This is a genomic window from Azospirillum sp. A23 (genome assembly GCF_042938965.1).
Lineage (GTDB): Bacteria > Pseudomonadota > Alphaproteobacteria > Azospirillales > Azospirillaceae > Azospirillum > Azospirillum melinis.
Map to the genome: position 1 here is coordinate 676221 of NZ_CP170663.1, position 114019 is coordinate 790239.

Below are 114019 nucleotides of genomic sequence, written 5' to 3' on the forward strand. Positions count from 1 at the left end.
CGCGAGATCCTCGCCATCGCGGAACGGGTGGCCAAGGCCGGCGGCACGCCGCTGGCGGTGGCGCGCGACGGTCGGCTGCTCGGCATCATCCACCTGAAGGACATCGTCAAGGGCGGCATCCGCGAACGGTTCGCCGCACTCCGCCAGATGGGCATCCGCACGGTGATGATCACCGGCGACAACCCGATGACCGCCGCCGCCATCGCCGCCGAGGCCGGGGTGGACGATTTCCTCGCCCAGGCGACGCCGGAGGCCAAGCTCCAGCTGATCCGCGACGAGCAGGCGAAGGGCAAGCTGGTCGCCATGTGCGGCGACGGCACCAACGACGCGCCGGCGCTGGCCCAGGCCGATGTCGGGGTGGCGATGAACACCGGCACGGTGGCGGCGCGCGAGGCCGGCAACATGGTCGATCTCGACAGCGACCCGACCAAGCTGATCGAGATCGTCGAGATCGGCAAGCAGCTGCTGATGACCCGCGGCGCGCTCACCACCTTCTCCATCGCCAACGACGTGGCGAAGTATTTCGCCATCATCCCGGCGATGTTCCTCGCCTTCTACCCGCAGCTCCAGGCGCTGAACGTGATGGGGCTTCACAGCCCGGAAAGCGCCATCCTGTCGGCGATCATCTTCAACGCGTTGATCATCGTGGCGCTGATCCCGCTGGCTCTGCGCGGCGTGCGCTACCGCGCCGTCGGGGCCGCCTCGCTGCTGCGCCGCAACCTGCTGATCTATGGCCTGGGCGGCCTCGTGGTGCCCTTCGTCGGCATCAAGGCGATCGACCTGATCGTCACCGCCGCCGGCCTTGTTTGAGGAGCCAGTCATGTTGAAGGATCTGCGTCCCGCCCTGGTGATGACCGTCGCACTGACGGCGATCACCGGGCTCGCCTACCCGCTGGCCGTCACCGGCGCTGCGCAAGTCCTGTTTCCGCATCAGGCCAACGGCAGCCTGATCGAGCGGAACGGGACAATCGTCGGCTCCAGCCTGATCGGGCAGGATTTCACCGGCGCTGGCTATTTCCACCCGCGCCCGTCGGCAACCACCGGCGCCGACCCCGCCGACCCGGCCAAGACGGTGCCGGCTCCCTACAACGCGGCGAATTCGATGGGCTCCAACCTCGGCCCGACCAGCAAGGCGCTGGTCGACCGCGTTCAGGCCGACGCCGAAAAGCTGAAGGCGGAAAACCCCGGCGCTCCGGTTCCGGTGGAACTGGTGACCACCTCGGGCAGCGGCCTCGACCCCGACCTGTCACCGGCCGCCGCCGACTTCCAGGTGCCGCGCGTCGCCAAGGCCCGCGGCCTGACGGAAGATGCGGTACGCAAGCTGGTCGCCGACACCACGGAACCGCGCCCGCTCGGCTTCCTGGGCGAGCCGACCGTCAACGTCCTGGCGCTCAACCTCGCCCTGGATCGGTCGGCCGGCAAAACAGCAGGAGGCAAGTAACCGGCCGGGTCTGTGCAACGGGACTGTCAGAATCGGCTATCCTCCGCAACGGCCGGCGGAGTAAGCCATAGCCGGACTTGCGGCCGGGTCTGGGGGGAGCGGAAAGGGACGATGCCATGACCGACGAACAGGGCGACCGCATTCAGGGCGACCGCGCCGGCCGGCCATCTCCCGACGCGCTGCTGCGCCAGGCGGCGAAGGAGGCGCAGGGACGGCTCAAGATCTTTCTTGGGGCCGCCCCCGGCGTCGGCAAGACCTTCGAGATGCTGCAAACCGCCCAGGCCAAGCGCCGTGATGGCGTCGACATCGTCGTCGGGGTGGTCGAAACCCACGGCCGGCGCGAGACGGAGGCGCTGGTCGCCGGGTTGGAGGTGGTTCCGCGCCGCACCATCGAGCACAAGGGCCATGTCCTGACCGAGATGGATGTGGACGCCATCCTCGCCCGCCGCCCGAAGATCGTGCTGGTCGACGAACTGGCCCACACCAACGCCGCCGGCGGCCGTCATCCCAAGCGGTATCTCGACGTCGAGGAACTGCTGGCCGCCGGCATCGACGTCTACACCACCCTGAACATCCAGCATGTCGAGAGCCTGAACGACGTCGTCGCCAAGATCACCCGTGTCCGCGTCCGTGAGACGGTGCCGGACTCGATCCTCGACCGGGCCGACGACATCGAGGTCATCGACATCGCGCCCGACGACCTGATCCAGCGCCTCCAGCAGGGCAAGGTCTATGTCCCGCGCACGGCCGAGCGGGCGATCCGGCATTATTTCTCGCCCGGAAACCTGACGGCACTCCGCGAACTGGCGTTGCGGCGCACCGCCGACCGCGTCGACGAGCAGCTGCTGACCCACATGCAGGCGCACGCCATCTCCGGCCCCTGGGCCGCCGGGGAGCGGCTGCTGGTCTGCATCAACGAGGACGCCAGCGGCGGCGCCCTGGTGCGCTACGCCCGCCGTCAGGCCGAGCGGCTGCGCGCCCGCTGGGGCGCCATCCATGTCGAGACGAGCCGGGCGCTGCGCCTGAGCGAGGCCGACCGCGACCGCATCGCCGACACGCTGCGTCTGGTGGAACGGCTGGGCGGCGAGGCGGTCACGGTGCCCGGCAGCGATGTCGCCGACACCGTCGTCGACTATGCGCTGACCAACAACGTCACGCACATCGTCATCGCCAAATCCACCCGTCCGCGCTGGTCGGAACTGCTGCACGGGTCCGTGGCGCACAGCCTGATCCGCCGGGCGGGCGACATCAGCGTGCACGTCATCGCCGCCGGTTCCGGCGCCCCGCTTCCAGCCAGGACGGTCAGGACGGAAGCGGCCCGGCAGCGGGCCTTCGCATGGTGGCCCTACGTCGCCAGCACGGGCTATGTCGCGGCGGCGCTGGGCGCCGGGCATGTGCTGCATCGGGTGCTGGCCCTCAACAACATGGCGCTGGTCTTCCTGACCGCCGTGCTGGCGAGCGCCGTCACCGGCGGGCTGGCGCCGTCGCTCTATGCCAGCGTGATCAGCGTCCTGGCCTTCAACTATTTCTTCCTGCCGCCGCTCTACACCTTCACGATTTCCGATCCCGAGAACATCGTCGCCCTGCTGGTCTTCGCCGTCGTCTCGGTGATCGCCAGCAACCTGACCGCCCGTGTCCGCGCCCAGGCGGTGACCGCGAGGCTCCGCGCCAAGACGACGGAAGATCTCTACCAGTTCAGCCGCAAGCTTGCCGGCGTGGTGACCATGGACGATTTGCTGTGGGCCACCGCCTATCAGATTGCCGCCATGCTGAAGGTCCATGTCGTTCTGCTGCTGCCCGAGAATGGCCCTGGAGATGGTGCCGGGAAAGGTAGCGTCACGGTCAGGGCCGGCTATCCGCCGGAGGACGTCATCGAGGACGCCGATCTGGCCGCGGCGGTCTGGGCATGGGAAAACAACCGGCCGACCGGCAAGGGCGCGGACACGCTGCCCGGCGCCAAGTGGCTGTTCCTGCCGATGCGCACCGGGCGGGGCGTCGTCGGGGTGGTCGGCATCGACACCGGCGGCGGAAAGGGTCGGACCGGCGGTTACCTGACGCCGGATGAGCGCCGGCTTCTCGACGCGCTGATCGATCAGGCCGCCCTGGCGATCGAACGGGTGACGCTTGCCGAGGATGTCGACCGCAGCAAGCTGGCGGCGGAAACCGAGCGGTTGCGCTCGGCCCTGCTCACCTCGATCTCGCACGACCTGCGCACGCCGCTGGCCTCCATCCTGGGCTCGGCGACCAGCCTCGTCGGCTATGGACCGATGATGGACGAGGAGGACCGGCGCGACCTCGCGGCGACCATCCAGGAGGAGGCGGAGCGTCTCAACCGCTTCATCGCCAACCTGCTGGACATGACGCGGCTGGAATCCGGGGCCATCCGGCCGCGAACCGGTGCGGTCGACCTGTCCGAGGTGGTCGGCAGCGCGTTGGAGCGGGTGTCCCGCATCCTCGCCGGCCATCGGGTCGAGGTCGATCTTGCCGCCGGCCTGCCGATGGTGGACATCGATGCCGTGCTGATCGAGCAGGCGCTGTTCAACCTGCTCGACAATGCCGGCAAATACGCGCCTGCCGGGTCAACGATCACGGTGCGCGGACGACAGGACGGCGCCCTCGTCCGCATCGAGGTATTGGACGAGGGCGGCGGCATTCCGCCCGAGGATGTGGAGCGCATCTTCGACAAGTTCTACCGTGTCCATGCCCAGGACCGGCAGCGCGCCGGCACCGGGCTGGGTCTGGCGATCTGCCGGGGCTTCGTCGAGGCGATGGGCGGGACGGTCACGGCCGGCAACCGCCGCGACCGCAGCGGCGCCGTCTTCACCCTGACCCTCCCCAAGGCAGCCGACATGTCCGGATATGAAGAGGAAGCCGCCGCATGAAATCGGACTCAATCCCGCTGCGCGTGCTCGTCGTCGATGACGAACCGCCGATCCGGCGTTTTTTGCGCACCAGCCTGACGGCCCAGGGATACGACATCGTCGAGGCGGAGGACGGGACCAAGGCGCTGGAGGAGGTGCGGCGGCGTTCCCCCGATCTGCTGGTCCTCGATCTCGGGCTGCCGGGCATCGACGGGCTGGAAGTCATCCGCCGCCTGCGCGGAAGCGGCGTGACCCTGCCGATCATCGTTCTGTCCAGCCGGGTCGACGAGGCCGGAAAGGTCGAGGCGCTCGATCTGGGGGCGGACGACTATGTGACCAAGCCCTTCGGGGTCGAGGAACTGCTGGCCCGCATCCGCACGGCCATGCGCCACAAGCTGCAACAGCAGGGAGAACGGCCGCTGTTCCGCAGCGGCGACCTGACGGTCGATCTGGTCCGGCGCATCGTCACCGTGCGCGGCGAGGATGTGAAGCTGTCGCCGCGCGAGTACGACCTGCTGCGCCTACTGGTGGCGCATGCCGGCAAGGTGCTGACCCACCGCTTCATCCTCAAGGAGGTGTGGGGTGGTGAAACCGACATCCAGTACCTGCGGATCTACATCCGCCAGTTGCGGCAAAAGATCGAGCCCGATCCCGAGCGGCCACACCACATCCTGACCGAGACGGGGGTCGGATACCGGCTGCGCGCACCCGATTGAGGCGGATACACTTTCCCGCCGACAGCCCCCGCGACAGCCGCCGGCACATGGTTTCATGACGATTCGATGACGGGTGGCAGCAAGCCGATTCCCGCTCTTGACCTTGGCCGGCCAGGGGAGTAGAGGGGCGGCATCGTCACCGCATGATCGCTCTTGTCCGCCCTGCCCGCCGGGCCGGCGGCCGGATCGAAAAGGCAAGAGATGGACAGCCCCAGTAGTCGATCTACTCACATTCCCCTGACGACGCCGTTCGCGGGCTGACCTCTTGAAGGGGTCCACCCGCGGCCCGCCGTCTTCGGGCCGATCAGAGGTGGACCATGGTGAAGCTCCTCACCATCCCGGTTTCCATGCGCCGCCGCCCCGACGGGCGCGGGTGCTTTTCCGTGACGGGCGACCTGCGCCCGCCAAGTCGCTGACCCCACGCCACTCCTCCTGAAAATCCGCATCGGCGCCTCTGCCGCGCCGCTACCGTTTTCCTTGCCGGCCGGTCCCGCGACGGGACCGCAGGATGGATTGTCATGGTCTGGATCAACACGAATGTTTCGGTGAAGGCGGCCGACGCCGCGCCGAACCGGTGGGACGTTGTCGCCCTGCCGCTGGTCATCGGCCTGCTGGCCCTGCTCGCCATCGGCGGCCATCAGATGGCCCTGCCACTGAACAGCGTCGAAGAGGTGCCGGTCACGCTGGACCCCTGGATGCTGCCGGAATACGCCCTCCGCTCGACCTTGCGGATGCTGGCGGCGATGGCGGCATCGCTGCTGTTCACCTTCACCTATGCCACGCTGGCGGCCAAGAGCCGGCGGGCCGGCATGCTGCTCATCCCGGTTCTGGACGTGCTGCAGTCGGTGCCGGTGCTGGGATACATCTCCTTCACCGTCGTCTTCTTCCTGGGGCTTTTCCCGGGAAGCGTGCTGGGAGCCGAATGCGCGGCGATCTTCGCCATCTTCACCAGCCAGGCCTGGAACATGGCCTTCAGCTTCTACCAGTCGCTGCGCACCGTCCCGCGCGACCTGGACGAGGCGGCGACCGGCTTCGGCTTTTCCGGCTGGCAGCGCTTCTGGACGCTGGAAGCGCCCTATGCCGCCCCCGGACTGGTGTGGAACATGATGATGTCGATGTCCGGCGGCTGGTTCTTCGTCGTCGCGTCGGAGGCGATCACCGTCGGCGACCACACCATCACCCTGCCGGGTATCGGCTCCTACCTCGCCAAGGCCATCGACGGGCAGCGGCTGGACGCCGTCGGCTGGGCGGTGCTGGCGATGCTGCTGGTGATCCTGGCCTATGACCAGCTGCTGTTCCGCCCGCTGGTCGCCTGGGCCGACAAGTTCCGGGTCGAGCTGACCGGGGCGCAGGAGGTCCCGGAATCCTGGCTGCTCACCCTGTTCCAGCGCACCCGCTTCTTCCGCGCCGTCTTCGCGCCGTTCGAGCGGATGCTCGGCCGGATGGTCTGGCTGCGCCTGCCGGTGGGTGGCGCGAGCCGCGATGCGGCGGGCGGCCTGCGGACGGTCGGCGGGCTGCTCGACCGGGTGCCGGCGCGGGCCGTCGACGTGGCCTGGTATCTGCTGCTGGCGGTGGCGGGCCTGTGGGTCGGCTGGTCGATGATCGCCTTCGTCTCCTCCGGCGTCGAATTGGGCGATGTCGGCACCGTGCTTCTGCTCGGCGGTGCCACGCTGCTGCGGGTGATCGTGCTGATCGCGGTGGCGACGCTGGTCTGGGTGCCGCTGGGCGTGCTGATCGGGCTGCGGCCCCGGCTGGCGGAGAAGGTCCAGCCGGCCGCCCAGTTCCTCGCCGCCTTCCCGGCCAACCTGCTGTTCCCGGTCGCGGTGGTCGCCATCGTCCGCTTCGACCTGAACCCGGATGTCTGGCTCAGCCCGCTGATGATCCTCGGCACCCAGTGGTACATCCTGTTCAACGTCATCGCCGGGGCCACCGCCTTCCCCGGCGACCTGAAGGAGGCAGCGGCCAATTTCCGCATCCGCGGCTGGCAATGGTGGCGCGACGTCATGCTGCCGGGCGTCTTCCCCTACTACGTCACCGGGGCGGTCACCGCGTCCGGCGGGTCGTGGAACGCCAGCATCGTGGCGGAGGCGGTGAACTGGGGCGACACCCGGCTGACCGCCCATGGCTTGGGCAGCTACATCGCACAGGCCACCGAGGCCGGCGACTACCCCCGCATCGTGCTGGGCATCGCCGTCATGTCGCTGTTCGTCATCCTGTTCAACCGTCTGCTGTGGCGTCCGCTCTATGCGTTCGCCGAGCGCCGCCTGCGCCTCGCCTGAGGGGGACCCCGCCATGCTGAACACCCGCAACACCACCATCTTCGAACTGAGCGGCGTCCGTCAGGCCTATGCCAAGCCGTCGGGACAGGATTACGTCGTGCTCGACAATGTCGATTTGACCTTGCGCGACGGCGAGATCATCGGGCTGCTCGGCCGCTCCGGCTCGGGCAAGTCGACTCTGCTGCGCATCGTAGCCGGGCTGGTCAAGCCGACCGGCGGCTCCGTCCGCCATCATGGCGAGGCGGTCGCCGGCCCCACCGACGGGGTGGCGATGGTCTTCCAGACCTTCGCCCTCTTCCCCTGGCTGACGGTGTGGGAGAACGTCATGGCCGGCCTGAAGGCCAAAGGCGTGCCGGCCCGCGAGGCCGAGGCACGGACCGAGGAGGCCATCGACCTGATCGGCCTGTCCGGCTTCGAATCCGCCTATCCCAAGGAGCTGTCCGGCGGCATGCGCCAGCGGGTGGGGTTCGCCCGTGCGCTGGTGGTGCATCCGGAAATCCTGCTGATGGACGAGCCCTTCTCCGCACTCGACGTGCTGACGGCGGAGACGCTGCGCACAGACCTGCTCGACCTGTGGATGGAGCGGCGGCTGCCGATCAAGTCGATCCTGATGGTAACCCACAACATCGAGGAGGCGGTGCTGATGTGCGACCGCATCCTGGTCTTCTCCTCCAACCCCGGACGGGTGGCGGCGGAGATCCGGGTGGACATCCCCCACCCGCGCAACCGCCTGGACCCGCAGTTCCGCGCCATGGTGGACGACATCTATGGCCGGATGACCGCGCGCAAGCCGCTGGTGGCATCGTCGCCGGTCGCCAAGCAGCCGCCGGCCCATGCCGTGCCGCTCGAGCATGTGTCCACCAACCTGCTGGCCGGCCTGCTGGAGACGCTGGCCTCGCCGGCCTACCATGGCAAGGCGGACCTGCCGCATCTGGCCGCGGCGCTCCAGCATGAAATCGACGACCTGTTCCCGATCGCCGAGACGTTGCAGATGCTGGGTCTGGCGGAGGTGGCGGAGGGCGACATCCACCTGACCGAACCCGGCCGGCTGTTCGCCGAATCCGGCATGGAGGACCGCAAGCGGCTGTTCGCGGAGCATCTGATCCGCTACGTGCCGCTGGCGGCCCACATCCACGGCCTGCTGAAGGAATCGGCGACGCAGCGTGTGCCGAGCAGCCGCATCCGGGCCGAACTGACGCCCTTCATGAGCGAGGGCTATGCCGAGGAAACGCTGAAGGCGGTCACCAGCTGGGCGCGCTATGCCGAGCTGTTCACCTACGACGACGAGACCGAGACCTTCGCGTTCGAGGACGCGGACTGAACGGACGGCCGGAGCCGTTCACAGGAGCCGGCCCCGTCACCTCAGCGAAAGCCGGATCGGCACCGACGCGTCCCGTCGGCTGTCCGGTCCGGCATCTTCCCGGTGCTGTCCGCAGGTCAGGGATGGCAGACGATCATTTGCGGGCGCATTTCTTCACATCGTCTTCGCTGATCGAGAAGGCATAGGCCTCGGTCCCCGACAGGGCAACATTGCGCAGGACGCAGGTGCGTCCCTTCTTGTCCTTCATTCTGACATCCCAGGTTCCCGGCTTGACGTCGCTGAGCTTCAGCCGCTCATCGGCCTCGACCGTCTTGTCCTTGTCGTTCAGCGTCTGGTTCTTGCCCCACTTGTTCGTGCCGGGTTCGGCAAGTTTCAACTCGGTGATGGTTTCGGTGGTCAGGTTCCAGAACTTCAGCGTCTGCGCCGTCTGGGCCTGCGCTGTCGTGACGAACGATCCTGCACACAGAAGCAGAATGGGGATCAGGCTGTTCCGTTTCATGGTTTTTTCCTCCCTTGGGTTGCTCAAGGCACGCCCGATCTGAGCACAGGCCAGGAAGAAGCGGAATGCGACAATGGGATAAGCTGATTGTGCGAGTTGCGTTTCGCGAGTGGCGCGAGATCAGGCGGAGACAGCACAACTCAGGGCACGAGCTGCCGGCGACCGCCCGCACACCATCGGGGAGGGTGGTCAAATCGTCCCGCCACCGCCGAATGGCTTGACTGGACCCGGCTGCGCGTGAAGGTTGGTTGCGGCTTTCCGCAACAGCCGGCTCCCCCGTATGGCCCGCCGCCAGACCGCGCGCAACCCGCATGCCACCCTCCGCACCGGCGCTCCCGCCGGCACGGTCGGACTGCGCCGCGCCCTGGTTGGCTGGCTTGCCGTCCTGGCTCTGCTGATCCAGGTGGCGGTTCCCGATCTGGCCATGGCGGCACGGGCGCAGGCGGGATTGCCCGCCGGGTTCCTGACCGCCCCGACGGCGGCCGACCATTGCGGCACCACCCCGTCCGATGCACAGGACAGCGAAGGGTTGGCTGGCGGAGACTATGGTGGCGGAGGCCATGACGGTTCCAGCCATCCCGTCATGGATCATGACAGCCTCTGCGCCTTCTGCCTTGCGCTCGGCACCCATGGCCTGCTCCCCGGTTCCGCGGTCGTCCGGCCGCAGGCCGTCCATCGCATGCCGGTTGTCGCACCGGTTGCCGCCGGCATTCGCCCGGACGACCATTTCCTGACCTGTCTCAATCCACGCGCTCCGCCGATGTGACGGCCTGTTCCCCCGTCATCACCGGATTATCATTCCGTTCAGGAGCGCACCATGACCCGCATCATTTCCCTGGCGCTCGCCGCCGGGACCCTTTGCCTTGCCCTGTCCGCCGGCAGCGCCGCCGCGCATGTCACGCTGGAAACCCGCGAAGCGCCGGCCGGCAGCTATTACAAGGCGGTGCTCAAGGTCGGCCACGGCTGCGACGGCTCGCCGACCACCGCCATCCGCGTCCGCCTGCCCGACGGGGCGGTGCTGGCCAAGCCGATGCCGAAGCCGGGCTGGACCCTGGCGACCAAGGAAGGCCCCTACGCCCAGCCTTATGAGTCGCACGGCCGCAGCATCACCCAGGGTGTCACCGAAATCGCCTGGACCGGCGGCAGCCTGCCCGACGCGTGGTACGACGAGTTCGTCTTTCAGGTCGTGCTGCCCAAACAGCCCGCCGGTACCATGCTTTACATCCCGGTGGTGCAGGAGTGCGAGAAAGGCGTCCACCGCTGGATCGAGATCCCCGAAGCCGGCAAACCGGCGGACGATTATCGGGAGCCGGCACCGGGCCTCAAGCTGAGCGAACCCAAGCAGCACTGACGGCGCCCCGGCACCGGCCGGAAGATCGGGCTGCATGCCGGCTGCCGCGATGGCTGAACGGCATGCGGCCCCTTGGCCGCATCTCCCTTGGCCACATCTTTTCCGGCCCTCGCCCTTCCCGATAGCGAGGCATCCTCATGCGTCCCAGCCCGCGTCGCAGGCTTACGGGTCTGTCCGTCCTCTTTTTCGCCGTGCTGCTTCTCGCTGCCCTGCCGCGGACCGGCTGGGCCCATGCCGTCCTGATGGAGTCAATGCCGGCCGACGGCGCCAGTCTCGACGCCGCGCCGGCAGCCCTGTCGCTGGAGTTCAATGAGCCCGTCACTCCGGTTCGCATCCAACTCCTCGATGGCCAGGGGCGGGACATAGCCGATCCACAGGGTGCGCTGGCGGAGAACAACCGCGTCCGCCTCGCCCTGCCGCCGGATCTGCCGAGGGGCCTGTACGTCGCCAGCTATCGCGTCACCTCCGCGGATGGCCATCCCGTCGCAGGCTCTTTCACATTCGGGATCGGTGTGACGCCGGCACCGACGACCGGCACGCCTCCGGTGGACGATCCGTCCCGGGCTGCCGCCTTCGCCGGGCTGCTGCTGCGGGCGATGCACTATGCCGCACTGCTGGCGGGGACCGGGGGCGGCCTGTTCCTGGTGCTGGTGACCGGGCGCTGGGCACCGCTCAATGACCGCCTGAAGCCTGCTCTCTGTGTGATGCTGCTGATGGCCGGCCTGTCGGCGGTGTTGCTGGTGGGAGTGACCGGGGTGACTCTGGCCGGCCAGCCGCTTGCCGCCCTGGCGACAGGGGCCCCCTGGAGCACCGGGGCGGGGAGCAGCGTCGGCCTCAGCGCCGGCATCGCTCTGCTGGCCCTGCTCTGCTCGGCTTGCGGCTTGACCATCGAGGCCCGTTCCGCGATGGGGCCGGCGCTGCTGATGGCGGGGTCATTGCTGGGAGCCGCCTCGCTGGCCGCCACCGGTCACGCCGCTACGGCTCCTCCCCGCTGGCTGAGCGCGCCGCTCGTCGGCCTGCACGGACTGATGGCGGCCTTCTGGGTCGGCGCCTTCTGGCCGTTGTCCATGGCACTGCGCCTGGAATCCCCGGCCGAGGCCGCAAGGCTGACCCGCCGCTTCTCGCGGATCGCCATCGGTGCCGTGGCCATTCTGGCCGGAGCCGGCATGGTTCTGTCCGCGATCCAACTCCAGTCCGTCCAGGCTGTCCTGTCCAGCGGCTATGGCTGGGTATGGCTGGGCAAGATGCTGGCGGTCCTGCTGCTGCTCGGGCTGGCGGCATGGAACCGGCAAGTCCTGACCCCTGCCCTGGACCGAAGTGGCGACCGGAATGGTGGCCGCGCCGTCAGGTCCCTGCGGCGGAGCATCGGCCTGGAGATGGCGGCGGCAGGCACCGCCCTGCTGCTGACGGCGGCCTTCGCCCTGACGCCCCCGCCACGCGCCCTCCATGCAAGCGAGGAGAAGCCGCCGGCCGGCTTTTCCGCCGTCGCGGTGAAAGGCGGGCTCATCGCCCTCATCGACGTCGGCCCGGCCAGTCCCGGGCGCAACGGCGTCCGGCTTCACCTTCAGAACGAGGACGGCAAACCGGTTGCCGCCCGTGAGGTGACGATGAATTGGGAGCTTCCTTCGGCGGGTGTGGCTCCGCTGCGGCATGCCCTGACGAGCTTCGGCCCCGGCTTCTTCGGCGCCGACGACACGACGCTGCCGCTTGCTGGGCAGTGGTCGTTGCATCTTGAGGTGCTGATCGACGATTTCGACAAGCGGGTGTTCCAGACAGAGGTTCCGATCAAGGACACGCCGGTAAGCACGGAGGGGGCAAGCACGGAGGGGATTCCCACGGGCCCGAACCTTCGCTAGAATCAAGCCCGGTCCCGCCATCCACGGTCTTCGATCCCATGGCCAACAGCGCTGACACCTCCAGCCCGTCCATCGATCTCCGCTGTGACCATTGCGGCCGGCCACATGGGCAGATGCTTCGTTGCCTGCCCGACGGCCGTTGGTTATCGCCCGACAACGAATGGATCGACGACAACGGTGACCAGGCGTCCTGGCCGGATGTCGTCGACTACGCCCGTCTGCGTCACTCGCGTGCCGTTGTCGGTCTCTACCGTCAGTCGGCAGCGGCAAGGATGGCCGCTGAGGTCAGTCACCGGCTCTGCCGTCGCTGCCACCTCGTGACCGGTCGCGAGGAACATCGACGGGTGGCGCGACTGCGGGCTCTCACCCGCTTCGCCCTCGGCGACCTGTTCGACGGCACCTACGCCGTCTGAGCGGCGGCCGGACAAGCGCAGCCTAGCCCTGCGCATAAGTCACTGAAGCCCGGCATTTCTTATTCCCCCGGACCGACGGCGCGGCATCGCGCCGATGGCGAAAGCGCGCGGAATTGGTGCGGCGCAGCAACGCAAACGTTTGCGCAAACGTTTCGATGGCGCTAGCTTCGGCCTGTCCCGCCCAGTTGGAGCCGCTTTGCGATGAAACGGATTGGCCTTCTCAATGCCCCGCTCAGCCATGCGATTGCCTCGCTTGGCCATACGCAGGCGTTGGTCATCGCCGATGCCGGGCTGCCGATTCCGGCCGGACCGGAGCGGATCGACCTCGCGGTGACGCCAGGCCTGCCGTCCTTCCTCGACATCCTCGATGCGGTGGCGGACGAGATGATGGTGGAACGCGTGGTGATCGCGGCCGAGATGACGATTGCCAATCCGTCGCTGCGCGCCCAGCTGTCCGTCCGGCTGGACCGCATGGCCGCGGCGCAGGGCCGGCAGATCGCGGTGGAGGAAGTCCCCCATGAGGAGTTCAAGCGGCTGACCGTGTCCTCCGCCGCTGTCGTGCGCACGGGCGAGTGCAGCCCCTACGCCAACATCCTTCTCTATTCCGGCGTAACCTTCTGAGCGCAGAGGGCGTGATGGATTCCCGATCCGGATTCCTGCTCGACCTCCAGGGGGTCGGCAAAGGCTTCAACGGCGTGACGGTGCTGGACGGGGTGGATTTCCGCCTGCGCGCCGGCGAGGTCATGGCCCTGATCGGGGAGAATGGCGCCGGCAAATCGACGCTGATGCGGATCGTCACCGGCATCGTCCAGCCGGACAGCTTCAGCGCGATGACGTTCCGCGGCCAGCCGGTGCGCTTCACCGCGCCGCGGCAGGCCATCGACGCCGGCATCGCGATGATCCATCAGGAATTGAACCTGCTGCCCCATTTGTCGGTGGCCGACAACATCTGGCTGGGGCGCGAGCCGCGCAACCGGCTGGGCCTGATCGACCGCGGCCGCATGCGGCGCGAAGCCAAGGCCCTGCTGGAGCGGCTGCGCCAGACCATCGACCCGGACTGTCCGGTCGGAAGCCTCAGCGTCGGGCAGCAGCAGATGGTGGAGATCGCCCGCGCCCTGTCGCTGAACGCCGAACTGATCGTCATGGACGAGCCGACCGACGCGCTGACCGACGTCGAGACCGCCGTCCTGTTCGAAGTGATCCGCGGCCTGAAGGCCGACGGCAAGGGCATCGTCTACATCTCGCACCGGCTGGGCGAAATCTTCGCGCTGTGCGACAGCGTCACGGTCCTGCGCGACGGCCACATGGTCCATCGCGGGGCGGTCGCCGATCTCGACGAGGCGGCCCTGATCCGCCACATGGTCGGCCGCTCGATCACCGACCAGTACCCCTACCTGCCCTGTCCTGCCGGGGCCGAGCGGCTGACGGTGGAGGGATTGAGCGCCGACGGCGTGAACGATGTCAGCTTCAGCGCCGCCGGTGGCGAGATTCTGGGATTTGCCGGGCTGATGGGCGCCGGGCGGACCGAACTGGGCAAGGCGATCTTCGGCGCCAGCCGGCTGCGCGCCGGCAGCGTCCGCGTCGATGGAAGCGAGGTCCGTCTGCGCCATCCCCGCGACGGCGTCGCCGCCGGCATCGCCTATGTGCCCGAAGACCGCAAGGCCGAGGGGCTGATCCAGGGCCATTCGATCCGCACCAACATGTCGCTGGCGGCGCTCAAGCAGCTTTGCGGCCCCGGCGGTGTCGTCCGGCAGGCCGACGAGCGGACGGCCGTCGACCGCTTCATGGCCGCCTTCGCCGTCAAGGCGCATGGCATCGGGGCGGAGGTGCGGACGCTGTCCGGCGGCAACCAGCAGAAAATCTCGCTGGCCAAGGCGCTGATGCTGTCGCCCAAGGTCGTGATCCTCGATGAGCCGACGCGCGGCGTCGATGTCGGCGCACGGCGCGAGATTCTACGGCCTGATCAACGATCTGAAGGCCAAGGGCCTGTGCATCCTGCTGATGTCGTCGGACATGCCGGAGCTGCTGGGCCTGTCGGACCGCATCCTCGTGATGGCGGGCGGGCGGATCACCGGCCGCTTCGGCCGCGACGAGGCGACCCAGGAAAAGATCATGGCCTGCGCGATCGGCTGACGGGCAGGAAGAGAGACGACGATGACCACGCTGAAACGCTTCCTGTCCCGCAACAAGCCGCTGGTCGGCCTGATCGTGCTGATGGCCGCCGTCGCGGTCATGAGCCCCAGCTTCATGACCGTCGACAATCTGCTGAACATCCTGCGGCAGACCTCGATCAACGCGGTGATCGCGGTCGGCATGACCTACGTCATCCTGTCAGGCGGCATCGACCTGTCGGTCGGCTCGGTGCTGGCCTTCTGCGGCGCCGTCTGCGCCTGGCTGGTGGCGGGGGACCTGTCGATCTGGCTGGCGATCCCGCTCAGCCTGCTGCTGGGGGCCGGTCTGGGCGCCATCAACGGCGTCGTGATCGGCACCGGCGGCGTGCAACCCTTCGTCGCGACGCTGGTCGCCATGACGATGCTGCGCGGCGCCACGCTGGTCTTCACCGACGGGCGGCCGATCACCACCGGGACCGGTGCGGCGGCCGATGCGTTCTGGAGCGTCGGCGGCGGCTATCTGCTCGGCATTCCGGTGCCGGTGGTCGTGGCGGCGGCGGTCTTCGCCGTCTGCGGCCTCGTCCTGACCCGCACCCGCTTCGGCCGCTACACCTATGCGGTCGGCGGCAACGAGGTGGTGGCGCGGCTGTCCGGCATCCGCGTCAATCTGGAAAAGACGACGATCTACGCCCTGTCGGGCCTGCTGGCGGCGCTGGCCGGCGTCATCCTGACCGCCCGGCTGGAAAGCGCGCAGCCGACCGCCGGCGCCGGTTACGAGCTGGATGCCATCGCCGCCGTCGTGGTCGGCGGCACCAGCCTGTCCGGCGGCAAGGGCACCCTCTTCGGCACGCTGGTCGGCGCCCTCATCATCGGCGTGCTGAACAACGCGCTGAACCTGATGGATGTCTCCTCCTATTACCAGATGATCGCCAAGGGCGCGGTCATCCTGCTCGCGGTGCTCGCCGACAGCCGCAAATCGCCGTAAGGCGACCGCTTCCCCGGATCGGCCCCCCTTTGGACCCGTTGCCTGGCCCAAACAGACGAACAAGAACGATGAGGAAGGAATCCAACCATGCGTAAGCTTCTGACCGCGGCCACCGTCGCCGCCACCGCCCTGCTCGCCTCGGCCAACGCCCAGGCGGCCGACACCATCGCCCTGGTCGTCTCGACCCTCAACAACCCGTTCTTCGTCACGCTGAAGAACGGGGCGGAAGCCAAGGCCAAGGCGCTGGGCTACACCCTGCTGGTCCTCGATTCCCAGAACGACCCGGCCAAGGAACTGGCCAATGTCGAGGATGTGGTGAACAAGAAGGTCAAGCTTCTGCTGGTGAATCCGACCGACTCCGACGCCGTCCGCTCGGCGGTCCGTTCGGCCAACCGCGCCAAGATTCCGGTGGTGACGCTCGACCGCTCGGCAAATGGCGGCGAGGTCGCGTCGCACATCGCGTCGGACAACGTCGCCGGCGGCCGGATGGCCGGCCAGCTGGTGGTCGACATGCTGAAGGGCCAGGGCGCCGTCGTCGAGCTGCAGGGCCTGCCGGGCGCGTCGGCCGCCCGCGACCGCGGCAAGGGCTTCCACGAGGCGGTGGACAAGGCCAGCGGCCTGAAGGTGATGGCGAGCCAGCCGGCCGACTTCGACCGCACCAAGGCCCTGAACGTCATGGAGAACATCCTCCAGGCCCAGCAGAAGATCGACGTGGTGTTCGCCCACAACGACGAGATGGCGCTGGGTGCCGCCAAGGCGATCCAGGCGTCCGGCCGCAAGATCCCGGTGGTCGGCTTCGACGGCACCGACGAGGGCGTCGCCGCGGTCAATGCCGGCACCCTGACGGCGACGGTCGCCCAGCAGGCCGGCCTGATCGGCGAGAAGGGTGTCGAGACCGCCGACAAGGTCCTGAAGGGCGAGAAGGTCCCGGCCTTCACGCCGGTTGAGTTGAAGATGGTGACGAAGTAAAGCACGGGCCCGCCTCTGCCGGCGCGGCCAAGGGGGCTTGCGCTGGCAGGGGCGGAACGTGTTGAGGAGAGCGGCGGCATGGTGACGATCAGGGATGTGGCCCGCGAGGCCGGCGTGTCGATGAGCACCGTCTCCCACGTCATCAACGCCACCCGCTTCGTGGCGCCGGAAACCGAACAGCTGGTGCGCGCCGCCATCGACCGGCTGGGCTACACGCCGAACGGCATCGCCCGCGCGCTGAAGGGCAACCGCACCCGCACGCTCGGGATGATCGTCACCGCCAGCTCCAACCCCTTCTTCGCCCATGTGATCCACGGGCTGGAGACGGTCAGTTCCGACCGCGGCTACAGCCTGATCCTGTGCAACACCGACGATGAGCCGGACAAGCAGCTCCGCGCCTTCGAGGCCCTGCACAACCGGCGGATCGACGGGCTCGCGGTGCTGACCAGCAACGCCGATCCCGGCTTTCTCGACAATGTGCAGGCGCGGGCGCCCGACCTGCCGCTGCTGCTGCTCGACACCGACCCGCATCCGGGCGCCTGCACGGTGACCGACGATTCGGTGATGGGCGGACGGCTGGCAGCCCAACTGCTGGCGGAACGCGGCTTCCGCCGCATCGCCTGCATCACCGGTCCGGGGCGCCATCCACGCTCCCGCGCCCGGCTGGCCGGCCTCGTCGAGGAATTGGGCAAGGCCGGCCTGACCCTGGAGCCGGGGCTGCTGCGCGAGGCCGACCTGACCATTGCCGGCGGTTACGCGGCGGCGGCATCGCTGCTCGACGGGGGGGAGCCGCCGGAGGCGGTCTTCGCCTTCAACGATCTAATGGCGGCCGGCGTGCTGCGCGCCGCGGCCGAACGTGGGCTGGCCGTGCCGGACCGCCTGTCGGTGCTGGGGTACGACGACATCGAACTGGCCGCCTACCTCACCCCGCCCTTGTCCACCATCCGCCAATCCGCGGGCCTGCTGGGCGCCCGCGCGGCGGAACTGCTGATCGACCATCTCGAAGACGGCCGGCCCCTGCCCGACCTGTTGTCCCTGCCGCCCGACCTCGTGCTCCGCGCCTCGGTCGGCTGGCCCTGTGCGAGGCTTTCATGACGTCAAACCGCCCTATCATCGTCTTCGGCAGCGTCAACATCGACGTCTGCGCCTATTCCGACCGGCTTCCCCGTCCCGGCGAGACCGTGCATGGCACCGGCTATGCCATGGGACTGGGCGGCAAGGGCGCCAACCAGGCCGCAGCATCCGCCCGGCTGGGCGGGTCGGTCGAGATGGTCGGCCGGACCGGCGGCGATGCCTTCGGCGAGATGGCGCGCAGCCGGTTGGCCGGCTTCGGCGTGCGGACCGGCCACCTGTCGAACGATCCGGCCCACCCGACGGGGATCGCGGTGATCGGCGTCGAATCCTCCGGCGAGAACTGCATCACCGTGATCGGCGGCGCCAACATGGCGGTGAGCGAACAGGACGTGGCCCAGGCCGCCCCGCTGTTCGCCGAGGCGTCCGTGCTGCTGCTTCAGCTGGAAATCCCGCTCGCCGCCGGTCTGGCTGCGGCGACCGCGGTGCGGGCCGGCGGCGGCCGCATCATCCTGGACCCGGCCCCGGCCCCGCATGGCGGGCTGGCCGCCGAAGTCTTCCGGGCCGTCGACGCCATGACCCCGAACGAGACGGAGACCGAATCCCTGGTCGGGCTGCGGCCGACGACCCCGGACGAGGCCGCCGTGGCGGCGGAGCGGCTGGCCGAGTGCGGCCTGTCCATCGCCATCGTCAAGATGGGCGCCAAGGGCGTCTATTTCCGCGGCCCGGGGCAGCAGGGCTTCATCCCGCCCTTCCCGGTGACGGCGGTCGACACCGTCGCGGCCGGCGACTGCTTCAACGGCGGGCTCGCCTTCGCGCTCGCCCGCGGCGACGATCTGGCTGGCGCGGTGCGCTTCGCCGCCGCCTGCGGGGCGCTCGCCACCACCCGCGCCGGTGCTGCGGACTCAGCCCCGACGCTGGCGGAGGTGGTGGCGCTGCTGGGGTGATCGGGATCGCCCGCCACCGCTACACGGCGTCGTGGGTCACCGCTCCATCCCCGGCATTCGACAGGGCCTCGTCCCGCCGCAGCTTGTGCAGGGCGACGTCGATGGTCCGCTCATAGCTGACCAGGGGCGGCTTCAACCCGTGGCTGAACAGCGCCTGCCGCGAGGCGTGGCTGGTCCCGGTCAGGATCAGCTTCACGCCGCGCCGCGCCGCCTTGTGCGCAAGCCCCTCGATCGTGTTGGCCGCGGTCGAATCGAGAAACGGCACGGCGCTGAAATCGACGATCAGAACCCGGTGGGTGTCGGCGATGCGGTCGAGCACCGAACCGATGGACGCCGCCGCCCCGAAGAAGAACACGCCGGAAATCCGGTAGATCACCACCTCGGGATCGGCGGCACCCTGATCGTAGGGCTTGCGGGCGACCAGGGCGCCGTCGGCGCTGTCCTCCGCAACGAAGGGCGTCTGGCTCTCGATGGCGGTGATCGTCGACATGCGGTGGATGAACAGCACCGAGCCGAGCGCGAAGCCGATGACGATGGCTTCGGTCAGGCCGGTGAAGACGGTCAGCAGGAAGGTGGTCAGCAGCACCGCGGCATCGCCACGCGAGGCGCGCAGGAGCGCGGCGATGGCCGGCTTCTCCACCATGTTCCAGGACACGACGGCCAGGACGCCGGCAAGGCTGGCAAGCGGAATGAAGCTGGCGAGCGGTGCTGCGACCAGGATGAAGACCAGCAGGAACACGGCGTGCAGCATGCCGGCGACCGGCCCGTGGGCGCCGGCGCGCACGTTGGTCGCCGTGCGGGCGATGGTGCCGGTGACGCAGATGCCGCCGAACAGGCCCGACGCGATGTTGGCGACGCCCTGCCCGACCAGTTCGCAGTTGGAGCGGTGGCGGCGCCCGGTCATGCCGTCGGCGACCACCGCCGAGAGCAGCGATTCGATGGAACCGAGCAGTGCGAACGAGATGGCGCTCGGCAGAACCGCCTGAACCTTTTCCAGCGTGATCGCCGGCAGGGTCGGCATCGGCAGGCCCGACGGGATGCCGCCGAACTTGGTGCCGATGGTCGCGACGTCGAGGCCGAAGGCGGCGGTCACGACGGCGCTGCCGGCGACCGCGATCAGCATGCCCGGCCAGTGGGGCCGCACCGCCTTCAACCCGACGATAACGCCGACGGACGCCAGCGCCAGCCCGACCGACGCCGGGTCGGCCGTCGGCAGGCCCGACCACAGCACCGGCAGCTTTTCAAGCAGAGGTCCGGGTTCCGGCCCGCTCAGAGTCAGGCCGAGGAGATCCTTGATCTGGCTGGCAAAGATGATCACAGCGATGCCGGCGGTGAAGCCGACCGTCACCGGATAGGGCATGAATTTGATGTAGGTTCCCAGTTGCAGAAGGCCGATGGCCGCCAGCATCAGGCCGGACAGCAGGGTGGCGAGGATCAGCCCGTCCATGCCATGCGCCTGCACCGTGGCGGCGACCAGCACGATGAAGGCGCCGGCCGGCCCGCCGATCTGGAACCGGCTGCCGCCCAGGGCGGAGACGACGAAACCGCCGAAGATCGCGGTATAGAGCCCCTGTGCCGGCGACGCGCCCGACGCGATGGCAATCGCCATCGACAGCGGAAGTGCCACGATGGCCACCGTCAATCCGGCGATGGCGTCGGCGCGAAGGTTCGAAAGCCCGTAGCCCTCGCGCAGGATGGTGACGAGCTTCGGCGTGAACAGCTCGGCAAAGCTCGGTCGATGGGAAATCGGTGCTGTCATCTGTCCGGCGGCCTTCTGGAATAAGGCGGCGGGATCGTCGGCATCAGGTCGGCGGTCGCCGTCGCGCGGTCGATGGGGTGGGCGTCAGGGTTTGGCGCCAGTGTTTGGCGCCAGTGTTTCAGGGCCTGGGTGCAGGTGTCTTCAGACGGACGCCGCGACCGCCGGCAACGCTCTGCGCGTTGTCGCCGATCAGCTCGATTCCGGCGAGGTCGAGAGCCTCCACCACCTTGGTCAGGCTCTCCACCACGCCGCGCACGTTGCCGTCGCTCGCCTCCATGCGCTGAATGGTCGGAACGGACAGTCCGGCCAGTTCGGCCAGCGTCTTCTGATCGATCCCAAGAAGCGCCCGGGCGGCGCGCAGCTGCGAAGCGGTGATCATACCGCATACCCCGCTGATACATGCAAATCGGTATCTGAAACATATACTATGATGTTTAAAACGTCACTAGAGATGTTTGAGACCATGGCGCCTTCCCGGCCCCCGTTGCTGGACGCCCCGCCCGTGCCATGCGATGGAATGCATGCCCACCGGCGAAATAGGCCGTTTCGGATCCGGTATAATTTGGGCAGGATTACCCCAGAGAATTGCTGGAACATAAGGACAAGACGATGGACGGGATGGTGACGGGGCTCGACGGGCTGACCGCGGACATGACGGATTGGCGGCGCGATCTGCACGCCCATCCGGAAACCGCCTTCGAAGAGCAGCGGACCAGCGACTTCGTGGCGGAAAAGCTGGCCTCCTTCGGGCTGGAGGTTCATCGCGGCCTCGCCAAGACCGGTCTGGTCGGGATCCTGCGCAATGGCGAGGGGCCGATGGTCGGCTTCCGCGCCGACATGGACGCGCTGCACATCCATGAGGAAACCAACCTTCCGCACAGCTCGCGCAATCCGGGGCGCATGCATGCCTGCGGTCATGACGGGCACACCGCCATGCTGCTGGGTGCCGCCCGCTACCTGACCGAACACCCCGATCTGTTCCGGGGCACCATCGTCTTCATCTTCCAGCCGGCGGAGGAGAATGAGGGCGGCGGCCGGGTGATGGTGGAGGAAGGGCTGTTCGACCGCTTCCCCGTCGAAAAAATCTTCGGCATGCACAACTGGCCGGGGCTCGAGGTCGGCCGCATTGCGCTGCGCCCCGGCCCGCTGATGGCAGCCTACGACATCTTCGAGCTGACCCTGACCGGCAAGGGCACCCATGCCGGCATGCCGCATATGGGGACCGACACGATCATGGTCGGCAGCCAGATCGTCTCCGCCCTTCAGACCATCGCCAGCCGCAGCGTCCATCCTATCGATTCGGCCGTCGTCAGCGTCACGCAGTTCCACGCAGGCGATACGTGGAATGTCCTGCCCGGCACCGCCGTTCTCCGCGGCACCGTCCGGACCTTCCGGCCGGAGGTTCAGGATCTGGTGCAGCGCCGCATGGGCGAGGTGGCGACCGCCATCGCCGCCGGGTTCGGAGTCGAGGCCAGCCTGCGCTACGAGCGGCGCTATCCGCCCACCACCAACAGCGCCGCGGAGACGGAACTGGCCCGGCGGGCGGCGGCACGCGTGGTCGGAGAACAGGCGCTCGACCTCGATCCGATGCCCAGCATGGGGGCGGAGGATTTCTCCTTCATGCTGCAAAAGCGGCCGGGCTGCTACGTCTGGGTTGGTGCCGGACCGTCGGACCAGGGCCGGAACCTGCACAGCCCGCACTATGATTTCAACGATGCGGTGCTGCCCATCGGCGCCAGCTATTGGGTGCGGCTGGCGGAAACCGTCCTGCCGAAATGATGCAGATCATGTACATGCGTCCCGATTTCCCGATCAGGACGCATGACATGAAAAAATTTCCGCGGAAAAATCTTGGGAATTGCGTACGTGTGTCCATTGTCCCATAGTTCGGCGGGAAACGGATGGCCCTAACTCCAAAAGGGGATAAGGGCATAGCGGATTTCAGCCGAACAGGGACGGGCGCGACGTGACGAACCAAGGGGCACATCAGGCGGCGGGCCAGGCGCAGGACATTCCGGGCCGGGGTGGCATCTGGCAGCGTCCGGACTCGCTGTGGGAGGCCACCGCCCCGCCGCCGCCCGCCCTGCCGGCGTTGCAGGACAGCGTGCAGGCCGACGTGCTGGTGATCGGCGGCGGCTTCACCGGGCTTTCCGCCGGTCTGCATGCGGCCGAGGCCGGGCGCCGCGTGGTGGTGCTGGAAGCGTCCGAACTGGGACGGGGTGCCTCCGGCCGCAACAATGGGCAGGTCATCCCGACGCTGACCCGCCCCGACCCCGCCGACCTCATCGACCGCTTCGGTTGGGAGAGCGGGGAGCGTTTGGTCGGGCTGATCCGGGACAGCGCCTCCACCCTGTTCGATCTGGTGCGCCGCCTCGGCATCGACTGCGCGGCGGAACAGACCGGCTGGGTTCAGCCGGTCCATTCGCCGGGCCGCATCAAGATCGCCGAGCGCCGGGCAACGCAATGGGGCAAGTTCGGCGCCGACGTCGAGTTGCTCGACCGCGCCGCCGTCTCCGCCATTCTCGGCACGGACGCCTATTTCGGCGGCTGGATGAACCGGACCGGCGGGCACATCAACCCGCTGGCGCTGGTGCGCGGGCTCGCCGCCAAGGTGGTCGCCGCCGGGGCGGCGGTCTACGTCAATTCCCCCGCCCTGTCGGTGCAGCGCCGCGGCGACTCCTGGGTCGCCCGCACCCCGCAGGGCATGGTGACCGCCGACTCCCTGGTGCTGGGCACCAACGGCTATACCGCCGCGATCTTCCCGGAAATCCGGACGGAGGTCGTGCCGGTCCTGTCCTGGCAGATGGCGACCGCCCCCCTGGGCGACAATGTCCGCAAAACCGTCCTGCCGGCCCGGCAGGCGATGTCGGACACCCATGGCGACCTGCGTTTCATGCGCTACACCGCCGACAACCGGCTGGTGACCGGCGGCGCGTTGCTGAACCCGGTGAATGGGGCGGAGCGGCTGAAGCGCATCGTCGGCGCCCGTCTGGCCGGGATGTTCCCGGCGCTGAACAGCGTCGGCTTCGACCATGTGTGGAACGGCCGCATCGCCATGACCACCGATTACTTCCCCCGTGTCCATCGGCTGGGGCCGAACGGCTTCGCCTGGGCCGGCTGCAACGGGCGCGGGGTGGCGCTGTCGGTCTCGCTGGGACGGGAACTGGCCCGCGCCGCCATCGGGCAGGATCCGAACGACCTCGCCCTGCCCTTCACCGCACCGACGCCCCTGCCCTTCAACGCCCTGCTGCAACGCATCGGGCCGCTGAAGATCCTGCAATACCGCTGGAACGACGCCCGCGAAGTCTGATCGAGGAGACTGCCAGCATGTCCGACAGCCCCGACTACCCCACCCTTCTGCGCAATGCCTACGCGATGCGCGCGGCGTCCTACGCCCACATGTTCGATGTGCTGCGCGAGCGTTTCGGCACCGAAACGGCGCTTGAGGTCGGACAGGAATCCACCCGCCGTCTCGGCGAGGCGATGGGCGTGAAATTTGCCGGGCATGGTCCCGACGACCTGACCGGCCTGTGCCATGCCTTCCTCGACGGCATTCCCAACCGCGACAGCATGTTCGCGCCGGAGATCAAGCGGTGCGACGGCGAGGCGCTGGAAATCCATTTCCACCGCTGCCCGCTGAAGGAAGCCTGGCAGGCGCAGGGCCGGTCCGACGCCGATCTGGAACTGCTCTGCAAGATGGCCGGCGCCATCGACGGCGGTCTGTTCGAGGCCGCCGGGTTCGTTTTCAAGGGCGAAACCTGGAAACCGGGCGACGAGGGCTGTTGCCGGCTGAAGGTCCTGCCCGGCGCCAGAGCCGCCGAATAAACGCGTGTCGCCGCAAAGCCTGCAAATACAGACAATAAGAGGGTGCCATCGCCATGAATTTCCGCCTCCTCACGCTGACGACCCTCACCGCCGCCGGAATCGCCGGTTCGGCTTTCGCCGCCGACACGGTCAAGCTCGGCTACCAGCTGCCGCTGACCGGCGACACCGCGCAGTACGGCCAGGACTTCCGCAAGGCCGCCGAGATCGCGCTGACCGAGTTCAACGCCGCCGGCAAGCCGTTCAAGGTTGAGATCGTCTTCGAGGACAGCCGCTCCGACGCCAAGGAGGGCACCAACATCGCCCGCAAGTTCGTGGATGACAAGGAGATCGTCGGCGTTCTGGGCGACTTCACCTCCGGCGTGTCGATGGCGGCGGCGCAGGTCTACAAGGACGCCGGCATGCCGCAGCTGTCGCAGACCGCCTCGCACCCCGACTACACCAAGATCTCCAAGTACCAGTTCCGCAACATCGCCACCCAGGCGCAGGAAGGCCCCTACAACGCCAAGTGGATGGCGACCAAGGGCTTCAAGAACGTCGCGGTGATCGCGGAACAGACCGACTGGGGCCAGTCGGTGGTCAGCGGCTTTTCCGACGCGGTCAAGGCCAACGGCGGCACCGTCGCCTTCTCGGAATTCTTCAACCGCGGCCTGAAGGACTACCGCTCGCTGATCAGCAAGCTCGAGCGTGCGAAGCCCGACGCGATCTACACCGGCTTCTTCTACGAGGACGGCGCGCAGTTCCTGAAGCAGTTGCAGCAGCTGGGCATCAAGACGCCGGTCTATTCGACCTCGGCGGCCTACAGCCCGAAGCTGATCGAGCTGGCCGGCGGAGCGGCGGAGGGCGTGCATCTGACCTCCAACTTCCTGCCGACCGACCCGTCGCCGAACGTCCAGCATTTCGTCGAAGAGTGGAAGAAGCGCTCCGACGGCGCGGTGCCCGGCCAGTTCCCGGCCCAGGCCTATGACGCGGTCCGCATCATGCTGGCGGCGGTCGAGAAGGCTTCGCCCAACCCGACCCGCGAGAAGGTGCGCGACGCGCTGGCTCAAACCAAGGACTTCCCCGGTGTGACCGGCAAGACCAGTTTCAGCGCCGACCGCGAGGCCGAGAAGGAACTGGTGAAGGTCGAGGTCAAGGGCGGCGCCTTCGTTCCGGTCGCCGACTGACGCCCCTCGGCAAACGATCCCCAGCGCCCCCTTCGCAGCGACAGAGCCCGCATGTTCGATCCCTATTATCTCCAGCAGCTCGCCATCGGCCTGTCGCTGGGCATGACCTACGCGCTGATGGCAATCGGCTTCACGCTGATCTTCGGCGTGCTGAACGTCGTCAACTTCGCCCATGGCGAGATCTACACGCTGGGTGCCTTCGCCGGGCTCGTGCTGATCTCGGCAACGGCGCCGCCCATCGTGGCGGTGATCCTGGGCGCGCTGGCAATCGGGGCGCTTGCGGGCTTCTCGCTGGAGCGGATCGCCTTCAAGCCGTTCCGCCGCTTCACCGACGAGGCGTCGCTGAAATCGCGGGCGATGCGGGAATCGACCCTGCTCTCCTCGCTGGCGGTGTCCATCGTGGTGCGCGAGGCGCTGGAGATCGTCTTCGGATCGCAGATGCGCTCCGTCCCCTTCGAGTACCTGATCAACACGCCGGTGCGTGTCGGCCCGGTGATCCTGGTGACCGGCGACTTTATCATCTTCGGCGTCGCCGCCGCCATGCTGATCGGCCTGCAATATCTGCTGACGCGTACCCGTGTCGGGCTGGCGATCCGCGCGGTGTCCAACAACCCGCTCGGCGCCAAGTATGTCGGCATCGACACCGACCGCACCATCATCACCACCTTCGTCGTCGGATCGATGATGGGGGCGGCGGCCGGCATCCTGATGGGGCTGTACTATGGCGCGGTCTTCCCCGCCATGGGCTTCACGCCCGGCATCAAGGCCTTCGTCGCCATGGTGATGGGCGGGCTGTCCTCCATCCCCGGTGCCGTGATCTGCGCGCTGATCCTCGGCATTTCGGAAAGCATGGCGACGACCTTCGTCTCGTCGGGCTGGTCGGACATGGTGGCCTACGGCTTCCTGATCCTGACGCTGATCTTCTTCCCCAACGGCTTGTTCGGAGCGCGCCGTGAACGCGTTTGAGACTGCGGCACCTGCCGATGGCCTGACCCGGCGCCGGGGCCTGCTGGTCCCGGCGTTGATCCTGCTGCTGGTCTTCGCGGCGCTTCCGGCGCTGCTGGCCGGTTTCGACCGCGGCTATTTCTATCAGATCGCCAATCTGGCGCTGATCTTCGTCCTGCTGTCGGCCTCCATGCATCTGGTGACGGGGGTGGCCGGGCTGCTGCATCTGGGGCATGCCGCCTTCTACGGCGTCGGCGCCTACACCGCGGCGCTGCTAACCTCCAAGCTGGGGCTTGGCTTCACCGTCACGCTGCCGCTGTCCGGTCTGGTGGCGGCGCTGGTCGCCTTCCTGGTGGCGCTGCCGACCATGCGGCTGGTCAGCATCTATTTCGCCGTGGCGACACTCGCCATCGGGCAGATGCTGTATCTGGTCATGCTGAACTGGGTGGACTTCACCAAGGGCCCCAACGGCATCATCGTTTCCAAGGGGTTCGAGCTGTTCGGGGTCAGCCTGTCCGGCCGCCTCGGTGCCTACTACACGGTGGCGACGGTGGTGACGCTGTCGGTCATCGCCATCGGCCGGCTCAGCCATTCCTATTACGGCAACGCCCTGCGCTCGATCCGCGAGGACGACCAGTGCGCCGACGCCATGGGGGTCAGCACCGTGCGGCTGAAGATGGAGGCCTTCACCCTGTCGGCCTTCTTCGCCGGGGTGGCGGGCGGCCTGTGGGCGCACATGACCGGCTACATCTCGCCGGGCGATTTCAAATTCTCGGAATCCATCCTGATCCTGGCGATGGTGGTGGTCGGCGGCCTGGGCAGCCTGCCGGGGGCGGTCATCGGCGCCCTGCTGCTGATCCTGCTGCCGGAAGGGCTGCGCGGCCTGGGCGACTTCCGCAACATCATGGTCGGTCTGGTGATGTTCCTCTCCATCCTGCTGCTTCCCAAGGGCCTGCTGGGCGAGGTCTCCGCCCTGCGGCTGGTGCGCCAACAGCTGGGTGCGGCATGGCGGACCACCGGCCCGGCAAATGGCAAGGGTGAAGGGATCGGCTGGCGATGACCCATCTTCTTGAAATCCGCAACGTCAGCCGCCGCTTCGGCGGCGTCCAGGCGGTCGGCGACGTCACCGCCCATGTGAACGAGGGCGAGCTGGTCGGGCTGATCGGACCGAACGGTGCCGGCAAGACCACGCTGTTCAACCTGATTTCCGGCTTCACCCCGCTGTCCGGCGGCACCGTCGCCTTTGCCGGCCGGACCATCAGCGGGATGACGCCCAATCAGGTGGCGCGACTGGGCATCAGCCGCACTTTCCAGAACCTGCGCGTCTTCCCCAACATGTCGGTCTTCGACAACGTGTCGGTCGGCGCCGTCGGCGCGCTGCCGCAGGGAGCGTTCGGCGCGCTGTTCGGCGGGCTCCACCGGCGTGGCCGCGACCGCTCCGCCGAGATCAGCCGCCGCACCTGGGAAGCGCTGGAGGCGGTCGGCCTGACCCATGTGGCGGCGGAGCTGGCGGCCAACCTGCCCTACGGCCAGCGCAAATATCTGGAGATCGCCCGCGCGCTCGCCATGCGGCCGCGCTTCCTGATCCTGGACGAGCCGGCGGCCGGACTGAACGACACCGAGACGCGCGATCTGGCCGCCTTCATCAAGCGGCTGCACGGACAGGGTCTGACCATCATGCTGGTCGAACACGACATGACGCTGGTCATGGGCATCTGCCAGCGCATCCTGGTGCTGGCCTCCGGCCGCAAGATCGCCGACGGCACGCCGGACGCGATCCGCAACGATGCCGCCGTCCTCGAAGCCTATCTTGGGGTGGATGAATGACCGCGCCTCTGCTCTCGATTGCGGACCTGCATGTCGCCATGGGGCCGCAGGAGATCCTGCACGGCGTCCGCCTGGATGTGCCGGAGGGTGCCATTGTCGCCGTGCTCGGCTCCAACGGCGTCGGCAAGACCACGCTGATGCGCACGGTGTCCGGCATCTACCGGGCGAAACAGGGAACCATCACCTTCCGCGGCCAGCCGATCGCCAACATGCCGGCCCACCGCATCGTCCAGCTTGGCCTGTCGCAGGCACCGGAAGGGCGGCAGATTTTCTCCAACATGAATGTCCGCGAGAATCTGGTGCTGGGCGGCGGCGATGTAGGGCTGGGGGAACTAGACCGCGTGCTGGCGATGTTCCCGATCCTGAGCGAGCGCCTGCGCCAGAATGCCGGATCGCTGTCCGGCGGCGAACAGCAGATGCTGTGCATCGCCCGCGCCCTGATGCGCCGGCCGAGCCTGCTTCTGCTCGACGAGCCGTCGCTGGGGCTGGCGCCGAAGATCGTGGCGCAGATCTTCGACCTGATCGGCCGCATCCGGGCCGAAGGGGTGTCGATCCTGCTGGTCGAACAGAACGCGCGCGCCGCCTTGCGCATCGCCGACCATGCCGCGGTGCTGGAGGACGGCCGGATCGTGCTGTCCGGCCCGGCCGACCAGCTCCGGGACGACCCGCGCATCGCCGAGGCCTATCTCGGCGGCCACGCCCATTGAAAGCCCATTGAAAACCCATCGACGCCACCTCATGGAAGGAAGCCAGTCATGACCCAGACCATGGGCATCCTCGAACGCCGCCGCATCGAGGCGGAAATCCTGAAGCCGGTCTATGAGGAGATGGCCGCCCGGCTGGGCGAAGCCACCGCGCAGGAGATCCTGGGGGCGGCGATCACCAAGGCCGCTCTGGCCGCCGCCAAATCCTTCGCCGCGACCGAGCCGGAGGGCACCAGCCTGAAAAGCTTCGCCGATCTTCAGCCGCTGTGGACCAAGGACGACGCGCTGCGGCTGGATGTGAAGCGGCAGGACGACACGCATTTCGACTACAACGTCACACGCTGCCGCTACGCCGAGATGTACCGGGAGATGGGGCTGGGCTCGATCGGGCACCTGCTGTCCTGCAACCGCGACGCCGCCTTCTGCACCGGCTACGACCCGCGCATCAAGATGGAGCGCACGCAGACCATCATGCAGGGCGCCGACCATTGCGACTTCCGCTATCGCTTCGAGGCTAAGGACGAATAGGCGCGGCGGTCAGGCGCTTTTCCAGCTCCATCAGCACGAACAGCGCGGCTCCGACGGCGGCCATCGCCGCCCAGGCGGTGACGCCGACCGGGGCCGTGCCGAACAGGGACTGCAAGGGCGGCGCATAGGTGAAGGCCAGTTGCAGCAGGGTCATCACCGCGATGGACAGCCAGACCGGCCGGCTGCCGGCCAGGGCGGACGGCAGCCCGGCCCGGCCATGCAGGTCGCGGGCGCTGAGCAGGAAGAAGATCTCGCCCACCACCAGGGCGTTGACGGCGATGGTCCGCGCCTCCTCGATGCCGTCGCCCTGCAAGCGGTGGAAGTGGAAGAAGCCGAAGCTGGAGGCCACCAGCAGGGCCAGCACCACCGCCATCCGTCGCACCAGCCGGCCGGTCAGGATCGGCTCGTCGCGCGGGCGCGGCGGGCGGGCCATGACGCCGGGTTCCGGCGCCTCGAAGGCCAGCGCCAGCCCCAGCGTCACCGCGGTCACCATGTTGACCCACAGGATCTGCACCGGCGTGATCGGCAGGATGCTGCCCGACAGCACCGCCAGCAGGATCACCACCGCCTGCGCTCCGTTGGTCGGCAGCATGAACAGGATGGTCTTGCGCAGATTGTCGTAGACGGTGCGCCCCTCCTCCACCGCATGGACGATGGAGGCGAAATTGTCGTCGGCCAGCACCATCGCCGCCACCTCCTTCGCCGCCTCGGTGCCGTTGCGGCCCATGGCGACGCCGATGTCGGCCCGCTTCAGCGCCGGGGCGTCGTTGACGCCGTCGCCGGTCATGGCGACCGTGTCGCCCGCCGCCTGGAGCGCCGCGATCAGGCGCAGCTTGTGTTCCGGGGTGGTGCGGGCGAAGACGCTGTTGGCCTGCGCCGCCGCGGCGAACCCGGCCTCGTCCAGCCGGTCCAGTTCCGGCCCGCCGATGACGCCGTCCGGCAGGCCGAAGCGCCGGCCGATGGCGGCGGCGGTAGCAGCATGGTCGCCGGTAATCATCTTCACCGTGATGCCGGCCTGCCGGCAGGCCGCGACCGCAACCAGCGCCTCTTCCCGCGGCGGATCGATCAGGCCGCAGAGGCCGAGCAGTTCCAACCCCTCGTCCCCCAAATCCTCGGCGATCAGTTCCGGCAAATTCACCGATGTGCGGCGCATCGCCAGAGCCAGGACACGCTGGCCCTGCCCGGCCAGTTCGGCGGTCACGGCGGACCAGTGCGGCCGGTCCAATGGCACCGTGCCGGCGCCGCGCCGCTCCCGCCCGCACAGCGCCAGCACCCGCTCCGGCGCCCCCTTCACCACCAGGATGCCATGGCCGGCATGGTCGTGATGCAAGGTCGCCATGTACTGGCGTTCGGATTCGAAGGGTAAGGCGTCGCGGCGCGGATAGCGCGTCGCCTCGCCGGCCGGGTCCAGCCCCGCCTTCATCGCCAGCGCCAGCAGCGCGCCGTCGGTTGGATCGCCGGCCAACTGCCACGCGCCGCCGGGATCGCGGTAAAGGGTGGCGTCGTTGCACAGCAGGGCGGCACGCGCCAAGTCCAGCAGCAGCGGTTCCCCGGCCGGATCGACCAGCCGCCAGTCTCCATCCAGGCTGCGACCGATCTCGCCTTCCGGCGCATAGCCGCTGCCGCCGGCGCGATAGCTGGCGTCGGCGGTGACGATGCCGGTCACCAGCAGTTCGTTGCGGGTCAGCGTGCCGGTCTTGTCGGTGCAGATGGTGCGGACGCTCCCCAGCATCTCGACCGCCGGCAGATGGCGGATGATGGCGTTGCGCCGCGCCATGCGGGTCACGCCCACCGCCATGGTGATGGTCATCACCGCCGGCAGCCCTTCCGGGATCGCCGCCACCGCCAGCCCGACCGCGGTCAGCACCATGTCCTGCCACGGGTCGCCATACACTGCCATGCCGAACAGGACGGTGACCGCCGCCAGCAGCAGGATGCCGCCGGTCAGCCAGCGGCCGAACCGCGCCATCGACACCAGCAGCGGCGTCGCCACCGTCGTGACCGAGGCCAGAAGATGGCCGATGCGACCGACCTCCGTCGCGTCGCCGGTCGCCACCACGATGCCGGTGCCCTGCCCCTGCACCACCATCGTCCCGGCATAGGCCATGCCGCCGCGGTCGCCCAGGGCCGCATCGGCGGCAACGGGTGCGGCGGACTTGGCGGTGGGCACGGATTCGCCGGTCAGCGCCGCCTCCTGCACCAGCAGGCCCTTGGTGCGGTCGAGCCGCAGGTCGGCCGGCACCCGGTCGCCGGACACCAGGAACACGCGGTCCCCCGGCACCAGCGTTTCCGCCGCCAGGGTCACGGCATGGCCGTCGCGCATCACCACCGCCTGAGGCGACAGCAGGGTACGGATGGCCTCCAGCGCCTGTTCGGCCTTGTCCTCCTGGATGTAGCCGATCAGCGCGTTAACCAGCACGACGCCGAAAATCACCCCGGCGTCCGTCCAGTGCCGCAGCAGCAGCGCCACCGTGCCCGATGCCAGCAGCACATAGATCAGCAGATTGTGGAACTGCGCCACGAACCGCATCCAGGCCGGCCGCCGCTTCGGCGGTGTCAGGCGGTTGGGGCCGAAACGCGCCAGACGCGCCGCCGCCTCCGCGCTATCGAGCCCGTCGGCCGGACTGCCGAGCCGTTCGGCAACGGCGCCGGCATCCAGCGCGTGCCAGGGAGCTTCGACAGGATTGTCGCGCGGTGCGGAGACGCCTGGGTCTGTGTCTGCCAGCGGTGGCATGCGATCTGCCTCCCCGGAGGAACCTGATCCCAAGGATGACACCTTACCCATGCCAGGAGAAGGGATTCGACCGGCTGGCCCGCTCCGCAACCGGCGCATGGTGGCCGACAACGGAGCGGACGCGACGAGTCCTCAGACCACGATCACAGCTGCACGGTCAAACCTGGGCCATGCCGCCGTCGGCGAACAGTTCGATGCCGTTGACGAAGCTGCTGTCGTCGGAGGCCAGGAAGACGGCGGCCTTGGCGATCTCGTCCGGGTCGCCGACACGGCCAAGCGGCACCTGGGCGGCCAGATAATCGACCAACCCCTGCTGCTGCGCCGCGTCCGGACCGGCCAACTCGACCAGACCCGGCGTGCGGACCGGACCGGGGCTGAGCGTGTTGATGCGGATGCCGCGATCCTTCAGGTCCAGGATCCAGCTGCGGGCGAAGTTGCGCACCGCCGCCTTGCTGGCGCTGTAGACGCTGAAAGCCGCCGTGCCCATGCTGCCCGCCGTCGAGCCGGCGAGGATCACCGAAGAGCCCTTGCCGAGCAGCGGCAGCGCCTTCTGCACGGTGAACAGCACGCCCTTCACATTGCGGTTGAAGGTGTCCTCATACTGCTCCTCGGTGATGGCGCCCAACGGCAGCATCCCACCGCCGCCGGCATTGGCGTAGAGCACGTCGAGCCGGCCGGCCTCGCTCTGGATTTGGGCATAGAGCCGGTCGAGATCGGCGAGGTTGGAAGAGTCCGCCTGCACTCCCGTCGCCTTGCCACCCGCCGCAACGATTGCCGCGACCGCGGCCTCCAGTTCCGTCTGGCGGCGGCCGGTGAGATAGACGGTGGCGCCTTCGGCGGCGAAGCGCTTGGCCGCGGCGAGGCCGATGCCGCTGTTGGCACCGGTGACGAGGGCGATCTTGCCGTCAAGCTTGCGTGACATCTGAAGTCTCCTTGGAATTGGGTTGTTCGCTGGAGACAAAGCTATCGACGGCACGATCTTACCGAAATAGAAATGACTGAAAACCATCGTTGCAGGATTGGCGATGTCGAAGCTGCCGGATTTCGAAGGGCTGGCGATGTTCGCCAAGGTGGTGGAGGAGCGTTCCTTCGCCGGTGCGGCCCGCGCCATGGGGGTTTCGGTCGCCACTGTGTCGCGCGCGGTCAGCCGGCTGGAGGAGCGGCTGGGCGCGCGGCTGTTCAACCGCACCTCCCGCCGGCTGGCCCTGACCGACTTCGGGCATTCCCTGGCGGAGCGGGCGACCCGCCTCTATGACGAGGCGGAGGCGGCGGAGAATGCGGTGCGCGAGATGTCCAGCCGTCCGCGCGGCCTGATCCGCTTCGCGGTGCCGATGTCCTTCGGGTTGCGCTGGGTGGCGCCGCTGCTGCCGGACTTCTTCCGCCTCTATCCGGAGATTTCCATCGACCTGCACCTGAGCGACGCCGTCGTCGATCTGGTCGGGGACGGCTTCGATGCGGCCCTGCGCGTCGCAGTGCTGCCGGACAGTTCGCTGGTGGCGCGACGGCTGTGCGGAGTATCGCCGGTGGTGCTCGCCGCCCCCGGCTATCTCGCCCGCCATGGCGAGCCGCGGCACCCGCGCGATCTGAACGGCCACCATTGCCTGGGCTATGCCTATCGCCGACGGCAGGATATCTGGCATTTCACCAACAGCGCCGGCGAGGAGGAAAGCGTCACCCCGACCGGCCCACTGCGCGTCACCAATGCCGACGCGCTGGTGCCGATGCTGCTGGACGGGCTGGCCATTGCCGAACTGCCGGAGTTCATGGCGGCGGAGCATCTGGCCGACGGAACACTGACCGCCATCCTGACCGACTGGTCGCTGCCCAAGGGGGGCCTCTACTTCATTACGCCGTCGGCCCGCACACGGCCGGCCAAGGTCGGCGTGCTGGCCGATTTCCTGATCGAGCGGCTGTCGGACCCGGTCTGGCGGCGTCAGATCGACGGCATGAAGCCGGAGAAATAACGGTCTGGGCCATCAATCCAGAGCCAGCAACGGGCCGAACGCCTCCTCCAGGCTGCTGCGGTGCAGGCCGATCTTCGCGGGATTGCCGGGCGTCAGGTTGACCGCGCGGATCAGGCGGCGCACCACCCGGTCGGCCGTTACATCGATGTCGATGATGTTGATGCAGCCGTAATCCTGTTCGAAGGCCGACAGGGCGGACAGGCCGGCGCCGCAGGCCCAGGACAGCAGCATGCGGTTCACCCCGTCATGGGCGACCAGCGCCAGATGGGTCCAGTCCGGTTGCCTCACCAGCGCCTCGATGGCGGTCACCACCCGGTCGCGCACGGCGGCGAAGCCGTCGCCACCGGCGAAACGTCCATCCTCCGCCGCCGCTTCGAAGCCATAGACATAGGCGGCCTCGCGCCGCTCCTTCGGCACTTCCGACAGGCGGCCGGCGCGGATTTCCAGAAAGTCGGGATCGTCCTCCACCGGCAGCCCATGCGGAGCGGCCACCAGTTCGGCCGTCTGCCGCGTGCGGGCGAGGCCGGAACACAGCACGCGGTCCAGCGGCGCACCGGCCAGCAGGGTTCCCGCCGTCCGCGCCTCCTCCCGGCCGCGGTCGGTCAGCGCGGCAAGCTTCGGATTCAGCGGCTTGCCGTCGGCATCGTAATAGGCGACGTGACCGTGGCGCAGCAGGTAGAGGCGACGGCGGGCGACCGTTCCTTCCAGGGGCGGAAACAGGCTCATAGGCCGGGTTCCCGCCGTTCCGCGGACAGCCGCTTGGGGTTGCTCACCGCCAGTCTTGCCAACGTGATGTCCTTCAGGACCGCCCGCAAGGCCGACTGCCGGTCCGGTGCGTCGAAGCGCCCGGCGTCGATGGCGGCGCAGAGCCGCGGCAGCAGGGTTGGCAGGTCGCCGGTTTCGCCCAGCAGGTCGCCGACGGCGGCTGCCAAGGCGGGCTCGGCGCTGGGGCCGGCGGCGAGTTCCCGTTCGGCCGTCCCCAGCGCGTTGGCGATCATCAGTGCGGTGAAGCGCTGGTCGGCCGGCACCACCGGCAGGATCGCCTCGCGAAAGCTGCGCAGTGCGATGGCGACCAGATCGCGGGCGCCGGGATCGTCGTTGATCATGCCCCGTCTCCGATCATGGCGTCTCCGATCATGGCGCGGCCTCGACGGCATCGAGGTGGCGCAGCAAATCCATTTCGATCTCCGGCAGCATCCGGCCGGTCAGCGCCAGTTCCAGCGACGGCTCGGTGCCGGAGATGTGGCGGTCGGCCTGCTGGATGGCGATGACCGCCCAGCGCATGCAGGCCGCGGCCTCCCAATAGGCGACGGCGACAGGGTCCACCCTGCGTCCGGCGGTTTCCTCGTAGCCGGCATAAAGGTCGGCGCGGTCGGCGATGCCGCCGGCCTCGCGGTCGTTGCGGCCGAAACGCCAGCAGGCGGCGCAGAACCAGCCCAGATCCTCCATAGGATCCGACCAGCCGGCGAACTCCCAATCGATGATCGCGGTCAGCCTGTCGCCATCAACCATGTAGTTGCCGGTGCGATAGTCACGATGGCACAGCACGAGATCGCCGGCCGGCGGTGCGTTCCGCTCCAGCCAGCGCAGGCCATAGGCCAGCACCGGATCGGTGGCGGCGTAGCGCCCGGCCCAGCGGCGGAAATCTCCCACCGCCTGCAAGGCCGCCGTCGGTTCCGGCAGCGCCAGGAACTCCAGCCCTGCCAACTCCGGCCCTGGCGCACCCGGCCGCACCCGGTGAATCAGGCCGAGCTGCCGGCCGAGTTCACGGGCCAACTCGCGCCGCGGCTCCTCGCTCTTGACGATGCGGAAGCCGGCGGCGACGCCCGTCGCGCGCCGCATGATGTAGAAGGGCGCCCCCAGCATCGCCGGATCGGCGCCCACGAACAGCGGCTCCGGCACAGTGGCGCCGGCGGCGAAGACGGCGCGCAGGACCGCGGCCTCCTCCGCCTTGCCCAGGCTGGCCGAGACGCCGGACGCCGATCCGGTGCGCAGCACGCAAGGATGGCGACCGGATTGCGGCCCGCCGTCGATTTCCAGTGTCACCGCGAGGTTGAGCGAGATGGCGCCGCCGCTCAGCCGTCCCTCGTCGATCACGGTGACCGACCGCGCCCCGGCCTGCCCGGTCAGCCAGCCTTCGAGAGCGGCCTTCCGATCCGGATCGAGACCGGCCTTCCCGCCGCCGCTCACCGCCAGCCCCAGAAATCGTCGCCCTCGGCGAGGTAGCTGCGGCTCAACACCATCTTATGGACCTCCGACGCGCCGTCGACCAGCTTGGCCTGCCGGGCGTAGCGGTAGATCCATTCCAGCACCGTGTCCTTCGAATAGCCGCGCGCACCGCAAAGCTGGATCGCCGTGTCCGCCGCCTTGAACAGCGTGTCGGCGACCTGGACCTTGGCCATCGACACCTCCTTGCGGGCGAAGCTGCCGCTGTCCAGCGCATGCGCCGCCTTCATGGTCAGCAGCCGGCCGATCTCGATCTGCATCGCCGTCTCGCCCAGCATCCACTGCACGCCCTCATGCTCGGCCAGCGGAATCCCGAAGCTTTCGCGTTCCTTCACATAGGCGCCGGCAATCTCCAGGCAGCGCTTGGCGAGGCCGGTCCAGCGCATGCAGTGGGTCAGCCGCGCCGGCCCGAGCCGGATCTGCGTCACCTTCAGCCCGTCGCCGACCTTCATCACCACATTCTCGTCCGGGATTTCCAGCCCGTCGAAGATCAGCTCGCAATGGCCGCCATGCTCCTCCGGCCCCATGATCGGGATGCGGCGCTCGATGCGCCAGCCGGGCTGGTCCTTGTCGAACAGGAAGGCGGTCAGCCCCTTGCGCGGATCGTCCGACGTGCGCGCCATCAGGATGAAGTGCTGCGCCGCGTCGGCCCCGGTGATGAACCATTTGCGCCCCGTCACCACCCAGCGGTCGCCCTTGCGCTCCGCCCTGGTCTTCATCATCGACGGGTCGGAGCCGCCGCCCGGATGCGGTTCGGTCATGGCGAAGGCGCTGCGCACCCGTCCCTCGACGATGGGGGCGAGCCAACGCTCCTTCTGGGCGGGCGTGCCGACCATGCTCAGCAGCCGCATGTTGCCGTCGTCGGGTGCGGCGGCGTTGAAGCAGACCGGGCCGAAGATGGAGCGGTTCATCTCCTCGTAGCAGGCGGCGACGCCGACCATCGGCAGGCCGTGGCCGCCGACCTCCTTCGGCAGTTGCAGGGTCCACAGCCCGGCCGCCTTCACCTTGGTACGCAACGCTTCCAGCGGCGCTTCGGCGATGTTCTCGTGCTCATCCCAGTTGGCGCGGTCGGCTTCAACGGGAAGGATCTCGTCCTCGGCGAAAGCGCGGACACGGCGGCGATAGTCTTCCAGCTCCGCGGGAAGGGTGAAATCCATTGAACCGCTCCGTTCGTTCAGAGGGAGGAAACCAGATGGCCGCCATCGACGGCCAGAACCGATCCGGTCATGTAGGCGCCGGCATCCGACGCCAGCAGAAGCAGCGGCCCGTCGAGATCGGCCAGCCGGCCGAGCCGGCGCTGGGGGATGCGCTTGACCAGCGCCTTGCCGGCATCGCTGGCGAAGAAATCGGCGTTCAGCTCGGTCTCGACATAGCCGGGGCAGAGCGCGTTGACCCGGATGTCATAACGCGCCAGTTCCAGCGCCATCGCCTTGGTCAGATGCACCAGCCCGCCCTTGGCGGCGATGTAGGACGAGACCTGCCCCGCCACCCGCATGCCGAGGATGGAGGCGATGTTGACGATGGCCCCGCCCTGCTTATCGTCGCGCATGCGCTGCGCCACCGCACGCGCCACGCGGGCGCAGCCGGTCAGGTTGGTGTCGATCACCCGATCCCACTCCTCCTCGCTCATGTCGAGGAAGGGGCGGGTGGCGGTGACGCCGGCATTGTTGACGAGAATGTCGATGCGGCCCAGCGCGCCCCACGCTTCGCCGACCGCGGCGGCGACGGAGGCGGGGTCGGTGACGTCCATCGCGACGACGACGGCGCTGCCGCCGGCAGCCTCGATGGCGGACCGCGTTTCGGCCAGCGCCTCAGTCCGCCGCGCGGCCAGCGCCACGCGGGCGCCCGCCTTCGCCAGAACAGCGGCGAAGTGGCGGCCCAGGCCGCTGGAGGCGCCGGTGACCAGTGCCGTCCTGCCGGTCAGATCGATGGAGACGCTCATGCTTCCTCCCATGGTCGGGATCGTTTGGCGAGGCGACGGGGCAGAGCCACATCGGCACTCTTGAAAAATCGAGCGAGCGCTCGCTTTATATCCTTGGCGCCGATGATGTGCAAGAACGATCGGCATCGCAAACGATAGGACAGCCGGTATGAACAGCTTGCGCGACTTCCAGGCACGGCACGATCTGTCGATGGAGGCGCTGTGCGCCCGCATCCTGGAGCGGCATGCCGCGACCATCCGGATCAAGAAGCCGGCGGTCGCCATCGGCAATCTGGCGCGCATCGTCGAAACCACGCTGATGCTGGCGAACCGCAAGGGCTTCCACTCCACCAGCCTGCGCGATCTGACCGAACAGTCGGGGCTGAGCATGGGGGCGCTTTACGCCTATTTCGACAGCAAGGACACGCTGCTGATGATGATCCTGGGCCAGGTCGTCAGCGTGGTGGAGGAGGTGCTGGGCCACCCGCCCGACGGGCTGGCGAACGACCCGGCCGCCCGGCTGCGCTGGATGCTGAGCACCCACCTGTTCCTGACCGAGACCATGCATCCCTGGTTCGTCTTCGCCTATATGGAAGCCAAGTCCTTCCCCAAGGACGGGCGCGACCTTGCCGTCACCAGCGAGATGCTGACGGAGAGCATGATCGCCGACGCGCTGGCCGACGGCGTCGCCCGCGGTCTGTTCGCCATGCCCGACGTGACGATGACGGCGGCGCTGATCAAGCCGATGCTGCAGGACTGGTACGTGAAACGCGCCAAGCACCGCCGCCGCGGCATCACGCCCGACCTCTATGCCGAGCAGTTGATCGCCTTCGTCGAGGCGGCGGTGGGGCTGAGGACGGCCTAAACGGCCGTCACCTGATCGCGCAGCACCCGCTTGGTCACCTTGCCGTTGGCGTTGCGCGGCAGCGCGTCGCCCAGCAGCGTGACGTAATCGGGCACCTTGTACTCGGCGAGGCTGGCGCGACAGAAGTCGCGCACGTCGTCTTCGGTCAGACTGCCCGACTTTGAAATGACGAAGACGTGGATCTTCTCGCCCAGCACCGGATCGGGATGGGCGACCACCGCCGCCTCCACCACGTCCGCATGGCGGACCAGCAGGTTTTCGACCTCTACGCTGTAGATCTTGTGGCCGCCGCGGTTGATGACGTCGTTCTTGCGGTCGTGGAGCCGCAGATAGCCGCGCCCGTCCAGTGTGCCGATGTCGCCGGACCGCCAATAGCCGTCCACGAAGCTGTCGCGGGTGGCGTCCTCGCGGTTCCAATAGCCGCGGATCGTCATGGGGCCGCGGATCCACACCTCCCCGCTCACCCCCGGCGGGCATTCGCGGCCCTGATCGTCGACGATGCGCAGGTCGCCGCAGGGCACGCACATGCCGACCGAATCCAGGCAGGCGCGGGTGTGGCCGATGGGGACGACGCTGATGATGGTGGCGCATTCCGTCGAACCGTAGGCGTTCAGCAGATGCAGGTCGGGCAGCCGCTCCGCCATCGCCTCCACCGTCGCTTCCGGCATCGGAGCGCCGCCGAAGCCGCCGATCCGCCAGGACGACAGGTCGTAACGGCTGAAATCGGCACGCAGCAGGCAGAGATTGTACATGGCCGGCACCAGCACAGTGGTGGTCATGCGCTCCCGGCTCGCCAGTTCCAGGAACCCGGCGACATCGAAGGCGGGCATCATCACGGTGCAGCCGGCGACCCGGATCATCGCCATGACGACGGCAACCAGCCCGGTGACGTGGGAGGCCGGAACCGCCAGCACCGCCCGCTCGCCCTCGCGATAGTCCCAGCATTCCTCGAAATGCATGGCGGAATGGATGATGTTCACATGGGCCAGCAGCGCACCCTTCGGCTTGCCGGTGGTGCCGGAGGTGTAGAGGATGACGGCGGTGTCCTCCTCCCGCTGCGGTTCCGCGGACTGTGGAAGGTCGGCGGCGGTTTCCAGCAACTCCTCGAAGGGCCGGCAGCCGTCCACCGCTCCGCCGGCGGAGAAGCGCGAGACGAGCGACGGCACTTCCGCGGCATCGGGCATCCGGTCGGCGAGGCCCGAGTCATGGATCAGGATGGAGGCGCCACAGTCGTTCAGGATGCCGGCGATGCCCGGCCGCTGCTCCCGCGCGCTGACCGGCACCGCGACGATGCCGGCGCGGGCCGCCGCCAGCAGGGCGATGAGGAACTCCGCGCGGTTGGACAGGACAAGCGCCATGCGGTAGCCCGGCTGGGCGCCTTGCGCCAGCAGGGACGCGGCGGCGCGCGTCACCAGTGCGTCCAGCCGTCCATAGCTGTAACGCCGCTCCCCATCCACCAGCGCCTCTTCGTCCGGCCGGCGCGCGACGGCGGCGCGGAACATGGCGTCGATGGTGACCGGACGCTCGCTGTAGCACGGTACGAGGCGCGTGCCGAAAAGCAGCTCGCGCCGTTTGGAAACGCCGATCCCGTCCGGCCAGGCCATGCCGTTCCTCCCTGACGATGAAATTGGATTTTCTGGTGGAGTTTCTGGATTCGGGCGATGCCGGGGGCTCGAAGCTCTGCGGCCCCACCGGCACCGCACTTGTCGGTGTCGCAGAAACTATGTCATTCTATGAACTGAGTGTCAAATAGTGACACCATCAGCGTAGCGAACATAGTGCCCGACGCGAGCGGAACCGACGCTTCGCGCGGCCATCTCCCACTTCCGCACATCATCGAAGAGCAGGCGCCTGACGCCAGCCAATCGGGAGGAAACCGATGTCGACACCCCATTACGTGACCCTCGCCGACAGCCAGATGCGTGTCTGGCGCAGCGGATCGGGTCCGGACCTGTTGATCCTTCCCGGCCTGATCGAAGCGGCCTCCGTCTGTGTCGACCGGCTGGCGGGTGCCCTGCCGGGTTGGACCGTCACCGCGCTCGACCTGCCGGGAACCGGCGGGTCGGTCACAAGCTGGGCGGACGACGTCGCCGGGCTGGCCCGCCTGATCGCCGATGCCGCCGGCCGGCTCGGCCTGACCGGCTGCCCGCTGCTGGCCTTCGACCTTGCGGCCCCTCTGGCACGCGCTCTGCCCGCAACGGGGTGGCAGCCGGACGGCGTGCTGCTGGTCGACACCGCCATGGCGGAGGGGTGGAGCGAACGGGACTTGCGCCCCGCCCCGCTGACTCCTCGTGCGGATGGCACCCATCTGGCGGTGCTGTGGGCGCATCTGCGCGACGCCCATGTTCTGGAACCGCGCGACGCCAGCCATCCGGCCAGGAGCGGCGCTCCCTTGTCCGCTCCGCCTGAGCTGGATGCGATGCTGCGCAGCGCCGCCGTCGCACCGGACCGGTATGGGGCGCTGTGGTCGCTGTGCCTGGACGCCATGCGCGCAGAGACCGGCTCTGCCGCCGGGGAGAGTCGCATCGATGGGCTGGCGGCGGTCGCGAAGCATCTGGCATCGATGGCCGCCGGCCGGAAAGCCGCCGCTGCGCAGCCGCCGGCCCGGCCTTTCGCCGATCCGCTGCGGGTCTGGCACGACTACGCCGACACGCCCCATGGCCGTGTCCATCTGCGCCGCGCCGGGCGCGGCCGGCCGCTGCTGGCTTTCCAGTCGGCGCCGGGCTCGTCGGCACCGCTGCTGCCGCTGCTGCACGGGCTGGCGGCGGAACGGGAGGTCATCGCGCCCGACTATCTCGGCAATGGCGACTCCGACAAGCCGGAGCGTGCGGTGGACATCGGCGCGCTGGCCGACGACATGCTGGCGCTGGCCGACGCGCTCGGCCTGGACAGCTTCGACCTGTGGGGAACCCATACCGGCGCGCTGGTGGCGCTCGACCTGACGGTTCGCCATCCCGCGCGGATCGGCCGCGCCGTACTGGAAGCGCCGGTGCTGATCCCGGCAGACTTCAGCGCCGACATCCTCGACCATTACTTCCCGGCGCTGGCCGCCGACCGCTGGGGACTGCATCTGCTCCAGGCCTGGAACATGCGGCGCGACATGTTCCTGTTCTGGCCGTGGTACCGGCAGGAACGCGCCGCCGCCCGCGACATCGGCGTCCCGGCCGCGGCGGTGCTGCATGACTGGACCATGGGGCTGCTGGCGAGCGGCGGCCATTACGACCGCTCCTACCGCGCCGCCTTCCGCTACGACACGCGGGCGGCCCTGGTGCGCCTGACCCGTCCGGCCCTGATCTGCGCCGGTCCGGCCGACATGCTGGTCGAAGGGCTGGCGGAGGCGAAGACGCTCGCCCCGGCCGGAACGGAGGTCACACCGACACCCGCCACCGTCTGGTATCCTGGTCAGGGTGCCCAGGCGGTGCGCGAAACCATCGACTGCTACGCCGCCTTCCTCGCTGGAAAGCCGGGTACGGCGAATCCGCACCCGGTGTCATAAGGCGATACTATTGCCACCCCAGCTCAGCCGCCTATAGCGGACTGGGCGCGGGCGGCGCGATGCAGCGGCGGGGCCGACAGGGAATAGAGGTTGGCCGAGATCTCCCGCACCGCGTCGCGCATGTCGTCGAGGAAATTGGGCTGGCCGTTGCGGACGATGTGGGGGGTCAGGCCGGTCAGGCTGACCGCGGCGATCAGCCGGCCGTCCGGCTCGAACAGCGGCATGGCGATGGCGGCCAGCCCCTCGATCACGTCGTCGACCGCCACCGACCATCCGCGCTGCCGCACCTCCTCCAGCTCCTTCGCCAACTGGCGGGGGTCGGTGGTGGTGTGGGGGGTGAGGCGCGTCGTCCCGCGCGACAACACACGGTCGACCTCCGCCTCCGGCAGATAGGCCAGCAGCACGCGCGGCGCCGCCCCGCAATTCATCGGCAGCTGCCCGCCGACGATCCACCAGCGCACCTCCACCGAGCGGTCGCTGTGGAACTGGTCCAGGCAGACGGCCGACCCGTCATGATAAACCGACAGGAACACGGTGCTGCCGGTCGTCTTCGCCAGCCGCGACAGGATGGTGGAGGCGATCTGGCGCAGGTCGCGGCGTTCCGGCACCGCCCCGGCCAGCTTCAGGATCTCGAGCCCCAGGCTGTATTTCTGGCTCTGCGGGTCGAAGGCGGCGAAGCCGTCCTGCACCAGCGTCAGCAGAATGCGCCGTGCCGTCCCCTTGTCGAGCTTCGCCGCACCCGCGACCTCAGTCAGGGTCAGCGTCGGGCCTTCCTGATAGAAACTGCGCAGCACGGCCAGGGCCCGCGACACCGCGCGGACGCTGAGACCGTTCTTTTCCGTGCCCAGCTCCGCGCCCTGGTTGTCCGCGCCCTGGTTGTCGTCCTGTTCGGTGTCCATACGTTCAAGCCCCTTATGGATGTCCCGCGTCTCGAGTCCAGGCGGAAACGCTGCTGTCCGACACAGCCGGCGGAAGACGGCGAAACCGCCATCATCCCGCCGTGGTAGCAGCGCCGGCTAGCATTGATGGCAGGCGCGGAGTTCCGCAACCCCTTTCCACCGTCCCTAACGCGATGCGCCGTTCGTGTCAAACAGTGACACCAATTTTGCCTGTTGACACGATCCAGCGCAAATGGTTTCCTTGGCAAACAAACAGAATGAGCCAAACAGAACAAGCGCGCCCCACCGCCTCTGCGGTTGGCGGGCGCCCCATGCTCCGGCACGCCGCCGTCCCCCGATTTCCCGGACCGGCCGCCGGCATCCTGCACGAGGGGAGGACTATGCACACCATCGCCCTTGGTGCGTTCACGGTCACGCGGATCGAGGAAATGCTGACGCCGGGCTTCGACCCCGGCTTCCTGTTTCCGGCCTACGACGACGCGATCCTGACCCGGAACCCCGAACTGGCCGAACCGAATTTCCTCGACCCGGCATCAAAGCGCCTGATGTCGAGCATGCATTCCTGGCTGATCCGCACCGACCGCCATGTGATCCTGGTCGACACCGGCTGCGGCAACCACAAGGAACGCCACACGCCCGGCTTCGAGCGCTTCCACATGCTGGACAAGCCTTATCTGCGCAACCTCGCGGCGGCGGGCGTGCAGCCGGAGGACGTGACGCTGGTCATCAACACCCACCTGCACATCGACCATGTCGGCTGGAACACCCAGCTGGTCGACGGGCGCTGGGTGCCGACCTTCCCCAACGCCCGATACATCTACGGTGCGCAGGAATTCAAGCACTGGCGCAGCCCCGAGGGCGGGCTGATCGGCATGCCGGGCAACGGCCCGGTGATGGAGGACAGCGTCCTGCCGGTCTGGGAAGCCGGTCAGGTCGAGTTGATCGAGGACGGCGACCGCATCCTCGACGGGTTGTCGGTGGAGCTGGCCCCCGGCCACACCGCCGGCCAGATGTTCGTCCGGCTGGAGTCGGACCGGCACGCCGCCTACTTCACCGGTGACTGCCTGCACCAGCCGATGCAGGTGGCGCGCCCCGACTGGAACAGCCGCTTCTGCGAGGATCAGGCCCAGGCGGTGGCGACCCGCCGCCGGCTGCTGGACCATGCCGCCGACCGCGGCGCCCTGGTCTTCCCCGCCCACTTCGGCGCTCCCCACACCGGCTTTGTCCGCCGGACGGCCGAGAATTTCCGGTTCGAGCCGCTCGCGCCCTGATCATTCAGCCCGACCCTACCCGAAAGGGACATCCCCATGAGCATCGCCGCCCTCGACGGCCCGGCCACTCTCATCGACACCCTGCGCACGGCGCTTGGGCCCGACGGCCTGCTGGATGACGAGAAGAGCCGGAATTTCTACGCCAACGACGTGTTCTGGCAGCCGGGCATCGCGCCGCTCGCCATCGCCCTGCCGCGCGACCGCGACGCGGTCGCCGCCACCGTGCGCGCCGCCCATGACGCCGGCGTGGCGGTGGTGCCGCGCGGCGGCGGCATGTCCTACACCAAGGGCTATCTGCCCGAAGGCCCGAATTCGGTCGTCATCGACAGCCGCCGGCTGAACCGCATCATCGAGCTGAACACCGACAGCCTCTATGTGACGGTGGAGACCGGCTGCACCTGGGCGGCGCTGAACGAGGCGCTGGAGGGAACCGGCCTGCGCACCGGCTATTGGGGGCCGCTGTCGGGCATCAACGCCACCATCGGCGGTGCCCTGTCGCAGAACAGCGCCTTCTTCGGCTCCGCCCTGCACGGCACCGTGGCGGAGAGCGTGCTGGGCGTCACCGTGGTGCTGGCCGACGGCCGCACCGTCACCACCGGGTCGGGCGGACGCGTCGGCACCAAGCCCTTCACCCGCTCCGGCGGTCCCGACCTGACCGGCCTGTTCCTGGGCGACAACGGTGCCATGGGCTTCAAGGTGGTGGCGACGCTGCGGCTGCACCGCCGGCCGGAGCACACCGATTTCCTGTCCTTCGGTTTCGCCACCATGCAGGCGATGGCCGCAGCGCAAGTGGAGATGGCGCGGGCGCGCTGCGTGTCGGAAGGCTTCGGCATCGACCGCACCAAGGTCGAGCATTCGGCCAGCGTCAACAAGCTGTCGGACGGGCTGAAGACGCTGGGCAACGTGGCGAAGGCCGGCAAGTCGCTGTTCCAGGGCGCCAAGGAGGCGTTGAGCGTCGCCACCGCCGGCACCGCCTTCCTCAAGGAGCACAACTTCACCCTCCATCTGGTGGTGGAGGGACGCAGCGAGACCCAGCTGCGCGAGGCGATGCAGACGGTGCGCGAAATCGGCGCCCGCCACGGCAAGGAGATCGAGAACAGCGTGCCCAAGGTCATGCGCTCCAAGCCCTTCGGGCCGGTGCGCGGCATGCTGGGGCGCGAGGGCCAGCGCTGGGTCCCGATCCACGCCATCTTCCCGCTGGGCGACGCCGACACGGTGGTCGCCGCCAACGACGCCTTCTTCGCGGAAAAGCGCAGCTTCATGGAGCAGCACGGCATCATCTATTCGGTGATGACCATGACGGTCGGCAACGACTTCTTCCTGGAGCCGGCCTTCTACTGGAACGACGAGATCACGCCGCTGCACGCCGCCAGCCTGGGCGACGAGGTGGTGAAGCCCTGGCGCGACCGCCCGGCCAACCCGGCGGCGCGCAACGCGGTGGCGGAACTGCGCCGCGCGACGCAGGATCTCTATTGCAGCCTCGGCGGCGTCAGCTGGCAGGTCGCCCGCGACTATCCGTTCCGCGAGATCGTGACCCCCGAAACCTGGTCGCTGCTGGAGGGCGTCAAGCGCGCCGTCGATCCGCAGGGGCTGATGAATCCCGGTTCCCTCGGCCTCGGCCGCTGAGGACCGGGAGCGGAGACATCCACGCCATGGGCTACACCATCACCGAGAAGATCCTGGCACGCGCGGCGGGGCTGCCCGCGGTGCGCGCCGGACAGGACATCAAGGCGAAGCCGGACTTCGTGCTGGCCTACGACTTCCCCGGCTACACCGACGTCTATTTCAAGACGATGAAGGAGGATTTCGGCATCGAGCGGGTGGCCGAGCCGGAACGCTTCGGCATCTTCATCGACCATATGGTGCCGACCGCCACCGCCAAGGAAGAAGAGCTGCACATCAACACGCGCACCTGGTGCGCGGAGAACAATGTGCCGCTGTTCGAACGGCACGGCATCGGCCATCAGGTGGCGGCCGAGGTCGGCTACGCGACGCCGGGCGCCTTCGTCGTCCATTTCGACGGCCATGTCAGCCAGCTCGGCACCTTCGGCACGCTCGCCATCGGGCTGCGCCGCAATGTGATGGAAGCCTTCGTCAGCGACACGGTGTCGATCCGCGTGCCCGATACGGTGCGGGTGAATTTGCGCGGCTCCCTGCGGCCCGGCGTGATGGCGCGCGACGTCTTCCATCATCTGGTGCGCCGGCTGGGGCCGAGTTCCTGCCGCTTCCAGGTGCTGGAGCTGGGCGGGCCGTCGGTGGCGGCGATGTCGACCGAGGGGCTTCAGACCATCACCGGGCTCGCCATGTTCACCGGCGCGCTGACCGCCATCGTCAATCCCGATCCGGTGCGGCTGGACTACGCCCTGCCCCGCGCCCGCAAGACGCTGGAGCCGGTGTCGAGCGATCCGGACGCGCACTATTCCGCCGTTCATGACATCGACCTGTCGGATCTGGAACCCATCGTCGTCGTCCCGCCGACCCCGGCGGACACCCGCGATCTGACCGAGTTCCTCGGGCTGGAGATTAATGCCGGCTATCTGGGGTCCTGCGCATCGGGCCGGCTGGAGGATCTGCGGGCGGCGGCCAAGGTGCTGGAAGGCCGGCGGGTCAAGACCGGCGTCTCGCTGCACATCGTGCCGACCAGCCAGGAGCTGATGGCGGCGGCGGCGCGCGAGGGGCTGGTCTCCACCCTGGTCGAGGCCGGGGCCTTCGTCTCCTCCCCCAGCTGCGACTATTGCTTCGGCCGCATCGCGACGATGACGGCGGGCCAGCGTGCGGTGTCGACCGGCACGCTGAACGTCCGCGGCCGCATGGGCAGCCCGGACTCCGAGATTTACCTGTGCAACGCCGCGGTGGTCGCCGCGTCCGCCATCGAGGGCCGGATCGCCGATCCGCGCCCGTACCTGTGAGGCCGGGCATGACCGAACCCACACTGCACATGCCGGTCAACATGCCGGCGATGAAGGGCCGCGTCGCCTTCATCTTCGACGAGGTGAATTTCGACGTCGACCAGATCGTCGGCGTCAAGAACATCAAGATCACCGACGTGGCCGAACTGGCGCAGGTCGCCATGCAGGCCTACGACCCGGATTTCGCCACCTCGGTGCGGCCGGGCGACCTGTTGGTCGGCGCCGACAATTTCGGCTACGGCCACCCGCACTACCCGCCGATGAAGGCGATGCGCCATCTCGGCGTCACCGGGGTGATCGCGGAGTCCTTCTCGCCCGGCTACTGGCGCGGCGAGGTCAGCATGGGCTTCCCGCAGGTGAGCTGCCCAGGGATCCTCGGCTTCGTCCGGCGCTGGGACGAGATCGAGGTGGACTGGGCAGCGGGCGTGGTCCGCAACCACACCCAGGGCACCGAAATTCCCTTCGAGCCGCTGCCGCAGGCGGATGCCGAGATGATCGGGGCCGGCGGCCTCGTCCCCTTCCTGAAGCGGCAGGCGGCCCAGCAACGCGAACAAAAGGACCATGCACATGTCTCGGGGACCTGAATTCCGCAATCGCATCCTGGCGCAGAAGACCGTCTGGTCGGCCGGTGCCTATGACGCCCTGTCCGCCCGCTTCATCGAGGCGGCCGGCTTCGACGCGCTGATGACCTCGGGCTTCGGCGTCTCGGCCTCCTTCCTCGGCCAGCCGGATGCCGAGCTGTACACCATGTCGGAGAACCTGACGGTGGTCCGCAACGTGGTGTCGGCGGTCAACGTCCCGGTCATCGCCGACATCGACACCGGTTACGGCAACGCCATCAACGTGATGCGCACGATCCGCGAGTTCGAGGCGTCGGGCGTCTCCGCCGTCATCATGGAGGATCAGGTGGCGCCCAAGCGCTGCCCGATCTGCGTCGGCGGGGTCGAGGTGATCCCGATGGACGAGGGCGTCGCCAAGATCCAGGCGGCGGTCGAGGCCCGGCGCGATCCCAACATGCTGATCATCGCCCGCACCGACGTGGTCGATCCGGCCGCGGCGATGGAGCGCGGGCGCGCCTATGTCGCCGCCGGTGCCGACATGATCCAGCCCATCAGCAAATGCTTCAAGGACATCGACGGACTGCGTGCGATGCGCGAGGCGGTCGGCGTGCCGCTGTCGCTGCAGCTTCTCGGCTGGCTGGAGACGCTGTCGACCGACGAGGTCGAGGAGGTCGCAGGCATGGCGACCTACGCGCTGGTGCCGCTGATGACCGTCGCCTCGGCGCTGAAGGAGAATCTGGCGGCGCTGGCCGAACGCCGCTCCACCCGCGACCTGCCGCGCCCGGTGACCGACCACAACAGCTTCATCGACTTCATCGGCTTCCCGCAGATCGAGGAATTGCAGAAGCGCTACCTGAAGACCGCCTGACGATCCTTTGCCGGCGGGCACCACCCGCCGGGGCCAAGGGCAACGCAAAAGACGACCAATCCACGGAGGAACCCCATGTTCGGTAGGCGCACTCTCCTTGCCGCCGCGGCGGCCCTGGCCCTGACCATTCCCGTCGCCGGCACCACAGGCGCACAGGCGCAGCAGCCCCCGGTCCGCATCGCCCTCATCGGCCCGATGAGCGGCACCGGCGCCTTCGAAGGCCAGCTCGGCCTGGAAGGCGCGCAGGCGATGGCCGCGGTCATCAATGCCAAGGGCGGTGTGGCCGGCGGCCGCAAGATCGAGCTGCTGACCTACGACGACAAGGGCTCCCCCGAGGACGGCGTCAGCGCCGCCAAGCGGGCGATGGAGCAGGACAACGTCGACATGATCATCGGCGGCTGGTTCAGCGCCGTCGCCCTGTCGATGAAGGAAGTGACGCGCGACAAGATCATCACCGTCATGACCAGCTCCCAGCATCCCAAGGTGACGGAGGAGGGGCACAAGTACCTGTTCCGCCTGAACGCCACCTCGGCGATGATGTCGGAGTTCTATTCGAAGGCGATCTGCGAGCGGATCAAGCCCAAGTCCATCGCCTTCATGAACGTGAACGACGACTGGGGCCGTCTGGAGCTGGACAACTACACCAAGCTGCTGACCGGCTGCGGCATCGAGGTGAAGGGGCACGAGTTCTACAACCGCACCGACACGGACTTCACCACCGCGCTGACCAAGCTGAAGTCGCTGAACGCCGACGCCATCTATGTCGCGGCGATCAACACCTCGCAGGGCGCCACCATCTACCGGCAGATCAAGCAGACCGGCTATCGCGGCAAGGTCATCGCGTCGGCCGGCAACATGAACCCGAAGCTGGTCGAGCTGTCCGGCAACTCGCTGGAGCAGGTCTATTCCGCCTCGCCCTTCACCGAGGACGGCGCCGCCCCGTCGCTGAAGCCGTGGCTGGACCAATACCGCAAGGACTACAAGAACGATCCGTCCTTCATCGCCGCGCTCGGCGCCCAGGCGGTGCAGACCCTGGCCTTCGGCGTCGATGCCGCCGGCGGCGACCCGCGCGCCTACGACAAGATCGCCGCGGCCCTGAAGTCGCAGGCCGTCCCGACCGTGATGGGGGAGCTGCGCTTCTCCGACAAGGGTCAGGCGAGCCAGGCGATCCATCTGGTGCAGGTTCAGAAGAAGCAGATCGTCAGCGTCCGGGACTGAATGGCGGCTGGCGAGGGACTTCCTCTTCTCCCTCTCCCCCCTGGGGAGAGGGTCGGGGTGAGGGGGATGCACGTGGTGGATTCTCGGTGACGGGCCGCCACGCCTCCCCCTCACCCTAACCCTCTCCCCGGGGGGGAGAGGGGATAACGGCCCTCCCGACAGGAAGATTCGACATGGATTTCACCGTCTTCGCCCAGCAGATCGCGAACGGCCTGGTCAACGGGATGGCCTATGTGCTCATCGCCACCGGGCTGACGCTGGTCTTCGGGGTGCTGCGCATCGTGAATTTCGCCCATGGCGAGTTCTACATGCTCGGCGCCTACATCACATATTTCGTCGGCACCCTGTTCGGGCTCGACTACATCGCGGCGGCGGCCATCTCGGCCGTGGTGGTGGCGGGGCTCGGCGTCGCCGCCAACAAGCTGATCTTCTGGCCGCTGCGCCGCGACCATGAATTCACCATCCTGCTGTCCAGCCTGGGCCTCGCCCTGCTGATCGCCAACGGCGGCGAGCTGCTGTTCGGCGCCGATCCGAAATATGTCGAGAGCCCCTTCGCCGACGAGGTGCTGGACATCGGCACGGTGACGCTGACCCAGCAGCGCGTGCTGGTCTTCGCCGCTGCGGTGGTGGCGCTGATCGCGGTCTACCTGTTCATTCGCTATTCGCGCTTCGGCAAGATGATGCGGGCGACGGCGCAGAACCCGGACGGTGCGGCACTGACCGGCATCAACATCGGGCTGGTCCACACCTACACCTTCGCGCTCGCCTGCGGGCTGGCGGCGCTGTCGGGCGCCCTGGTCGGCCCCACCGTGATGATCTTCCCGACCATCGGCAACTGGGCGGTCCTGAAGGGCTTCATCGTCGTCATCATGGGCGGTCTGGGCAGCGTCACCGGCGCCCTCTTCGCCGGCCTGCTGCTGGGCGTCATCGAATCGCTGGGCGGCGGCTACATCTCCCTCGGCTTCATGGAGGCGATCGGCTACGCGATGATCATCGCGGTCCTGCTGTGGCGCCCCAACGGCCTGTTCAGCACGGCGCGGGGTCTGCGATGAACACCAACTCTCATGGGCATTCCCTGGGCCAACCCCTGGCGATTGCCGGCGGCGTCGCCGCCCTGGCCGTCCTGCCCTTCCTGGCCGGCAACGCCTATCTGGAACATCTGCTGGTTCTGTGGATGCTGTATGCGCTGCTGGCGCTCAGCCTCAACATCGTCATCGGCTATCTCGGCGAACTCACCTTCGGCCATGCCGCCTTCGTCGGCGTCGGGGCCTACACCTCGGCGATCCTGTCCACGCAGCTGGGGCTGCCGCCACTGCTGGGCCTGCCGCTGGCCGGGCTGGTCGCGGCGATGTTCGGTCTGGTGATCGGCTATGCCGCGCTGCGCGTGGTCGGGCCGCAATTCGCCATCCTGACGCTGGGCTTCGGCGCCATCCTCTTCACCATCACCAACCATTGGGTCGATCTGACGCGCGGGCCCATGGGCATCACCGACATCCCGCCGATGGCAATCGGTCCGCTGGCCTTCGACAGCGCCCGCCCGACCTATTATCTGGTGCTGGCGCTGGTGCTGGCGACCGCCTATCTCTGCCACGCGCTGGTGGGCAGCCGCACCGGCCGCGCCTTCCTGGCGGTGCGGGAGAATGCACCGCTCGCCGCCTCGCTCGGCATCAACGTCTTCCACACCAAGCTGATGGGCTTCGTCGCCGCCACCGCCATCGCCGGCATCGGCGGCGCCATCTACGCCCACTACATCCGGGTCATCACCCCCGACATCATGGGCGTCCACAATGTCGCCGCCCTGATCATCGTCGTCATCATCGGCGGCCGTGGCACCATCCTGGGGCCGATCCTGGGGGCGCTGGTCTATATCGGCCTCCTGGAATCGCTGCGCGTCGCCGGCCCGCTGCGGATGGTCATCTTCGCGGCCCTGCTGACCGGCACTGTCGTCTTCCTGCCGGGCGGGCTGATCAGCCTGTGGCAGCGCTGGCGCAACACCCACAAGTCGGAGAACACCCAGCCGGCCACGCCCACCGGCTTGCCCAGCACGGAGGGAGGTGCGAAATGAACGCAGCCGCCAACGCAGGCGAAATCCTCGCCGTCAGCAACCTGACCCGCATCTTCGGCGGCCTGACCGCGGTGCGCGACGTCACCATGACGGTTCAGTCTGGCGAGGTGGTCGGGCTGATCGGACCGAACGGCGCCGGCAAGACGACGCTGTTCAACATGCTGGGCGGTTCGCTGCCACCCTCGTCCGGCAGCATCCGCTTCGCTGGCACCGACTGCACCGGCGCGCCGTCGCACGTCATGGGCCAGCGCGGCGTGTCGCGCACTTTCCAGATCACCAGCCTGTTCCCCAGCCTGACGGCGCTCGACAATGTGCGCAGCGCCGCCTACCGCACGACGCGGGCCGGCTGGGGGGCCGCCATCCTGCGCAGCCCCGCCTACCGGCGGGAAGAGGCGGAGCTGCGGCGCAAGGCGCTGGAAATCCTGGCCTTCTGCGACCTCGACCACCGCGCCGACACGCTGGCCGACGCCATGTCATACGGCGAGCAGCGCCGGCTGGAGATCGCCATCGCGCTGGCTGCCGAGCCGCGCCTGCTCCTCCTCGACGAGCCGGCCGCCGGCATGAACCCGGAGGAGGGCCAGCGGCTGGTCGAAATGATCCGCCGCATCCGCGCCCGCGGCGTCACCGTGCTGCTGGTGGAGCACCACATGCGCGTGGTCGCCAGCGTCTGCGACCGGCTGGTGGTGCTGGACCATGGGGTGAAGATCGCCGAGGGACCGCCGGCCAAGGTGCTGAACGATCCGGAAGTGATCCGCGTGTATCTGGGACGGGAGCCGGTCGATGCTTAAGGTCGAAGGTCTGAAGGTCCGCTACGGCCACCGCGAGGCGGTGCACAACGTCTCCCTGACCGTCGAGGACGGCGAGCTGGTGACGCTGGTCGGCTCCAACGGCGCCGGCAAGACGACGACGCTGAAGGCGATCTCCGCCCTGCTGCGGCCGAGTGGCGGGACGATCACCTTCGACGGCGAGCGCATCGACCGGCTGGCGCCCCATCAGGTGATCGAGCGCGGGCTGGTCCATGTGCCGGAGGGCCGCCAGCTTTTCCCCGAGATGACGGTGCTGGAGCATCTGGAGCTGGGCGCGCTCCGCGGCCGGCCCGGCAGCATGGGCTTCGCCGAGCGGCTGCGCTGGGTCTACGAGCTGTTCCCCATCCTGGCCGAACGCCGCACCCAGAAGGCCGGCACGATGAGCGGCGGGCAGCAGCAGCTTGTCGCCTTCGGCCGCGGCCTGATGGCCAACCCGAAATGCCTGATGCTGGACGAGCCGACGCTGGGGCTGGCGCCGATCATCGTCGACACGCTGGCCGACACCATCAAGAATCTGCACGGCACCGGCATCACCATCCTGCTGGTCGAGCAGCGGGTGGATCTGGCCCTGCGTCTGGCCGACCGCGCCTATGTGCTGGAAACCGGGCGGGTGGTGATGGAGGATTCGGCCCAGACCCTGCTGGCCGATCCGCGCATCAAAACAGCATATCTCGGGCTGTGACGGGCATGTCCGGCACGGAGGTGGTGGAGCGGGCGCGGGCGATCCTCGGGCCGGCGCATGTGCTGGTCGGGCCAGTGGACACGGCGCCCTTCCTGGCGGACTGGCGCGGGCGCTACCGCGGTGCGGCGCTGGCCGTGGTCCGCCCCGCCGATGCGGCGCAGGTGGCGGCCATCGTCCGGCTGTGCGCCGAAACCGGGACACCGCTGGTTCCCCAGGGCGGCAACACTGGCGTGGTCGGCGGCGCCATCCCCGACGACAGCGGACGGAGCCTCGTCCTGTGCCTGTCGCGCCTGACCCGCATCCGCGACGTCGATCCCATCGGCGACAGCCTGACGGTGGAGGCCGGCTGCACCCTGGCCGCGGTCCAGGCCGCCGCGGAGGAGGCCGGGCGGCTGTTCCCGATGAGTCTGGGCAGTGAGGGCAGCTGCCAGATCGGCGGCACCATCGCCACCAACGCCGGGGGAACCGCCGTCCTGCGCTATGGGCCGATGCGCGATCTCGTGCTTGGGCTGGAGGTGGTGCTGCCCGACGGCACGCTGTGGAACGGGCTGCGGGCGCTGCGCAAGGACAACACCGGCTATGCCCTGAAGCACCTGTTCATCGGGGCGGAGGGCACACTGGGCATCGTCACCGCGGCGACGCTGAAGCTGTTCCCAAGGCCGCAAAGTGTTGCCACCGGCTTCCTCGCCCTGCCCTCGCTGGAAACGGCCTTGCAAGTGTTCGCCCAACTGCGCGGTGCGCTGGGCGACCGGGTGACAACGGCGGAAATCCTGTCGGAAGGACAAGTCGCCTCGGTGCTGGCCCATGTGCCGGGCACGGTCAGGCCGATCGGCACAATCATGCCCTGGTATCTGCTGGTCGAGGTCACCGATCCGATGCGGGGGCTGGATCTGGAGGCACGGCTTGAGGATCTGCTGGCAACCGGGCTGGAGGACGGACGCATCGCCGATGCGGCGGTCGCCCGCAGCCAGGCCCAGGCGAATGCGATGTGGAAGCTGCGCCACAGCGTGTCGGAGGCCAACCGCAAGAGCGGCATCGTCGTCGGCCACGACACCGCGGTGCCGGTCGCCCGCATCCCCGACTTCGTCACCCGCGCCACCACGGCCATCAAGACGGTGCGGCCCGATGCCCGCGTGGTGGCGGTGGGGCATATCGGCGACGGCAACATCCATCTGGTCGCCATCCTGCCGGAAAGCCTCCGGGCCTCGGGCGAGCCGCTGGACCGCATCGCCCAGGCGATCAGCGCCGCGGTCCACGAACAGGCAATCGCGCTTGGCGGCACCATCAGCGCCGAGCATGGCATCGGCCAGAGCATGCGCGACGCGCTCGCCGCCTTCAAAGGACCGGCGGAAATGGCGCTGATGCAGGGCATCAAGCAGCTGTTCGACCCGCAGGGAGTGATGAATCCGGGCAAGGTCGTGGCGGTCCGGCGCTGACGGTCCTACCGCCGGCTCAGGCCACCGCCGTTATCACATGCGCCTGAATCCTGCCGTCGATGGGGCCGTCGGCGAAATGCCGGGCGATGGCCTGGGCGGCGCGTTCCGTCACCTCGTCGAGGCGGCCTGCATCCCGCGCTTCGATCTCCAGGCGCATGGGCGTTCCCTGGCAAAAGCCGGTCGCCGGATCGGCGGCCGTCGCCGCCCGGCTGCGCAGGGTCACGGTCTCGATCCCGATGTCGGTGAAGCCGGCTTTTTGGAGGTCGTCGCGGATGCGCCCGGTGTCATGGTAGCCGTGCGGCGTCCGTGCCATGAAGCCGGGCGGATCGTCGGGAAAGGCCGCGGCGACGGCGGCGCTGACGACCGCGGCGATCTCGTTGTCCTCGATCCGGTCCCACACGCTGAACAGGAAGCGGCCTCCCGGCTTCAGCACCCGGCGTGCTTCGGCGAACCCCGCGGGCTTGTCCGGGAAGAACATCACGCCGAACTGGCAGACGAGCGCATCGAAGCTGTCGCTCTCGAAGGGCAGGCTCAGGGCGTTCGCCTGCTGCCATGTAACTCGTGACGCATCCAGCTTCTGTGCCGCATGGTCGAGCATCGGCTGATTGAGGTCCGTCGCAACGAGTTCGACGCTTGCCGGCAGGGTCTGGACCAGGGCGCGCGTCACGATCCCGGTTCCGGCCGCCGTTTCCAGAATCCGCCCCTCCATCCCCGCAAGCCGCCGTGCCATATCGCCGGCATAGGGTTCGAACAGGAGGGGGCCGAGATAACGGTCATAGAGTGCCGGGATCGCCCCCGCGAATGCCTTGTCCACGTCAGCCATGTCGCCCCCCATTTCAAAATGCGGGATCGCTCAGCTTATTCCCCGCCGACGATGCGGGCGATGGCCAATTGGGGGCGGACGCATGCTCCTTGGGTCCGCCAATCGACGAAATCGCAACGAAAAATTCCCCGGAGCCATGCGTTTCGGCATGGCTCCGGGGGGCTTGCGGTCATCTTAGGTAAAGGGATGGTTCAGCGGTCCGACCGGGTGAGGAGCCGCAGGACCAATGCCGCGGCCGAGGCGGCGGTGGCGACGGCGACCACACCGTTCCAGCCCCAGGCGGCCAGGGCCTGGCTGCCCAGCGTGGCGCCGACGGCCATGCCGATGAACATGCCGACCATCAGCACCGCGTTCAGGCGGCTGCGGGCGGCCGGGTCGATGCCGTAGACGATGGTCTGGTGGGCGATCAGCGATGCCTGGACGCCCAGGTCGAAGCCGACTGCGCTCGCAACCAGCAGCCACAGGCGGCCACCTTCGGGCAGCAGCGGCGACAGCGCCATCGCGGCGAAGGACAGCACGGCCAGACCGGCCCCCAGCCGGGTCATCAGCGCCGGACCGCGGCTGTCGGTGATGCGGCCGGCAATCGGCGCCACCAGCGCGCCGGCAGCACCGGCCAGACCGAAGGCGCCCGCCGCGGCGGCACCCAGATGGAACGGCGCGCCATGCAGCATCACCGCCAGGGTCGACCAGAAGGCGCTGAAGCCCAGCGACAACAGACCCTGCGCCATCGCCGCCCGGCGCAGGCCGGGGTGACGGCCCCACAGCGTCACCATCGAACCCAGCAGCTCGCCGTAGCCGAGGTCGGTCGTCGGCTTGAAGCGCGGCAGCCCACGCCACAGCGCGGCACCCAGCAGGGCGATGCTGCCGGCGGCGGCGACGAACACGGCGCGCCAGCCGAACTGCTCGGCGATGACACCGCTGACCACCCGCGACAGCAGGATGCCCAGCAGCAGGCCGGTCATCACCGTGCCGACCACACGGCCGCGATGCTCCGCCGGGGCCAGGGTGGCGGCGGCGGGGACGATGTCCTGCGCCAGCGTTGCCGAAAGCCCCATCACCAGGCTCGCCGCCAGCAATCCGCCGATGGAAGGCGCGAAGCCCGCCGCCAGCAGGGCCGCGACCAGCACCGACACCTTCGCCAGGATGATCCGGCGGCGGTCGAAGCGGTCGCCCAGCGGGGCCAGCAGCAGGATGCCGAAGGCATATCCCAGCTGGGTCAGCGTCGGCACCCAACCGACCGTCCGGTCCGCCGCCCCAATGTCGGTGCCGAGCACGCCCAGCATCGGCTGGCTGTAATAGAGGGTCGCCGCCGCCAGACCGGCGCCCGCGGCCATCAGGAACACCAGCGGCCGGCTCATCCCGCTGTCATGCGCGGGCGCCAGGGGCATTGCATTTGCCAGCGGCGTTGCATGCGCGGTTTGAATGGTTGTCATCGTTCGATCCCCTCAAGGGCAAGCAGTGGCTTGGTTGAGGGGGAGTATGGCGGCGGGCCGCAGGGGACGGTAGCCGGACCGGGTGTAGATTTGCTATACGCTTGACGTATGAGCAATGACCTCTCGGCGGCCGGCAGCGACCGCATCGCCCTGCTGGAGACCTTCGTCCGCATCGTGGAGGCGGGGAACCTGTCGGCTGCGGCCGCACAGCTGGGCAGCACCCAGCCGACGGTCAGCCGCCGTCTGCAACTGCTGGAACGGACGCTTGGCGTCCGGCTGCTGCACCGCTCCACCCACCGGATGAACCTGACGGAGGACGGCACTCTCTGTTACGAGCGGGCCAAGGATCTGCTGGCCGGCTGGCAGATGCTGGAAAGCGATGTCCGCGGCGCCGACGACCAGCCGACCGGACATCTGCGGGTGCTGGCGCCGCATGCTTTCGGACAGCAGCAGTTGATCGGGCCGGTGGCGGACTATCTGCGCCGCTATCCGCGGATGACGGTGGAATGGCTCCTGCACGACCGCATGCCGGATTTCATCGCCGAGGGCATCGACTGCGCCATCCGGGTCGGCGAGATCGCCGATCCGTCGGTGGTTGCCCTGCGGCTGGCGGAAGTGCCGCGGATCGCCGTCGCCTCCCCCACCCTGCTCGGCGGCCGGCCGGTGCCGCAGCATCCGGACGAGCTGGCGGAACTGCCCTGGCTGGCTCTGCGCACCTTCTACCGGGGCGAGGTGACACTGACCCATGCCGGGACCGGCGAGACGGTCGGCTTCCCCATCCGCCCGCGCCTGTCCACCGACGGGCTGCAGGCAATCCGCAACGCGGCGATCCTCGGGCTGGGGGCGGCCATCGCCTCGCAATGGGCGCTGGTGGACGATCTGGCGGCGGGCCGGCTGGTGCATCTGGCGCCGGACTGGCAGGCGCCCACCCTGCCCGTCAGTCTGGTCTATCATCCCGCCCGCCACCAGCCGGCCCGCCTGCGCCGCTTCATCGAGGTGATGCGCGTCGCCGTGCCCCTCGCCTTCCGCGCGGTGCAGGCGCCATAGCGTCAAAAGGCGGCGGCTTTGCCACGGCTTTGCTATGGTGTCCGCGACTTGTTCAGGAAGGCCGATGTTCATGCACGAGTATGTCCGCAAAATCCTCACCGCGCGCGTCTATGACGTGGCGATCGAAAGCCCGCTCGATCCGATGCCGCGGCTGTCGCAGCGCCTGAACAACATCGCCCTGCTGAAGCGCGAGGATCTGCAACCCGTCTTCTCCTTCAAGCTGCGCGGCGCCTACAACAAGATGGTCGGGCTTCCGCCGGAAGCGCGGGAGCGCGGGGTGGTGTGCGCGTCGGCCGGCAACCATGCCCAGGGCGTGGCGCTGTCGGCGCAGAAGCTGGGCATCAAGGCGGTGATCGTCATGCCGCGGACGACGCCGGCCATCAAGGTCCAGGCAGTCAAGAGCCGCGGCGGCAAGGTCGTTCTGCACGGCGACGTCTTCGACGACGCCTATCTCCATGCCCGCCAGATCGAGGCCGACAAGGGGCTGACCTTCATCCACCCCTATGACGATCCCGACGTGATCGCCGGCCAGGGCACCGTCGGCATGGAGATCCTGCGCCAGCATCCGCACCCGCTGGACGCGATCTTCGTGCAGATCGGCGGCGGCGGGCTGGCCGCCGGGATCGCCGCCTACGTCAAGTTCCTGCGCCCCGACGTTAAGGTGATCGGCGTCGAGCCCGACGACGCGGCCAGCATGGGCGCCGCCATCGCGGCCGGAAAGCGCGTGCAGCTGGATCAGGTCGGGCTGTTCGCCGACGGCGTCGCCGTCCGGCAGGTCGGCAGCGAGACCTTCCGGCTGTGCAGCGAGCTGCTGGACGAGGTCATCACCGTCAACACCGACGAGATCTGCGCCGCCGTCAAGGACATCTTCGAGGACACCCGCGCCATCACCGAACCGTCGGGCGCGGTCGGTCTGGCCGGCCTGAAGAAATACGCCGAGCGCGAAGGGTTGCAGGGCAAGGGGCTGGTAGCCATCGGCAGCGGCGCCAACATGAATTTCGACCGGCTGCGCCACATCGCCGAACGGGCGGAGATCGGTGAGCGGCGCGAGGCGCTGCTGGCCGTCACCATCCCGGAACGGCCGGGCGCCTACCGGCAATTCATCCAGGCGCTCGGCAAGCGGTCGATCACCGAGTTCAACTACCGCTATGCCGACGACCGCGAGGCACAGATCTTCGTCGGCGTCCAGCTGACCGAGGGCGATGCGGAAAAGCGCCTGATCATCGATCTTCTGCGCGGTCTGGACTGCCCGGTTCTGGACATGAGCGACAACGAGATGGCGAAGCTCCATGTCCGCTACATGGTCGGCGGCCGGGTGCGCGGGTTGAAGGACGAGCTGCTCTACCGCTTCCAGTTCCCGGAACGGCCGGGCGCCCTGCTGAAGTTCCTGAACGGTCTGGCGCAGGAGTGGAACATCTCGCTGTTCCATTACCGCAACCACGGCGCCGACTATGGCCGTGTGCTGGCCGGCATCCAGGTGCCGGAGAAGGACCGGACACGGTTTCGGCACTGCCTGGACGAGCTTGGCTATCCCTGTTGGGACGAGACCGGCAACCCGGCCTACCGGATGTTCCTGGCCGAACCGCAGGGCTGATTCCCGAACCGCTCCCTAAAAGCTGGCAAGTTGGCCCTTACATGTTTACAAATACCTGACAGCCGAGGGACGGCAGCCAGTGGAGCGGGAGCGACAGGATGGAGTCGAGTGAACACGGCGCGATGACCGCTGCGGTGTCGGACGGCGGGGAGGGCACGCCGCTGCTCCGCACCCGCCAGACGCCGCTGGTCACGCGGATCTACCAGCTGCTGCTGGCCCAGATCAGCGCCGGCGATTTCAAGCCCGACGAGCGCCTGCCCGGCGAGAACGACCTTGCCGCCCGCTTCCAGGTGTCGCGCCCGGTGGTACGCGAGGCGTTGAAGCGGCTGCGCAACGACGGGCTTATTTATTCCCGCCAGGGCGCCGGCAGCTTCGTCCGGGTGGCGGTGGAGGAAAGCCAGCCGGTGCTGGGCTATGCGCCGGTGGAGACGATTGCCGACATCCAGCGCTGCTACGAGTTCCGCCTGACCATCGAGCCGGATCACGCCTATCACGCAGCATTGCGTTGGAACGATGCAGCACTCGACCGCATCGCCGCGGCGTTGAGCCTGATGGACGATGCGACCCGCGCCCACCGGCACCGCGAGGACGCCGACTACGCCTTCCACACCGCCATCGCCGAGGCGACGAACAACCATTATTACATGTCGTCGATGCAGGCGCTGAAGGATCACATCTCCGTCGGCATGAAGTTCCACGGCGTGTCGCTGATGGGGCCGAGTTCCGGCCTGACCGGCGTGTATGACGAACATCGCGGCATCTTCGACGCCATCCGCCACCGGGACGGCGAAACCGCACGCCAGCGGATGCGCAAGCATCTGGAAGGGTCGCGCGACCGCGTGTTCGAAGGACGGGCGCTGGACCTCTCGCTGTAAATCGCTGACCTGCAATTGCTTTTCCGGCAGAGCCGCACCGCGCCCAGCCGCCGCTGGCGTGCGCAGCCCTGTGCGTCCATGGCATCATGGCGCAACATGTAAACATGTATTGCCCAATCACACCGCCATATCCCCGTTTTTTGCCCTCAACAACATTACAACATATTGACATCTCCGCAGCGCTATGATGGAGTGGGTCATCGTCGAGGGCGGCAGGAGCGCCCGGCAGCGGACCATCGCAGTGCGAGGGCCGCCGCTCACAAGGATGGGGACCACCCATGGACAGCATGGTTCCACAGGACGGATCGCCACAGGGCATCCAGGCGGCGGCCGGATCATCGGCAACGCTGCATCCGTGCCTGATCGCCGACGACCTGACCGGGGCGCTCGACACCGCCGCACAGTTCGCCGCCATCGCCGGTCCGATCCCCGTCTACTGGCAGAGCCTGCCCTATCCAGCATTGCCGAATGCGCTCGCTTTCGACAGCGGCACGCGCGAGGCGACGCGGGACGAGGCCCGCCGCCGGGTCGCCGCCATCGCCGCCGGCCTGCCGCGCAGCCCCGGCTCGCTCCATTACGCCAAGCTCGACAGCCTGTTGCGCGGCCATGCCGGGGCGGAGATCGCCGCCTGGATCGCCGCCACGGCCCCCGATCATGTCATCGTCGCTCCCGCCTTCCCCTATCAGGGCCGCATCATGCGCGGCGGCATCCAGTTCACCCCCGGCGATGACGCCCGCAGTTGGACAGCCACGGCCAGCGACCTGCGCGCCGATCTGGAGCGGGAAAGCTTTGCGGTCCAGCCCTGCTGCCCCGGCGCGGCGGTGCCGGCGGGCGTCAGCCTGTGGGATGCCGAAACCGACGCCGACCTCGACGCCATCGCCGCCGCCGGCCTCGCGCTGAACGGGCGCGTGCTGTGGTGCGGCAGCAGCGGGCTGGCCGGTGCGCTGGCCCGGCAGATGGGCACCGCCGCCTGCGATCCCGTCGCCGTGCGGCTGCCACGGCCGATCCTCGGCCTGTTCGGCACCAACCATCCGGCGATGACGGCGCAGATCGACGCCTGTCCGGAGCATGTGCTGGCGCTGCCCGACGGTGGCTCCACCTCGGCCACGGTGCTGGCCCAGCGGCTGGACCGCGACGGCATCGCGCTCGCCACCCTCGCCCTGCCCGAGGGGTTGGCGCGGAGCGACGCGGCAAACCGGATCGAACGGGAATTCGCCCGGCTGGTCCGCCGGCTCGACCCGCCCGGCACGCTGCTGGTGGCCGGCGGCGAGACCCTGCGCGGCCTCTGCCTCGCCCTGGACGCCGACCGGCTGGACCTCGACGGACAGATCTGGCCGGGGGTGCCCTGCTCCATCCTGCGCGGCGGACGCTTCGATGGGGTCCGCGTCATTTCAAAATCGGGCGCGTTCGGCGACCCGTCACTGCTGCGCCGGCTGCTTGCGCTGGCTGCGCCGCTTCATCAGGGAGAACAAGCATGACACCGCATCTGGCCATCACCATGGGCGATCCGGCCGGCGTCGGGCCGGAGATCATCGTGAAGGCCTGCGCGCGTCTGAAGGACCGGCTGGCCGACGGGTCGCTGCGCCTGCTGGTCATCGGCAGCAACCCAGCCCTCCATGCGGCGCGCGATGCGCTCGGCAGCGACCTCGACTTCCCCGAGGTGACTGACATCGACGGCGAGTGGCCGGCGCTGGCCTGCCTCCAGGCCGGCCCGGAGGGCGAGCCGATCCGTCCCGGCGTGCTGTCAATCGACGGCGGCCGCTTCGCCTATCTGGCGGTGGAGCGCGCGGTGCGGCTGGCCGAAGCCGGCCGCATCCACGGCATCGTCACCGCGCCCCTGAACAAGGAGGCGATGAACAAGGCCGGTTATCACTTCGCCGGGCACACCGACCTGCTGGCCGAACTGACCGGCGCCCGCGGTTCGGTGATGATGCTGGCCCACGGCAACATGCGGGTCAGCCACGTCACCACCCACATCGCGCTGGAGGATGTGCCGAAGAAGCTGACGCCGGAACGTCTGCGCTACGTCATCGACCGCACCGACGAGACGCTGGCCGGGCTTGGCCTTTCCCGCCGCCGCATCGCCATCGCCGCGCTAAACCCGCATGCCGGCGAGGGCGGGCTGTTCGGCCGGCAGGACATCGAGGTGACCGAGCCGGTGATCCGCCAATGCGTCGCCGACGGGCTGGATGTCGTCGGGCCGGTGCCCGGCGACACCATCTTCGTCAAGCTGCGCGCCGGCCAGTACGATGCGGTGGTCGCCATGTACCACGACCAGGGCCACATCCCGGTCAAGCTGCTGGGCTTCAACGTCAATCCGGAGACCGGCACCTGGGATGCGCTGAGCGGCGTCAACATCACGCTCGGCCTGCCGATCATCCGCACCTCCGTCGACCACGGCACCGCCTTCGACATCGCCGGCAAGGGCATCGCCAACGAGCTGAGCCTGATCGAGGCCATCGACTACGCCGAAAAGCTGGCCGCCGCCCGCGTGCGCGTCGCCGCCTGAGGAACCCGATCATGAACACCATCGACCTGACCACGCCCATCGACCTGCTCCGCCCGCCCCGCGTCGTCTTCGGCGCCGGCACCGCGGCCGAGACCGGCCGCTGGGTGCGCGAGCGCGGCCTGACCCGCATCCTGGTGGTCGCCGACGCCTTCAACGCCACCCGCGTGGAGCGGCTGGGGCTGGAGGGCGAAGTCACGATCTTCGCCGACATCAAGCCCGAACCCGACGTTCCCAACCTGGAGGCGCTGCTCACGGTCGCCGAACGGGTCGAGCCGCAGGCGGTGATCGGCTTCGGCGGCGGAAGCGCCATGGATTTGGCGAAGCTGGCCGCCGTGCTGCCCGGCAGCGGCCAGACCATCCGCGACGTGGTCGGTCCGGAGAAGGTGGCGGGCAAGCGCGCCGTCCTGGTCCAGGTGCCGACCACCGCCGGCACCGGCAGCGAGGTCGGCACCCGTGCGCTGGTCACCGACCCGGCGACGATGAGCAAGCTGGCGGTGCAGAGCGTCCACATGCTGGCCGACGTCGCGGTGGTCGATCCCGACCTGACGCTGAGCGTGCCGGCCGCGGTGACCGCCGCCACCGGCGTCGACGCGCTGGCCCATTGCGTCGAGGCCTACACCAACCGCAAGGCCCATCCGCTGATCGACCTCTATGCGCTGGAAGGCATCCGGCTGGTCGGCCGCTTCCTGCCGCGCGCCATAGCCGACGGCGGCGACCGCGAGGCGCGGGCCGGCCTGTCGCTGGCGTCCTTCTATGGCGGTATCTGCCTGGGTCCGGTCAACACCGCCGCCGGCCATGCCGTCGCCTATCCGCTGGGAACCCGCCACCACATCCCGCATGGCGCCGCCAACGCGCTGATCTTCCCGCATGTGCTGGCCTTCAACGCGCCGGCCGTCCCGGTCAAGACCACCGCCGTTCTGGAAGCGCTGGGCCTGCCGGCAGTCGCCGATCCGGCCGCGGTGTTCAAGGCCGCGCACGATTGGTGCGTGAAACTCGGCTGCACCATGCGGCTGTCGGCGTTCGGCGTGCCCGAGGCCGATCTGCCGCGCATGGCCGAGGAGGCACACGCCATCCGCCGGCTGCTCGACAACAACCCGCGCGATCTCAGCCGCGAGGACATCCTGGGCATGTACCGCGCCGCCGCCTGACGGCGCGGCGCCAAGCCCTCATCCCGTTCGTGAAAAGGCCAATCCCATGAGCAAGACCAGCGGCAAGATCGGCGGACCTTTCGTCGCGATCGTCACCCCCTTCGACGGCGACGAACGCGTCGAATTCGCAGCGCTGCGACGGCAGGTGAAGCGGCAGGCGACCGCCGGCAACGGCGTCTTCTGCGCCGGCACCAACGGCGAATTCTATGCCCTGTCCTTCGACGAGAAGCTGGCGGTGGCGGAGACCTGCGTCGAGGCCGCCGACGGCAAGGTGCCGGTGCTGGCCCATATCGGCGAGATCTCCACCAACCAGACCATCGCGCTGGGCAAGGCGGTCGAGCGGCTCGGCGTCAAGGCGGTCTCCGCCATCACGCCGTCCTTCATCGCCTGTTCGCAGGCCGAACTGGTGGAGCATTACCGCCGCGTCGCCGATGCGCTGACGGTGCCGGTCTATCTCTACAACATCCCGGCCCGCACCGGGAACACGCTGGAGCCGCAGACCGCCCGCATCCTGGCCGACCACCCGAACATCATCGGCATCAAGGACAGCGCCGGTTCGCAGGAGAGCCTGGACGGCTTCCTCGCCATCGCGCGGGAGCGTGACGATTTCGACGTGCTGGTCGGCCCGGATTCGCTGGTGCTGCACGGACTGCGCAACGGTGCGGCCGGCTGCATTTCCGGCCTCGGCAACATCGCGCCGGTGACGCTCAACGGCATCCACGCCGCCTTCGTGGCCGGCGACGCCGAGACGGCCGACAGGCACCAGACCCATTTCAGCACGCTCCGCAAGGAACTCTACGCGCTGGGCTTCCCGCCGGCGATGGTCAAGCGCGCTCTCCGCAGCGCCATGCCGGAGGTCGGTTTCAGCCGTGCCCCGGTGCTGATCGCCGACGAGGTGGACAGCCGGATCAAGGCAATCGCGGCACGCTACGCCGAAGCGGTGTGACGCTGTTCCACGCCGCATGGCGCCGCGACGGAACAGGCCGGCGCCAATTCCCCGAACAACACTGAAGGCGGATCCATCCGCCCGCTAGGGAGACCCGTCCATGAACCATTTCACCAGTGGAGAAAGTGCGCTCATCCTGGGGATTGTCGTCCTCTACATCCTCTTCACCTCCTGGCTGACCATCCGGCTGCGCAGCCGCAACAACGGCGAGTTCATGAACGCCGCGCGGTCGATGCCGGCAGCCGTCGTCGGCGTCCTGCTGATGTCCGAGTTCATCGGCGCCAAGTCCACCGTCGGCACGGCGCAGGAAGCCTTCAGCTCCGGCATGGCGTCGGCCTGGTCGGTGCTGGGCGCCTCCATCGGCTTCCTGCTGTTCGGCCTGTTCTTCGCCAAGCGCATCTACGGGTCGGGCGAATACACCATCTCCGCCGCCATCGCGAAATATTACGGCACCTCCACCATGCGGACGGTGTCGATCATCATGATGTATGCGCTGCTGCTGGTGAATGTCGGCAACTACGTCAGCGGTGCCGCCGCCCTGTCCACCGTCATGAACCTCAATCTGACCTGGGCGATGGTCATCATCGCGGTGGTCAGCACCTTCTACTATGTGTTCGGCGGGCTGAAGGGCATCGCCTACGTCACCATCCTGCACAGCGCGCTGAAGCTGCTGGGCATCGCCCTGCTGCTGGGCACCGCGCTGTCGCTCAGCGGCGGCATCGGCCCGATGGTCGAGAAGCTGCCGGCCCACTATTTCACCATCGACGGCACCATCGGCATGCCGACGATCTTCGCCTGGGTCATCGGCACCGTCGGCGCCATCTTCTCCACCCAGTTCGTCATCCAGGCGATCTCGTCCAACCGCAGCGCCGGCGAGGCCCAGCGCTCCGCCTTCTATGCCGCGATCTTCTGCCTGCCGCTCGGCATCATGCTGGCGCTGATCGGCGTGACCGCCCATTACCTCCATCCCGACATGAAGAGCCTGTACGCGCTGCCGGTGTTCCTCGACGCCATGCACCCGCTGATGGCCGCCATCGTCACCACCTCGCTCGTCGCCTCGGTCTTCGTCAGCGTCAGCACGGTGGCGCTCGCCATCGCCTCGCTGGCGGTGCGTGACTTCTACGTGCCGTGGAAGAAGCCGACGCCGGAGCAGGAGTTCCGCACCACCCGCATCCTGTCTCTCATCATCGGCTTCCTGCCGCTGATCTTCGTCTTCTTCGTGCCGGAAATCCTGAAGCTGTCCTTCTTCACCCGGGCGCTGCGCCTGTCGATCACGGTCGTGGCGATGATCGGCTTCTTCCTGCCGCTGTTCGCCAGCAACCTGGGCGCCACGCTGGGCCTGCTGGGCGCCACCGTCAGCACCACCGTCTGGTACGTGACGGGCAACCCCTACGGCATCGACAACATGTATATCGCCTTGCTGACGCCGATGCTGGTGATGCTGGTGGAACGCCTGATCCGCGGCCGCAACGCCCCGGCGATGGTCGCCGCTCCGCCCCAGGCCGACGCAGGATGACCGCCATACGCTGACCGGCCCGTCCCTTTCCCCAGTTTGCCCCTTCCCCAGTTTGCATGTGACCGACATGACCACACCCTCGACCCTGCCCTTCACCACCGACCGCGGGCGCGTTGCGCCCGTGGACGGGGACGCCGGGCGCCGCGACACCTATCTGCCGTCGCCCTGCGTCCAGAACCATGCCGCCAACATCGTTGTGCTCGGCAACGGCGATCTCGGCTGCGTCTGGTTCGGCGGCACCCAGGAAGGCATCCCCGACATCTCGATCTATTTCTCGCGGCTGGCGAAGGGCTCCGACAGCTGGACCGATCCGGTCAAGCTGTCGGACGACCCGACCCGCTCGGAACAGAACCCGGTGCTGTTCCCGGCGCCGGACGGCACGCTGTGGCTGTTCTACACCGCGCAAATCTCCGGCAACCAGGACACCGCCGTCGTGCGCTGCCGCAACTCCGCCGACCATGGGCAGAACTGGGGGCCGATCCGCACCCTGTTCGAAGGCAACGGCAGCGACGGCATCTTCATCCGCCAGCCGGTGGTGGTCCTGCCGAACGGCGACTGGCTGCTGCCGACCTTCCTCTGCCACGGCACACCGGGCGAGAAGTGGGTGGGCGACAACGACACCAGCGCCGTGCGCATCTCTTCCGACCGCGGTGAAAGCTGGACCGAGCATCCGGTGCCGGACAGCGTCGGCTGCGTCCATATGAGCGTCGTGCCGTTGCGCGACGGCACGCTGGCCGCCTTCTACCGCAGCCGCTGGGCCGACCATGTCTATCGCAGCGTCTCCGCCGACAATGGCCGCAGCTGGAGCGCTCCGGTTCCGACCGAGCTGCCCAACAACAACTCCTCGATCCAGGTGACGGCGCTGGCCGACGGCCGGCTCGCCATCGTCTTCAACGAGTCCAGTGCGGAGAACGCGACCGAGCGCCGTGCCTCGCTCTATGACGAGATCGAGGACGACGTCCCGGCCGGTGGCGCCGCCGTTGCGGTCGCCGCAAAGCCGGCGCAGGCACCCGCCCGCAAGGCCTTCTGGGGCGCACCGCGCGCGCCGCTGACACTGGCCCTGTCGGAGGATGGCGGGCTGACCTGGCCGCTCCGCCGGAACTTGGAGGTCGGCGACGGCTACTGCATGACCAACAATTCCAAGGACAGCCTGAACCGGGAATTCTCCTACCCGTCGGTCACACAGACGGCGGAGGGCGACCTGCATGTCGCCTTCACCTATTTCCGGCAGGCCATCAAATACAGCCGCGTCTCGCCCGACTGGGTGGGTGGCGGCAGCTGACCGGCGATGGGGGCGCCGACCGGCGTTCCCGCCCGCCCGTCCGATTCCTCATTTTCCGGGGACTTGTCCCATGACCATGACCGCCGAGGCCGTTCTTGAGGCCGCCGGCGCGCTGCTCGCCGCGCGCCGCGACAACCGCCCGCTCGACGCCCTGCCACCGGCGGCGATGCCGGCCGACAAATCCGACGCCTACGCCATCCAGACCGAGGTCGCCCGCGGCATCGGCCCGGTGACCGCCTGGAAGGTCGGCGCCTCCGCCCCCGACGCCGAGCTGTCGAGCGCGCCCATCCACGCCGACACGCTGTTCTTCGAGACCGGGACGCTGCCCGCCGCGATGTTCCGGGTCATCGGGATCGAGGCGGAGATCGTCTATCGCCTGAAGAGCGATCTGCCCGCCCGTGACGAGCCCTGGACGCGGGACGAGGTGCTGGACGCCGTCGGTTCCATCCATCCGGCCTTCGAGATTTGCGACACCCGCTTCGCCGCCTACGGATCGCAGGGGCCGCTCGCCTCGCTGGCCGACCAGGGCAACCACGGTGCGTTGATCGTCGGCGCGGCCACGGCGGACTGGCGCCACATCGATCCGGTGACCCAGCCGCTGACGCTGGACATCGACGGCGAGCGCAGGGTCGAGGTGGTCGGCGGCAACAAGGCCGGCGACCCGATCCGCCTGCTGGCATGGCTCGCCAATGTCGGCGCCCTGCCGTTCGGCGGCCTGCATGCCGGCGACACGGTGACCACCGGATCCTGCACCGGCACCATTTTCATCAAGCCCGGCAGCCGCGCCGTCGCCGACTTCCCCGGCCTCGGCCGCATCGCCCTGACCGTGGCATGAGGGAGAGTGCCGGGATGAACACGGAAAGCCCTTGCCGGCGCGCCCTCGTCACCGGCGTCAGTTCGGGGATCGGTGCCGCCATTGCCGAACGGCTGTTGCAGGATGGCTGGCTGGTCGAGGGGATGAGCCGGTCGGCCCCCGCCATCGACCACCCGAACCTGCGCTTCACCCCGGCCGACCTGATGGAGCCGGGCTCCGTGGCGAAGGCGCTGGCAGCTCTGCCGCCCGTCGACGCGCTGGTCCATGCCGCCGGGGTGATGCGGGTCGGCACGCTGGGCGAGCTGGCCGGGGACGATGCGAGGGCGATGTGGCGCCTGCATGTGGAAGCCGCGACGCAGTTGGTCGAGCATGTCGCCCCCCGCATGCCGGACGGCGGCGGCCGGATTGTCCTGATCGGCAGCCGCACCGCGCAGGGGGCCGCCGGCCGCAGCCAGTATGCGGCAACCAAGGCGGCGATGGTCGGGCTTGCCCGCTCCTGGGCGCAGGAGCTGGCGCCGCGCGGCGTCACGGTGAATGTGGTGGCGCCGGGGGCGACCGACACGCCGATGCTGAAGGACCCGAACCGCACCGGCCTGCCGCCGAAGCTTCCGCCCATCGGCCGCTTCATCAAGCCGGAGGAGGTGGCGGCGCTGACCGCCTTCCTGCTGTCCGACGCGGCGGCGGCCATCACCGGGCAGCAGATCCTCGTCTGCGGCGGCGCTTCGCTTTAGGCTGGATCGCGGGCGGCCATCGACCCGGACGATTTCGGGCTATATGGTTGCCACGCACTTCCGTCACGAGGAAAGATCACAGGATGTCGAACACCGCCCCGAAGATTGCCGCCCCGAAGATAGCAATCGTCACCGGCGCCACCTCCGGATTCGGCGACGCCATCGCCCGGCGGCTGGTGGCGGAGGGCTGGCGGATCGTCGCCACCGGCCGGCGCCAGGACCGGCTGGACGCCCTGGTCGAGGCGCTGGGCGGGCCGGATGTCGTCCATCCGCTGTGCTTCGACATCCGCGACGAGGCGGCGACGCGCGCCGCCCTCGCCACCCTGCCCGACGCCTTCGCCGGCATCTCGGTCCTGGTCAACAATGCCGGGCTGGCGCTCGGCACCGGGGCGGCGCAGGACTGCGACCTGGAGCAGTGGCGCACCATGATCGATACCAACGTCACCGGGCTGGTGACGATCACCCGGCTGCTGTTGGCCCAGCTGATCGCGCAGCGCGGGCTGATCGTCAACCTGGCGTCGGTCGCGTCCAACTGGCCCTATCCCGGCGGCAATGTCTATGGCGGCACCAAGGCCTTCGTGCGGCAGTTTTCGCTCGGCCTGCGCAGCGACCTGTCGGCGCAGGGCGTGCGCGTGACCTCCATCGAGCCGGGTCTGGCGGAAAGCGAGTTCACCCTGGTGCGCACCGGCGGCAACAAGGACGCCTACGACACGCTCTATGCCGGGGCCAATCCGCTCCAGCCCGAGGACATCGCCGAGACTGTGCGCTGGGTGGTCTCGCTGCCGCCGCACGTCAACATCAACAGCGTCGAGATCATGCCGGTGAGCCAGTCCTGGGCACCGTTCAAGATTCACCGCGACACGCCGGCCTGACGCATCCGCGACCATCCGGCGCAATCATTCGGTGCCGTTGCAGGCGCCGAATGATTGCACCACCGTAGATATACTAGTATCCAATGGCCCCGGCCAGGATTCGCGCCGGCACTCCCCCCTCCGGAACGCGTCTGGCCGATCATGACTCTTGCCTTCCATATGATGCCGCTCGTCGGCACGATCCTGCTGCTCGCCTCCCGCCGGGTCAGCCTGCTGTCCGCCGGGATCGCCGGCATGGCGCTGGCGCTCGTCACGATGGTCGCCCCGATGCTTATGGCGCAGCCGTCGGCCGGTCCGGTGCTGGGTCTGGCCGCCGTCAAGGCGGGGGAAGGGGCATGGCTGGCATGGCACGCGATGTCGATCATCGCCGCCGGCCTGCTGTTCCACCGTGCCTTCGAGGCGCGCGGCACGCGGACGGCCGCGGTCGCGCAGGAGAACCGGCGGCGCGCCGTCTTCGTCGCCTGCTTCCTGGTCGGTCCCTTCGCGGAGTCGGTGACGGGGTTCGGCGTCGGTCTGGTGGTGGCGCTCGCCATGCTGCGCAGCCTGGGGCTGCCGCCGGTACAGTCGGCGGCGCTTGGCCTCTTCAGTCAGGTCCTGGCCGCCTGGGGCGCGATGGGCGTCGGCAGCCGGGTCGGGGCCGAACTGATCGGCGTATCCTTCACCGAGCTTGGAACCGCCAGCGCCCTCTTGATGGCGGTCGTGCTGCCCTGCCTCCTGCCGGTGTTCTGGGGGTTGATCCAGTCGTCGGGGCTGCGCTCCACCCTGCGCGAACGGGCGACCGACGTCGCCCTTCTTCTCTGTCTGGCCGGGCTGATCTGGCTGACCAACCGGTTCGTCGCGCCGGAACTCGGCGGCGGGCTGGCGACCGCCGTCCTGCTGCTGGTGGTGGAGGGCCCGCGCCTGCTGCGCAGCGGCACCGGTGTCCGCGAACTGGCCGAGCGGCTCTGGCCCTATGGGCTGCTGATCGCCGGGCTGATGGCGACCCGCCTGCTGCCGCCGCTGTCGGACTGGACCGGGCAATGGCTGGTGCTCGACCCGTTCGACGGTCTTGCCCCGCTGGCTCTGCTGCGCCATCCGGCGACCTGGCTGGTGCTGATCGCCGGCATCCTGCTGGCCGGCCTGCCGGGCGCCGAGGCCGGAAAAGTTGTCCGCGGCGCCCTTCGCGCCGCCCTGGTGCCGATGGCGGCGACGCTGGTCTTCGTCGAGTTCGCCACCTTCATGGCGGCCTCCGGCGGAGCGGCGATGTTCGGCAATGCCTGGCGCGAGGTGGCGGGACGCTTCGCCGTGCTGGCCAGCCCGGTCTTCGGTGCCGCGGCCGGCATGCTGACCGGCTCCAACACGGCATCGAACGCCCTGATGATGCACATCCAGCTGAGCCTTGCCGCCGAAAGCGGCCTGCCCTCCATCCTGATCGCGGCGGTCCAGACCGTCGCCGGCAGCATCTGCACCATGCTGACCCCCGGACGCATCGTGCTGGCCGCCGGTCTGGTCGGGCTGGAGCGGTCGGAGGGGGCGATCTATCGCCGCGCCCTGCCGATCGGGCTGGCGACCATCCTCGCCCTGCTGGCCGTCATCGTCGCGATGACCGGGTTCAAGGCGGGCGGGCTGGTTTAGCGATCAGGCGAACCGCTTCGCTCCGGCGACGCAGAGCACGACCAGCCCGGTCGCGGCGATCATCGTCCAGGCGACCGGCTCGCGCAGCAGCAGCCCGGCCAGGATCAGGCCGAAGGCGGGCTGGAGCAGTTGCAACTGCCCGACGCCGGCAATGCCGCCCAGCGCCAGCCCGCGATACCAGAAGACGAAGCCGACCAGCATGCTGAACACCGACACATAGCCGAGCCCGATCCAGGCCGGCATGGCGATGCCGGTCCAGTCGTCCGGCATGGTCGCAAACGCCGCGCCCGCCATCGGGGGAAGCGCCAGCACCAGCGCCCAGGAGATGACCTGCCAGCCGCCCAGCCGGCGCGACAGGGCCGCCCCCTCGGCATAGCCGAGCCCGCAGAGCAGGATCGCCAGGATCATCAGCAGGTCGCCGGTCAGCGACGCCCCGCCGCCCCGCCACAGGGCGAAGCCGGCGACGGTCAGGCTGCCGGCCGTCGAAAACAGCCAGAAGGCCGGCCGCGGCCGTTCCCTCCCCCGCAACACGCCGAACAGGGCGGTGGCAAGCGGCAGCAGGCCGATGAAGACGATGGACTGTGCCGAGGTGATGTGCTGGAGCGCCAGCGCGGTCAGCAGGGGAAAGCCGGCGACCACGCCGACCGCCACGATGGCGAGCGAGGGCAGGTCGCGCCGTGCCGGCCAGGTCTGCCGGAGCAGCGCCAGCAGCGCCGCCGCCAGGGCCGCCGCGATGACCGCCCGCGCCGCGGTCAGGAACAGCGGCGTGAAGCCGCCGACCGCGACGCGCGTCGCCGGCAGCGAGCCGCTGAAAATGATCACGCCGAGCAGCCCGCTGCCCCATCCCGCCGTCGACGTCCGCATCCCGCTTTCCTTCCGCACCCCAGAATCCGCAGCAAGATCCTAGCGCGGTGGCATCTGGCGGAAACAGGGACAGTCCCATACAATTCCGCCAAACTGTACTGCCCTACAGGGCAATACGCTTTTCTGCGGTGGAGCATCATGGGCAGGACCGGCACGCGTACCGGCGAGGTGATGGAGGCGATCCGCCGCAGGATGGCGAGCCGCCAGCTGTCTCCTGGGGAAAAGCTGCCATCGATCCGCAGCTTCGCCGCCACCATGGGCGTGTCGCCCTCGACCGTGGTGGAGGCTTATGACCGGCTGGCGGCGGACGGCGCGATCCAGTCGCGGCCGGGATCGGGCTTCTACGTGTCGGGCGCCATGCCGCCGCTGGCATTGGCCGAGGCGGAACCGCGGCGCGACCGCGCCATCGATCCCTTCTGGGTGTCGCGGCAATCGCTCGATGCCGGGGCAGGGATGCTGAAGCCGGGATGCGGATGGCTGCCGGCCGACTGGATGCCGAACGCGGCGATCCGCCGGGCGATCCGCCAGCTCGCGCGGGCGGATGACGGGCTGCTGGCGGATTACGGCGGCACACGCGGATCGCTGCCGCTGCGCCGACTGTTGGCCCGCCAGTTCGCGGACGAAGGCATTGCCGCCGGTGCCGACCAGATCCTGCTGACCGCCTCCGGCACGCAGGCCATCGACCTGATCTGCCGCCTGCTGCTGCGGCCGGGCGACACGGTGCTGATCGACGACCCCTGCTATTTCAATTTCCAGGCGCTGCTGCGTGCCCATCGGGCGCGGATCGTCGGGGTGCCCTATACGCGCAACGGGCCGGATGCGGAGCTGTTCGCCCAGGCGCTGGCGGCGCACCGGCCGCGCCTCTACATCACGAACTCCGCCCTTCACAACCCGACCGGCGCCACCATGACGCCGCAGACCGCCCACCGCCTGCTCTGCGCCGCCACAGCGCACGACCCGGCCCAAGGCCCGAAGACGCAGGACCTGACCATCGTCGAGGACGACATCTTCGCCGGCTTCGAGCCCGAACCGTCACCCCGGCTCGCCGCACTGGACGGGCTGGCCCGCGTGATCCGAATCGGCAGCTTCTCCAAGACTCTGTCCGCCTCGATCCGCTGCGGCTATATCGCGGCGCGGCCGGACTGGGTGGAGGCACTGGTCGATCTGCAGGTGGCGACGAACTTCGGCGGTCCCAGCCCGGCCGCGGCCGAACTCGTCCTCGCCACCCTGAACGACGGCAATTACCGCAAGCATCTCGACGGGCTGCGCCGGCGTCTGGCACGGGTGCGTCGCGAGACGGCCGCCCGGCTGGAAGCCATCGGTCTGCAACCGTGGCTGATGCCGCGCGGCGGCTTCTATCTCTGGTGCAGCCTGCCCGATGGACGGAACGCCGCCGACGTCGCCCGCGCTGCCTTGCGCGAGGATGTCGTGCTCGCCCCCGGCGACGTGTTCAGCGTCTCCCACTCCGCATCGGGATTTCTACGCTTCAACGTCGCCCAGATGGGCGATCCGCGCATCTACGGCGTTCTGGAGCGGGCGATGGCGAACGCTCCCTCTCCATAAGCCCTTCACCGCTGGGGCGAGGGCTTCCTCGTCAGCGCCTCGCTCAGCGTCTGGAGCAGGGTGTCGATGCGGTAGGGCTTCGACAGCACCGCGATGCCTTCGGTGCGCGCCACGTCCTCGCTGTAGCCGGTCGTCAGCACCACCGGCAGGCCGGGGCGCAGGAGCGTGGCCTCGCGGCCGAGGTCGATGCCGCTCAGCCGGCCGGGCATCACCACGTCGGAGAACAGCAGGTCGATGCGCTCGTCCCCTGCCAGCAGCGGCAGCGCCTCGTCGGCCGAGGCGGCGCGCAGCACGGTCCAGCCGCTTTCCTCAAGCGCCGCCGCGACGGAGGAGGCGACGACCGGATCGTCCTCCACCATCAGCACCCGCGCCCCCCGGACGATGCCGGCCGCGGCCTGGACGGGAGCCGCCGGCGCCCTCGGAATGCCGGTGCCGGCGCGCAGCAGCAGGACGATGCGGGTCCCCTCCCCCGGCCGGCTTTCGATCCAGACCGTGCCGCCCGCCTGCCGCGCCAGCCCATAGACCTGGGCAAGGCCAAGGCCGGAGCCCTTGCCGACCTCCTTGGTGGTGAAGAAGGGGTCGAAGGCTCTCGCCACCACCTCCGGCGGCATGCCGGTTCCGGTGTCGGCGACCGCCAGCCGCAAAAACTCGCCCTCCAGCCCCGCCCCATCCAGACCGGTTGCTTCGCCGGGATCGAGCGTCCGGTTCTCCGCGTCGATGGTCAGGATGCCGCCGCCGGGCATCGCGTCGCGAGCGTTGACCGCCATGTTGATCAGCGCCAGTTCGAACTGGGTCGGATCGACCTCGATGGGATGCAGGCCGGGAGCAAAGCGGGTTTCCAGCCGGATGTCGGCGCGCAGGGCGCGCTCGAGCAGCCCGGCCATGCCAAGAACGCGGTCGCGCACGTCGATGGGCTCCGGACGCAGGCTGTCGCGGCGGGCGAAGCCCATCAATTGCTGGACCAGCTTGGCGCCGCGGTCGACCGCCTGCATGCCGGCCTCCAGCAGCGGCGCCAGCCGCGGCTCCGCGCTGCGGCGGCCGATCATGGTCAAGCAGCTGCTGAGCGCCTGGAGCAGGTTGTTGAAATCGTGGGCCACGCCGCCGGTCAGCTGGCCGACCGCCTCCATCTTCTGCGCCTGGCGCAGCTGATCCTCGGCCCGACGCAGGGCGGCGGCGGCCTCCTTGCGCGCCGTCACGTCGCGCCCCACCGCATGGATGAAGCGGTCGTCCGGCACCGCGGTCCAGGAGATCCAGCGATAGGACCCGTCCTTGTGGCGGTAGCGGTTCTCGAACCGCAGGGTGGTCAGTCCCGATTGCAGCCGGCCGACCTCTGCCACCGTCGCGTCGAGGTCGTCCGGATGGACGAAATCGAGAAAGATCGCATCCTGTAGATCCGCCTCCCGCCAGCCGAGAAGTGCGGTCCAGGCCGGGTTGACAGCGCCGATCGTGCCGTCGAACCGCGCCACCAGCATGATGTCGGTCGACAGCCGCCATATGCGGTCGCGGTCGGCCGTCCGCTCCGCCACCCGCTGTTCCAGCGTGGCGTTGAGCGCGCGCAGGGCATCCTCGGCACAGCGGCGGTCGGTGATGTCGTAGCAGGCGCCGAGAACCCGCACGCCCCCTCCATCCCCGTCCTCGTCGCGCTTGAACGCCTGGGCACGCCGGGCGATCCAACGGACGGCGCTGTTGTCGGGCCGCAGGATGCGGTACTCGACATAGCCCAGACCGTCCGTCGGCACCTGCCCCGGCTGGAGCGTGTTCAGGGTGGGCCGGTCCTCCGGATGGATCAGGGCGACCAGTTCCTCCAGCCGCACCAGCGGCCTCTCGTCGATGCCCCACAGGCGGCAGAACTGCGGCGACACCGCCAGCAGGCCGTCGGCGCGCAGTTCGAAGGTGCCGACTCCGCCGGCATCCTGGGCGATGTGCAGCCGCTGCTCGCTCTCGCGCAGCGCTTCTTCCGTCCGCTTCATGCCGGTGACGTCGCTGCCCTGGACGAACAGGCCCGTTACCTGCCCCTCATCGTCACGGATCGGCTGGAAGACGAAGGTGACGAAGCGTTCCTCCAGCGGCGCACCGGGCCGCCGGGCGATCCGCGCCGGCATGCCTTCGCCGACGAAGGGCTCGCCGGTCCGGTAGACCTGGTCGGCCAGCTCGAAGAAGCCCTGGCCGACGATTTCCGGCAACGCCTCCCGCCCCGGCTTGCCGATGACGTCGCGCCGGCCGATCAGCTCGAAATAGGCGTCGTTCGCCATCTCGAAGACATGGTCCGGCCCACGCCAGACATACATGAAGCCCGGCGCCTGCCGGAACAGGGCGCGCAGCCGCTCCCCCTCCGCCCGCAGCCGCTCGTTGGCGCGCCGCACCTCCTCTTCCGCCTGCACCCGCTCCACCGCCGACCAGGTGCGTTCCGCGACCTCCTCGATCAGATCGATCTCGTCCTCGCGCCAATGCCTGGGGCGGCGATCATGGACGTAGAGTGCCGCGACCATCCGGCCCTGCTTCACCAGACTGGCGGTGACGACGGAGGAGAAGCCGAGTGCCGCGAAGGCCGCCAGCAGATCCGGTGTTGCGGTGCACGGATCGGTGGCCGCATCGTCGACGACCAGAGACTGTCCCCTGCGCAGGGTCGCCAGCACCGGCTCGCCGAAGGCCAGCAGATCGTGGGTTCCGATGTGGGGGGCGACCGTGCCGTCGGTCCAGTTGCGCTCCGTGGTGAAGAAGCGCTCGCTCTCGTCCATCACGCCGTAGCCGACCCGGCTGGCGCCGAGATGCCGGCCCAGCGCCTCCGCCGCCACGGTCACCACACAGAGCGGATTCTGTCAGTTCGCGGAGCCGGTGCTCCAGTTCGGCGTGGAAGGCCATGCGCCGCCGGCCCCGCACGGCAAGCGTGGTCTCCGCCACGATGCAGAGGAATCCGCCGATGCAGCCCGTTTCGCCGGCAATCGGCGTGTAGGAGAAGGTGAAATAACAGTCCTCGCCCAGTCCGCGCCGCTCCAGCGGGACCAGCAGATCCTCGTGCAGCAGGGACTCGCCCTCATAGGCGCGGCGGACGAAATCGCGGACCTGCGGCCACGCGTCCGGCCAGACCTCGCTCATCGGCCGGGCCAGCGCCGCCGGGTGGCGGGACCCCAGAATGTCCAGATAGGCGTCGTTGTAGAGGAAGGTGACGTCGGGTCCCCAACCGATGAACATCGCCTGCCGCGACCGCATCATCAGGCCGACCATGGCCCGAAGCTCCTGCGGCCACCCCTCCGGCGGACCGAGCGGCGTCGCCGTCCAGTCGTGGCCGCGCATGAGAGATGCCACATCCCCCGCCCCGGTCAGAAAGGCGGGCGGAGACGCCGCGGCGGGTGACTGGCTCACCGGCATCGTCCAACACCGGCGGGGAACGGAAGACCTTGGACGTTCATCAAAGCGGTCGAAAAAATCCAGCGTCGAAACGATTCCGTTATCACACGGCTCAAGGGCGGCGGCCTAGCTATCCAATCGTCAGCCCCGAAGGAGGTGGCTGTCGGAATTCCCCTCGGCCACCCCGGCAAGCTCCCTGGCCGGCGCGGTGGCGAGCGCCGTTTGCAGATAATCGAGAAAGGCCCGTTCGGCGCGGTTCAGCTTGGCCTGCTCGTTCCAGATCAGGTGGACGTTGACCGGCGCGATGCCCTCATAGGGCGGCAGTTCCCACAGCAGGCCGTCGGCCACGTCACGGGCGGCGATGTGTTCGGGCAGCGGGCCGATGCCAAGGCCGCAGACGATCATCCGCCGCACCTCCTCCAGATTGGCCGACGACGCGACGACGCGGCCGGCGAAGCCCTCCCGCGCGCGGAACAGGGTCAGGGGCGACAGGGCGCCGTCGATCTGGTCGGAGGTGAAGGAGACGAAACTCTCGTGGCGCAGTTCGGCGATGTCGATGTCGCTTTGGCCGAACAGGCGGAAATCCGGGCCGCAATAGAGACGGTAGGTCTGGCGCAGGAAGATCTGGCTGGACAGTCCGGGGATCGGCTCGCGCAGCAGGCAGATCGCCATCGCGCCGACCCGCTGCTGCAACGCGATGTGCGCGTCGGCCGACGCCATGACGTCGATGCGGAAGGTCACCAGCGGGTACATGCGGTGGAATTCCCGCAGCGAGCGGTCGAGCAGCGGGGTCTGGATGCGGCTGGTCATCAGGATGTGGACATGGCCGCTGACCTCATCCTTGGCGTCGCGCACCAGGGCGCCCAGGCGGGACACGGTGGCATGGATCGACACCGCCTCGTCATAGACCTGTTCGCCGGCGGCGGTGACGGCGAAGCGGCCGGGACCACGGTCGATCAGGGTGCGGCCAAGCTGCTCCTCCAGCCGTTTCAGGGCGAGGCTGACCGCCGGCTGCGTCAAAAACAGGCGGACGGCGGCCCTGGTGATGCTGCCCTCCTGCACGATCACCATGAAGGTGCGCAGCAGGTTCCAGTCCATCTGCTGGCCCAGCCGGGCCAGGGCCTGCCGTTCCGCCTCGGTTTCGTTCACCGTCCCACCCCCTCGATCGCTGCCCGATTCCGGTGCATCGCTGCTGTCGCCCAAATTCTACGCACATGAGTGCGTTGTGAGCAACTGCGGCATAAATCAGATTCATGGGCGAAATGAAAAATGCTTATTTGCCTGATCGATTGGATGCCTTCCTAATCGACACATGGCGGCCTTCAAACATCGCCATGCCGGACACCGCATAATGCACCGTTATGGTGGCCATATCCATTTGGGATGGGCCGCAACGCAACAGCTTCGTCTTTTTCCACCCGCCCGTGCATCCCTGCCGCAGTAGCGAAATGGATTCGGGCAAAGGATTTAGAATGACACGAGATACGGCAGACCGTCTCGACCATGTGTTGCCGGACCCCGGCCTGCGCGCCGCGATCCTGGACGCCGCCGATGCGGCGCAGGGCGATTGCGTGTCGCACCTGTCCGACCTCGTCCGCCAGCCGTCGCTGCTGGGGGACGAGTCCGGGGCTCAGGCGCTGATGGCCGACCGCTTCGCCGCACTGGGTCTGGAGGTCGACCGTTTCGACATCGACGAGCAGGCGATTTCCCGCATGCCGGGCTTCTCGCCGCCGGTTCTCCCCGGCGCCTACGCCGGCCGCGAGAATGTCGTCGGCGTCCACAGGCCGCGTGAGGCGAAAGGCCGCTCGCTGATCCTGAACGGCCATATCGACGTGGTGCCGACCGGCCCGGCGGAGCTGTGGACCACCCCGCCCTTCGAGCCGCGGATCGCCGACGGACGGCTCTATGGCCGCGGGGCCGGCGACATGAAGGCCGGCATCGCCGCCTACACCGCTGCCTTCTCAGCATTGCGCACGCTGGGCTACCAGCCGGCCGCCCCGGTCTATCTTCAGTCCGTGATCGAGGAGGAATGCACCGGCAACGGCGCTCTCGCCTGCCTGCATCGCGGCTATCGCGCCGACGCAGCCGTGATCCCGGAGCCGTTCAACCATTCCATCTCCATCGCCCAGGTCGGCGTGATGTGGGTGCGGCTGGTGCTGACCGGCACGCCGGCCCATGTGCTGGACACCTCGGCCGGGGTGAACGCCATCGAGGCGGCCTATGCGCTGGCGGCGCATCTGAAGGCGCTGGAGGTGCGGTGGAACGAGCCGGCCTGCCGCCACCCCGCCTTCTGCGGCCATGCCCATCCCGTCAACATCAATCTCGGCCGGATCGAGGGCGGTGAGTGGCCGTCGTCAGTCCCGACGCGCTGCGCGCTCGACCTCCGGCTCGGCTTCTTCCCCGGGCAGGAGCCGGAGGCGGTCCGCGCCGAGGTGACCCGGTCGGTGGAGCAGGCGCGCTCCACCGACCCGGCCCTGTCCGGCGTCGGCATCGAGCTGCAGTGGAACGGCTTCCAGGCCGCCGGCTGCGAGATCGACCCGGCGCACCCGCTGGTGACCCTGCTGGCCGACAGCCATCGCGCCGTGCGCGGCGGCGATCCGGAGCTGGTGGCGCTGACCTGCACCACCGACGCCCGCTTCTTCCAGCTCTATGGCGACACGCCCGCCACCTGCTACGGGCCGGAGGCGACGCGCATCCACGGCATCGACGAATCGGTGTCGCTGGACAGCCTGCGCGACGTGACCCGCGTGCTGGCGCTGTTCATCGCCGGCTGGTGCGGCCTGGAATCCATCTGACCCCTTAGCCTGACGAGACCCGCCCGATGATCGCCGCCACCCTGAAAGCAAACGCCGCCCACGCTCCCCGCGCCAGCGGCACCTATTCCGACGTGGAGTGGAAGGCCCGCACCGATCTGGCCGCCGCCTACAAGCTGTTCGACCGGCTGGGCATGACCGACCTGATCTACACCCACATGTCGGCCCGCATCCCGGACACGCCGGACCATTTCCTGATCAACCCCTATGGCCTGATGTTCCACGAGGTGACGCCCGACAACCTCGTGAAGGTCGACATCGACGGCAATCTGGTCGACGGGCGCGACGGCGACGCCATCAATCCGGCCGGCTTCACCATCCACAGCGCGGTGCATCACGCCCGCCCGGACGTCGGCGCGGTCATCCACCTGCACACCGACGCCGGCATGGCGGTCAGCGCCCAGGCCGACGGGCTGCTGCCGATCACCCAGCATTCGCTGCGCTGGTACAACCGCATCGCCTACCACACCTACGAAGGCATCGCGCTGGATCTGGCGGAACGGGAACGGCTGGTCGCCGATTTGGGCAACCATCACAGCATGATCCTGCGCAACCACGGCCTGCTGACCGTCGGCCAGGACGTCGCCGAGGCGGCGGTGCTGATGTACTACCTGGAGCAGGCCTGCAAGCAGCAGATCATGGCGATGGCCGGCGGCCGTCCGCTGGTCTATCCGTCGCCGGAGGTCTGCGAGCACACCGCCCAGCAGTATGAGCGCGCCTATCCCCGCGCCGGCGTCCTGGAATGGGACTCGCTGCTGCGCTGGCTGGACGGCACCACCGGCCCCACGGGTCCGCGCTGATCCACCCGCCTTTTTCAAAAGAAGAACGAAGACGACAGGGTCGCATCCCACAACGACACCATCTGGAGACGAGGACACCCGCATGACACGACGCCTTTCCGGTATCCCCGCCAGCATCCAGCGCGGCTTCCGCCGCAACGTCCACCGCGCCGCCGCCGCCGGCCTGCTGGCCGCGGCACTCGCTATCCCCGGCACGGCCGCCCTGATCGCCGCCCCGGCCATGGCCCAAGGGACGGCGCAGGAGACGCCGGTCCGCGGCGGTGTCCTCAACTCCATCGTCCAGCCGGAACCGCCGACCCTGATGCTGGGCCTGAACCAGCAGGGGCCGACCCAGACCGTCGCCGGCAAGATCTATCAGGGCCTGCTGACCTACGACCGCAAGCTGACCCCAATGCCGTCGCTGGCCGAGAGCTGGACGGTGTCGCCGGACGGCCTGACCTACACCTTCAAGCTGTACCAGAACGTCAAGTGGCACGACGGGAAGCCGTTCAGCGCCAACGACGTGGTGTTCTCCACCTCCAAGTTTCTGATGGAGGTGCACCCGCGCGCCCGCGCCGCGTTCAGCCGCTGCGAGTCGATCAAGGCGCTGGACGACCACACCGTCGAGTTCAAGTTGAAGGAGCCGTTCCCGGCCTTCATCCAGGCTTTCGAGGTGTCGTCGGCCCCCATCGTGCCGGCCCACATCTATGAGGGCAGCGATTTCCGCACCAACCCGGCCAACAACACCCCCATCGGCACCGGCCCGTTCAAGCTGAAGGAATGGGTGAAGGGCAGCTACATCCAGCTCGTCCGCAACGAGGATTATTACAAGAAGGACCTGCCCTATCTCGACGGCATCACCTTCCGCGTGATCCCGGACGCCGCCAGCCGCTCGCTGGCGCTGGAAAGCGGTCAGGTGCAGCAGACCCAATACAGCGACCTGGAGCCCTTCGAGGTTCCGCGCATGAAGACGCTGCCGAACGTGACCCTGACCACCGCCGGCTACGAGTTCGTGGCGCCGATGGCGTGGCTGGAGATCAACCACCGCGTCAAGCCGCTGGACGACAAGCGCTTCCGCAAGGCCATCGCCTACGCCATCGACCGCAAGTTCATCCGCGACAAGATCTGGTTCGGCCTCGGCCGCGTGCCGACCGGCCCGATCAACTCGGTGGTCAAGTTCTACGACCCCAAGGTCACGACCTACGAGCCCAACCTCGACAAGGCCAAGGCCCTGCTCGACGAGATGGGTCTGAAGCCCGACGGCAAGGGCGTGCGCGCCACCGTCAAGCTGATGCCGATGCCCTATGGCGAGACCTGGACCCGCCTGGGCGAGTATCTGAAGCAGGCGCTGGGCAAGGTCGGCGTTTCCGTGGTTCTGGAAAGCACCGACGCCGCCGGCTGGGCGCAGCGCGTCGCCAACTGGGATTACGAGATCACCACCAACTTCCTCTACCAGTACGGCGACCCGGCGCTGGGCGTCGCCCGCACCTACATCTCGTCGAACATCCGCAAGGGCGTGCTGTTCACCAACACCATGGGCTATTCCAACCCGAAGGTTGACGAGCTGTTCGACCAGGCCTCGCGCGAGAACGACCCGGCCAAGCGCCAGGAGCAGTACAGCGAGGTCCAGCGCATCCTGTCCGACGATCTGCCGGTGGTGTGGCTGCTGGAGATGGAATTCCCGACCTTCCTCGACAAGCGCGTGAAGAACGCCAACACGACGGCCATCGGTGTCAACGACACCTATGAAAGCGTCTGGCTGGCGAAGTGAGTTGATTTCCCCCGCTATCCCCTCTCCCCCGCTCACGCGCAAACTTCGTTTGCGCTGACGCGACAGGCGGACCTCCGGTCCGCCGAAAGCGGGGAGAGGGTTAGGGTAAGGGGGACGCGCTGCAGGCCCTCCCCGAGAATCCACGCTATGCATCCCCCTCACCCCGACCCTCTCCCCGGGGGGAGAGGGGGAATCGGCACTCACGTGTGAGCGGAGGAGAGGCCAGAGCGCGGCAATTGAAATAGGACCAAGCCCATGCTGGGATTCGCCCAACTCTTCGCGAGCCGCCTCGTCAAGGCCGCCGCGATCCTGATCGCCATCGTGGTGATGAACTTCTTCCTCGTCCATGCCGCCCCCGGCGACCCGGCCATGGTGATGGCGGGCGAGGCGGGGGCCGCCGACGAAAAGTTCGTGACGCAGCTGCGCGAGCAGTTCGGGCTCGACCGGCCGCTCTACGAACAGCTCGGCACCTACATCGGCAAGGTCGTGCAGGGCGATCTCGGTTTCTCCTACCGCCAGCAGCGGCCCGTCTGGGACATTCTGGCGGAACGGCTGCCGGCCACCCTGGTGCTGACACTGACCGCCTTCATCCTGGCGCTCGCCGCCGGCGTGGCGCTCGGCACGCTGGCGGCGGTCACCGTCGGCACCTGGGCCGACAGCGCCATCACCGTCGTGGCACTCCTCGCCTACGCCACGCCGATCTACTGGATCGGGCTGATGCTGAGCCTCCTGTTCTCCATCCAGCTCGGCTGGCTGCCGGCCTTCGGCTACGAGACCATCGGCGCCGGCTACACCGGACTGGCGCATGTGGCGGACGTGGCGGTCCACCTGATCCTGCCGGTCATCACGCTGGCGCTGTTCTACATGGCAGGCTATGCGCGCCTGACCCGCGCCTCGATGCTGGAGGTGCGCAGCCTCGACTTCGTCAAGACGGCGAAGGCCAAGGGGCTGACGCAGGGCCGCATCGTCACCCGCCACGTCCTGCGCAACGCCATCCTGCCGGTCATCACCGTGGCGGGCATCCAGGCCGGACAGCTGGTCGGCGGCTCCATCCTGATCGAGACGGTGTTCGCCTGGCCCGGCATCGGCCGGCTGGCCTTCGAGGCGGTGCTTCAGCGCGACTATCAGGTGCTGCTGGGCATCTTCCTGGTCACGTCGATCATGGTGATCCTCTTCAACATCCTGACCGACATCCTCTACGGCCTCGTCGATCCGCGCATCCAGGTGTCGCAATGATGAACTCCGATTTCTGGCGGGCCTTCGCCCGCAACAAGGGCGCGGTCCTGGGGCTGGCGATCCTGATCGCCATCGTCGTGCTGGCCGCCTTCGCCTCCGTCCTGTTCCCCGGCGACCCGTGGGAAATGGCGACGGCACCTTTCCAACCGCCGCTGTCCGAAGACGCCCTGCTGGGCTCCGACATGCTGGGCCGCGACATCGCCTCGGGCATCGCCCACGGGGCCCGGGTGTCGCTGCTGATCGGCCTGACCTCCACCGCCGCGGCGCTCGCCATCGGCGTCACGCTGGGGGCGCTGGCCGGCTTCCATGGCGGCAAGGTGGACGACGCCATCATGCGCTTCACCGAGCTGTTCCAGACCATCCCCAACTTCGTGCTGGCCGTGGTGCTGGTCGCCATCTTCACCCCCAGCCTGACCACCATCGTGCTCGCCATCGCCATCGTCAGCTGGCCGCCGCTGGCCCGTCTGGCCCGCGCCGAATTCCTCAGCCTGCGCTCACGCGAATTCGTCCAGGCCGCCATCACCACCGGCCAGAGCAACAGCACCATCATCCTGCGCCAGATCCTGCCGAACAGCCTGTCGCCGATCATCGTGTCGGCCTCGCTGATGGTGGCGACCGCCATCCTGCTGGAAAGCTCGCTCAGCTTCCTCGGCCTCGGCGATCCCAACGCGATGAGCTGGGGCTACATGATCGGTGCCGCCCGCACGGTGATCCGGCAGGCCTGGTGGATGAGCGTCTTCCCCGGCCTTGCCATCGTGCTGACCGTGCTGGCGCTGAACCTCGTCGGCGAGGGGCTGAACGACGCCCTGAACCCGAAGCTCGCCCGGTCGCGGGGGTGATCCGATGAGCCAATTCGACCTTTTGCGCACTCCCGTGGAGACCGCCGCCATGAACACCCCCCTGCTGGATGTGCGCGGCCTCAGCATCGCGCTGCCGCCGGGCGCCGACCGCCCGCTGGCGGTGGACAACCTGACCTTCACCCTGAACCCCGACGAGATCCTCTGCGTGGTCGGCGAGTCCGGCTCCGGCAAGTCGATGACCGCGCACGCCATGATGGGCCTGCTGCCCGCCCCCCATGTCCGGGTATCCGGCGGCAGCCTGCTGTTCAAGGGCAAGGACGTGCTGGCCATGCCGGAGGCGGAGCAGCGCAGCCTTCGCGGCGGCCGCATCGCCATGGTGTTTCAGGAGCCGATGACGGCGCTGAACCCGCTGATGCGGGTCGGCCGCCAGATCGGCGAGAGCCTGCGTGAACACACCGACCTGCCCGCCCCCGCCCGCCGCGCCCGCGTGGTGGAATTGCTGGCCCAGGTCGGGCTGCCCAACCCGGCCGAACTGGCCGAGGCCTATCCCTTCCGCCTGTCGGGCGGCCAGCGCCAGCGCGTGATGATCGCCACGGCGCTGGCCTGCCAGCCCGACATCCTGATCGCCGACGAGCCGACCACCGCGCTGGACGTCACCACCCAGAAGCAGATCCTCGACCTGATCCGCTCGATCCAGGCCGAGCGCCACATGGGCATGATGTTCATCACCCACGACTTCGGCGTGGTGGCGGAGATCGCCCACCGGGTGGCGGTGATGCGCCACGGCAAGCTGGTGGAATATGGCGCGGCGTCGGACGTTCTGAACCGGCCGCAGCATCCCTATACCCGGCAGCTGATCGCCTCGGTCCCGCACTACATCGAGCATCGCGACGACCATGCCAAGACCGGCGCACCGCTGCTGGTCGCCGACAAGGTGCGCAAGGTGTTCAACGTCGGCGGCGGGCTGTTCAAGAAGTCCAAGCAGGTGGTGGCCGGCGACGACCTGTCGCTGACCATCCATCCCGGCGAGACCGTCGGTCTGGTCGGAGAATCCGGATCGGGCAAATCGACGCTCGGCCGCTCCATCGTCGGGCTGATCAAGCCGGATTCGGGCCGCATCCTGTTCGAGGGCACCGACCTGCTGGCGCTCGACCGCAAGGGCTTCCGGCCCTACCGCCGGGCAGTGCAGATGGTGTTCCAGGACCCCTACGCCTCGCTGAACCCGCGCCACCGCGTCGGCGACATCGTCGCCCAGGGTCCGGTGGCCTTCGGCGAGGACCACAACAGGGCGTTGGCGCGCGCGCGGGAGTTGCTGGCGATGGTCGGGCTCGACGGCTCGGCCGCCGACCGCTTCCCGCACGAGTTCTCCGGCGGCCAGCGCCAGCGCATCGGCATCGCCCGCGCCCTCGCCATGGAGCCGAAGCTGCTGGTGGCGGACGAGCCGGTTTCGGCGCTCGACGTGTCGGTGCAGGGACAGGTGCTGGACCTGCTGGACGACATCCGCAGGCGGCTGAACCTCGCCATGCTGTTCATCACCCACGATCTGCGGGTGGCAGCCCAGGTCTGCGACACCATCGCGGTGATGCGCCGCGGCAGGATCGTGGAGATGGGCACCGCGCGCGACGTGTTCACCCATCCGCGCGACGCCTACACCCGCAGCCTGCTCGACGCCATTCCCGGCAAGTCCTGGCACATCCCGGATGATCTCCAGCAAGCCCCTGCAGGAGCGCACTGAATGAAGGTCGCCATCATCGGGGCCGGCGCGGTCGGCGGTCTGCTGGCCGCCCGTCTGGGCGCCACAGACGCCGAGGTGACGCTGGTCGCCCGGCCGAACGCCGCGTCCGCCATCCGCCGCAACGGCCTGACCATGGTGACGCCGCTGAACCGCGTCGCCCGGCTCACCCCCCGCGTCACCGACGACAGCCTATCGCTGGGGCCGCAGGATCTGGTGTTCCTCTGCGTCAAGGCCCATGCGTTGCGCGGCACCATCGACACGCTGACGCCGCTGCTGGGGCCGGAGACCGCCATCGTGCCGATGGTCAACGGCATCCCCTGGTGGTATCCGCATCGCCAGCCGGACCCTTTGGCCGACCGGCCGCTCGCCAGCGTCGATCCCGACGGGCTGCTATGGCGCACCATCGACCCCGACCGGGTGGTGGGAGCGACCAGCTTCGTCGCGGTGGAGGGTGACGGTCCCTGCCGCATCCGCCATGTCAGCGACCAGCGCTTCGTGTTCGGCGATGCCGGCGGCGATCTTGGGGGCCGCGACAATCCGGCAGTCGACCGCATCGTGACGCTGTTCGGACAGGCGGGGTTCCAGCCGGCGAAGACCGCCGACATCCGGCAGGCGATCTGGGTGAAGCTGTGGGGCAACCTCGCCTTCAACCCCCTGAGCGTGCTGACCGGGTCGACGCTGGGCCGGCTGTGCAACGACCCCGGCACGCGGGAAACCGGCCGCGCCATGATGCTGGAGGCCAAGGCGGTCGCGGAAAAGCTGGGCGTGGTCTTCACCACCAGCGTGGACGAACGCATCGCCATGGCCGCCGGTGTCGGCGACTTCAAGACCTCGATGCTCCAGGACTATGAGGCCGGCAGGCGGCTGGAGCTAGACGCGATCCTGGGCTCGGTGATCGAGCTGGCGGAGCGTTGCGGCGTGGACGTGCCGATGCTGCGCGCCGTGCTGGCGATGGTCGACCTACGGGCACGGGAGCGGCGCGAAGCGGCCTGACCGCTTCCCGCTCCTCCTGCCTTCAACGAAAAATTCTGCGTGGAGTTTCCATGTCCCTCCCCTCCAATCTGCCCATCGACGGCCAGCGCCTGTGGGACAGCCTTGCCGAGATGGCGAAGATCGGCGCCACCGCGAAGGGCGGCAGCTGCCGCCTCGCCTTGTCGGACGAGGACAAGGCCGGCCGCGACCTGTTCGTCTCCTGGTGCGAGGCCGCCGGCTGCACCGTGACGGTCGATCGCATCGGCAACATCTTCGCCCGCCGCAAGGGCCGCGACGACAGCTTGGCCCCGGTGGTGATGGGCAGCCATCTCGACACCCAGCCGACCGGCGGGCGCTTCGACGGCGTGTTCGGCGTTCTGGCGGCGCTGGAGGTGGTGCGCTCGCTGAACGACCGCGGGGTGGACACCCTGCACCCGGTCGAGGTCGCGGTGTGGACCAACGAGGAAGGCTCGCGCTTCTCGCCGCCGATGATGGGATCGGGCGTCGTTACCGGCGTCTTCACACTCGACGAGATCCTCGACAAGGTGGCGCAGGACGGCGCGCGGCTGGGCGACGAGCTGGTCCGCACCGGCTATGCCGGCGACGCCCCGGTCGATCATCCGATGCACGCCTATCTGGAGGCCCACATCGAACAGGGGCCGGTGCTGGAGGTCGAGGGCAAGGAGATCGGCGTCGTCACCGGCGCGCAGGGCCAGCGCTGGTACGAGGTGACGGTGACGGGTGTCGAGGCCCATGCCGGCCCGACGCCGATGCGCCTGCGCCGCGACGCGCTGGTCACAGCATCGGCGATGGTGCAGGCGGTGCAGCGGGTCGGGCTGGAGACCGCGGGCGATCCTTGCGCCACCGTCGGCATCCTCGACGTCCACCCGCATTCGCGCAACGTCATCCCCGGCCGCGTCTTCTTCACCGTCGATCTGCGCCACCCGAATGCCGACACGCTGGCCGACATGGACCGCCGCTTCCGTGCCGCCGTCGCGGCGATTGCCGAGCAGAACGGGGTGGGTGCCGAGATCGCCGATTTCTGGCACTTCCCGCCGACGCCCTTCGCCAAGCCGCTGGTCGACCGGGTGCGCGAGGCGGCCGCCGGCTTCGGATTCAGCCACCGCGACATCGTGTCGGGCGCCGGCCACGACGCGGTCTATGTGGCTGGCAAGGTGCCGACGGCGATGATCTTCATCCCCTGCGAGGACGGCATCAGCCACAACGAGATTGAGAACATCTCCCCCGCCGACGGTGCCCGCGGCGCCGCCGTGCTGTTCGAAACGCTGGTCGCCACGGCTGGAAAGCCCTGAGCCTGTCCGTTCTCCGGAGAGTCCCCCGATGAAGTTCGTCCATCACCCCGACGCCGCCCTGCACCGTCCCGCCACCTACTTCAACAAGGGCCTGCTGCGCGCCCTGCCGGAGAAGCCGGAACGGGTCGGCGCGCTGGCCTCGCTGATCGAGAAGCGCGGCGAGACGCTGATCCTGCCCGACGATTACGGCTCCGCTCCCCGCGCCGCCGTGCACACCCCCGCCTATCTCGCCTTCCTGGAGACGGCGCATGCGCGCTGGGTGACGGCTGGCGACATGGGCGACGTAGTGCTGCCCAACGTCCACCGGATGCAGGCGGCCCCCAACTACCCGACCGGCATCGTCGGTCAGGCCGGCTGGCACATGTTCGACACCGCCTGCCCCATCGGTGAGGGCACCTGGGCCGCCACCTGCGCCGCCTCCAACGCTGCCATCCACGCGGCGAAGCTGGTCGCCACCGGTGCCGACAGCGCAGCCTATGCCCTGTGCCGGCCGCCGGGGCACCATGCCACCCGCGATATGGCCGGAGGCTTCTGTTACCTGAACCATGTCGCAGTCGCCGCGGAATCGGTGCTGCCGCTGCTGCGCGCCCAGGGGCGGCCGGCGCGGGTGGCGATCATCGATGTCGACGTCCATCACGGCAACGGCACGCAGGACATCTTCTACGAGCGCGACGACGTGTTCTTCGTCTCGGTCCATGGCGACCCGGCCGAGTTCTATCCGCACATGGCCGGCTATGCGCAGGAACGCGGCATCGGCCGCGGCGAGGGCTACAACCTGAACCTGCCGCTGCCCATCGGCAGCGACGAGGCGACGGTGCTGGCGACCATCGGCAAGGGCCTGGACGCGATCCGGCGGTTCGCGCCGGAGATGCTGTTCGTCTCGCTGGGCTTCGACACCTTCATCAACGACCCGCTGGCCGCCTTCGGCGTCACCACGCCGGGCTTCGCCCGCATGGGCGCGCTGCTCGCCGCCGCCGGCCTGCCGACGGTTCTGGTGCAGGAGGGCGGTTACGCCATCGACGATTTGTCGGCCAACCTGTCGAGCTTCCTCGATGGGTTTGAAGGCAAGACCGGGGCCATGACGGGCGCATGACCGCAATCGCCGCCAGCGGCGCCGGCCGCGATCCCGTCAAATACCTGCTGATCGCCGTCATCAGCCTGTTCTGGGGCCTGAACTGGCCGGCGGTGAAGACGATCCTGACGCAGATGCCGATCTTCAGTCTGCGCGCCATCGGCTTCACCGCCGGGGCGGTGCTGCTGCTGGGCGCGGCGCGGCTGGCCGGGCACCGGCTGCGGGTGGAGCGGGCGGAATGGCCGGCGCTGGTGGCGGCGGGGCTGTGCAACGTGCTGGTCTTCAACCTGTGCACGGCGCTGGGCCAGAGCCTGATGGCGACCTCGCAGGCGGCCATCGTCGCCTTCACCATGCCGGTGTGGGCGACGCTGCTGGCGATCCCGCTGCTGGGCGAACGGCCGGGGCCGCGCCAGATCGTCGGGCTGGCCTGCGGACTCTCAGGTCTGCTGGTGCTGCTGGGGCCGGAGGCGCTGTCGGCGCCGCCTTCCGCGCTGGCGGGTCCGGCGGTGATGCTGGTGTCGGCGGTGGCCTGGGCGCTCGGCACCATCGTGATGAAGCGGCGGGTCTGGCGCACCCACCCGATGGTCATCACCGGCTGGCAATATGTGCTCTGCGCCCTGCCGATGATCGGGCTGGCGGCAACGGAGGTGCGGCCCACGCTGGCCGAGCTTCACCCGGCGGTGTGGGCCGGCTTCGCCTGGCACATCGTCTGCTCGATCTGCGTGGCGCAGGCGCTGTGGTACGTCACCGTCCGCCGCCTGACGGTGGGGGAGGCGGCGGTCAGCACCCTGCTGATCCCGGTCGTCGGGGTCGGCGGCGCGGTGCTGCTGCTGGGCGACCCGGTGACGCCGCGGCTGGCGGCGGCGCTGGTGCTGATCCTCGCCGCGGTCGCCTGCGTGCTGGGGCCGAAGCCGGCCGCGCGCTGACGGTCCACTCAACCGAGTTGCCGGCCCACCCAGGCGGCGGCAGCGGACAGGCTGCGGAAATCGGATACGGAGCGGACGGGCAGGTCCGGATGCCGCTCGGCGGCCATCCGCGCCAGCGCGTTGCCTGGGCCGGTTTCCAGCAGGACCGTGCAGCCCATCTCGACCAGCCCGTCCAGGCAGGCGGCCCAGGCGACCGTCTCCGTCATCTGCCGGGTCAGCGCCGCGACCGCCCGCTCGCGCGTGTGGACCGGAGTGCCGTCGATGCCGGCCAACACCGGCAGCGGCGGCGATTGCAGGCCGCTCGCCGCAAGGATTGGGGAAAACTCCGCTGCCGCGGGCGCCATCAGGCGGGTGTGCGAGGCGACGGTGACGGGCAGGGGCGTAACCGCAGCGCCCAGCGCCAGCACCGCCTGCGCCACCAAGACCAGCACCGTCCTGCGCCCGCCAATCACGAACCGGTCCGCGCCATTCTCGATGGCGATGTCGGCACCGCAGTCGCGGCAGACCGCTTCGAGCCGGGACTGGTCGAGACCGCGCACAGCCAGCAGCCCGCCCGGCTCCGGATCGGCGCGGTCCATCGCTTCCGCCCGCCGAATCGCCAGCCTTATCAGCTCATCCACGTCGAGCGCACCGGCGACCCGATAGGCCGACAGTTCCCCCAGGCTGTAGCCGGCCACCGCCCGCACAGGCGGCAGAAGCGGATGCAGCGCCACCCAGGTCGCCGCCTGGACGGCACAGAGCAGCGGCTGGGCGACGGCGTTGCGCTGCATCTCGGCCTCAGGCCCGGCGACGAGGGCGCGCGGATCCTTGCCCATGATTGCGGTGGCCCGATCCAGAACCGCCTGCGCCGCCGGTTCCCACCGCAGCAGATCCAGCATGCCCGGCCCCTGCCCGCCCTGGCCGGCGCAGAGAATGCCCAGGCTCATGCCCGGCCCTCGCGTAGGGCGTGGACGAAATGCGCGGCCGCCAGCATGTCGGCGCTGCCGCCGGGGGACAGGCGGCGGGCAATACAGGCGCGGTGCAGAGCCAGCGCCTCGGCCCGCCAGTCGGCCCGGAACACCCCGCCACGGTCGAGGAAGCGACTTGCCTCGCCCTGGACGAAGGCCAGCCCGGCGGGACCGCCGCGATGCAGCAGGTTGGTGTCCTCCAACTCCGCCATCAGCGTGAACAGGGTGTGCACCAACGCCCGCTCCGGATCGGCACCGTCCGCCAGCGCACGGTCCAGGGCCGGCACCGCCACGGTGAACAGGGTGGGAAACCCTTCCGCCGCCTCCTGCCGGGCGCCACGGACTCCGTAACGCTGAACCGCAAGCCCGCCATGGCTGACGGAGGCCTGCGGCGTTGCGCCCAGGATGTCGGCACCCCACAGGTCGGCGACGGTTCCGCCCAGCGCCGCGCCGCGAAGCGTCCGGCCGCGCCGCATCCGCCAACCCGCCGCCGCGGCGAGAAAGCCGATGCCGAACACCGCGCCGCGGTGGGTGTTGATGCCGCCGGTGGCCGCCAGCATCCGGCGTTCGGCGGCGATGCCGAGATCGCGCAGAGTGGCGAAGCCGGCTCCCTCGGCACCGGCAGCAGCGATGGAGCGGAAATAGCCACGCAGGGCGAACAGGCTGCGCAGGAAGGTGCCCATGTCCATGTCGTCATGGCTGCCGCTGTCGAGCGGGCTGACCAGCCCCGGCTTCGGATGCAGCGCCAGTTCGGCATAGAGCGCGCGCACCGCCGTCCGCCCGATCATCGCGGCGAGCGGACACGCATTGTGGGACGAAACCGGGGTGGGTGCGACATTGCTGCGGATCATGCGGCCTCCTCCCGGTCGAACAGCGCCAGCACGGATGCAAGGTCGCGCAAGCCCACCTCCGCCGCCGCCTTCACCAGCAGGCTGGCCGGCCGGCCGGCCAGTTCCCGCCACGCGACCGCAGCACCGTCCGGTAGCAGGATCTCCCCGTCCAGGCGCGGGTTGCCGTCCCCCACCTCCGCCACGAGATCCAGCAGCCGGTCCAATTGCCAGCGGTCGCGCGGGGCGAACAGCAGGTCGACGTCGGACTCCGGTCGGACATAAGGCAGGCCGGTGCGCTGCTGCCAAGCCAGCGAGCCATAGACCGCGGCAGCCGCCCCCAACTCCTGCGCCCGCCGCGCCAGATCCGTCAGCATCGGGCGCCAAACCGCCGGTGCGGCGTCCACCGCCTCGGCCAACGGCAGCGGCGGCAACCGGCCGATCACGGCCTCCACCGTCACATGCAGGCCGATCCGCCGCTTGTCCGGCGTAGCGAGCCCAAGCCGCAACTCCCCCGCCCCATCCTCCGACCGGCGGCGCGCGATCACCAGCGGCCGGCCGGCGGCGCACCAATCTGCAACCTCCGCCCGCTCGGCCGGAACCAGGGGAGAGCGCAGGCGGTCCGCCCAGCCCTCCCCCAGCCGGACCCAGCCGTGGCGCGGCCAATGGAGGAGTTCAGGCTGCATCGTGCCGCACCCGGTCGGCCACCTTGCGGGCAAGCTGCCGCCCGCCGCGCTCCTCGCCCAGCGCCCGGCGTGAGTCGCCGTCGGTGGGGGCCGCCAGCGCCTCGGCAAGGCAGGCGGCGAGATCGCCCTGCCACAGGGCGGCGATGGCGCCCATGCGGCGGTAATTCTCCACGCCGGGAGCAAAGACCGGAGACGACGCGCTCAGCTCCGTCAGCCGCTCCAGCGGAATTTTGGTGACGCGGGCCATCGCCGGCAGGTTCATCACCCGGATCTCGGCGTCCGGCAGGGCATAGCAGCGGTCGGCCAGCAGGCTGGTGGCGAGGAAGCCGCCGCTGACCGCCTGCCCATAGACCAGACCGAGCACCCGGTGCCCGTTGCGCTGGGCGAGGTCGATGCATTTTGCCAGATGCGCCATGTAGCCGTTGATGCCCAGCAGCTCGTCGCGATGGCTCAACCGCTGGCCCTGGGTGTCGACCAGCAGCAGGATCGGCCGGCCGGGGTGGCGGCGCACCACCTCCAGCACCGCGCCGGCCATGCGGAAGGCCAGCTCGATGCCGATGGGCGTGTTGTCGACGGTGCCGATCACCGCGACCTCGGTGCCGAAGACCCGGCCGGTGCCGTCGAAATAGACGCCGTCCGCGGCGATGTCGTGCCCGTCCGGGAACAGCCGGTCCAGAAGAGTGGTCACGTCCATGGCTCAGGCCCTCCGGTCGCGGACGGTTGCGAGGAAGCTGGCGGTGTCGAGGATCGGCAGCTTCTCCGGCTCCTCCACCCCCAGCTTTTCCCAGATGTCGAGCGCATCGCGGCAGCCGCCGAAACGCTCCAGCCGGCTGCCCAACACGGCATGCTCCGCCTCCAGGGCGGCCAGCGACAGGCCGGGGCCACGGTCCGACAGTTGGTCGAGCAAGGCGAGAGCCGCAGCGCGGAAGGCGGCAACGTCGTCCTCGACCAGGGTCGCCGCCTCGCCCAGCAGGTAGCGGTGCTTGCCGCCGACGGTGCGCCAGACCAGCGCGCGGTCGCGGCTGTCGAACTCCTCCACCCCCATGGTGGTCTCGATCACCTCGGGGCCGGACAGGCCGAGCCGTCCCTCTTCGCTCATCACCACCGCGTCGCACAGGCGGGACACGATGCCCATGCCACCGAAGCAACCGAAGGTGCCGCCGTCCAGCACGATCACCGGGATGCCGGCGGCCCGCACGGCCAGCACGGCCCGCATCACCTCCGACACCGCGATCAGCCCGGCATTGGCCTCGTGCAGCCTGACGCCACCGGACTCCACCAGCAGCAGGACGCCGTCGGGACGGGTGTCGAGCGCGCGTTCCAAGAGGCCGGTCAGCTTGGCGCCATGCACCTCGCCGACCGCCCCGCCCATGAAGCCGCCTTCCTGGGCGGCGACCAGCACGCGGCGGCCTGCCAGACGGCCTTCACCGACGACGATGCCGTCGTCGAAGGCGGCCGGCGTGTCGAGCTGGCGCAGATGCGGGCTGACCATGCGCTCGGTCGGCGGCAGGATTTCGATGAGGCTGCCGGGGTCGAGCAGCCCGTCCAGCCTGCCGCGGGCACTGTCCTCGTAATAGCTGCTCATGGTTGCGACCCTCCGGCGAAGGCGTCCAAGGCCTGGTCGAGCCGCAGGCTGACCACGGCCGGCGTGGCGCCGACATCGTTGATGGAAATGCGGACATCGGCCAGCGGATGGCGGGCGAACACGTCGTCCAGCACGGCCTGCCATGTCGTGCCGAAGCCGACCGCCGCGGTCTGGATCTCGACCCGGCAGAGGCCGCCGAGCGGCGCCGGTTCCACCAGCACCTCCAGATTGCCGGAGCCGACGACGCCCACCAGGACGGACGGCGGCGGGGACGCCACGGGACGGCCGCCGCGATATTCGAAGCTCAGGATTTCCATGGGATAAGGCTCACCAGTTGCGGAAGCGCTTGGGCGGGTCGTACAGGCCGCCCGATGCACGCACGAGGTCCTTGACCGACCGCGCGGCCAGCAGGTCGCGGGTCGCCATCCGCTTGTCGATGCCCAGGTCCTCCGGCCGGCGGATGACGCCGCGGTCGCGGAGGTTCTCCACCATGCCCCGGTCGCGCCCGCGCCCCACGGGCGTGTAGCCGGCGACGCCGCGGATCGCCTGCTCCCGTTCCTCCGCCGTCCGGCAGAGCAGCAGGTTGGCGATGCCCTCCTCCGTCAGGATGTGGGTCACGTCGTCGCCGTAGATCATCACCGGCGGCAGTTCCATGCCGGCGCTCTCCGCCAGTTCCCAGGCGTCGAGCCGCTCGACGAAGGCCGGCTGCATATGCTCGCGGAAGGTTTCCACCATCTGGACGACCAGCTTCTGGCCGCGCGGCATCTGCCCGCTGTCGCCGCGCGCCTCCCGCCCGGCCTTGAGCCATGCCGGGCTGGCATGGCGCCGTCCGCGGGCATCCGCCCCCATGTTGGGCGCGCCGCCGAAGCCGGCGATCCGCCCCAGCGTGGCAGTGGAGCTGTTGCCGGCGAGGTCGATCTGCAGGGTCGAGCCGATGAACAGGTCGCAGGCGTAATGGCCGGCGGCCTGCGACAGAGCCCGGTTGGACCGCATGTTGCCGTCGGCGCCGGTGAAGAACACGTCCGGCCGCGCGCGGATATAGGCCTCCATCCCCAGCTCCGAGCCGAAGGAATGGACGCTCTCGACGAAGCCGGCCTCGATGGCGGGGATCAGCGCCGGGTGCGGGTTCAGCGCCCAGTGCCGGCAGATCTTCCCCTTCAGCCCCAGCGACTCCGCGTAGGTCGGCAGCAGAAGCTCGATGGCTGCGGTGTCGAAGCCGATGCCGTGGTTCAGCCGCTGGATGCCGTATTCGGCATAGATGCCCTTGATGGCCATCATCGCCATCAGCACCTGAATTTCCGAGATCTGGGCCGGATCGCGGGTGAACAGCGGTTCGATGTAGTGCGGCGTCGGGCTCTGGATGACGAAATCGACCCAGCCGCCGGGGATGTCGACGCGCGGCACGCTGTCGACCAGCTCGTTCACCTGGGCGATGACGATGCCGCGCTTGAAGGCGGTCGCCTCGACGATGACCGGCGTGTCCTCGGTGTTGGGGCCGGTGTAGAGGTTGCCGGCGGCATCGGCCGCCTGGGCGGCGACGAGGCTGACCCGTGGCGTCAGGTCGACGAAATAGCGGCCGAACAGCTCCAGATAGGTGTGGATGGCGCCGACCGAAATCCGCCCGTCCGCCACCATGCGCGCCAGCCGCGCCCCCTGCGGGCCGGAGAAGGAGAAGTCCAGCTTCGCGGCGATGCCGCGTTCGAAGACGTCCAGATGCTCCGGCAGGGCCAGTACCGACTGCACCATGTGCAGGCCGTTCACCCGGGCCGGATCGACCGAGGCGAGGGTGCGGGCCAGGAAATCGGCCTGCTTCTGGTTGTTGCCCTCCAGGCAGACGCGGTCGCCCGGTTCCAGCACCGCTTCCAGCAGGGCGCGGGCGTCGGCGGTGGCGACGCGCTTGCCCCCGGTCAAAGATGGTACAAGGCTGGCGGCGCGGGCCAGCCGGGCGTCGCGGTTGCGCCCCTGCAGGTTCCAGTCGCGCATGGTGTCAGCTTCCTTCATCGCTGTGCTCGAAACGGGCGGGTTGGAATTGGGAGTTCGAAATCAGCCGGCAATCGCCTTGATCGCCAGGAAGAGGACGGACGGCCCCATCAGGCAGCCCAGGCCGGTGTGGAAGGTGGCGACCAGGGCGCCGTAGGGCACCAGCCGCCGGTCGGTCGCCGCCAGCCCGGCGCTGACGCCGCTGACGGTGCCGGCCAGCCCGCCGAACACCATCGCGGCCTGCGGGTTGTCCAGCCGCATGAAGCCGGCCAGGACGGGGGTGAAGACCATGACCAGGATCGCCTTGACCACTCCGGTTGCGATGCTGAGCGCCATGACGTCGGAACTGGCGCCGATGGCGGCACCGGTCACCGGGCCGACGATGTAGGTGATGGCCCCGGCACCGATGGTGGTCAGCGCCACCGGGTCGGTGTAGCCGAAGGCCATGGCGACGGCGACGCCGACGATGAAGGGCAGCACGGTGCCGAGGAACAGGCCGATGAAGCCGAGCCAGCCGGCTTTCCGCGCCTCGTCGATCTGCACCTCGCTGGCGGTCGCGACGATGCAGAAGTCGCGCATCATGGCGCCGCCCATCAGGGCCAGCCCGCCGAACATGGTCAGGTCGGCCATACCCTTGGTTTTGCCGGTGACCAGCCCGCCCCAATAGGCGAGCGCAAGCCCGGCCAGCACGGCGATAGCGGAGCCGTGAACCCGGCCGCCCGTCAGATGACGGGCCAGCAGGTTCGAGACCCAGACGATGATCCCGACGACGGCGAAGGCGGCGACCAGCTGGTTCTCCGCGATCTCATGCATGAATTTGTCGAGCATGCCGGGCCCCCTTATTCGAGTTCGGCGGCGGGCGCGCCGGCCTGCCAGGCGGCTGCGGCACCGGTCCGGCGGATCGCGCGGTTGATCACGGAGATGACACAGGCGCAGAGTGCGACCGAGCCGAAAGCGGCCAGCAGGGCGATGGGACCGCCCTTGACGGCGACGATGACGTTCTGGGTGGCGGCCATGGCGACCACCACGGGGATGTACATCATCGCCCAGAAGGTGACGCCCTTCTCGGTTTCCGGCCGCATCAGCCCGCGCTTGCGCATGTGGTACTGGGCGGCCATCAGCAGCATCATGGCGATGCCGACGCCACCGACATTGGCCTTGACCCCGATCAGCGCCCCCAGGATATCGCCGAGCAGCACGCCCAGCAGATAGCAGCCCGCCAGCAGTGCGGTGCCGAAGATCACCATGGCGCGCCCTCCATCCCGGCGGAGACCGCACCGGCTGTTGGCATGGCAATTGGAATGAAAGTTCCGTGTCGTCCCATCATGTGCGTTTCCCCATTTCGTCGTTTCATGCGGCCCGGCTGCCCAATCGCGGGGCAGAGAACCGGACATGCCGTCCGGAGATGGCCGGGCACGAAGTCACGACGGCGGCCGATGGTTTGCCCAAAGGGAATGCACACCATTCATGTATGCGAAACCCCAGGATAATGGGCTTCAGGTATTTTTTTGTCGGCCACCGCTACTGTGGTGCATACATATCATGGACGATCAGGCTGACAAACATAATTTTGACCGCCGAGACGCTTTTTGTATACTCGTCTGCGGATGAGCTCGCGTCTGCGCATACGCAGACCGGAAACAACAGGCGGTTATGTACGCAATGGATGCCATTCTGCCGGACGGCCAGTCGGAACGCGACATCGCGGAGGACGGCAAAAGCCTTCTGTCCGACGTCATCCGGCTGGCGCTGGCCGACGAGATCGCCACCGGGCGGCTGAAGCCGGGCACCCCGCTCGACGAACAGCAGATCGGCCTGCGGTTCGGCGCCTCGCGAACCCCGGTGCGCGAGGCGCTGCGCCAGCTTGCCACCACCGGCATGGTGGAGGTCCGGCCGCGCCGCGGCGTGGTCGTCGCCACCATGACGGCCGAGCGCATCATGGACATGTTCGAGATGACGGCGGAGATGGAGGCGATGTGCGTCCGCCTTGCCACCTACCGCATCACTCCGGTCGAGCGCAGCCGGCTGCAGACCATGCATGAATCGGCGGCGGCGATGGTGCGGGGCGGCGATCTCGACGCCTATGACGACTTCAACCGCCGCTTCCACGAGGCGATCTACCACGCCACCCACAACCAGTTCATGGCCGAACAGGCGGTCGGCGTCCGTGCCCGCCTCGCCGCCTTCCGCCGCACCCAGCTTCGCCATGGCGACCGGCTGGCGACCTCCCATGCCGAACATGGAACCATCCTGGCCGCCATGGCGCGCGGCGACGGGGACGAGGCGGCCCGCTGCATGCGCGCCCATATGCTCAACGCCAGCTGCGCGCTGACCCGCTATATCCAGGAACTGGATTTGCCCTGACCGGCCTTCCGAGCGGATCGGCGGAAACCTTCCGCCTTCAGGCGCAGTCGAATATTACAGGCGCCCCGGTGCGCTGCCGCTATGCAGTCGCCATCCGGGCTGGCCTGCAACAGTGCATTCGCATGAATTTAACGTTTACGCCCGTATGCTGTTGACGATTTCCACCTTGGGCTTCCTTTGCCATGGGCGCCGCAGCCTGCACCAACCACCTGTTGGATCGTCATTGGTCTACGAATGATCTGTCGGCCTTTTGCCTGATCTCCGATCCGGTCTGGGTCATCGATCTGCAGACGGGCGATGCCTTGTGGGCCAATCAGGCGGCTTGCGACCTTTGGGGTGTCCGGTCGGTCCGGGAGTTGGCCGCTGTCGGCGGCTTGCCCGACACGGTCCGGCAGCACCTGTCCGATTATGCCCGGCGCCTGTCGGACGGCGGGCGGATCGGCGAGCGCTGGACGGTCGGCACCAGGGGAGACGACCGGGGAAAGGACGGGGGTGCCGACGAAACCGTCCTGGCCTGCGACTGTTCGGGGCTCCGCCTGACGGACGGGCGTCTGGCGATGCTCGTCCATGCAAGACCGCTCGCGGGGATGGAGCCGACGCCTGCGCCTAAGCTGCACCTGTCGCGGATGGTCGAGAATCTGCCGATGGCCGCCGCCTATGTCGAGGGCGAGCGGATTTTCGTCAACCGCGCGGCGGAACGGCTGATCGGCTTCCGGCAGGACGAGTTGCCGACGATGGAGGCATGGTTCAAGTCGGCCTACCCCGGCCATGACCGGGAAATTCGTCAACGCTACGATGCCGCGCGGCAGGCGGAGGCCTCGGTGCTGACCGAATTGCAGGTCACCCGCAAGGACGGCGTCCGGCGCTGGATCCGTTTCTTCGCCTATCTCACCCATGGCGGAGAGGTGTGGCTGATGGAAGACGTGACCGACCAGCGCACCACACTGGAGGCATTGCATCAGGAACGTGCCGTCCTGCAAAGTTTGATCGACTCGATGCCCGACATCGTCTTCTTCAAGGATCGCGACGGCGTCTTCCTGAACTACAACCGTGCCTTCCTCGATTATGTCGGCTGGCACCTCAATTCGAATCGCCGCCTGCGCGACATCGACATGGTCGATGGCGACGTGGCGGAGCGTCGCCGGCAGACCGACCTGCGTGCCATGCGGGAGGGGATGACCCGCGGCGAGGAGTGGTTCGTCTATCCCGACGGCCGGCGCCGGCTGATGGAAACGCTCAAGACCGCCTGCCGCGACCCGCGGGGCAACATCCTGGGCGTCGTCGGCATCTCCCGCGACATCACCGACCGGCGGGAGATGGAGGAGATGCTTCGCCGCAGCGAAGCGGAAAAGGACCATCTCGCCAACCATGATCCGCTGACCGGCCTGCCCAACCGCCGGTTGTTCTTCGCCCGCACGGACTTGGCGCTCGCCCACGCCCAGCGCATCGGCCAGCCGCTTGCCCTGCTGTTCATCGACCTCGACGGCTTCAAGCCGGTGAACGACCGGCTGGGTCACGATGCCGGCGATCAGGTGCTGCGGGTGACGGCGGAACGTCTGACGGCATGCCTGCGCGCTTCCGACCTCGTGGCGCGCATCGGCGGGGACGAGTTCACCGTGCTGCTGGAAGGCCCCGGGTCGCTCCGCGATGTGGAGCACGTCGCCGGCAAGCTGATCCAGGCGGTGTCGGCGGAGATCGAACTCGGCCGCAACACCCTGACGGTGGGCGCCAGCGTCGGCATCGCGCTGTATCCGCGGGATGCGGACAACGCCCAGGATCTGCTGAAGGCCGCCGACGGCGCGCTCTACCGGGCCAAGCATGCCGGCCGGGGCCGATTCATCGTCTGTGAGCACCCTCGCTGAGCAGTCGGCAGGGCCATGATGTAGCAACACTACAGAGACGCATGTGACGCGGGAGCCGCTGCCCTCGTCCTTTGAATTCCTTGTTTTTCTGTGACCTCCTTCGCAATTCCCGACCCTCCCCTGCGACCGAATTGCTCAGGCGACGCGCTTGCCAGCCTCCTCCCGACAGGAGTATGTAGTAAAGCTACATGGCGGGCGCAAAACCCGCCGACGGGCCTGCACCGATGCGCGGCAGCGAGGACATCGACCGATGAATATGGACAGCAAGGATGTGGGAGGCTGGAGCCAGCCCACCCCGCAAACTCTCGACGCACTGATGCCCGACGCCATCGCGCTCGCCGCCGAGAATCTCGGCGTCAAGAAGGCACATTACGATACTCCCACCCTGTTCGCCCTGGCGGTTCTCGCCGGCGCCTTCATCGCCATGGGCGGCCTGTTCGCCACCGTCACCATGTCGGGCGCCGAGGGCATGCTGCCTTACGGTGTGACCCGGCTGCTGGGCGGCCTGGTCTTTTCCATGGGGCTGATCCTGGTGATCGTCGGCGGCGCGCAGCTGTTCACCGGCGACGCGCTGATGGTGATGGCCTGGGCCAGCGGCAGGCTGCATGCCCGCGAGATGATGCGGGTGTGGACCACGGTGTGGATCGGCAATTTCGTCGGTGCCGCCGGCACCGCCCTGCTGGTCTTCCTGTCCGGACAATACACCTTCGGCCATGGCGCGGTCGGCGCCTCTGCGCTGTATTTTGCGGTGGCGAAGAGTTCGCTGCCGACGACCCAGGCCTTCTTCCTCGGTATCCTCTGCAACGTGCTGGTCTGCCTCGCCGTCTGGCTGGCGCTGGGCGCGCGCAGCGTCGGCGACAAGATCCTGGCGATCACCTTCCCGGTCGCCGCCTTCGTCGCCGCCGGCTTCGAGCACTGCGTCGCCAACATGTATTTCGTCCCGCTCGGCCTGCTGATCGAATGGGGCGCGCCGGACAGCTTCTGGCACGACCTCGGCCGCGCCGCGCCGTCCATCCCGGTCGGCCATTATCTGGTCAACCTCGCCGCGGTCACGCTCGGCAACTGGATCGGCGGAGCGGTGATGGTGGGTGCCGTCTACTGGTTCATCTACCGGCGTCCCAAGCTGCGCTGAGCGCGGGCCCTTCAAAACCTCTCCCGACACGTCTGCGAACTGTCATTCCCTCAAGAAACGGGACATCCCTTCCCATGAGCGCCATCACCGAAATCCGCGCCCGCGAAATCCTGGACAGCCGCGGCAATCCCACCGTCGAAGTCGACGTCAGCCTTGAGACCGGCGCCTTCGGCCGCGCCGCGGTGCCGTCGGGCGCCTCCACCGGCGCCCACGAGGCGGTCGAGCTGCGCGACGGCGACAAGTCCCGCTTCGGCGGCAAGGGCGTGCTGAAGGCCGTCCAGTCGGTCAATGGCGAGCTGGCCAAGGCGCTGACCGGCATGGATGCCGCCGACCAGCGCGTGCTCGACATGACGATGATCGAGATCGACGGCACCGAGAACAAGAGCCGTCTCGGCGCCAACGCCATCCTGGGCGTGTCGCTGGCGGTCGCCCGCGCCGCCGCCGAGGATGCCGGCCTGCCGCTCTACCGCTATGTCGGCGGCGCCTTCGCCTCGCTGCTGCCGGTGCCGATGATGAACATCATCAACGGCGGCGCCCATGCCGACAACCCCATCGACATCCAGGAATTCATGATCATGCCGGTGGGCGCCGAGACCGGCGCCGACGCCATCCGCATGGGTTCCGAGATCTTCCAGTCGCTGAAGAAGAAGCTGAAGGACGCCGGCCACAACACCAATGTCGGCGACGAGGGCGGCTTCGCCCCCAACATCGGGTCGACCGACGAGGCGCTCGGCTTCGTCATGAAGGCCATCGAGGCCGCCGGCTACAAGCCGGGCGACGACGTCATGCTGGCGCTCGACGCCGCCTCGACCGAGTTCTTCAAGAACGGCAAGTACGAGCTGGCCGGCGAAAGCAAGTCGCTGTCGCCGGAACAGATGGTCGCCTACTGGGCCGATCTGGCCGGCCGCTACCCGATCATCTCGATCGAGGACGGCATGGCGGAAGACGACTGGGAAGGCTGGAAGGCGCTGACCGACGCCATCGGCAGCAAGGTTCAGCTGGTCGGCGACGACCTGTTCGTCACCAACCCCAAGCGTCTGGCCCAGGGCATCCGCCAAGGCGTCGCCAACTCGATCCTGGTGAAGGTCAACCAGATCGGCACGCTGTCGGAGACGCTGGAAGCGGTCGATATGGCGCACAAGGCCGGCTACACCGCCGTTCTGTCGCACCGCTCGGGCGAGACCGAGGACAGCACCATCGCCGATCTGGCGGTCGCCACCAACTGCGGCCAGATCAAGACCGGCTCGCTGAGCCGTTCGGACCGTCTGGCCAAGTACAACCAGCTGATCCGCATCGAGGAGCAGCTCGGCGCAGCATCCCGCTTCGCCGGCCGCGGCATCCTGAAGGCCTGAGTTCCACGAGCTTCCTGAAGTCCCCTGCCCGGCAATCCTCCGCCCCCCTCTCCTGCCCCCGGAGAGGCGATCACGACGGCAAGGACTGCCCCTGAAGGGATTTCAAGGACGGGCGGCGGGCGCCCCGATCGCTGAGACGTCCCGCCGTTGTGCCCCCTCCTCCCGTCTCTCCCCGGGAGGAGGGGGAAGCCCCGCCCGGCCATCCCGCAGAAATCGGCCTTGAGCCACCTGCGGCATAGTGTCAAGGACCGGGCTTTTCGACGGTTCCATGTTGCGATGCACAGTTAATATATTAATATATCTAAGGTTCCCGGCGCGGCGCAGAACGCTGGCGCAAAACGGGCGACGATCCCGGATGAAACATTGGACGGCCACCGTTTCCGTCCCCTCCCGACGCCGCCCCTTCGGACCGTAGAAAACGGGCCGCTCGCTCGACCCGGTCAACCGGAGTGTTCAAAAATGCGTGCCAGTGGTGAAGCTTCCGGCAACGGCGCCTGCGCCGTCGTCGAGAATGTGACCTTCGACGAAATCCAGATCGGCCAGTCGGCCAGCCTGTCGCGCCAGCTCACCCTGATGGATGTGGAGCTGTTCGCCACCGTGTCGGGCAACATCAACCCGGCCCATCTCGACCCGAAATTCGCCGCCGACAGCCGATTCCAGAAGGTGATCGGTCCCGGCATGTGGTCGGGCTCCTTGATCTCGGGCGTGCTGGGCACCTACCTGCCGGGCGCCGGCTCGCTCTACGCCGGCCAGAGCCTGCAGTTCCGCCGCCCGGTGGGCTTGGGCGACATCGTCACCGCCACCGTCACCGTGATCGAGAAGCGTCCGGCCAAGAACGTCGTCGTCTTCGACTGCGTCTGCACCAACCAGGATGGCGAGATCGTCGTACTGGGCACCGCCGAGGTGGTCGCCCCGACCCAGAAGGTCGTCCGCCCGGCGCATGAGCTGCCGCAGATCCAGATGATCCGCCACGACAAGCACGACGCCCTGCTCGCCAAATGCGACGAGCTGCCCCCGGTCGTCACCGCCGTCGCCTATCCCTGCGACGCCAGCTCGCTTCAGGGCGCCGTCGAGGCGGCCGAGGCCGGGCTGATCGAGCCGATCCTGGTCGGGCCGGAAGCCCTCATCCGCAAGGTCGCCGCGGCCGGCGGGCTCGACATCGCCCGCTACCGCATCGTCGATGCCGCCCACAGCCGCGCCGCCGCGGCTGCTGCCGTGGCGCTGGCCCGCACCGGCGAGGCCGAAGCGGTGATGAAGGGCAGCCTGCACACCGACGAGCTGATGGGCGAGGTGGTGAAGAAGGAAACCGGCCTGCGCACCGCCAGCCGGATCAGCCACGTCTTCCTGATGAATGTGCCGACCTACTCCAAGACGCTGCTGATCACCGACGCGGCGATCAACATCTATCCGACGCTGGAGGACAAGGTCCACATCGTCCAGAACGCCATCGACCTCGCCAAGGTGCTGGGCGTCGCCACCCCGCGCGTCGCCATCCTGTCGGCGGTCGAGACGATCAATCCGAAGATCAACACCACGCTGGAAGCCGCAGCACTCTGCAAGATGGCCGACCGCGGCCAGATCACCGGCGGCATCCTCGACGGCCCGCTGGCCTTCGACAACGCCATCTCCGCCGAAGCGGCGCGCACCAAAGGCATCACTTCCCCGGTCGCCGGCCAGCCGGACATCCTGCTTGCCCCCGATCTGGAGGCCGGCAACATGCTGGTCAAGCAGCTGTCGTTCCTGGCGAATGCCGACCTCGCCGGCATCGTGCTGGGCGCCAAGGTGCCGGTCATCCTCACCAGCCGCGCCGACAATGTGCGGGCCCGGCTCGCCTCCTGCGCCGTCGCCTCGCTGGTCGCCGCCGCCAAACGCCAGCCGAAGCTCGCGCTGGCCGCCGAATAGGACATCCCCGTCATGGTCGCACTGTCAAATTCCAGCGAGGACGCCTGCCTCGTCATCAATGCGGGTTCCTCCAGCCTGAAATTCTGCGTCTTCCAGGGTGGCAGCGCCACCGAGATCGAGCCGGTCGTCACCGGCCAGATCTCCGGCATCGGCACCGCTCCCCGCTTCGAGGCGAAGGACGCCACCCGCCACAAGATCGCCGACCACAGCTGGACCGACGGAGAGAATCCGGGCCGTCCGGAGCTGCTCCACCATCTGCTCGACTGGATCGGCGACACGCTGAAGGGAGCCACTTTGGTGGCCGCCGGCCACCGCGTCGTCCATGGCGGCACCCGCTTCTCGGCACCCGTGCGCGTCACCCCGGCGGTGCTCGACCAGTTGGAGGAACTGATCCCGCTCGCTCCCCTGCATGAGCCGCACAACATCGCCGCCATGCGGGCGCTGGCCCAGGTCTATCCGTCGCTGCCGCAGGTCGCCTGCTTCGACACTGCTTTCCACCAGACCCAGCCCTGGCAGTCGCAGACCTTCGCCATCCCGCGCGAACTGACGGCGGAGGGCATCCGCCGCTACGGCTTCCACGGGTTGAGCTACGAGTACATCGCCCACCGCCTGCCCCAGGTGGCGCCGGAACTGGCCGACGCTCATGTGGTGGTCTGCCATCTCGGCAGCGGCGCCAGCCTGTGCGCCATGCGCGGCGGGCACAGCGTTGACACCACCATGGGCTTCACCGCGCTGGACGGCGTGCCGATGGGCACCCGGCCGGGCACCATCGATCCCGGCGTGCTGATCTATCTGATGCGCGAGAAGGGCTACGGCGCCGACGAGCTGGAGAAGCTGCTCTACCACAAGTCGGGCATGCTGGGCGTCTCGGGCCTCTCCAACGACATGCGCGACCTGGAAAACTCCGACCTGCCGGCGGCTGCCGAGGCGGTGGAGCTGTTCTGCCACAACGTCGCCAAGCAGGTGGCGGCGCTGGCCGGCTCGATGGGCGGGCTGGACGCGGTGGTCTTCACCGCCGGCGTCGGCGAGAACTCCACACTGGTGCGGTCGCGGGTGGCGGAGAAGCTGTCCTGGCTCGGCGTCGCCATCGACCCGGCGGCCAATCGGGCAAAGGCGACCCGCATCTCCGCCCAGGAGAGCCGCGTGCCGGTCTTCATCATCCCGACCGACGAGGAACGGATGATCGCCCGCCACACGCTGGGCGTGATTGCAGCAGAGCAGTTGGAACGGGCGGCGTAAGCGCAGCAGACGCCGGCAATTCTCCCTCTCCCAGAACGGGAGGGGGAGACCTCCCCGGGGCAGGAAAGCGTCATCATGGAACAGGTCCCTACAAGCGCCGCCGCCAAACCGCCGGAAAACGTCCGACTCGGCATCCTGTCGATGCTGCTGGCGATGGCCCTGATGACCATCATGAACGCACTCGCCAAGATCCTGGCGGAGAGCTATCCGCTGGGCGAGGTCACCTTCTTCCGCAACCTGTTCGCCCTGCTGCCGGCGGTCGCCATGGTCGCCGCGGCGGGCGGGCGGAGCTGCCTGCCCACCGACCATTGGCAGGGGCATCTGTGGCGGGCCATCGTCGGGCTGGCATCGATGGTGCTGCTGTTCTGGGCCTATCACCTGATGCCGCTGGCCAATGCGGTGGCGATCTCCTACTCCGCCCCGCTGTTCCTCACCGCCCTCTCGGTGCCGCTGCTGGGGGAGAGGGTCGGCGCCTTCCGCTGGGGTGCGGTGGCGGTCGGCTTCGCCGGGGTGCTGATCATGGTCCAGCCCGGCGCCGGCATGCTCGACCGCGGGGCGTTGGTGGCGCTGACCGCCGCCGTCTGCTACGCGCTGGCGATGATCGCCATGCGCCAGCTGGGCCGCACGGAAAAGCCGGTGACGACGGTCTTCTATTTCACCGTGGTCTCGACCCTGCTCAGCGCGCTGGCCCTGCCGTTCGGCTGGACGACGCCGGACGGCCATGCGCTGGCGCTGATGGCGGGAATGGGGATCGCCGGCGGCGGGGCACAGTATTTCAGCACGCGGGCCTATTCGCTGGCCCGGGCGGTGGTGGTCGGCCCCTTCAGCTATGCCAGCCTGATCTACGCGACCATCCTCGGCTGGCTGGTCTGGGGCGATGTGCCGGCCCCGCATGTGATCGTCGGCGCCACTGTGGTGATCGGCAGCGGACTGCTGATCCTCTACCGCGAAACCCGCCGCGCCGCGGCGTCCCCACCGAAGCCTTGCACGACACACTCTGGCCCCGGACCGATCCGGACCGCCTGAACGGCAAAGAACGAAGAACAAGACTGGTTCGAAGGAAAGGACAAGCATCATGCTTACGACCGATGTCCGAGGCAATCTGGCCCCCCGACTGACCGGCCGGCTGCATCTGATCACGGGTGGTCGTGATGCGAGCGGGCCGGCGCAGTCAACCCTGTTCACCCCTGCCCGCAAGGCGGGACGATCCGATCACGCGGTTTGCGCCATCGTCGGCGGTGCGAAACTGTCCGCCAAGCTGGATCTGCTGATCCGGCTGGTGACGCGGGTCGACGTTCTGGCGCTGGGCGGCGGCATCGCCAACACCGTCTTGGCGGCGACCGGCACCGACATGGGCGCCTCGCTGTGCGATTACGGGCTGATCGACGAAGCCCGCAAGCTGCTGGACCGGGCAAAGGCCTGCGGTTGCGAGCTGCTGCTGCCGGTCGACGTGGTGGTGGCAACCGAAGCGAAAAACGGGGTGGAGGACCGCGTCGTCCCCTGCGCCGCCATCGGGCCGGAGGACATGGTGCTCGACATCGGTCCGGCGACGGCGGCGCGGCTGACCGCCTGCGTCGAGGGCGCCCGGACCGTGGTGTGGACGGGACCGCTCGGGGTTTATGAAATCGCCCCCTTCGACGGCGGCACCAACGCGCTGGCATGGTTCATCGCCCGGCGCACCCGCGATGCCGGCCTGCGGTCGGTGGCGGCCGGTGACGACACCATCGCCGCCCTGGCTGCCGCCGGGGTGGAGGACCGCTTCAACGAGCTGACCAGCCGCGACGCCCTGCCGGCGTGGCTGGATGCGATGTCGCCGCGCGCCGTCCCTGCGTGAACGCAAAAGCACTCCCTTAAATTGCAATTCCTGCGGACTGAAACCCGCATTCCCCGGTTGAATCAGGTCTCCGCCCCAACCGGCACGGGACCGCAACCGAACGACTGGAGCACATCATGGCTGTACGGGTAGCGATCAATGGGTTCGGCCGCATCGGCCGTCTGGTTCTGCGCGCCATCTACGAGAGCGGCCGCAAGGACGTGGAGGTCGTGGCGATCAACGACCTCGCCGATCTGAAGGCCAACGCCCACCTGCTGAAGTACGACAGCGTCCACGGCCGCTTCCCCGGCACCATCGAGACCGGTACCGATGAAAACGGAAATGGCGTGCTGATCGTCAACGGCCACTCCATCAAGGTCGTGCAGGAGCGTGACCCGGCCAAACTGCCGTGGAAGGATCTCGGCATCGAGATCGCCATGGAATGCTCGGGCATCTTCACCAAGCGCGCCGATGCCGCCAAGCATCTGGAAGCCGGCGCCGAGAAGGTGCTGATCTCGGCCCCGGCCACCGACGAGGACATCACCGTCGTCTACGGCGTCAACCACGACAAGCTGACCGCCGAGCACAAGATCGTCTCGAACGCGTCCTGCACCACCAACTGCCTGGCCCCGGTGGCCTTCGTGCTGAACAATCTGGTCGGCATCGAAAAGGGCTTCATGACGACGATCCACTCCTACACGGGTGACCAGCGGATCGTCGACACCAACCACAAGGACCTGCACCGCGCCCGCGCCGCGGCCCTGAACATGATCCCGACCTCGACCGGTGCGGCCAAGGCGGTCGGCAAGGTCCTGCCGGAGCTGAAGGGCAAGCTGGACGGCACCGCCATGCGCGTTCCGACCCCGAACGTGTCGGTCGTCGACTTCAAGTTCACGTCCAAGCGCGCCACCTCGGTCGAAGAGATCGTCAAGGCGATCGTTGAGGCCGCCAACGGCCCGCTGAAGGGCGTGCTGAGCGCCTATGACGAGGAGCTGGTGTCGTCGGACTTCAACCACGACCCGCACAGCTCGACCTTCGCGCTGAACGAGACCAAGGTCATCGACGGCAATTTCGTTCGCGTCATGGCATGGTACGATAACGAGTGGGGCTTCTCCAACCGGATGGCCGACACCGCCGTCGCCATGGCGAACGCCAAATAACACCAGCCCGACCCAGACCAAAAGGAGCCGGACGATGAGCAAGACGATCATGTGGGCCGAAACCGATGCCAAGGGCTTCGAGTCCGAGTGCCTGTTCAACGAGGACAGCCGCCACTATGAAGTGATGGTCTGCGCCTCGGGCCGCCGGCTCTGCCGGTCGGAATCTTTCCCGGCCCAGTCCGACCCCATGCAGGGGATGAGCGACGACGACCGCCAGCGGGCGCTGCACTGCGCCGAACGGCTGGTGACCGAGATCGAGCACGATCTGGGCGACCGCTGACCGGGCACGCCCGGACTTCTTGAAACGGCCAGGGCCGGCATCCTCGCGGTGCCGGCCCTTTCGCCGTCCGGCGGCAGCAGCCTACCGATGGGCGGCGAAGTCCGCCGTCCGTTCGACGAGGTCGTCCAGGTTGCGGCGGAACTGCTCCAGCACGAAGCCGGTGCCGAACATCCGCCACAGCCAGTCGGTCGGCATGTCGCGCGTCCGCCTTTCCGCCCGTGTGCGGTCGATTCCGGCCCGGTAGCCCGCCAGCGCATCGGCGAGTGCCATCGAGCGGTCGGGCGGCTGGCCGGTGGCGAGGGCGTCGGCCAGACCGCGCAGGGTCGATGCGCCCGCCGCCGCGACCGGTGTCCAGTCGGGGCAGACGTCGCGGTCGGCGATATCCTGCCGAGGCTCCCCCACCGCGCGGCGCAGCATCACCACGTCATGCCGCAACCGCATCAGCGTCCTCAGCAGCGGATCGGGGTCGGGCATGTCGGCCAGCCGGCTCCGCCGCTCCCGCGCAGCCTCGCCCACCAGGGTTTCCAGCCGGGTCAGGGCTTGCCGGGTCCGCACCACCAGCCGGTTCATGACGGCCTGGGACGCATCGTCGGTGACGGCGAGTGCGTCCAGTTGCTCCGCCATCAGCCGCGCCACCTCCGCCGCCGTGTCCAGCACGGAACGCGAGGCGCGAGCCGGCACCACCAGAATCGACACCAGGATCCCAACGATGCAGCCGAGCCCGACCTCCAGCATGCGGTCGGTGGCGAAGCTGAGCGGGCCGAGGCTGGCTCCGGCACTGCCCAGCAGCACGATGATCGCGGTGATCGGCGCGATGCGGAAACCGGCCGACTTGGCGGCGAGGTAGGACAGCGGCGCCACCGCCGCAAGCAGCGCCGCGGCACGCGCCAGCCCGTCCGTGTGCGGGATCAGCATGGCGATTGCCCCGCCATAGGCCACGCCGACCAGCGATCCGACGAAGCGGTCCAGCGCCGCCTTCAGCGAGCCGCCGACATTGCTTTGGGTGACGATCAGCGCGGTGATGACGGCCCAGAAGCCCTGCGGCAGGTCCAGCACCTCCGCCAGCGCGAAGGTTGCGAGGGTGGAGGCGGTCATCCGCAAGGCATGCACCAGCTTGGACCGGTTCCGCGCCACCCACGACGCCGGCACGCTCCGCCACCCGCTCATTCCATCAGTCCCGGTCCATGTTCGACTGGCGCTCAGTGTCCACCATGACGATGCAAATCGCCAGAGACGGTGCGACGCCTTCATTGTCCCGGAGAAAGGGCAGCGGCGGCCGGTTCGCCGCCGCTGCCCCGCTCCCGTCAGTTCGCCTGGGCCAGCGTCTTGCGCACCTTCGCCACATCCCCGGCGCTGACCGGCGGAGCGGCATTGCTCCAGTTGTTGCGGATGTAGGTGACGACCGCCGCCACGTCGGCATCGGTCAGCCGCCAGCCGAGCGGCGGCATCGCCGGGCCGGTCGGACGGTCGTCGGTCGCCACCGCGCGGGAGCCGTCCAGCACCAGCCGGATCAGCGTCGCCGGGTCGTCGGCCTGCACCAGACCGCTGCCGGCCAAGGTCGGGAACAGGAAGGTCTGGCCCTTGCCGTCGCCGCCGTGGCAGGCCATGCAGGTGTCGGTGTAGACCGCCCCGCCCGTCCTCATCCGCGCGTCATCCGCCGCCAGCGGTGCCGGCGCCTTCCCCGCGGGCGGCTTCTGGCCGAGCAGATAGGTCGCGATGGCCTTCAGATCGGCATCGGTCATTTTGGAGCTGGAGTTCTGAATCTCCTCCGCCATCGGGCCGGAGGCGAGCGACTGGTGGTTCGCCCCGGTCTTCAGATAGGCGGTCAGCTGGTCAACCGACCAGTTGCCGATGCCCTGCCGCTTGTCCGTGGTGATCGACGGCGCATACCAGGCCTGGAGGTTGGCCCCCTGCAAGGCCCGGTCGTTGTCGTCGGCACCCAGCGCGCTCTTCGGTGTGTGACAGGTGCCGCAATGGCCCAGCGCCTGGACCAGATAGGCGCCACGGTTCCACTCCTCCGACTTCTGCGGGTCGGGCTTGAAGCTCGAAGGTTCGAAGTTCAGCAGGTTCCAACCCGCCATCAGCAGCCGGATGTTGAAGGGGAAGGGCAGTTGGTTGGCTTCCACCGCATTGCTCACCGGCTCCAGCGTCTGGAGATAGACCCACAGCGCATGGATGTCGTCGTCGGTCATCCGGGTGTAGGCGGGATAGGGCATGGCGGGGTAGAGCCGCTTTCCGCCGCGGCCGACGCCCTCGCGCAGGGTTCGCCGCAGATCCTCCTCGGTCCAGTTGCCGATGCCGGTCTCGCGGTCCGGCGTGATGTTGGGGGCGACCAGCGTGCCGAACGGGGTCTGCAAGGCCGCTCCGCCGGCATAGGGCTTGCCGCCGGGCACGCTGTGGCAGGCGACGCAGTCGGCGGCGGTGGCGACATAACGACCGCGTTCGATCAGGGTGAAGTCCTGGTCGTCGGCGATGGCGGGCGTCATCATTGCTGAGGATGCCGTGACCAGCAGGGCCGCGGCGATGGCGAGACGGATCCTGGTCATGCGTGCACCAATGGGCCGGGGGATTTCAGGTAGCGGCTGCGGATCGCGTCCGCCGCGCGGAAGGCCAGCGCCCCCACCGTTCCTGTCGGGTTGAAGCCCGAATTCTGCGGGAAGACATTCGCCCCGACGGTGAAGACGTTCGGCACGTCCCAGCTCTGCAGGAACGGGTTCACCGCGCTGGTGGAGGGATCGGCACCCATCGCCGTGCCGCCGACCACATGGGTGGACTGGTAGGGCACCGTCGACCAGGGCCCGGTGCGCGGATACTCGACGCTTTGCTGCGCCCCCATGGCGCGGACGATCTCCGCCACCTTCTTGGTGACGTAGGCCGACATCTTCACGTCGTTCTCGGGGAAGTCGAAGGTGATGCGCATCAGCGGCCGACCGAGCCGGTCGGTATAGGTGGGATCGAGGTCGAGGAAATTGCCGCGGTTGGCATAGCTGCTGGCTTCGCAGC

Annotated in this window: 100 protein-coding genes and 3 pseudogenes (2 of these 103 only partly in view); 73 read left to right on the top strand and 30 right to left on the bottom strand. The window is 68.7% G+C overall.

Going from position 1 to position 114019, the window contains the following annotated elements; all coding sequences use genetic code 11:
- The 6 genes from kdpB to ABNQ40_RS02895 all read left to right on the top strand — a co-directional run.
- On the top strand, nucleotides 1–810 hold the 3' portion of the coding sequence (kdpB, locus tag ABNQ40_RS02870; protein ID WP_109050946.1) for a potassium-transporting ATPase subunit KdpB. 1299 nt of this gene lie to the left of the window's left edge; the window shows 810 of its 2109 coding nt (coding positions 1300–2109); its start codon lies off the left edge, out of view; its stop codon occupies nucleotides 808–810.
- 10 nt (nucleotides 811–820) lie between these two features.
- Nucleotides 821–1441: a K(+)-transporting ATPase subunit C gene (locus tag ABNQ40_RS02875; RefSeq protein ID WP_109050947.1), complete on the top strand. Its 621-nt coding sequence runs from the start codon at nucleotides 821–823 to the stop codon at nucleotides 1439–1441.
- 116 nt (nucleotides 1442–1557) lie between these two features.
- Nucleotides 1558–4323 carry a sensor histidine kinase KdpD gene (locus ABNQ40_RS02880; RefSeq protein WP_109050948.1) on the top strand — a complete coding sequence of 922 codons (2766 nt, stop codon included), beginning with the start codon at nucleotides 1558–1560 and terminating at the stop codon, nucleotides 4321–4323.
- Nucleotides 4320–5018 carry a response regulator gene (locus ABNQ40_RS02885; protein ID WP_098736456.1) on the top strand — a complete coding sequence of 233 codons (699 nt, stop codon included), beginning with the start codon at nucleotides 4320–4322 and terminating at the stop codon, nucleotides 5016–5018. Before ABNQ40_RS02880 ends, ABNQ40_RS02885 begins: the two co-directional genes overlap by 4 nt.
- A gap of 518 nt (nucleotides 5019–5536) precedes the next feature.
- Nucleotides 5537–7297, top strand: coding sequence for an ABC transporter permease subunit (locus tag ABNQ40_RS02890; RefSeq protein ID WP_109050949.1), 1761 nt, complete (start codon nucleotides 5537–5539; stop codon nucleotides 7295–7297).
- Nucleotides 7263–8618 carry an AAA-associated domain-containing protein gene (locus ABNQ40_RS02895; protein ID WP_391345498.1) on the top strand — a complete coding sequence of 452 codons (1356 nt, stop codon included), beginning with the start codon at nucleotides 7263–7265 and terminating at the stop codon, nucleotides 8616–8618. Before ABNQ40_RS02890 ends, ABNQ40_RS02895 begins: the two co-directional genes overlap by 35 nt.
- Nucleotides 8619–8751: 133 nt before the next feature.
- Here ABNQ40_RS02895 and ABNQ40_RS02900 read toward each other — a convergent pair whose 3' ends face one another.
- Entirely contained in the window at nucleotides 8752–9117 is a 366-nt protein-coding gene (locus ABNQ40_RS02900; protein ID WP_109050951.1) for a hypothetical protein, read from the bottom strand.
- A gap of 280 nt (nucleotides 9118–9397) precedes the next feature.
- Here ABNQ40_RS02900 and ABNQ40_RS02905 point away from each other — a divergent pair, with 280 nt between their 5' ends.
- The 10 genes and pseudogenes from ABNQ40_RS02905 to rbsK all read left to right on the top strand — a co-directional run bounded on the left by ABNQ40_RS02905 (nucleotide 9398) and on the right by rbsK (nucleotide 18820).
- Nucleotides 9398–9883: a DUF2946 family protein gene (locus ABNQ40_RS02905; protein WP_109050952.1), complete on the top strand. Its 486-nt coding sequence runs from the start codon at nucleotides 9398–9400 to the stop codon at nucleotides 9881–9883.
- A 51-nt stretch (nucleotides 9884–9934) separates the two neighbouring features.
- A complete protein-coding gene (locus ABNQ40_RS02910) occupies nucleotides 9935–10468 on the top strand; it encodes a YcnI family protein (protein WP_109050953.1) in 534 nt (177 codons plus the stop codon).
- Nucleotides 10469–10605: 137 nt separating this feature from the next.
- Nucleotides 10606–12324, top strand: coding sequence for a copper resistance CopC/CopD family protein (locus tag ABNQ40_RS02915; protein WP_109050954.1), 1719 nt, complete (start codon nucleotides 10606–10608; stop codon nucleotides 12322–12324).
- Nucleotides 12325–12362: 38 nt separating this feature from the next.
- Nucleotides 12363–12737 carry a hypothetical protein gene (locus ABNQ40_RS02920; RefSeq protein WP_109050955.1) on the top strand — a complete coding sequence of 125 codons (375 nt, stop codon included), beginning with the start codon at nucleotides 12363–12365 and terminating at the stop codon, nucleotides 12735–12737.
- Nucleotides 12738–12938: 201 nt separating this feature from the next.
- The gene (gene rbsD / locus ABNQ40_RS02925) at nucleotides 12939–13358 is read left to right on the top strand and encodes a D-ribose pyranase (protein ID WP_109050956.1); all 420 of its coding nucleotides are present in this window, start codon (nucleotides 12939–12941) and stop codon (nucleotides 13356–13358) included.
- Between the two features lie 14 nt (nucleotides 13359–13372).
- A pseudogene (locus ABNQ40_RS02930) lies at nucleotides 13373–14870 on the top strand (sugar ABC transporter ATP-binding protein).
- A 21-nt stretch (nucleotides 14871–14891) separates the two neighbouring features.
- Nucleotides 14892–15833: a ribose ABC transporter permease gene (gene rbsC / locus ABNQ40_RS02935; RefSeq protein WP_098736466.1), complete on the top strand. Its 942-nt coding sequence runs from the start codon at nucleotides 14892–14894 to the stop codon at nucleotides 15831–15833.
- 87 nt (nucleotides 15834–15920) lie between these two features.
- Entirely contained in the window at nucleotides 15921–16802 is an 882-nt protein-coding gene (gene rbsB, locus ABNQ40_RS02940; protein WP_109050958.1) for a ribose ABC transporter substrate-binding protein RbsB, read from the top strand.
- 78 nt (nucleotides 16803–16880) lie between these two features.
- Nucleotides 16881–17897: a LacI family DNA-binding transcriptional regulator gene (locus tag ABNQ40_RS02945; protein ID WP_109050959.1), complete on the top strand. Its 1017-nt coding sequence runs from the start codon at nucleotides 16881–16883 to the stop codon at nucleotides 17895–17897.
- Nucleotides 17894–18820, top strand: coding sequence for a ribokinase (rbsK, locus tag ABNQ40_RS02950; RefSeq protein WP_109050960.1), 927 nt, complete (start codon nucleotides 17894–17896; stop codon nucleotides 18818–18820). Before ABNQ40_RS02945 ends, rbsK begins: the two co-directional genes overlap by 4 nt.
- A 19-nt stretch (nucleotides 18821–18839) precedes the next feature.
- Here the strand turns inward: rbsK and ABNQ40_RS02955 are convergent, their stop codons facing one another.
- Nucleotides 18840–20579 carry a SulP family inorganic anion transporter gene (locus ABNQ40_RS02955; RefSeq protein ID WP_109050961.1) on the bottom strand — a complete coding sequence of 580 codons (1740 nt, stop codon included), beginning with the start codon at nucleotides 20577–20579 and terminating at the stop codon, nucleotides 18840–18842.
- A gap of 118 nt (nucleotides 20580–20697) precedes the next feature.
- Nucleotides 20698–20958, bottom strand: coding sequence for a helix-turn-helix domain-containing protein (locus ABNQ40_RS02960; RefSeq protein WP_109050962.1), 261 nt, complete (start codon nucleotides 20956–20958; stop codon nucleotides 20698–20700).
- Nucleotides 20959–21197: 239 nt separating this feature from the next.
- On the opposite strand from ABNQ40_RS02960, the gene ABNQ40_RS02965 reads away from it, so the two are divergent.
- From ABNQ40_RS02965 to ABNQ40_RS03005, 9 genes are all read left to right on the top strand, one after another.
- Nucleotides 21198–22358: a M20 aminoacylase family protein gene (locus ABNQ40_RS02965; RefSeq protein ID WP_391345717.1), complete on the top strand. Its 1161-nt coding sequence runs from the start codon at nucleotides 21198–21200 to the stop codon at nucleotides 22356–22358.
- A 232-nt stretch (nucleotides 22359–22590) separates the two neighbouring features.
- Complete coding sequence (locus tag ABNQ40_RS02970) at nucleotides 22591–23889, top strand: FAD-binding oxidoreductase (protein ID WP_109491072.1); 1299 nt, start codon at nucleotides 22591–22593, stop codon at nucleotides 23887–23889.
- Nucleotides 23890–23906: 17 nt separating this feature from the next.
- Nucleotides 23907–24404 (top strand): L-2-amino-thiazoline-4-carboxylic acid hydrolase, encoded by a 498-nt coding sequence (locus ABNQ40_RS02975; protein ID WP_109050963.1) that lies wholly within the window; start codon nucleotides 23907–23909, stop codon nucleotides 24402–24404.
- Between the two features lie 53 nt (nucleotides 24405–24457).
- A complete protein-coding gene (locus ABNQ40_RS02980; protein ID WP_109050964.1) occupies nucleotides 24458–25567 on the top strand; it encodes an ABC transporter substrate-binding protein in 1110 nt (369 codons plus the stop codon).
- A gap of 51 nt (nucleotides 25568–25618) precedes the next feature.
- Complete coding sequence (locus ABNQ40_RS02985; protein ID WP_098736474.1) at nucleotides 25619–26533, top strand: branched-chain amino acid ABC transporter permease; 915 nt, start codon at nucleotides 25619–25621, stop codon at nucleotides 26531–26533.
- On the top strand, nucleotides 26520–27572 hold the full coding sequence (locus ABNQ40_RS02990) for a branched-chain amino acid ABC transporter permease (protein ID WP_199235374.1): 1053 nt from the start codon (nucleotides 26520–26522) through the stop codon (nucleotides 27570–27572). Before ABNQ40_RS02985 ends, ABNQ40_RS02990 begins: the two co-directional genes overlap by 14 nt.
- On the top strand, nucleotides 27569–28339 hold the full coding sequence (locus ABNQ40_RS02995) for an ABC transporter ATP-binding protein (protein WP_109050965.1): 771 nt from the start codon (nucleotides 27569–27571) through the stop codon (nucleotides 28337–28339). Before ABNQ40_RS02990 ends, ABNQ40_RS02995 begins: the two co-directional genes overlap by 4 nt.
- Complete coding sequence (locus ABNQ40_RS03000) at nucleotides 28336–29046, top strand: ABC transporter ATP-binding protein (RefSeq protein ID WP_109050966.1); 711 nt, start codon at nucleotides 28336–28338, stop codon at nucleotides 29044–29046. Before ABNQ40_RS02995 ends, ABNQ40_RS03000 begins: the two co-directional genes overlap by 4 nt.
- 48 nt (nucleotides 29047–29094) lie before the next feature.
- Entirely contained in the window at nucleotides 29095–29571 is a 477-nt protein-coding gene (locus tag ABNQ40_RS03005) for an L-2-amino-thiazoline-4-carboxylic acid hydrolase (RefSeq protein ID WP_109050967.1), read from the top strand.
- Here the strand turns inward: ABNQ40_RS03005 and ABNQ40_RS03010 are convergent.
- Complete coding sequence (locus ABNQ40_RS03010; RefSeq protein WP_109050968.1) at nucleotides 29558–32305, bottom strand: HAD-IC family P-type ATPase; 2748 nt, start codon at nucleotides 32303–32305, stop codon at nucleotides 29558–29560. The genes ABNQ40_RS03005 and ABNQ40_RS03010 overlap by 14 nt on opposite strands.
- 157 nt (nucleotides 32306–32462) lie before the next feature.
- Nucleotides 32463–33227, bottom strand: a complete 765-nt coding sequence (locus ABNQ40_RS03015) for an SDR family NAD(P)-dependent oxidoreductase (protein WP_109050969.1) — start codon at nucleotides 33225–33227, stop codon at nucleotides 32463–32465.
- Between the two features lie 103 nt (nucleotides 33228–33330).
- Here ABNQ40_RS03015 and ABNQ40_RS03020 point away from each other — a divergent pair, with 103 nt between their 5' ends.
- Complete coding sequence (locus ABNQ40_RS03020) at nucleotides 33331–34269, top strand: LysR family transcriptional regulator (RefSeq protein ID WP_109050970.1); 939 nt, start codon at nucleotides 33331–33333, stop codon at nucleotides 34267–34269.
- Nucleotides 34270–34281: 12 nt separating this feature from the next.
- On the opposite strand, the gene ABNQ40_RS03025 is transcribed toward ABNQ40_RS03020, so the two are convergent.
- From ABNQ40_RS03025 to ABNQ40_RS03045, 5 genes are read right to left on the bottom strand one after another with little or no spacing between them, the layout of a single operon-like run.
- Nucleotides 34282–34995 carry a histidine phosphatase family protein gene (locus tag ABNQ40_RS03025; protein WP_109050971.1) on the bottom strand — a complete coding sequence of 238 codons (714 nt, stop codon included), beginning with the start codon at nucleotides 34993–34995 and terminating at the stop codon, nucleotides 34282–34284.
- Nucleotides 34992–35375, bottom strand: coding sequence for a DUF6285 domain-containing protein (locus ABNQ40_RS03030; protein WP_109050972.1), 384 nt, complete (start codon nucleotides 35373–35375; stop codon nucleotides 34992–34994). The genes ABNQ40_RS03025 and ABNQ40_RS03030 overlap by 4 nt, the downstream gene beginning before the upstream one ends.
- 28 nt (nucleotides 35376–35403) lie before the next feature.
- Nucleotides 35404–36459: a phosphotransferase family protein gene (locus tag ABNQ40_RS03035; protein WP_109050973.1), complete on the bottom strand. Its 1056-nt coding sequence runs from the start codon at nucleotides 36457–36459 to the stop codon at nucleotides 35404–35406.
- Nucleotides 36456–37652 carry an acyl-CoA dehydrogenase family protein gene (locus tag ABNQ40_RS03040; protein WP_109050974.1) on the bottom strand — a complete coding sequence of 399 codons (1197 nt, stop codon included), beginning with the start codon at nucleotides 37650–37652 and terminating at the stop codon, nucleotides 36456–36458. The genes ABNQ40_RS03035 and ABNQ40_RS03040 overlap by 4 nt, the downstream gene beginning before the upstream one ends.
- 17 nt (nucleotides 37653–37669) lie before the next feature.
- Nucleotides 37670–38437, bottom strand: a complete 768-nt coding sequence (locus ABNQ40_RS03045; RefSeq protein ID WP_109050975.1) for an SDR family NAD(P)-dependent oxidoreductase — start codon at nucleotides 38435–38437, stop codon at nucleotides 37670–37672.
- Between the two features lie 148 nt (nucleotides 38438–38585).
- On the opposite strand from ABNQ40_RS03045, the gene ABNQ40_RS03050 reads away from it, so the two are divergent.
- A complete protein-coding gene (locus ABNQ40_RS03050; protein WP_109050976.1) occupies nucleotides 38586–39281 on the top strand; it encodes a TetR/AcrR family transcriptional regulator in 696 nt (231 codons plus the stop codon).
- On the opposite strand, the gene ABNQ40_RS03055 is transcribed toward ABNQ40_RS03050, so the two are convergent.
- Nucleotides 39278–40885, bottom strand: coding sequence for a class I adenylate-forming enzyme family protein (locus ABNQ40_RS03055; protein ID WP_109050977.1), 1608 nt, complete (start codon nucleotides 40883–40885; stop codon nucleotides 39278–39280). The genes ABNQ40_RS03050 and ABNQ40_RS03055 overlap by 4 nt on opposite strands.
- 275 nt (nucleotides 40886–41160) lie before the next feature.
- Between ABNQ40_RS03055 and ABNQ40_RS03060 the strand changes: the two genes are divergently transcribed.
- Entirely contained in the window at nucleotides 41161–42777 is a 1617-nt protein-coding gene (locus tag ABNQ40_RS03060; protein WP_109050978.1) for an alpha/beta fold hydrolase, read from the top strand.
- Nucleotides 42778–42800: 23 nt separating this feature from the next.
- Here ABNQ40_RS03060 and ABNQ40_RS03065 read toward each other — a convergent pair whose 3' ends face one another.
- On the bottom strand, nucleotides 42801–43676 hold the full coding sequence (locus tag ABNQ40_RS03065; RefSeq protein ID WP_109050979.1) for an IclR family transcriptional regulator: 876 nt from the start codon (nucleotides 43674–43676) through the stop codon (nucleotides 42801–42803).
- A gap of 380 nt (nucleotides 43677–44056) precedes the next feature.
- Here ABNQ40_RS03065 and ABNQ40_RS03070 point away from each other — a divergent pair, with 380 nt between their 5' ends.
- From ABNQ40_RS03070 to ABNQ40_RS03120, 11 genes are all read left to right on the top strand, one after another.
- Nucleotides 44057–44947, top strand: a complete 891-nt coding sequence (locus ABNQ40_RS03070; protein WP_109050980.1) for an MBL fold metallo-hydrolase — start codon at nucleotides 44057–44059, stop codon at nucleotides 44945–44947.
- Nucleotides 44948–44983: 36 nt separating this feature from the next.
- On the top strand, nucleotides 44984–46573 hold the full coding sequence (locus ABNQ40_RS03075) for an FAD-binding oxidoreductase (protein WP_109050981.1): 1590 nt from the start codon (nucleotides 44984–44986) through the stop codon (nucleotides 46571–46573).
- Between the two features lie 26 nt (nucleotides 46574–46599).
- On the top strand, nucleotides 46600–47856 hold the full coding sequence (locus ABNQ40_RS03080) for an aconitase family protein (RefSeq protein ID WP_109050982.1): 1257 nt from the start codon (nucleotides 46600–46602) through the stop codon (nucleotides 47854–47856).
- Between the two features lie 8 nt (nucleotides 47857–47864).
- Nucleotides 47865–48440, top strand: a complete 576-nt coding sequence (locus ABNQ40_RS03085) for a 3-isopropylmalate dehydratase (protein ID WP_247879921.1) — start codon at nucleotides 47865–47867, stop codon at nucleotides 48438–48440.
- A complete protein-coding gene (locus ABNQ40_RS03090) occupies nucleotides 48424–49284 on the top strand; it encodes an oxaloacetate decarboxylase (RefSeq protein WP_247879922.1) in 861 nt (286 codons plus the stop codon). The genes ABNQ40_RS03085 and ABNQ40_RS03090 overlap by 17 nt, the downstream gene beginning before the upstream one ends.
- 75 nt (nucleotides 49285–49359) lie before the next feature.
- Nucleotides 49360–50502, top strand: a complete 1143-nt coding sequence (locus tag ABNQ40_RS03095) for an ABC transporter substrate-binding protein (RefSeq protein WP_109050984.1) — start codon at nucleotides 49360–49362, stop codon at nucleotides 50500–50502.
- Between the two features lie 173 nt (nucleotides 50503–50675).
- On the top strand, nucleotides 50676–51554 hold the full coding sequence (locus ABNQ40_RS03100; RefSeq protein ID WP_109050985.1) for a branched-chain amino acid ABC transporter permease: 879 nt from the start codon (nucleotides 50676–50678) through the stop codon (nucleotides 51552–51554).
- Nucleotides 51551–52567 (top strand): branched-chain amino acid ABC transporter permease, encoded by a 1017-nt coding sequence (locus ABNQ40_RS03105; RefSeq protein WP_109050986.1) that lies wholly within the window; start codon nucleotides 51551–51553, stop codon nucleotides 52565–52567. The genes ABNQ40_RS03100 and ABNQ40_RS03105 overlap by 4 nt, the downstream gene beginning before the upstream one ends.
- Nucleotides 52564–53355 carry an ABC transporter ATP-binding protein gene (locus ABNQ40_RS03110; RefSeq protein ID WP_109050987.1) on the top strand — a complete coding sequence of 264 codons (792 nt, stop codon included), beginning with the start codon at nucleotides 52564–52566 and terminating at the stop codon, nucleotides 53353–53355. The genes ABNQ40_RS03105 and ABNQ40_RS03110 overlap by 4 nt, the downstream gene beginning before the upstream one ends.
- Nucleotides 53348–54055, top strand: coding sequence for an ABC transporter ATP-binding protein (locus ABNQ40_RS03115; RefSeq protein WP_109050988.1), 708 nt, complete (start codon nucleotides 53348–53350; stop codon nucleotides 54053–54055). The genes ABNQ40_RS03110 and ABNQ40_RS03115 overlap by 8 nt, the downstream gene beginning before the upstream one ends.
- 5 nt (nucleotides 54056–54060) lie before the next feature.
- A complete protein-coding gene (locus tag ABNQ40_RS03120) occupies nucleotides 54061–55491 on the top strand; it encodes an FAD-binding oxidoreductase (RefSeq protein ID WP_109050989.1) in 1431 nt (476 codons plus the stop codon).
- Nucleotides 55492–55507: 16 nt separating this feature from the next.
- Here the strand turns inward: ABNQ40_RS03120 and ABNQ40_RS03125 are convergent, their stop codons facing one another.
- Complete coding sequence (locus ABNQ40_RS03125; protein WP_109491075.1) at nucleotides 55508–56314, bottom strand: class I SAM-dependent methyltransferase; 807 nt, start codon at nucleotides 56312–56314, stop codon at nucleotides 55508–55510.
- A gap of 191 nt (nucleotides 56315–56505) precedes the next feature.
- Nucleotides 56506–57747 (bottom strand): MFS transporter, encoded by a 1242-nt coding sequence (locus ABNQ40_RS03130; protein WP_109050990.1) that lies wholly within the window; start codon nucleotides 57745–57747, stop codon nucleotides 56506–56508.
- Between the two features lie 108 nt (nucleotides 57748–57855).
- On the opposite strand from ABNQ40_RS03130, the gene ABNQ40_RS03135 reads away from it, so the two are divergent.
- The 13 genes and pseudogenes from ABNQ40_RS03135 (at nucleotide 57856) to ABNQ40_RS03195 (ending at nucleotide 72695) form a co-directional block, all read left to right on the top strand.
- The gene (locus tag ABNQ40_RS03135; protein WP_109050991.1) at nucleotides 57856–58794 is read left to right on the top strand and encodes a LysR family transcriptional regulator; all 939 of its coding nucleotides are present in this window, start codon (nucleotides 57856–57858) and stop codon (nucleotides 58792–58794) included.
- Nucleotides 58766–60388, top strand: a pseudogene (gene ilvA / locus ABNQ40_RS03140) (threonine ammonia-lyase, biosynthetic); the annotation flags it as partial. The gene ABNQ40_RS03135 and the pseudogene ilvA, both read left to right, overlap by 29 nt.
- Nucleotides 60389–60486: 98 nt before the next feature.
- Nucleotides 60487–61263: a FadR/GntR family transcriptional regulator gene (locus tag ABNQ40_RS03145; RefSeq protein ID WP_247879924.1), complete on the top strand. Its 777-nt coding sequence runs from the start codon at nucleotides 60487–60489 to the stop codon at nucleotides 61261–61263.
- Between the two features lie 278 nt (nucleotides 61264–61541).
- Entirely contained in the window at nucleotides 61542–62741 is a 1200-nt protein-coding gene (locus ABNQ40_RS03150; RefSeq protein WP_247879925.1) for a four-carbon acid sugar kinase family protein, read from the top strand.
- On the top strand, nucleotides 62738–63772 hold the full coding sequence (pdxA, locus tag ABNQ40_RS03155) for a 4-hydroxythreonine-4-phosphate dehydrogenase PdxA (RefSeq protein ID WP_109050994.1): 1035 nt from the start codon (nucleotides 62738–62740) through the stop codon (nucleotides 63770–63772). The genes ABNQ40_RS03150 and pdxA overlap by 4 nt, the downstream gene beginning before the upstream one ends.
- Nucleotides 63773–63783: 11 nt before the next feature.
- Nucleotides 63784–64920 (top strand): iron-containing alcohol dehydrogenase, encoded by a 1137-nt coding sequence (locus tag ABNQ40_RS03160; RefSeq protein ID WP_109050995.1) that lies wholly within the window; start codon nucleotides 63784–63786, stop codon nucleotides 64918–64920.
- Nucleotides 64921–64966: 46 nt separating this feature from the next.
- Nucleotides 64967–65866 carry a dihydrodipicolinate synthase family protein gene (locus ABNQ40_RS03165; protein ID WP_109050996.1) on the top strand — a complete coding sequence of 300 codons (900 nt, stop codon included), beginning with the start codon at nucleotides 64967–64969 and terminating at the stop codon, nucleotides 65864–65866.
- Nucleotides 65867–65966: 100 nt separating this feature from the next.
- Nucleotides 65967–67382: a sodium:solute symporter family protein gene (locus ABNQ40_RS03170; RefSeq protein WP_109050997.1), complete on the top strand. Its 1416-nt coding sequence runs from the start codon at nucleotides 65967–65969 to the stop codon at nucleotides 67380–67382.
- Between the two features lie 67 nt (nucleotides 67383–67449).
- Nucleotides 67450–68664: an exo-alpha-sialidase gene (locus ABNQ40_RS03175; protein ID WP_109050998.1), complete on the top strand. Its 1215-nt coding sequence runs from the start codon at nucleotides 67450–67452 to the stop codon at nucleotides 68662–68664.
- Between the two features lie 70 nt (nucleotides 68665–68734).
- Nucleotides 68735–69499 (top strand): 2-keto-4-pentenoate hydratase, encoded by a 765-nt coding sequence (locus ABNQ40_RS03180; protein ID WP_109050999.1) that lies wholly within the window; start codon nucleotides 68735–68737, stop codon nucleotides 69497–69499.
- Nucleotides 69500–69513: 14 nt separating this feature from the next.
- Nucleotides 69514–70209: an SDR family NAD(P)-dependent oxidoreductase gene (locus ABNQ40_RS03185; protein ID WP_247879926.1), complete on the top strand. Its 696-nt coding sequence runs from the start codon at nucleotides 69514–69516 to the stop codon at nucleotides 70207–70209.
- A gap of 83 nt (nucleotides 70210–70292) precedes the next feature.
- Complete coding sequence (locus ABNQ40_RS03190) at nucleotides 70293–71081, top strand: SDR family NAD(P)-dependent oxidoreductase (RefSeq protein WP_391345513.1); 789 nt, start codon at nucleotides 70293–70295, stop codon at nucleotides 71079–71081.
- 141 nt (nucleotides 71082–71222) lie between these two features.
- On the top strand, nucleotides 71223–72695 hold the full coding sequence (locus ABNQ40_RS03195; protein ID WP_109051002.1) for an L-lactate permease: 1473 nt from the start codon (nucleotides 71223–71225) through the stop codon (nucleotides 72693–72695).
- Between the two features lie 3 nt (nucleotides 72696–72698).
- Here ABNQ40_RS03195 and ABNQ40_RS03200 read toward each other — a convergent pair whose 3' ends face one another.
- The gene (locus tag ABNQ40_RS03200; protein WP_109051003.1) at nucleotides 72699–73559 is read right to left on the bottom strand and encodes a DMT family transporter; all 861 of its coding nucleotides are present in this window, start codon (nucleotides 73557–73559) and stop codon (nucleotides 72699–72701) included.
- Between the two features lie 138 nt (nucleotides 73560–73697).
- On the opposite strand from ABNQ40_RS03200, the gene ABNQ40_RS03205 reads away from it, so the two are divergent.
- Nucleotides 73698–75122 (top strand): PLP-dependent aminotransferase family protein, encoded by a 1425-nt coding sequence (locus ABNQ40_RS03205; RefSeq protein WP_109051004.1) that lies wholly within the window; start codon nucleotides 73698–73700, stop codon nucleotides 75120–75122.
- 5 nt (nucleotides 75123–75127) lie between these two features.
- Here the strand turns inward: ABNQ40_RS03205 and ABNQ40_RS03210 are convergent, their stop codons facing one another.
- The 3 genes and pseudogenes from ABNQ40_RS03210 to ABNQ40_RS03220 all read right to left on the bottom strand — a co-directional run bounded on the left by ABNQ40_RS03210 (nucleotide 75128) and on the right by ABNQ40_RS03220 (nucleotide 79619).
- Nucleotides 75128–77926: a PAS domain-containing protein gene (locus ABNQ40_RS03210; RefSeq protein WP_391345515.1), complete on the bottom strand. Its 2799-nt coding sequence runs from the start codon at nucleotides 77924–77926 to the stop codon at nucleotides 75128–75130.
- A 139-nt stretch (nucleotides 77927–78065) separates the two neighbouring features.
- Nucleotides 78066–78491, bottom strand: a pseudogene (locus ABNQ40_RS03215) (hybrid sensor histidine kinase/response regulator); the annotation flags it as partial.
- A gap of 120 nt (nucleotides 78492–78611) precedes the next feature.
- Complete coding sequence (locus tag ABNQ40_RS03220; protein ID WP_247879928.1) at nucleotides 78612–79619, bottom strand: LysR family transcriptional regulator; 1008 nt, start codon at nucleotides 79617–79619, stop codon at nucleotides 78612–78614.
- Between the two features lie 323 nt (nucleotides 79620–79942).
- Here ABNQ40_RS03220 and ABNQ40_RS03225 point away from each other — a divergent pair, with 323 nt between their 5' ends.
- The 10 genes from ABNQ40_RS03225 to ABNQ40_RS03270 all read left to right on the top strand — a co-directional run bounded on the left by ABNQ40_RS03225 (nucleotide 79943) and on the right by ABNQ40_RS03270 (nucleotide 91887).
- Nucleotides 79943–81265, top strand: a complete 1323-nt coding sequence (locus ABNQ40_RS03225; protein ID WP_109051005.1) for an ArgE/DapE family deacylase — start codon at nucleotides 79943–79945, stop codon at nucleotides 81263–81265.
- A 26-nt stretch (nucleotides 81266–81291) separates the two neighbouring features.
- A complete protein-coding gene (locus tag ABNQ40_RS03230) occupies nucleotides 81292–82083 on the top strand; it encodes a class II aldolase/adducin family protein (RefSeq protein ID WP_109051006.1) in 792 nt (263 codons plus the stop codon).
- 82 nt (nucleotides 82084–82165) lie between these two features.
- On the top strand, nucleotides 82166–83833 hold the full coding sequence (locus ABNQ40_RS03235; protein ID WP_109051007.1) for an ABC transporter substrate-binding protein: 1668 nt from the start codon (nucleotides 82166–82168) through the stop codon (nucleotides 83831–83833).
- A 255-nt stretch (nucleotides 83834–84088) separates the two neighbouring features.
- Nucleotides 84089–85069, top strand: a complete 981-nt coding sequence (locus ABNQ40_RS03240) for an ABC transporter permease (RefSeq protein WP_377805445.1) — start codon at nucleotides 84089–84091, stop codon at nucleotides 85067–85069.
- Nucleotides 85066–85908 carry an ABC transporter permease gene (locus ABNQ40_RS03245; protein WP_109048938.1) on the top strand — a complete coding sequence of 281 codons (843 nt, stop codon included), beginning with the start codon at nucleotides 85066–85068 and terminating at the stop codon, nucleotides 85906–85908. Before ABNQ40_RS03240 ends, ABNQ40_RS03245 begins: the two co-directional genes overlap by 4 nt.
- Before the next feature lie 49 nt (nucleotides 85909–85957).
- Nucleotides 85958–87604: an ABC transporter ATP-binding protein gene (locus tag ABNQ40_RS03250; RefSeq protein ID WP_247879683.1), complete on the top strand. Its 1647-nt coding sequence runs from the start codon at nucleotides 85958–85960 to the stop codon at nucleotides 87602–87604.
- Nucleotides 87605–88597, top strand: a complete 993-nt coding sequence (locus ABNQ40_RS03255) for a ketopantoate reductase family protein (protein ID WP_109048936.1) — start codon at nucleotides 87605–87607, stop codon at nucleotides 88595–88597.
- 50 nt (nucleotides 88598–88647) lie between these two features.
- Nucleotides 88648–89889, top strand: coding sequence for a Zn-dependent hydrolase (locus ABNQ40_RS03260; RefSeq protein WP_109048935.1), 1242 nt, complete (start codon nucleotides 88648–88650; stop codon nucleotides 89887–89889).
- A gap of 28 nt (nucleotides 89890–89917) precedes the next feature.
- A complete protein-coding gene (locus ABNQ40_RS03265) occupies nucleotides 89918–90982 on the top strand; it encodes a histone deacetylase family protein (protein ID WP_109048934.1) in 1065 nt (354 codons plus the stop codon).
- Complete coding sequence (locus ABNQ40_RS03270) at nucleotides 90979–91887, top strand: DMT family transporter (protein ID WP_109048933.1); 909 nt, start codon at nucleotides 90979–90981, stop codon at nucleotides 91885–91887. Before ABNQ40_RS03265 ends, ABNQ40_RS03270 begins: the two co-directional genes overlap by 4 nt.
- An 8-nt stretch (nucleotides 91888–91895) precedes the next feature.
- Here the strand turns inward: ABNQ40_RS03270 and ABNQ40_RS03275 are convergent, their stop codons facing one another.
- Genes ABNQ40_RS03275 through madL form a run of 9 tightly spaced genes read right to left on the bottom strand, consistent with a single transcriptional unit; the run spans nucleotide 91896 to nucleotide 99159 of the window.
- Nucleotides 91896–92813 (bottom strand): ACP S-malonyltransferase, encoded by a 918-nt coding sequence (locus ABNQ40_RS03275; protein ID WP_109048932.1) that lies wholly within the window; start codon nucleotides 92811–92813, stop codon nucleotides 91896–91898.
- Nucleotides 92810–93685, bottom strand: a complete 876-nt coding sequence (mdcB, locus tag ABNQ40_RS03280) for a triphosphoribosyl-dephospho-CoA synthase MdcB (protein WP_109048931.1) — start codon at nucleotides 93683–93685, stop codon at nucleotides 92810–92812. Before mdcB ends, ABNQ40_RS03275 begins: the two co-directional genes overlap by 4 nt.
- Nucleotides 93682–94347, bottom strand: coding sequence for a malonate decarboxylase holo-[acyl-carrier-protein] synthase (gene mdcG, locus ABNQ40_RS03285; protein ID WP_109048930.1), 666 nt, complete (start codon nucleotides 94345–94347; stop codon nucleotides 93682–93684). Before mdcG ends, mdcB begins: the two co-directional genes overlap by 4 nt.
- Nucleotides 94337–95041: a biotin-independent malonate decarboxylase subunit gamma gene (mdcE, locus tag ABNQ40_RS03290; protein ID WP_109048929.1), complete on the bottom strand. Its 705-nt coding sequence runs from the start codon at nucleotides 95039–95041 to the stop codon at nucleotides 94337–94339. The genes mdcG and mdcE overlap by 11 nt, the downstream gene beginning before the upstream one ends.
- Before the next feature lie 3 nt (nucleotides 95042–95044).
- Nucleotides 95045–95932 carry a biotin-independent malonate decarboxylase subunit beta gene (locus tag ABNQ40_RS03295; RefSeq protein WP_109048928.1) on the bottom strand — a complete coding sequence of 296 codons (888 nt, stop codon included), beginning with the start codon at nucleotides 95930–95932 and terminating at the stop codon, nucleotides 95045–95047.
- The gene (mdcC, locus tag ABNQ40_RS03300; RefSeq protein ID WP_109048927.1) at nucleotides 95929–96249 is read right to left on the bottom strand and encodes a malonate decarboxylase acyl carrier protein; all 321 of its coding nucleotides are present in this window, start codon (nucleotides 96247–96249) and stop codon (nucleotides 95929–95931) included. Before mdcC ends, ABNQ40_RS03295 begins: the two co-directional genes overlap by 4 nt.
- A gap of 10 nt (nucleotides 96250–96259) precedes the next feature.
- Nucleotides 96260–97933 (bottom strand): malonate decarboxylase subunit alpha, encoded by a 1674-nt coding sequence (mdcA, locus tag ABNQ40_RS03305; protein ID WP_109048926.1) that lies wholly within the window; start codon nucleotides 97931–97933, stop codon nucleotides 96260–96262.
- A gap of 42 nt (nucleotides 97934–97975) precedes the next feature.
- A complete protein-coding gene (madM, locus tag ABNQ40_RS03310) occupies nucleotides 97976–98740 on the bottom strand; it encodes a malonate transporter subunit MadM (RefSeq protein ID WP_109048925.1) in 765 nt (254 codons plus the stop codon).
- An 11-nt stretch (nucleotides 98741–98751) separates the two neighbouring features.
- Nucleotides 98752–99159 carry a malonate transporter subunit MadL gene (gene madL, locus ABNQ40_RS03315; protein WP_109048924.1) on the bottom strand — a complete coding sequence of 136 codons (408 nt, stop codon included), beginning with the start codon at nucleotides 99157–99159 and terminating at the stop codon, nucleotides 98752–98754.
- 415 nt (nucleotides 99160–99574) lie between these two features.
- Between madL and ABNQ40_RS03320 the strand changes: the two genes are divergently transcribed.
- From ABNQ40_RS03320 to ABNQ40_RS03365, 10 genes are all read left to right on the top strand, one after another.
- Complete coding sequence (locus ABNQ40_RS03320) at nucleotides 99575–100276, top strand: GntR family transcriptional regulator (RefSeq protein ID WP_109048923.1); 702 nt, start codon at nucleotides 99575–99577, stop codon at nucleotides 100274–100276.
- 182 nt (nucleotides 100277–100458) lie between these two features.
- Nucleotides 100459–102138: a diguanylate cyclase domain-containing protein gene (locus ABNQ40_RS03325; RefSeq protein WP_109048922.1), complete on the top strand. Its 1680-nt coding sequence runs from the start codon at nucleotides 100459–100461 to the stop codon at nucleotides 102136–102138.
- Nucleotides 102139–102388: 250 nt separating this feature from the next.
- Nucleotides 102389–103270 carry a formate/nitrite transporter family protein gene (locus ABNQ40_RS03330; protein ID WP_109048921.1) on the top strand — a complete coding sequence of 294 codons (882 nt, stop codon included), beginning with the start codon at nucleotides 102389–102391 and terminating at the stop codon, nucleotides 103268–103270.
- Nucleotides 103271–103344: 74 nt separating this feature from the next.
- On the top strand, nucleotides 103345–104622 hold the full coding sequence (eno, locus tag ABNQ40_RS03335; protein WP_391345523.1) for a phosphopyruvate hydratase: 1278 nt from the start codon (nucleotides 103345–103347) through the stop codon (nucleotides 104620–104622).
- 459 nt (nucleotides 104623–105081) lie between these two features.
- Nucleotides 105082–106524 carry a bifunctional enoyl-CoA hydratase/phosphate acetyltransferase gene (locus ABNQ40_RS03340; RefSeq protein WP_109050100.1) on the top strand — a complete coding sequence of 481 codons (1443 nt, stop codon included), beginning with the start codon at nucleotides 105082–105084 and terminating at the stop codon, nucleotides 106522–106524.
- A gap of 12 nt (nucleotides 106525–106536) precedes the next feature.
- Nucleotides 106537–107763, top strand: a complete 1227-nt coding sequence (locus tag ABNQ40_RS03345) for an acetate/propionate family kinase (RefSeq protein WP_109050101.1) — start codon at nucleotides 106537–106539, stop codon at nucleotides 107761–107763.
- 75 nt (nucleotides 107764–107838) lie between these two features.
- Entirely contained in the window at nucleotides 107839–108789 is a 951-nt protein-coding gene (locus tag ABNQ40_RS03350) for a DMT family transporter (protein ID WP_109050102.1), read from the top strand.
- A gap of 49 nt (nucleotides 108790–108838) precedes the next feature.
- The gene (gene pgk / locus ABNQ40_RS03355; protein WP_109050103.1) at nucleotides 108839–109597 is read left to right on the top strand and encodes a phosphoglycerate kinase; all 759 of its coding nucleotides are present in this window, start codon (nucleotides 108839–108841) and stop codon (nucleotides 109595–109597) included.
- 116 nt (nucleotides 109598–109713) lie between these two features.
- Complete coding sequence (gene gap, locus ABNQ40_RS03360; protein ID WP_391345526.1) at nucleotides 109714–110736, top strand: type I glyceraldehyde-3-phosphate dehydrogenase; 1023 nt, start codon at nucleotides 109714–109716, stop codon at nucleotides 110734–110736.
- A 34-nt stretch (nucleotides 110737–110770) separates the two neighbouring features.
- The gene (locus tag ABNQ40_RS03365) at nucleotides 110771–111016 is read left to right on the top strand and encodes a hypothetical protein (RefSeq protein ID WP_042691513.1); all 246 of its coding nucleotides are present in this window, start codon (nucleotides 110771–110773) and stop codon (nucleotides 111014–111016) included.
- A gap of 81 nt (nucleotides 111017–111097) precedes the next feature.
- On the opposite strand, the gene ABNQ40_RS03370 is transcribed toward ABNQ40_RS03365, so the two are convergent.
- The 3 genes from ABNQ40_RS03370 to ABNQ40_RS03380 all read right to left on the bottom strand — a co-directional run.
- Nucleotides 111098–112183 carry an aromatic acid exporter family protein gene (locus ABNQ40_RS03370; protein WP_109050735.1) on the bottom strand — a complete coding sequence of 362 codons (1086 nt, stop codon included), beginning with the start codon at nucleotides 112181–112183 and terminating at the stop codon, nucleotides 111098–111100.
- Between the two features lie 137 nt (nucleotides 112184–112320).
- Nucleotides 112321–113562 carry a cytochrome c gene (locus ABNQ40_RS03375; RefSeq protein ID WP_109050734.1) on the bottom strand — a complete coding sequence of 414 codons (1242 nt, stop codon included), beginning with the start codon at nucleotides 113560–113562 and terminating at the stop codon, nucleotides 112321–112323.
- Nucleotides 113559–114019, bottom strand: the final stretch of a protein-coding gene (locus ABNQ40_RS03380; RefSeq protein ID WP_109050733.1) for a GMC family oxidoreductase. It continues 1312 nt past the right edge of the window; only the last 461 of its 1773 coding nucleotides appear in the window; its start codon lies off the right edge, out of view; it ends in the stop codon at nucleotides 113559–113561. The genes ABNQ40_RS03375 and ABNQ40_RS03380 overlap by 4 nt, the downstream gene beginning before the upstream one ends.

Bases quoted from the DNA above. Each gene is read 5' to 3' on its own strand.
- ABNQ40_RS03370 (WP_109050735.1), bottom strand. From the start codon at position 112,183: ATGAGCGGGTGGCGGAGCGTGCCGGCGTCGTGGGTGGCGCGGAACCGG.
- ABNQ40_RS03150 (WP_247879925.1), top strand. From the start codon at position 61,542: ATGGACAGCATGGTTCCACAGGACGGATCGCCACAGGGCATCCAGGCG.
- ABNQ40_RS03060 (WP_109050978.1), top strand. From the start codon at position 41,161: ATGTCGACACCCCATTACGTGACCCTCGCCGACAGCCAGATGCGTGTC.
- ABNQ40_RS03320 (WP_109048923.1), top strand. From the start codon at position 99,575: ATGGATGCCATTCTGCCGGACGGCCAGTCGGAACGCGACATCGCGGAG.
- ABNQ40_RS03090 (WP_247879922.1), top strand. From the start codon at position 48,424: ATGTCTCGGGGACCTGAATTCCGCAATCGCATCCTGGCGCAGAAGACC.
- ABNQ40_RS02985 (WP_098736474.1), top strand. From the start codon at position 25,619: ATGTTCGATCCCTATTATCTCCAGCAGCTCGCCATCGGCCTGTCGCTG.
- ABNQ40_RS03345 (WP_109050101.1), top strand. From the start codon at position 106,537: ATGGTCGCACTGTCAAATTCCAGCGAGGACGCCTGCCTCGTCATCAAT.
- madL (WP_109048924.1), bottom strand. From the start codon at position 99,159: ATGGTGATCTTCGGCACCGCACTGCTGGCGGGCTGCTATCTGCTGGGC.
- ABNQ40_RS03110 (WP_109050987.1), top strand. From the start codon at position 52,564: ATGAACGCAGCCGCCAACGCAGGCGAAATCCTCGCCGTCAGCAACCTG.
- ABNQ40_RS03185 (WP_247879926.1), top strand. From the start codon at position 69,514: ATGAACACGGAAAGCCCTTGCCGGCGCGCCCTCGTCACCGGCGTCAGT.
- ABNQ40_RS02900 (WP_109050951.1), bottom strand. From the start codon at position 9,117: ATGAAACGGAACAGCCTGATCCCCATTCTGCTTCTGTGTGCAGGATCG.
- ABNQ40_RS03000 (WP_109050966.1), top strand. From the start codon at position 28,336: ATGACCGCGCCTCTGCTCTCGATTGCGGACCTGCATGTCGCCATGGGG.
- rbsK (WP_109050960.1), top strand. From the start codon at position 17,894: ATGACGTCAAACCGCCCTATCATCGTCTTCGGCAGCGTCAACATCGAC.
- ABNQ40_RS03325 (WP_109048922.1), top strand. From the start codon at position 100,459: ATGGGCGCCGCAGCCTGCACCAACCACCTGTTGGATCGTCATTGGTCT.
- ABNQ40_RS03045 (WP_109050975.1), bottom strand. From the start codon at position 38,437: ATGAGCGTCTCCATCGATCTGACCGGCAGGACGGCACTGGTCACCGGC.
- ABNQ40_RS03175 (WP_109050998.1), top strand. From the start codon at position 67,450: ATGACCACACCCTCGACCCTGCCCTTCACCACCGACCGCGGGCGCGTT.
- ABNQ40_RS02945 (WP_109050959.1), top strand. From the start codon at position 16,881: ATGGTGACGATCAGGGATGTGGCCCGCGAGGCCGGCGTGTCGATGAGC.
- ABNQ40_RS02995 (WP_109050965.1), top strand. From the start codon at position 27,569: ATGACCCATCTTCTTGAAATCCGCAACGTCAGCCGCCGCTTCGGCGGC.
- ABNQ40_RS02880 (WP_109050948.1), top strand. From the start codon at position 1,558: ATGACCGACGAACAGGGCGACCGCATTCAGGGCGACCGCGCCGGCCGG.
- ABNQ40_RS02905 (WP_109050952.1), top strand. From the start codon at position 9,398: ATGGCCCGCCGCCAGACCGCGCGCAACCCGCATGCCACCCTCCGCACC.
- ABNQ40_RS03295 (WP_109048928.1), bottom strand. From the start codon at position 95,932: ATGAGCAGCTATTACGAGGACAGTGCCCGCGGCAGGCTGGACGGGCTG.
- ABNQ40_RS03100 (WP_109050985.1), top strand. From the start codon at position 50,676: ATGGATTTCACCGTCTTCGCCCAGCAGATCGCGAACGGCCTGGTCAAC.
- ABNQ40_RS03040 (WP_109050974.1), bottom strand. From the start codon at position 37,652: ATGGATTTCACCCTTCCCGCGGAGCTGGAAGACTATCGCCGCCGTGTC.
- mdcB (WP_109048931.1), bottom strand. From the start codon at position 93,685: ATGATCCGCAGCAATGTCGCACCCACCCCGGTTTCGTCCCACAATGCG.
- ABNQ40_RS03240 (WP_377805445.1), top strand. From the start codon at position 84,089: ATGCTGGGATTCGCCCAACTCTTCGCGAGCCGCCTCGTCAAGGCCGCC.
- ABNQ40_RS03205 (WP_109051004.1), top strand. From the start codon at position 73,698: ATGGGCAGGACCGGCACGCGTACCGGCGAGGTGATGGAGGCGATCCGC.
- ABNQ40_RS02955 (WP_109050961.1), bottom strand. From the start codon at position 20,579: ATGACAGCACCGATTTCCCATCGACCGAGCTTTGCCGAGCTGTTCACG.
- ABNQ40_RS03235 (WP_109051007.1), top strand. From the start codon at position 82,166: ATGACACGACGCCTTTCCGGTATCCCCGCCAGCATCCAGCGCGGCTTC.
- ABNQ40_RS03170 (WP_109050997.1), top strand. From the start codon at position 65,967: ATGAACCATTTCACCAGTGGAGAAAGTGCGCTCATCCTGGGGATTGTC.
- ABNQ40_RS03120 (WP_109050989.1), top strand. From the start codon at position 54,061: ATGTCCGGCACGGAGGTGGTGGAGCGGGCGCGGGCGATCCTCGGGCCG.
- ABNQ40_RS02960 (WP_109050962.1), bottom strand. From the start codon at position 20,958: ATGATCACCGCTTCGCAGCTGCGCGCCGCCCGGGCGCTTCTTGGGATC.
- ABNQ40_RS03250 (WP_247879683.1), top strand. From the start codon at position 85,958: ATGAACACCCCCCTGCTGGATGTGCGCGGCCTCAGCATCGCGCTGCCG.
- madM (WP_109048925.1), bottom strand. From the start codon at position 98,740: ATGCTCGACAAATTCATGCATGAGATCGCGGAGAACCAGCTGGTCGCC.
- ABNQ40_RS03055 (WP_109050977.1), bottom strand. From the start codon at position 40,885: ATGGCCTGGCCGGACGGGATCGGCGTTTCCAAACGGCGCGAGCTGCTT.
- ABNQ40_RS03225 (WP_109051005.1), top strand. From the start codon at position 79,943: ATGACACGAGATACGGCAGACCGTCTCGACCATGTGTTGCCGGACCCC.
- ABNQ40_RS03135 (WP_109050991.1), top strand. From the start codon at position 57,856: ATGAGCAATGACCTCTCGGCGGCCGGCAGCGACCGCATCGCCCTGCTG.
- ABNQ40_RS03340 (WP_109050100.1), top strand. From the start codon at position 105,082: ATGCGTGCCAGTGGTGAAGCTTCCGGCAACGGCGCCTGCGCCGTCGTC.
- ABNQ40_RS03195 (WP_109051002.1), top strand. From the start codon at position 71,223: ATGACTCTTGCCTTCCATATGATGCCGCTCGTCGGCACGATCCTGCTG.
- ABNQ40_RS03260 (WP_109048935.1), top strand. From the start codon at position 88,648: ATGTCCCTCCCCTCCAATCTGCCCATCGACGGCCAGCGCCTGTGGGAC.
- ABNQ40_RS03015 (WP_109050969.1), bottom strand. From the start codon at position 33,227: ATGTCACGCAAGCTTGACGGCAAGATCGCCCTCGTCACCGGTGCCAAC.
- ABNQ40_RS03375 (WP_109050734.1), bottom strand. From the start codon at position 113,562: ATGACCAGGATCCGTCTCGCCATCGCCGCGGCCCTGCTGGTCACGGCA.
- ABNQ40_RS03165 (WP_109050996.1), top strand. From the start codon at position 64,967: ATGAGCAAGACCAGCGGCAAGATCGGCGGACCTTTCGTCGCGATCGTC.
- ABNQ40_RS03020 (WP_109050970.1), top strand. From the start codon at position 33,331: ATGTCGAAGCTGCCGGATTTCGAAGGGCTGGCGATGTTCGCCAAGGTG.
- rbsB (WP_109050958.1), top strand. From the start codon at position 15,921: ATGCGTAAGCTTCTGACCGCGGCCACCGTCGCCGCCACCGCCCTGCTC.
- eno (WP_391345523.1), top strand. From the start codon at position 103,345: ATGAGCGCCATCACCGAAATCCGCGCCCGCGAAATCCTGGACAGCCGC.
- ABNQ40_RS03010 (WP_109050968.1), bottom strand. From the start codon at position 32,305: ATGCCACCGCTGGCAGACACAGACCCAGGCGTCTCCGCACCGCGCGAC.
- mdcA (WP_109048926.1), bottom strand. From the start codon at position 97,933: ATGAAGGAAGCTGACACCATGCGCGACTGGAACCTGCAGGGGCGCAAC.
- ABNQ40_RS03245 (WP_109048938.1), top strand. From the start codon at position 85,066: ATGATGAACTCCGATTTCTGGCGGGCCTTCGCCCGCAACAAGGGCGCG.
- gap (WP_391345526.1), top strand. From the start codon at position 109,714: ATGGCTGTACGGGTAGCGATCAATGGGTTCGGCCGCATCGGCCGTCTG.
- mdcG (WP_109048930.1), bottom strand. From the start codon at position 94,347: ATGCAGCCTGAACTCCTCCATTGGCCGCGCCACGGCTGGGTCCGGCTG.
- ABNQ40_RS03125 (WP_109491075.1), bottom strand. From the start codon at position 56,314: ATGGCTGACGTGGACAAGGCATTCGCGGGGGCGATCCCGGCACTCTAT.
- ABNQ40_RS02895 (WP_391345498.1), top strand. From the start codon at position 7,263: ATGCGTTCGCCGAGCGCCGCCTGCGCCTCGCCTGAGGGGGACCCCGCC.
- ABNQ40_RS03330 (WP_109048921.1), top strand. From the start codon at position 102,389: ATGAATATGGACAGCAAGGATGTGGGAGGCTGGAGCCAGCCCACCCCG.
- ABNQ40_RS02885 (WP_098736456.1), top strand. From the start codon at position 4,320: ATGAAATCGGACTCAATCCCGCTGCGCGTGCTCGTCGTCGATGACGAA.
- ABNQ40_RS02910 (WP_109050953.1), top strand. From the start codon at position 9,935: ATGACCCGCATCATTTCCCTGGCGCTCGCCGCCGGGACCCTTTGCCTT.
- ABNQ40_RS03030 (WP_109050972.1), bottom strand. From the start codon at position 35,375: ATGATCAACGACGATCCCGGCGCCCGCGATCTGGTCGCCATCGCACTG.
- ABNQ40_RS03025 (WP_109050971.1), bottom strand. From the start codon at position 34,995: ATGAGCCTGTTTCCGCCCCTGGAAGGAACGGTCGCCCGCCGTCGCCTC.
- ABNQ40_RS02875 (WP_109050947.1), top strand. From the start codon at position 821: ATGTTGAAGGATCTGCGTCCCGCCCTGGTGATGACCGTCGCACTGACG.
- ABNQ40_RS03050 (WP_109050976.1), top strand. From the start codon at position 38,586: ATGAACAGCTTGCGCGACTTCCAGGCACGGCACGATCTGTCGATGGAG.
- ABNQ40_RS03005 (WP_109050967.1), top strand. From the start codon at position 29,095: ATGACCCAGACCATGGGCATCCTCGAACGCCGCCGCATCGAGGCGGAA.
- ABNQ40_RS03130 (WP_109050990.1), bottom strand. From the start codon at position 57,747: ATGACAACCATTCAAACCGCGCATGCAACGCCGCTGGCAAATGCAATG.
- ABNQ40_RS02965 (WP_391345717.1), top strand. From the start codon at position 21,198: ATGGTGACGGGGCTCGACGGGCTGACCGCGGACATGACGGATTGGCGG.
- ABNQ40_RS03350 (WP_109050102.1), top strand. From the start codon at position 107,839: ATGGAACAGGTCCCTACAAGCGCCGCCGCCAAACCGCCGGAAAACGTC.
- ABNQ40_RS02980 (WP_109050964.1), top strand. From the start codon at position 24,458: ATGAATTTCCGCCTCCTCACGCTGACGACCCTCACCGCCGCCGGAATC.
- ABNQ40_RS03200 (WP_109051003.1), bottom strand. From the start codon at position 73,559: ATGCGGACGTCGACGGCGGGATGGGGCAGCGGGCTGCTCGGCGTGATC.
- pgk (WP_109050103.1), top strand. From the start codon at position 108,839: ATGCTTACGACCGATGTCCGAGGCAATCTGGCCCCCCGACTGACCGGC.
- ABNQ40_RS03230 (WP_109051006.1), top strand. From the start codon at position 81,292: ATGATCGCCGCCACCCTGAAAGCAAACGCCGCCCACGCTCCCCGCGCC.
- ABNQ40_RS03105 (WP_109050986.1), top strand. From the start codon at position 51,551: ATGAACACCAACTCTCATGGGCATTCCCTGGGCCAACCCCTGGCGATT.
- ABNQ40_RS02915 (WP_109050954.1), top strand. From the start codon at position 10,606: ATGCGTCCCAGCCCGCGTCGCAGGCTTACGGGTCTGTCCGTCCTCTTT.
- ABNQ40_RS02975 (WP_109050963.1), top strand. From the start codon at position 23,907: ATGTCCGACAGCCCCGACTACCCCACCCTTCTGCGCAATGCCTACGCG.
- ABNQ40_RS03065 (WP_109050979.1), bottom strand. From the start codon at position 43,676: ATGGACACCGAACAGGACGACAACCAGGGCGCGGACAACCAGGGCGCG.
- rbsC (WP_098736466.1), top strand. From the start codon at position 14,892: ATGACCACGCTGAAACGCTTCCTGTCCCGCAACAAGCCGCTGGTCGGC.
- mdcC (WP_109048927.1), bottom strand. From the start codon at position 96,249: ATGGAAATCCTGAGCTTCGAATATCGCGGCGGCCGTCCCGTGGCGTCC.
- ABNQ40_RS03095 (WP_109050984.1), top strand. From the start codon at position 49,360: ATGTTCGGTAGGCGCACTCTCCTTGCCGCCGCGGCGGCCCTGGCCCTG.
- ABNQ40_RS02890 (WP_109050949.1), top strand. From the start codon at position 5,537: ATGGTCTGGATCAACACGAATGTTTCGGTGAAGGCGGCCGACGCCGCG.
- ABNQ40_RS03075 (WP_109050981.1), top strand. From the start codon at position 44,984: ATGAGCATCGCCGCCCTCGACGGCCCGGCCACTCTCATCGACACCCTG.
- ABNQ40_RS03070 (WP_109050980.1), top strand. From the start codon at position 44,057: ATGCACACCATCGCCCTTGGTGCGTTCACGGTCACGCGGATCGAGGAA.
- ABNQ40_RS03115 (WP_109050988.1), top strand. From the start codon at position 53,348: ATGCTTAAGGTCGAAGGTCTGAAGGTCCGCTACGGCCACCGCGAGGCG.
- mdcE (WP_109048929.1), bottom strand. From the start codon at position 95,041: ATGGACGTGACCACTCTTCTGGACCGGCTGTTCCCGGACGGGCACGAC.
- rbsD (WP_109050956.1), top strand. From the start codon at position 12,939: ATGAAACGGATTGGCCTTCTCAATGCCCCGCTCAGCCATGCGATTGCC.
- ABNQ40_RS03265 (WP_109048934.1), top strand. From the start codon at position 89,918: ATGAAGTTCGTCCATCACCCCGACGCCGCCCTGCACCGTCCCGCCACC.
- ABNQ40_RS03275 (WP_109048932.1), bottom strand. From the start codon at position 92,813: ATGAGCCTGGGCATTCTCTGCGCCGGCCAGGGCGGGCAGGGGCCGGGC.
- ABNQ40_RS03085 (WP_247879921.1), top strand. From the start codon at position 47,865: ATGACCGAACCCACACTGCACATGCCGGTCAACATGCCGGCGATGAAG.
- ABNQ40_RS03160 (WP_109050995.1), top strand. From the start codon at position 63,784: ATGAACACCATCGACCTGACCACGCCCATCGACCTGCTCCGCCCGCCC.
- ABNQ40_RS03270 (WP_109048933.1), top strand. From the start codon at position 90,979: ATGACCGCAATCGCCGCCAGCGGCGCCGGCCGCGATCCCGTCAAATAC.
- ABNQ40_RS03255 (WP_109048936.1), top strand. From the start codon at position 87,605: ATGAAGGTCGCCATCATCGGGGCCGGCGCGGTCGGCGGTCTGCTGGCC.
- ABNQ40_RS03365 (WP_042691513.1), top strand. From the start codon at position 110,771: ATGAGCAAGACGATCATGTGGGCCGAAACCGATGCCAAGGGCTTCGAG.
- ABNQ40_RS03145 (WP_247879924.1), top strand. From the start codon at position 60,487: ATGGAGTCGAGTGAACACGGCGCGATGACCGCTGCGGTGTCGGACGGC.
- ABNQ40_RS03180 (WP_109050999.1), top strand. From the start codon at position 68,735: ATGACCATGACCGCCGAGGCCGTTCTTGAGGCCGCCGGCGCGCTGCTC.
- ABNQ40_RS03080 (WP_109050982.1), top strand. From the start codon at position 46,600: ATGGGCTACACCATCACCGAGAAGATCCTGGCACGCGCGGCGGGGCTG.
- ABNQ40_RS03190 (WP_391345513.1), top strand. From the start codon at position 70,293: ATGTCGAACACCGCCCCGAAGATTGCCGCCCCGAAGATAGCAATCGTC.
- pdxA (WP_109050994.1), top strand. From the start codon at position 62,738: ATGACACCGCATCTGGCCATCACCATGGGCGATCCGGCCGGCGTCGGG.
- ABNQ40_RS02920 (WP_109050955.1), top strand. From the start codon at position 12,363: ATGGCCAACAGCGCTGACACCTCCAGCCCGTCCATCGATCTCCGCTGT.